The sequence below is a fragment of the Microbacterium oxydans genome, from assembly GCF_000956405.1.
GTDB classification, from domain to species: domain Bacteria; phylum Actinomycetota; class Actinomycetes; order Actinomycetales; family Microbacteriaceae; genus Microbacterium; species Microbacterium oxydans_C.
In genome coordinates this window covers 1-114,156 of the sequence record NZ_JYIV01000030.1, presented here as the reverse complement: position 1 = coordinate 114,156, position 114,156 = coordinate 1, and the positions used below count along the sequence as shown (strand labels likewise).

At 68.3% G+C, this 114,156-nt stretch carries 109 protein-coding genes, 1 tRNA gene and 2 pseudogenes (1 of these 112 only partly in view); 47 read left to right on the top strand and 65 right to left on the bottom strand.

Annotated features, from left to right (window positions below; all coding sequences use genetic code 11):
• The 13 genes from RN51_RS15955 to prmC all read right to left on the bottom strand — a co-directional run.
• Window positions 1-605: the 5' portion of a YaaA family protein gene (locus RN51_RS15955; protein ID WP_045265030.1), read on the bottom strand. 142 nt of this gene lie to the left of the window's left edge; 605 of the gene's 747 nt are visible here — the first part of the coding sequence; it begins with the start codon at window positions 603-605; its stop codon lies off the left edge, out of view.
• Between the two features lie 76 nt (window positions 606-681).
• Window positions 682-942 carry a F0F1 ATP synthase subunit epsilon gene (locus tag RN51_RS15950; protein ID WP_045265029.1) on the bottom strand — a complete coding sequence of 87 codons (261 nt, stop codon included), beginning with the start codon at window positions 940-942 and terminating at the stop codon, window positions 682-684.
• A 2-nt stretch (window positions 943-944) separates the two neighbouring features.
• A complete protein-coding gene (gene atpD, locus RN51_RS15945) occupies window positions 945-2,399 on the bottom strand; it encodes a F0F1 ATP synthase subunit beta (protein WP_045265028.1) in 1,455 nt (484 codons plus the stop codon).
• 21 nt (window positions 2,400-2,420) lie between these two features.
• Window positions 2,421-3,317 (bottom strand): F0F1 ATP synthase subunit gamma, encoded by an 897-nt coding sequence (locus RN51_RS15940; RefSeq protein ID WP_045265027.1) that lies wholly within the window; start codon window positions 3,315-3,317, stop codon window positions 2,421-2,423.
• Window positions 3,318-3,336: 19 nt separating this feature from the next.
• On the bottom strand, window positions 3,337-4,977 hold the full coding sequence (atpA, locus tag RN51_RS15935; protein ID WP_045265026.1) for a F0F1 ATP synthase subunit alpha: 1,641 nt from the start codon (window positions 4,975-4,977) through the stop codon (window positions 3,337-3,339).
• Window positions 4,978-5,024: 47 nt separating this feature from the next.
• Window positions 5,025-5,816: a F0F1 ATP synthase subunit delta gene (locus tag RN51_RS15930; RefSeq protein ID WP_045265025.1), complete on the bottom strand. Its 792-nt coding sequence runs from the start codon at window positions 5,814-5,816 to the stop codon at window positions 5,025-5,027.
• Window positions 5,816-6,370 carry a F0F1 ATP synthase subunit B gene (locus RN51_RS15925; protein ID WP_045265024.1) on the bottom strand — a complete coding sequence of 185 codons (555 nt, stop codon included), beginning with the start codon at window positions 6,368-6,370 and terminating at the stop codon, window positions 5,816-5,818. The genes RN51_RS15930 and RN51_RS15925 overlap by 1 nt, the downstream gene beginning before the upstream one ends.
• Before the next feature lie 27 nt (window positions 6,371-6,397).
• Entirely contained in the window at window positions 6,398-6,637 is a 240-nt protein-coding gene (atpE, locus tag RN51_RS15920) for an ATP synthase F0 subunit C (RefSeq protein ID WP_045265023.1), read from the bottom strand.
• Between the two features lie 44 nt (window positions 6,638-6,681).
• Window positions 6,682-7,500 (bottom strand): F0F1 ATP synthase subunit A, encoded by an 819-nt coding sequence (gene atpB, locus RN51_RS15915; protein ID WP_082066628.1) that lies wholly within the window; start codon window positions 7,498-7,500, stop codon window positions 6,682-6,684.
• Window positions 7,501-7,611: 111 nt separating this feature from the next.
• A complete protein-coding gene (locus tag RN51_RS15910; RefSeq protein ID WP_045265022.1) occupies window positions 7,612-8,130 on the bottom strand; it encodes a hypothetical protein in 519 nt (172 codons plus the stop codon).
• Entirely contained in the window at window positions 8,130-9,293 is a 1,164-nt protein-coding gene (locus tag RN51_RS15905) for an MraY family glycosyltransferase (RefSeq protein ID WP_045265021.1), read from the bottom strand. The genes RN51_RS15910 and RN51_RS15905 overlap by 1 nt, the downstream gene beginning before the upstream one ends.
• The gene (locus RN51_RS15900) at window positions 9,290-10,027 is read right to left on the bottom strand and encodes an L-threonylcarbamoyladenylate synthase (RefSeq protein WP_045265020.1); all 738 of its coding nucleotides are present in this window, start codon (window positions 10,025-10,027) and stop codon (window positions 9,290-9,292) included. The genes RN51_RS15905 and RN51_RS15900 overlap by 4 nt, the downstream gene beginning before the upstream one ends.
• 52 nt (window positions 10,028-10,079) lie before the next feature.
• Window positions 10,080-10,940: a peptide chain release factor N(5)-glutamine methyltransferase gene (prmC, locus tag RN51_RS15895; protein ID WP_045265019.1), complete on the bottom strand. Its 861-nt coding sequence runs from the start codon at window positions 10,938-10,940 to the stop codon at window positions 10,080-10,082.
• Between the two features lie 100 nt (window positions 10,941-11,040).
• Here prmC and cysK point away from each other — a divergent pair, with 100 nt between their 5' ends.
• Window positions 11,041-11,979 (top strand): cysteine synthase A, encoded by a 939-nt coding sequence (gene cysK / locus RN51_RS15890; protein ID WP_045265018.1) that lies wholly within the window; start codon window positions 11,041-11,043, stop codon window positions 11,977-11,979.
• 8 nt (window positions 11,980-11,987) lie between these two features.
• Window positions 11,988-12,560 carry a serine O-acetyltransferase EpsC gene (epsC, locus tag RN51_RS15885; protein ID WP_045265017.1) on the top strand — a complete coding sequence of 191 codons (573 nt, stop codon included), beginning with the start codon at window positions 11,988-11,990 and terminating at the stop codon, window positions 12,558-12,560.
• Window positions 12,561-12,589: 29 nt separating this feature from the next.
• On the opposite strand, the gene RN51_RS15880 is transcribed toward epsC, so the two are convergent.
• Entirely contained in the window at window positions 12,590-12,997 is a 408-nt protein-coding gene (locus RN51_RS15880) for a phage holin family protein (protein ID WP_045265362.1), read from the bottom strand.
• Window positions 12,998-13,067: 70 nt separating this feature from the next.
• Entirely contained in the window at window positions 13,068-14,612 is a 1,545-nt protein-coding gene (locus RN51_RS15875; RefSeq protein WP_045265016.1) for a CitMHS family transporter, read from the bottom strand.
• 166 nt (window positions 14,613-14,778) lie between these two features.
• Between RN51_RS15875 and RN51_RS15870 the strand changes: the two genes are divergently transcribed.
• Together RN51_RS15870 and RN51_RS15865 are read left to right on the top strand one after the other, a co-directional pair.
• Window positions 14,779-16,425 carry a sensor histidine kinase gene (locus RN51_RS15870; protein ID WP_045265015.1) on the top strand — a complete coding sequence of 549 codons (1,647 nt, stop codon included), beginning with the start codon at window positions 14,779-14,781 and terminating at the stop codon, window positions 16,423-16,425.
• Window positions 16,422-17,075: a response regulator gene (locus tag RN51_RS15865; RefSeq protein ID WP_045265014.1), complete on the top strand. Its 654-nt coding sequence runs from the start codon at window positions 16,422-16,424 to the stop codon at window positions 17,073-17,075. Before RN51_RS15870 ends, RN51_RS15865 begins: the two co-directional genes overlap by 4 nt.
• A gap of 18 nt (window positions 17,076-17,093) precedes the next feature.
• Here RN51_RS15865 and prfA read toward each other — a convergent pair whose 3' ends face one another.
• The 5 genes from prfA to lysA form a co-directional block, all read right to left on the bottom strand.
• A complete protein-coding gene (gene prfA, locus RN51_RS15860) occupies window positions 17,094-18,173 on the bottom strand; it encodes a peptide chain release factor 1 (protein WP_045265013.1) in 1,080 nt (359 codons plus the stop codon).
• Between the two features lie 11 nt (window positions 18,174-18,184).
• Complete coding sequence (rho, locus tag RN51_RS15855) at window positions 18,185-20,101, bottom strand: transcription termination factor Rho (RefSeq protein WP_052674755.1); 1,917 nt, start codon at window positions 20,099-20,101, stop codon at window positions 18,185-18,187.
• A 180-nt stretch (window positions 20,102-20,281) separates the two neighbouring features.
• The gene (gene thrB, locus RN51_RS15850; RefSeq protein ID WP_045265011.1) at window positions 20,282-21,244 is read right to left on the bottom strand and encodes a homoserine kinase; all 963 of its coding nucleotides are present in this window, start codon (window positions 21,242-21,244) and stop codon (window positions 20,282-20,284) included.
• Window positions 21,245-21,246: 2 nt separating this feature from the next.
• On the bottom strand, window positions 21,247-22,551 hold the full coding sequence (locus RN51_RS15845) for a homoserine dehydrogenase (RefSeq protein ID WP_045265010.1): 1,305 nt from the start codon (window positions 22,549-22,551) through the stop codon (window positions 21,247-21,249).
• Window positions 22,552-22,572: 21 nt separating this feature from the next.
• Window positions 22,573-23,991 carry a diaminopimelate decarboxylase gene (gene lysA, locus RN51_RS15840; protein ID WP_045265009.1) on the bottom strand — a complete coding sequence of 473 codons (1,419 nt, stop codon included), beginning with the start codon at window positions 23,989-23,991 and terminating at the stop codon, window positions 22,573-22,575.
• A 148-nt stretch (window positions 23,992-24,139) separates the two neighbouring features.
• On the opposite strand from lysA, the gene RN51_RS15835 reads away from it, so the two are divergent.
• The 4 genes from RN51_RS15835 (at window position 24,140) to RN51_RS15820 (ending at window position 27,479) form a co-directional block, all read left to right on the top strand.
• The gene (locus RN51_RS15835) at window positions 24,140-25,201 is read left to right on the top strand and encodes a YihY/virulence factor BrkB family protein (protein WP_082066626.1); all 1,062 of its coding nucleotides are present in this window, start codon (window positions 24,140-24,142) and stop codon (window positions 25,199-25,201) included.
• Between the two features lie 67 nt (window positions 25,202-25,268).
• A complete protein-coding gene (locus RN51_RS15830) occupies window positions 25,269-26,171 on the top strand; it encodes an alpha/beta fold hydrolase (RefSeq protein ID WP_045265008.1) in 903 nt (300 codons plus the stop codon).
• Window positions 26,149-26,730 (top strand): TetR/AcrR family transcriptional regulator, encoded by a 582-nt coding sequence (locus RN51_RS15825; protein ID WP_045265007.1) that lies wholly within the window; start codon window positions 26,149-26,151, stop codon window positions 26,728-26,730. Before RN51_RS15830 ends, RN51_RS15825 begins: the two co-directional genes overlap by 23 nt.
• Window positions 26,731-26,732: 2 nt before the next feature.
• Entirely contained in the window at window positions 26,733-27,479 is a 747-nt protein-coding gene (locus tag RN51_RS15820; protein WP_045265006.1) for an alpha/beta fold hydrolase, read from the top strand.
• Window positions 27,480-27,497: 18 nt separating this feature from the next.
• On the opposite strand, the gene RN51_RS15815 is transcribed toward RN51_RS15820, so the two are convergent.
• A complete protein-coding gene (locus RN51_RS15815; protein WP_045265360.1) occupies window positions 27,498-28,346 on the bottom strand; it encodes a DUF2993 domain-containing protein in 849 nt (282 codons plus the stop codon).
• Between the two features lie 11 nt (window positions 28,347-28,357).
• A complete protein-coding gene (gene argS / locus RN51_RS15810) occupies window positions 28,358-30,022 on the bottom strand; it encodes an arginine--tRNA ligase (RefSeq protein WP_045265005.1) in 1,665 nt (554 codons plus the stop codon).
• 92 nt (window positions 30,023-30,114) lie between these two features.
• Between argS and RN51_RS15805 the strand changes: the two genes are divergently transcribed.
• The 6 genes from RN51_RS15805 to RN51_RS15780 all read left to right on the top strand — a co-directional run bounded on the left by RN51_RS15805 (window position 30,115) and on the right by RN51_RS15780 (window position 34,138).
• A complete protein-coding gene (locus RN51_RS15805; RefSeq protein ID WP_045265004.1) occupies window positions 30,115-30,930 on the top strand; it encodes an SGNH/GDSL hydrolase family protein in 816 nt (271 codons plus the stop codon).
• A 16-nt stretch (window positions 30,931-30,946) separates the two neighbouring features.
• Window positions 30,947-31,019: transfer RNA gene (locus RN51_RS15800), tRNA-Arg, on the top strand.
• A gap of 145 nt (window positions 31,020-31,164) precedes the next feature.
• Entirely contained in the window at window positions 31,165-31,386 is a 222-nt protein-coding gene (locus RN51_RS15795; RefSeq protein WP_052674754.1) for a VIT1/CCC1 transporter family protein, read from the top strand.
• Window positions 31,387-31,459: 73 nt separating this feature from the next.
• Window positions 31,460-32,869 carry a ferric reductase-like transmembrane domain-containing protein gene (locus RN51_RS15790; RefSeq protein ID WP_052674753.1) on the top strand — a complete coding sequence of 470 codons (1,410 nt, stop codon included), beginning with the start codon at window positions 31,460-31,462 and terminating at the stop codon, window positions 32,867-32,869.
• Between the two features lie 19 nt (window positions 32,870-32,888).
• Complete coding sequence (locus tag RN51_RS15785) at window positions 32,889-33,344, top strand: FMN-binding protein (RefSeq protein WP_045265003.1); 456 nt, start codon at window positions 32,889-32,891, stop codon at window positions 33,342-33,344.
• A complete protein-coding gene (locus RN51_RS15780) occupies window positions 33,341-34,138 on the top strand; it encodes an FAD:protein FMN transferase (protein ID WP_052674752.1) in 798 nt (265 codons plus the stop codon). The genes RN51_RS15785 and RN51_RS15780 overlap by 4 nt, the downstream gene beginning before the upstream one ends.
• On the opposite strand, the gene RN51_RS15775 is transcribed toward RN51_RS15780, so the two are convergent.
• Together RN51_RS15775 and RN51_RS15770 are read right to left on the bottom strand one after the other, a co-directional pair.
• A complete protein-coding gene (locus RN51_RS15775; protein ID WP_045265001.1) occupies window positions 34,110-35,093 on the bottom strand; it encodes a sensor histidine kinase in 984 nt (327 codons plus the stop codon). The two genes, RN51_RS15780 and RN51_RS15775, sit on opposite strands and share 29 nt — an antisense overlap.
• Window positions 35,090-35,764 (bottom strand): response regulator transcription factor, encoded by a 675-nt coding sequence (locus RN51_RS15770; RefSeq protein ID WP_231579328.1) that lies wholly within the window; start codon window positions 35,762-35,764, stop codon window positions 35,090-35,092. The genes RN51_RS15775 and RN51_RS15770 overlap by 4 nt, the downstream gene beginning before the upstream one ends.
• Before the next feature lie 694 nt (window positions 35,765-36,458).
• On the opposite strand from RN51_RS15770, the pseudogene RN51_RS15765 reads away from it, so the two are divergent.
• Window positions 36,459-36,830 (top strand): annotated as a pseudogene (locus RN51_RS15765) (ABC transporter permease); the annotation flags it as partial.
• 25 nt (window positions 36,831-36,855) lie between these two features.
• Here the strand turns inward: RN51_RS15765 and RN51_RS15760 are convergent.
• Genes RN51_RS15760 through RN51_RS15750 form a run of 3 tightly spaced genes read right to left on the bottom strand, consistent with a single transcriptional unit; the run spans window position 36,856 to window position 39,722 of the window.
• Window positions 36,856-38,202, bottom strand: a complete 1,347-nt coding sequence (locus RN51_RS15760; protein WP_045265000.1) for a sensor histidine kinase — start codon at window positions 38,200-38,202, stop codon at window positions 36,856-36,858.
• A complete protein-coding gene (locus RN51_RS15755) occupies window positions 38,199-38,879 on the bottom strand; it encodes a response regulator transcription factor (RefSeq protein ID WP_231579327.1) in 681 nt (226 codons plus the stop codon). The genes RN51_RS15760 and RN51_RS15755 overlap by 4 nt, the downstream gene beginning before the upstream one ends.
• Window positions 38,880-38,903: 24 nt before the next feature.
• Entirely contained in the window at window positions 38,904-39,722 is an 819-nt protein-coding gene (locus tag RN51_RS15750) for a hypothetical protein (protein ID WP_197073273.1), read from the bottom strand.
• A 204-nt stretch (window positions 39,723-39,926) separates the two neighbouring features.
• Between RN51_RS15750 and RN51_RS15745 the strand changes: the two genes are divergently transcribed.
• From RN51_RS15745 to nhaA, 4 genes are all read left to right on the top strand, one after another.
• On the top strand, window positions 39,927-41,450 hold the full coding sequence (locus RN51_RS15745) for a glycosyltransferase family 39 protein (protein ID WP_052674751.1): 1,524 nt from the start codon (window positions 39,927-39,929) through the stop codon (window positions 41,448-41,450).
• Between the two features lie 13 nt (window positions 41,451-41,463).
• The gene (locus RN51_RS15740; protein ID WP_045264998.1) at window positions 41,464-41,898 is read left to right on the top strand and encodes a GtrA family protein; all 435 of its coding nucleotides are present in this window, start codon (window positions 41,464-41,466) and stop codon (window positions 41,896-41,898) included.
• Window positions 41,899-41,929: 31 nt separating this feature from the next.
• A complete protein-coding gene (locus RN51_RS18605) occupies window positions 41,930-42,103 on the top strand; it encodes a hypothetical protein (RefSeq protein ID WP_197073272.1) in 174 nt (57 codons plus the stop codon).
• Between the two features lie 66 nt (window positions 42,104-42,169).
• On the top strand, window positions 42,170-43,447 hold the full coding sequence (gene nhaA, locus RN51_RS15735; protein ID WP_045264997.1) for a Na+/H+ antiporter NhaA: 1,278 nt from the start codon (window positions 42,170-42,172) through the stop codon (window positions 43,445-43,447).
• Window positions 43,448-43,451: 4 nt separating this feature from the next.
• On the opposite strand, the gene RN51_RS15730 is transcribed toward nhaA, so the two are convergent.
• A complete protein-coding gene (locus RN51_RS15730) occupies window positions 43,452-44,990 on the bottom strand; it encodes an amino acid permease (RefSeq protein WP_231579326.1) in 1,539 nt (512 codons plus the stop codon).
• A gap of 7 nt (window positions 44,991-44,997) precedes the next feature.
• Window positions 44,998-46,368 carry a glutamate decarboxylase gene (locus RN51_RS15725; protein WP_231579325.1) on the bottom strand — a complete coding sequence of 457 codons (1,371 nt, stop codon included), beginning with the start codon at window positions 46,366-46,368 and terminating at the stop codon, window positions 44,998-45,000.
• A gap of 271 nt (window positions 46,369-46,639) precedes the next feature.
• On the opposite strand from RN51_RS15725, the gene RN51_RS15720 reads away from it, so the two are divergent.
• The gene (locus RN51_RS15720; RefSeq protein ID WP_045264995.1) at window positions 46,640-47,134 is read left to right on the top strand and encodes a DUF1269 domain-containing protein; all 495 of its coding nucleotides are present in this window, start codon (window positions 46,640-46,642) and stop codon (window positions 47,132-47,134) included.
• A gap of 84 nt (window positions 47,135-47,218) precedes the next feature.
• Here the strand turns inward: RN51_RS15720 and RN51_RS15715 are convergent, their stop codons facing one another.
• The 4 genes from RN51_RS15715 to RN51_RS15700 form a co-directional block, all read right to left on the bottom strand.
• A complete protein-coding gene (locus RN51_RS15715; RefSeq protein ID WP_045264994.1) occupies window positions 47,219-49,363 on the bottom strand; it encodes a heavy metal translocating P-type ATPase in 2,145 nt (714 codons plus the stop codon).
• A 68-nt stretch (window positions 49,364-49,431) separates the two neighbouring features.
• Window positions 49,432-49,692: a YHS domain-containing protein gene (locus tag RN51_RS15710; RefSeq protein WP_045264993.1), complete on the bottom strand. Its 261-nt coding sequence runs from the start codon at window positions 49,690-49,692 to the stop codon at window positions 49,432-49,434.
• A gap of 19 nt (window positions 49,693-49,711) precedes the next feature.
• A complete protein-coding gene (locus tag RN51_RS15705) occupies window positions 49,712-52,030 on the bottom strand; it encodes a heavy metal translocating P-type ATPase (protein WP_045264992.1) in 2,319 nt (772 codons plus the stop codon).
• Complete coding sequence (locus RN51_RS15700; protein ID WP_045264991.1) at window positions 52,030-52,239, bottom strand: heavy-metal-associated domain-containing protein; 210 nt, start codon at window positions 52,237-52,239, stop codon at window positions 52,030-52,032. Before RN51_RS15700 ends, RN51_RS15705 begins: the two co-directional genes overlap by 1 nt.
• A 207-nt stretch (window positions 52,240-52,446) precedes the next feature.
• On the opposite strand from RN51_RS15700, the gene RN51_RS15695 reads away from it, so the two are divergent.
• Window positions 52,447-53,418, top strand: coding sequence for an HAD family hydrolase (locus RN51_RS15695; RefSeq protein ID WP_045264990.1), 972 nt, complete (start codon window positions 52,447-52,449; stop codon window positions 53,416-53,418).
• Here RN51_RS15695 and RN51_RS15690 read toward each other — a convergent pair.
• From RN51_RS15690 to RN51_RS15680, 3 genes are read right to left on the bottom strand one after another with little or no spacing between them, the layout of a single operon-like run.
• Window positions 53,336-54,652, bottom strand: coding sequence for a hypothetical protein (locus tag RN51_RS15690; protein ID WP_045264989.1), 1,317 nt, complete (start codon window positions 54,650-54,652; stop codon window positions 53,336-53,338). The two genes, RN51_RS15695 and RN51_RS15690, sit on opposite strands and share 83 nt — an antisense overlap.
• A gap of 43 nt (window positions 54,653-54,695) precedes the next feature.
• A complete protein-coding gene (locus RN51_RS15685; protein WP_045264988.1) occupies window positions 54,696-55,037 on the bottom strand; it encodes an SHOCT domain-containing protein in 342 nt (113 codons plus the stop codon).
• 1 nt (window position 55,038) lies between these two features.
• Entirely contained in the window at window positions 55,039-55,473 is a 435-nt protein-coding gene (locus tag RN51_RS15680) for a DUF6325 family protein (RefSeq protein WP_045265354.1), read from the bottom strand.
• A 168-nt stretch (window positions 55,474-55,641) separates the two neighbouring features.
• Between RN51_RS15680 and RN51_RS15675 the strand changes: the two genes are divergently transcribed.
• Entirely contained in the window at window positions 55,642-56,028 is a 387-nt protein-coding gene (locus RN51_RS15675; protein ID WP_045264987.1) for an SHOCT domain-containing protein, read from the top strand.
• 4 nt (window positions 56,029-56,032) lie between these two features.
• Window positions 56,033-56,479 carry a DUF6325 family protein gene (locus RN51_RS15670; RefSeq protein WP_045264986.1) on the top strand — a complete coding sequence of 149 codons (447 nt, stop codon included), beginning with the start codon at window positions 56,033-56,035 and terminating at the stop codon, window positions 56,477-56,479.
• A 17-nt stretch (window positions 56,480-56,496) separates the two neighbouring features.
• Here RN51_RS15670 and RN51_RS15665 read toward each other — a convergent pair whose 3' ends face one another.
• Window positions 56,497-59,043: a LuxR C-terminal-related transcriptional regulator gene (locus tag RN51_RS15665; RefSeq protein WP_231579324.1), complete on the bottom strand. Its 2,547-nt coding sequence runs from the start codon at window positions 59,041-59,043 to the stop codon at window positions 56,497-56,499.
• A gap of 149 nt (window positions 59,044-59,192) precedes the next feature.
• Between RN51_RS15665 and RN51_RS15660 the strand changes: the two genes are divergently transcribed.
• The 6 genes from RN51_RS15660 (at window position 59,193) to RN51_RS15635 (ending at window position 66,972) form a co-directional block, all read left to right on the top strand.
• The gene (locus tag RN51_RS15660; RefSeq protein WP_045264985.1) at window positions 59,193-60,110 is read left to right on the top strand and encodes a mechanosensitive ion channel family protein; all 918 of its coding nucleotides are present in this window, start codon (window positions 59,193-59,195) and stop codon (window positions 60,108-60,110) included.
• Window positions 60,111-60,131: 21 nt separating this feature from the next.
• Window positions 60,132-61,271, top strand: coding sequence for an AI-2E family transporter (locus RN51_RS15655; protein WP_231579323.1), 1,140 nt, complete (start codon window positions 60,132-60,134; stop codon window positions 61,269-61,271).
• Between the two features lie 131 nt (window positions 61,272-61,402).
• Entirely contained in the window at window positions 61,403-63,079 is a 1,677-nt protein-coding gene (locus tag RN51_RS15650; RefSeq protein WP_045264983.1) for a SulP family inorganic anion transporter, read from the top strand.
• Complete coding sequence (locus RN51_RS15645; protein ID WP_045264982.1) at window positions 63,079-63,750, top strand: GAP family protein; 672 nt, start codon at window positions 63,079-63,081, stop codon at window positions 63,748-63,750. The genes RN51_RS15650 and RN51_RS15645 overlap by 1 nt, the downstream gene beginning before the upstream one ends.
• Before the next feature lie 31 nt (window positions 63,751-63,781).
• Window positions 63,782-64,498 (top strand): GAP family protein, encoded by a 717-nt coding sequence (locus RN51_RS15640; protein WP_045264981.1) that lies wholly within the window; start codon window positions 63,782-63,784, stop codon window positions 64,496-64,498.
• 131 nt (window positions 64,499-64,629) lie between these two features.
• Complete coding sequence (locus tag RN51_RS15635; protein WP_045264980.1) at window positions 64,630-66,972, top strand: arylsulfatase; 2,343 nt, start codon at window positions 64,630-64,632, stop codon at window positions 66,970-66,972.
• A gap of 29 nt (window positions 66,973-67,001) precedes the next feature.
• Here RN51_RS15635 and RN51_RS15630 read toward each other — a convergent pair whose 3' ends face one another.
• The 4 genes from RN51_RS15630 to RN51_RS15615 form a co-directional block, all read right to left on the bottom strand.
• A complete protein-coding gene (locus tag RN51_RS15630) occupies window positions 67,002-68,621 on the bottom strand; it encodes a helix-turn-helix transcriptional regulator (protein ID WP_045264979.1) in 1,620 nt (539 codons plus the stop codon).
• Window positions 68,594-69,379 (bottom strand): hypothetical protein, encoded by a 786-nt coding sequence (locus tag RN51_RS15625; protein ID WP_197073271.1) that lies wholly within the window; start codon window positions 69,377-69,379, stop codon window positions 68,594-68,596. The genes RN51_RS15630 and RN51_RS15625 overlap by 28 nt, the downstream gene beginning before the upstream one ends.
• A gap of 316 nt (window positions 69,380-69,695) precedes the next feature.
• The gene (locus RN51_RS15620; protein ID WP_045264977.1) at window positions 69,696-70,673 is read right to left on the bottom strand and encodes an FUSC family protein; all 978 of its coding nucleotides are present in this window, start codon (window positions 70,671-70,673) and stop codon (window positions 69,696-69,698) included.
• A 17-nt stretch (window positions 70,674-70,690) separates the two neighbouring features.
• Window positions 70,691-72,325, bottom strand: a complete 1,635-nt coding sequence (locus tag RN51_RS15615; protein WP_045264976.1) for a SulP family inorganic anion transporter — start codon at window positions 72,323-72,325, stop codon at window positions 70,691-70,693.
• A gap of 171 nt (window positions 72,326-72,496) precedes the next feature.
• On the opposite strand from RN51_RS15615, the gene RN51_RS15610 reads away from it, so the two are divergent.
• The 3 genes from RN51_RS15610 to RN51_RS15600 are packed head-to-tail and all read left to right on the top strand — an operon-like array spanning window position 72,497 to window position 74,423.
• Window positions 72,497-72,961 (top strand): MarR family winged helix-turn-helix transcriptional regulator, encoded by a 465-nt coding sequence (locus RN51_RS15610; protein WP_231579322.1) that lies wholly within the window; start codon window positions 72,497-72,499, stop codon window positions 72,959-72,961.
• Between the two features lie 29 nt (window positions 72,962-72,990).
• Window positions 72,991-73,968, top strand: a complete 978-nt coding sequence (locus RN51_RS15605) for a zinc-binding dehydrogenase (RefSeq protein WP_045264975.1) — start codon at window positions 72,991-72,993, stop codon at window positions 73,966-73,968.
• Between the two features lie 53 nt (window positions 73,969-74,021).
• Entirely contained in the window at window positions 74,022-74,423 is a 402-nt protein-coding gene (locus RN51_RS15600; RefSeq protein WP_045264974.1) for a RidA family protein, read from the top strand.
• 32 nt (window positions 74,424-74,455) lie between these two features.
• Here the strand turns inward: RN51_RS15600 and RN51_RS15595 are convergent, their stop codons facing one another.
• The 5 genes from RN51_RS15595 to RN51_RS15575 form a co-directional block, all read right to left on the bottom strand.
• On the bottom strand, window positions 74,456-75,529 hold the full coding sequence (locus tag RN51_RS15595) for a DNA polymerase IV (protein ID WP_045264973.1): 1,074 nt from the start codon (window positions 75,527-75,529) through the stop codon (window positions 74,456-74,458).
• A 45-nt stretch (window positions 75,530-75,574) separates the two neighbouring features.
• The gene (locus tag RN51_RS15590; protein ID WP_045264972.1) at window positions 75,575-75,967 is read right to left on the bottom strand and encodes a DUF1304 domain-containing protein; all 393 of its coding nucleotides are present in this window, start codon (window positions 75,965-75,967) and stop codon (window positions 75,575-75,577) included.
• A 67-nt stretch (window positions 75,968-76,034) separates the two neighbouring features.
• Window positions 76,035-76,892: a CPBP family intramembrane glutamic endopeptidase gene (locus tag RN51_RS15585; RefSeq protein WP_045264971.1), complete on the bottom strand. Its 858-nt coding sequence runs from the start codon at window positions 76,890-76,892 to the stop codon at window positions 76,035-76,037.
• Window positions 76,889-77,614, bottom strand: coding sequence for a tRNA (guanosine(46)-N7)-methyltransferase TrmB (gene trmB, locus RN51_RS15580; RefSeq protein WP_045265351.1), 726 nt, complete (start codon window positions 77,612-77,614; stop codon window positions 76,889-76,891). The genes RN51_RS15585 and trmB overlap by 4 nt, the downstream gene beginning before the upstream one ends.
• A 53-nt stretch (window positions 77,615-77,667) precedes the next feature.
• Entirely contained in the window at window positions 77,668-78,507 is an 840-nt protein-coding gene (locus tag RN51_RS15575; RefSeq protein ID WP_045264970.1) for a DUF3097 domain-containing protein, read from the bottom strand.
• 122 nt (window positions 78,508-78,629) lie between these two features.
• On the opposite strand from RN51_RS15575, the gene RN51_RS15570 reads away from it, so the two are divergent.
• The 4 genes from RN51_RS15570 to RN51_RS15555 all read left to right on the top strand — a co-directional run bounded on the left by RN51_RS15570 (window position 78,630) and on the right by RN51_RS15555 (window position 82,775).
• Window positions 78,630-80,666, top strand: coding sequence for a TPM domain-containing protein (locus RN51_RS15570; RefSeq protein ID WP_045264969.1), 2,037 nt, complete (start codon window positions 78,630-78,632; stop codon window positions 80,664-80,666).
• Between the two features lie 58 nt (window positions 80,667-80,724).
• Window positions 80,725-81,468 carry a PspA/IM30 family protein gene (locus RN51_RS15565; RefSeq protein ID WP_045264968.1) on the top strand — a complete coding sequence of 248 codons (744 nt, stop codon included), beginning with the start codon at window positions 80,725-80,727 and terminating at the stop codon, window positions 81,466-81,468.
• A gap of 63 nt (window positions 81,469-81,531) precedes the next feature.
• On the top strand, window positions 81,532-82,335 hold the full coding sequence (locus RN51_RS15560) for an arginase family protein (RefSeq protein WP_045264967.1): 804 nt from the start codon (window positions 81,532-81,534) through the stop codon (window positions 82,333-82,335).
• Entirely contained in the window at window positions 82,332-82,775 is a 444-nt protein-coding gene (locus RN51_RS15555; protein WP_045264966.1) for a hypothetical protein, read from the top strand. The genes RN51_RS15560 and RN51_RS15555 overlap by 4 nt, the downstream gene beginning before the upstream one ends.
• 58 nt (window positions 82,776-82,833) lie before the next feature.
• On the opposite strand, the gene RN51_RS15550 is transcribed toward RN51_RS15555, so the two are convergent.
• Genes RN51_RS15550 through RN51_RS15540 form a run of 3 tightly spaced genes read right to left on the bottom strand, consistent with a single transcriptional unit; the run spans window position 82,834 to window position 84,553 of the window.
• Window positions 82,834-83,304 (bottom strand): SIP domain-containing protein, encoded by a 471-nt coding sequence (locus RN51_RS15550; protein WP_045264965.1) that lies wholly within the window; start codon window positions 83,302-83,304, stop codon window positions 82,834-82,836.
• 59 nt (window positions 83,305-83,363) lie between these two features.
• Window positions 83,364-84,080, bottom strand: coding sequence for a tyrosine-protein phosphatase (locus RN51_RS15545; protein WP_045264964.1), 717 nt, complete (start codon window positions 84,078-84,080; stop codon window positions 83,364-83,366).
• Window positions 84,077-84,553 (bottom strand): carboxymuconolactone decarboxylase family protein, encoded by a 477-nt coding sequence (locus RN51_RS15540; RefSeq protein WP_045264963.1) that lies wholly within the window; start codon window positions 84,551-84,553, stop codon window positions 84,077-84,079. The genes RN51_RS15545 and RN51_RS15540 overlap by 4 nt, the downstream gene beginning before the upstream one ends.
• Window positions 84,554-84,725: 172 nt before the next feature.
• Here RN51_RS15540 and RN51_RS15535 point away from each other — a divergent pair, with 172 nt between their 5' ends.
• The 6 genes from RN51_RS15535 to RN51_RS15510 all read left to right on the top strand — a co-directional run bounded on the left by RN51_RS15535 (window position 84,726) and on the right by RN51_RS15510 (window position 90,682).
• Complete coding sequence (locus RN51_RS15535; protein WP_045264962.1) at window positions 84,726-85,652, top strand: alpha/beta fold hydrolase; 927 nt, start codon at window positions 84,726-84,728, stop codon at window positions 85,650-85,652.
• A gap of 92 nt (window positions 85,653-85,744) precedes the next feature.
• On the top strand, window positions 85,745-87,265 hold the full coding sequence (locus tag RN51_RS15530; RefSeq protein WP_045264961.1) for an ABC transporter substrate-binding protein: 1,521 nt from the start codon (window positions 85,745-85,747) through the stop codon (window positions 87,263-87,265).
• Window positions 87,266-87,283: 18 nt separating this feature from the next.
• Window positions 87,284-88,234, top strand: a complete 951-nt coding sequence (locus RN51_RS15525) for an ABC transporter permease (RefSeq protein WP_045264960.1) — start codon at window positions 87,284-87,286, stop codon at window positions 88,232-88,234.
• Window positions 88,231-89,100, top strand: coding sequence for an ABC transporter permease (locus tag RN51_RS15520; protein ID WP_045264959.1), 870 nt, complete (start codon window positions 88,231-88,233; stop codon window positions 89,098-89,100). The genes RN51_RS15525 and RN51_RS15520 overlap by 4 nt, the downstream gene beginning before the upstream one ends.
• A complete protein-coding gene (locus RN51_RS15515) occupies window positions 89,097-89,888 on the top strand; it encodes an ATP-binding cassette domain-containing protein (RefSeq protein ID WP_045264958.1) in 792 nt (263 codons plus the stop codon). The genes RN51_RS15520 and RN51_RS15515 overlap by 4 nt, the downstream gene beginning before the upstream one ends.
• On the top strand, window positions 89,885-90,682 hold the full coding sequence (locus RN51_RS15510) for an ABC transporter ATP-binding protein (protein WP_045264957.1): 798 nt from the start codon (window positions 89,885-89,887) through the stop codon (window positions 90,680-90,682). The genes RN51_RS15515 and RN51_RS15510 overlap by 4 nt, the downstream gene beginning before the upstream one ends.
• A 28-nt stretch (window positions 90,683-90,710) precedes the next feature.
• On the opposite strand, the gene RN51_RS15505 is transcribed toward RN51_RS15510, so the two are convergent.
• From RN51_RS15505 to RN51_RS15495, 3 genes are read right to left on the bottom strand one after another with little or no spacing between them, the layout of a single operon-like run.
• Window positions 90,711-91,328: a GNAT family N-acetyltransferase gene (locus RN51_RS15505; protein ID WP_045264956.1), complete on the bottom strand. Its 618-nt coding sequence runs from the start codon at window positions 91,326-91,328 to the stop codon at window positions 90,711-90,713.
• 4 nt (window positions 91,329-91,332) lie between these two features.
• A complete protein-coding gene (locus tag RN51_RS15500; RefSeq protein ID WP_045264955.1) occupies window positions 91,333-92,046 on the bottom strand; it encodes a uracil-DNA glycosylase in 714 nt (237 codons plus the stop codon).
• Between the two features lie 2 nt (window positions 92,047-92,048).
• Entirely contained in the window at window positions 92,049-92,834 is a 786-nt protein-coding gene (locus RN51_RS15495; RefSeq protein ID WP_045264954.1) for an SDR family oxidoreductase, read from the bottom strand.
• 196 nt (window positions 92,835-93,030) lie between these two features.
• On the opposite strand from RN51_RS15495, the gene RN51_RS15490 reads away from it, so the two are divergent.
• The 3 genes from RN51_RS15490 to metX all read left to right on the top strand — a co-directional run bounded on the left by RN51_RS15490 (window position 93,031) and on the right by metX (window position 96,680).
• Window positions 93,031-94,353, top strand: coding sequence for a bifunctional o-acetylhomoserine/o-acetylserine sulfhydrylase (locus RN51_RS15490; RefSeq protein WP_045264953.1), 1,323 nt, complete (start codon window positions 93,031-93,033; stop codon window positions 94,351-94,353).
• A 124-nt stretch (window positions 94,354-94,477) separates the two neighbouring features.
• Entirely contained in the window at window positions 94,478-95,434 is a 957-nt protein-coding gene (locus RN51_RS15485; RefSeq protein ID WP_197073270.1) for an endonuclease/exonuclease/phosphatase family protein, read from the top strand.
• A 40-nt stretch (window positions 95,435-95,474) separates the two neighbouring features.
• Window positions 95,475-96,680 carry a homoserine O-acetyltransferase MetX gene (gene metX / locus RN51_RS15480; RefSeq protein WP_045264952.1) on the top strand — a complete coding sequence of 402 codons (1,206 nt, stop codon included), beginning with the start codon at window positions 95,475-95,477 and terminating at the stop codon, window positions 96,678-96,680.
• Window positions 96,681-96,689: 9 nt separating this feature from the next.
• On the opposite strand, the gene RN51_RS15475 is transcribed toward metX, so the two are convergent.
• The 6 genes from RN51_RS15475 to RN51_RS15450 are packed head-to-tail and all read right to left on the bottom strand — an operon-like array spanning window position 96,690 to window position 101,484.
• Window positions 96,690-97,310, bottom strand: coding sequence for an NUDIX hydrolase (locus RN51_RS15475; RefSeq protein ID WP_045264951.1), 621 nt, complete (start codon window positions 97,308-97,310; stop codon window positions 96,690-96,692).
• Between the two features lie 9 nt (window positions 97,311-97,319).
• Entirely contained in the window at window positions 97,320-98,579 is a 1,260-nt protein-coding gene (locus tag RN51_RS15470) for an MFS transporter (RefSeq protein ID WP_045264950.1), read from the bottom strand.
• Window positions 98,580-98,588: 9 nt separating this feature from the next.
• On the bottom strand, window positions 98,589-99,065 hold the full coding sequence (locus RN51_RS15465) for a GNAT family N-acetyltransferase (protein ID WP_045264949.1): 477 nt from the start codon (window positions 99,063-99,065) through the stop codon (window positions 98,589-98,591).
• Window positions 99,058-99,417 carry a thiamine-binding protein gene (locus RN51_RS15460; RefSeq protein ID WP_045264948.1) on the bottom strand — a complete coding sequence of 120 codons (360 nt, stop codon included), beginning with the start codon at window positions 99,415-99,417 and terminating at the stop codon, window positions 99,058-99,060. Before RN51_RS15460 ends, RN51_RS15465 begins: the two co-directional genes overlap by 8 nt.
• Window positions 99,418-99,421: 4 nt before the next feature.
• Window positions 99,422-100,654: a hypothetical protein gene (locus RN51_RS15455; RefSeq protein ID WP_231579321.1), complete on the bottom strand. Its 1,233-nt coding sequence runs from the start codon at window positions 100,652-100,654 to the stop codon at window positions 99,422-99,424.
• The gene (locus tag RN51_RS15450; protein WP_045264946.1) at window positions 100,651-101,484 is read right to left on the bottom strand and encodes an NAD(P)H-hydrate dehydratase; all 834 of its coding nucleotides are present in this window, start codon (window positions 101,482-101,484) and stop codon (window positions 100,651-100,653) included. Before RN51_RS15450 ends, RN51_RS15455 begins: the two co-directional genes overlap by 4 nt.
• Window positions 101,485-101,540: 56 nt before the next feature.
• Between RN51_RS15450 and RN51_RS15445 the strand changes: the two genes are divergently transcribed.
• Entirely contained in the window at window positions 101,541-102,608 is a 1,068-nt protein-coding gene (locus tag RN51_RS15445; RefSeq protein ID WP_045264945.1) for an NADH:flavin oxidoreductase/NADH oxidase, read from the top strand.
• Window positions 102,609-102,673: 65 nt separating this feature from the next.
• On the opposite strand, the gene RN51_RS15440 is transcribed toward RN51_RS15445, so the two are convergent.
• The 3 genes from RN51_RS15440 to RN51_RS15430 form a co-directional block, all read right to left on the bottom strand.
• Entirely contained in the window at window positions 102,674-103,735 is a 1,062-nt protein-coding gene (locus tag RN51_RS15440; RefSeq protein ID WP_045264944.1) for a hemolysin family protein, read from the bottom strand.
• Complete coding sequence (locus RN51_RS15435) at window positions 103,732-105,048, bottom strand: hemolysin family protein (protein WP_045264943.1); 1,317 nt, start codon at window positions 105,046-105,048, stop codon at window positions 103,732-103,734. The genes RN51_RS15440 and RN51_RS15435 overlap by 4 nt, the downstream gene beginning before the upstream one ends.
• Window positions 105,049-105,161: 113 nt before the next feature.
• Window positions 105,162-106,616 carry a GuaB1 family IMP dehydrogenase-related protein gene (locus tag RN51_RS15430; protein ID WP_045264942.1) on the bottom strand — a complete coding sequence of 485 codons (1,455 nt, stop codon included), beginning with the start codon at window positions 106,614-106,616 and terminating at the stop codon, window positions 105,162-105,164.
• A gap of 160 nt (window positions 106,617-106,776) precedes the next feature.
• On the opposite strand from RN51_RS15430, the gene RN51_RS15425 reads away from it, so the two are divergent.
• Entirely contained in the window at window positions 106,777-110,463 is a 3,687-nt protein-coding gene (locus RN51_RS15425) for a multifunctional oxoglutarate decarboxylase/oxoglutarate dehydrogenase thiamine pyrophosphate-binding subunit/dihydrolipoyllysine-residue succinyltransferase subunit (RefSeq protein ID WP_045264941.1), read from the top strand.
• 76 nt (window positions 110,464-110,539) lie between these two features.
• Here RN51_RS15425 and RN51_RS15420 read toward each other — a convergent pair whose 3' ends face one another.
• The 4 genes and pseudogenes from RN51_RS15420 to RN51_RS18470 all read right to left on the bottom strand — a co-directional run.
• A complete protein-coding gene (locus tag RN51_RS15420) occupies window positions 110,540-111,556 on the bottom strand; it encodes an N-acetylglucosamine kinase (protein WP_231579320.1) in 1,017 nt (338 codons plus the stop codon).
• Complete coding sequence (locus RN51_RS15415; protein ID WP_045264939.1) at window positions 111,553-112,809, bottom strand: 6-phospho-beta-glucosidase; 1,257 nt, start codon at window positions 112,807-112,809, stop codon at window positions 111,553-111,555. Before RN51_RS15415 ends, RN51_RS15420 begins: the two co-directional genes overlap by 4 nt.
• A gap of 42 nt (window positions 112,810-112,851) precedes the next feature.
• On the bottom strand, window positions 112,852-113,994 hold the full coding sequence (locus RN51_RS15410; protein WP_045264938.1) for an ROK family transcriptional regulator: 1,143 nt from the start codon (window positions 113,992-113,994) through the stop codon (window positions 112,852-112,854).
• 26 nt (window positions 113,995-114,020) lie between these two features.
• Window positions 114,021-114,156, bottom strand: a pseudogene (locus tag RN51_RS18470) (ABC transporter ATP-binding protein); the annotation flags it as partial.

Here is a 114,156-nt window from a genome sequence, read left to right as displayed (position 1 = left end):
TTGGACTTCTTGTTGAAGTGGTTGAGGGCTCTCCCCTGCTCGGTCACGACGCGGACGTACGCGGACGAGGTCGAACTCGGCACGGGCCCCAATGCGACGTACGCCTCGCTCCGGAGATCGAGGATGAACGAGGGCGCGGCTTCCGCGAAGGCAGCCGACGTCGCTTCGGCCCAGTGGCGTCGAAGCGCCGGAAGGCCGGGAACCGAAACTCCGGCGGCGAGCCGGTACACGGGCAGCTGATCCAGAGCACCGACGGGCCCGAGCGGTGCACTGTGGATCCACACATGCTCTCCGAGCCATCTGCGGGACGCTGACGACAAGGAACGGGCATCGAGCGCATCGAACAGAACTCCCGTGTAGCGATCGACCGCAGGCATCGTGGGCGCCGACCGAAGCAGCCTGTTATGAGCGATGTCACCGCTCTGACGCACACTCAACTTGAGCACCCGACGCGCGGTCTCCTCGTCGGAGGCGAGCTCGACGAGTGCATCGATGACCGCCGCGCGCCGCTCCGTCAGAGACGGGAGCACCAGCGACTCGAGATCGAGCGGCGGGCCGTCGCCACCTTCGTGCTTGGTCTCCGACGGTGGAAGCAGAATCTTCATGAAACCTCGGTGGATACAGACGCGTCCGCCTCGGAACCCATGAGGGCCCCGAGGCGGACGCGTGAAACAGCTACTGCTAGGCGATGAGAGCCGCGTTGCCGGCGACGATCGTCAGGGTGTCGCCCTCCATGGAGAGGAACCCTTCCTGAGCGTTGGCCAGCACCTTGGTGCCATCCGACTGGGTGATGCGGACCTGGCCCTCGGCGAGGATGGCCAGCACCGGCTCGTGGCCGGACATGAAGCCGATCTCACCCTCGACGGTCTTGGCGACCACAAGGCTCGCCTCTCCCGTCCAGACCTCCGCATCAGCGGAGACGAGGCTGACATGCAGCGCCATGGTCAGCCGTTCTCCTTCTGGATCTTCGCCCACTGCTCTTCAACGTCGGAGATGCCACCGACGTTGAAGAAGGCCTGCTCGGCCACGTGGTCGAAGTCACCGCGGGTGATCGCGTCGAACGACTCGATGGTCTCCTTCAGCGGGACGGTCGAACCCTCGACGCCCGTGAACTTCTTGGCCATGTAGGTGTTCTGCGAGAGGAACTGCTGGATGCGGCGCGCACGCGACACGACGATCTTGTCTTCCTCGGAGAGCTCGTCGACACCGAGGATGGCGATGATCTCCTGCAGCTCCTTGTTCTTCTGGAGGATCTGCTTGACGGTCGTCGCGACGCGGTAGTGGTCCTCGCCCAAGTAGCGGGGGTCCATGATGCGCGACGTCGAGGTCAGCGGGTCGATGGCCGGGTACAGACCCTTCGAGGCGATCTCACGAGAGAGCTCGGTCGTCGCGTCGAGGTGGGCGAACGTGGTCGCCGGAGCCGGGTCGGTGTAGTCGTCGGCCGGCACGTAGATCGCCTGCAGCGAGGTGATCGAGTGACCACGCGTCGAGGTGATGCGCTCCTGGAGCACACCCATCTCGTCGGCGAGGTTCGGCTGGTAACCCACGGCGGAGGGCATGCGGCCCAGCAGCGTGGAGACCTCGGAACCGGCCTGCGTGAAGCGGAAGATGTTGTCGATGAAGAGCAGCACATCCTGCTTCTGCACGTCACGGAAGTACTCCGCCATCGTCAGAGCCGACAGGGCCACGCGCAGACGCGTCCCCGGCGGCTCGTCCATCTGGCCGAAGACGAGGGCGGTCTTGTCGAAGACACCCGCCTCTTCCATCTCGTGGATCAGGTCGTTGCCCTCACGGGTACGCTCACCGACACCGGCGAACACCGACACACCACCGTGGTCCTGCGCGACGCGCTGGATCATCTCCTGGATGAGGACGGTCTTGCCGACACCGGCACCACCGAACAGACCGATCTTTCCACCCAGCACGTACGGGGTCAGGAGGTCGATCGACTTGATGCCGGTCTCGAACATCTGAGTCTTGGACTCGAGCTGGTCGAAGTTCGGCGCCTTGCGGTGGATGGGCCAGCGCTCGGTGACCTCGAAGGTCTCGCCGGGCTCGAGGTTGAGAACCTCGCCGATGACGTTGAACACCTTGCCCTTGGTCACGTCGCCGACGGGGACCGAGATGGCCTCACCGGTGTCGCGGACTTCTTGGCCGCGGACGATGCCGTCGGTGGGGTTCAGGGCGATGGCGCGGACGAGGTCGTCGCCGAGGTGCTGGGCGACCTCGAGCGTGATCTCGGTGGACTCTTCGCCCATCGCGATCGTGGTCTTCAGCGCGTTGTAGATGTCGGGGATCGAGTCGTGCGGGAACTCGATGTCGACAACCGGACCGTTGACGCGTGCGACGCGCCCGACGACCGCGGTCGCCGGCTGGTCAGCCGGAGCGGTGAGGGTCATTTTCGTCTCTTTCCTGATGGTCTATTTGCTCGAGAGAGCGTCGGCCCCGCCGACGATCTCGGCGATCTGCTGCGTGATCTCCGCCTGACGCGCGTTGTTGCGCAGACGGGTGTAGTCGGTGATGAGCTTGTCGGCGTTGTCGCTGGCCGACTTCATCGCCTTCTGCGTCGCTGCCTGCTTGGCGGCGGACGACTGCAGGAGAGCGTTGAAGACGCGGCTCTGGATGTACACCGGCAGGATCGCGTCGAGAACAGTCTCGGCGTCCGGCTCGAACTCGTACAGCGGGTAAACGGTGTTACCGGCTTCCGACTCATCGGCTTCCGTGATCTCCAGCGGGAGCAGACGCACGGATTCCGGCGACTGCGTCATCATGCTGACGAAACGGTTGTACACGAGGTGGATCTCATCGACGCCGCCGTCCTGTCCTCCACGGGAGAACGCTTCGAGCAGTGTCGCCGAGATCTCCTCGGCGGTGTGGAACGACGGGGTGTCGGTGTCGCCGGTCCACTCCGCGGCCGCAGCGATCCGTCGGAACTGGAAGTATCCGACGGCCTTGCGGCCGATGAGGTAGAACACCGGCTCCTTGCCCTGCTCGCGCATGAGCTCCGCCACCTCGAGACCCTCACGGAGGATCTGCGAGTTGAAGGCTCCGGCGAGACCGCGGTCCGAGGAGAAGATCACGACCGCGGAGCGGGTGATGTTCTCGGACTCGCGGGTCAGCGGGTGATCCACGTTCGAGTGCGTCGCGACGGCCGACACGGCCCTCGTCACGGCTCGCGCGAAGGGGGTGGACGCCTTGACGCGTGCCATCGCCTTCTGGATGCGCGAAGCCGCGATGAGTTCCATCGCCTTCGTGATCTTCTTGGTCGTCTGAGCAGAAGAGATCTTCTGCTTGTAGACCCGGAGTTGAGCGCCCATATCTCAGTACCTCACGCGATTACGCGCGACGACCCTTGACGATCTTCTCCTGGTTGACGTCCTCAGCCTCGGCTGCAGCGTGCTCCTCGTGACCGGGGGCGCCGATCGCGTGGCCCTTGCCACCCTGGAACTCCAGGACGAAGGCGTCCGTCTGCTTCTCGAGCTCTGCAACCGTGGCGTCATCGAGGACGTTGGTCTCACGCAGCGTGTCGAGCACCTTGGTGTTGCGACGCAGGTAATCGAGCAGTTCGCGCTCGAACCGGAGCACGTCTTCGACCTCGATCGTGTCGAGCTTGCCGTTCGTTCCGGCCCAGATCGAGACGACCTGCTCCTCGACGGGGTACGGCGAGTACTGCGGCTGCTTGAGCAGCTCGGTCAGACGCGCACCGCGGGACAGCTGACGACGCGAAGCCGCATCGAGGTCGGATGCGAACATCGCGAAGGCCTCGAGGGAGCGGTACTGCGCGAGCTCCAGCTTCAACGTTCCGGAGACCTTCTTGATCGACTTCACCTGCGCGTCGCCACCGACTCGCGACACCGAGATACCCACGTCGACCGCGGGACGCTGGTTGGCGTTGAAGAGGTCGGACTGCAGGAAGATCTGGCCGTCGGTGATCGAGATCACGTTGGTCGGGATGTACGCGGAGACGTCGTTCGCCTTGGTCTCGATGATCGGGAGACCCGTCATGGAACCGGCGCCCAGCTCGTCGGACAGCTTCGCGCAACGCTCGAGCAGACGGGAGTGCAGGTAGAAGACGTCACCCGGGTATGCCTCGCGGCCCGGCGGACGACGCAGGAGGAGCGACACGGCACGGTAGGCCTCAGCCTGCTTCGACAGGTCGTCGAAGATGATGAGGACGTGCTTGCCGCCGTACATCCAGTGCTGGCCGATGGCCGAACCGGTGTAGGGAGCCAGGTACTTGAAGCCGGCAGGGTCGGACGCGGGAGCAGCCACGATCGTCGTGTACTCCAGAGCACCGGCCTCTTCGAGCGCGCCCTTCACCGAGGCGATGGTCGAACCCTTCTGGCCGATCGCGACGTAGATGCAGCGGACCTGCTTGTTGACGTCGCCGGACTCCCAGTTGGCCTTCTGGTTGATGATCGTGTCGATCGCGATGGCGGTCTTGCCGGTCTGGCGGTCACCGATGATCAGCTGACGCTGACCACGGCCGACGGGGATCATCGCGTCGATGGCCTTGATGCCGGTCTGCATCGGCTCGTGCACCGACTTGCGCTGCATGACGCCGGGCGCCTGGAGCTCGAGGGCGCGCACGCCCTCGGTCTCGATCGCACCGAGTCCGTCGATCGGGTTGCCGAGCGGGTCGACCACGCGGCCGAGGTAGCCGTCGCCGACGGGGACAGAGAGGACCTCACCCGTGCGGGTGACCTCCTGGCCGGCCTCGACGCCGGTGAAGTCGCCGAGGACGACGACACCGATCTCATGCTCGTTCAGGCTCTGCGCGAGGCCCTTGGTGCCGTCGGCGAAGATGACGAGCTCGTTCGCCATGACGCCGGGCAGTCCCTCGACGTGAGCGATGCCGTCAGCAGCGTCGACGACGGTGCCGACCTCGGTCGCACCGGCCGCGGAGGGCTCGTATGCGGCGGCGAAGTCCTTCAGCGCGTCACGGATGACGTCGGGGCTGATCGATAGTTCTGCCATTGTCTTCCCTTTGTATCTGGGTGCGCGGTTCCCCGCGCGAAGTCGTGTTAGCCCGCGAGCTTCTGGCGAAGGTCGGCGAGTCGTGCGGAGATGCTGCCGTCGATGACGTCATCGGCGATCTGCACACGCAGACCTCCGACCACGGCAGGGTCGATGACGACGTTGAGCGAGACCTGACCCTCGTAGCGACGCGAGAGCGACTCGCTCAGACGGTCACGCTGCGCATCGTTGAGGGCGGTGGCGGTGTGCACGGTGGCGACGACGCGTCCGCGCTGGTTCGAGACGATGTTCATCGCCCTGTCCAGCAGACGACGAACGCGGCGCTCACGCGGCTGGCGGACCAGCGATGTGATGACCAGCGTCGACGCGGCGCTCGTGGAGCCTTCGGCCAGGAGACGCTCCACGAGCGTGCTCTTGGCGTCTTCTCCCCCGACGCGGCTTCCCAGAGCGAGTTCGAGCTCGGGGTTGGCTGCGATCACGCGGGAGAACCCGAAGAGCTCCCCCTCGATGTCGGTGCCCGGCTCGGCGACCGCTGCTGCGCGGATCGCGAGCTCCTCGATACCGTCGACGAGTTCATCCGCGTTGGACCAGCGCTCTGCGACCGCGGTCGACAGAACGTCCTTGGCGCCTGCGGAGAACCCGCCGAACACCGCGGCGACGACGTTCTGTCGTGCCGCGGCGGGAGCGGAAGGGTCAGCAAGCGCGCCGCTCAGCTGGGACGATTCGCTCACGGCCCGGGCGGCGGCGAACAGCTCCCGCGCGGTGTCGAGAGTGATGTCCTTCGCTGCGGCAAGCGTCTTGATGGATGCCGCGAGTGCCTGAGTGGTCGCGCTGCCCATTACTGAGCCGCCTTCTCGGATGCCTCGAGCTCGGCGAGGAAGCGATCGACGACTGCGGTCGCACGTGCGTCGTCGGAGAGGGTCTCGCCGACCACGCCACCGGCGAGGTCGAGGGCGAGCGATCCGACCTCGCTGCGGAGCGAGACGAGAGCGGTCTGCCGCTCCGCTTCGATCTGCGTGTGCGCAGTGGCGGTGATGCGTGCGGCCTCGGTGGTCGCAGCTTCCTTCGCCTCGGCGACGATCTTCTTGCCGTCCTCACGGGCGGCCTCGCGGATCTCGCCGGCCTCGGTACGCGCCTCGGCGAGCTGACGCGTGTACTCCTCGAGTGCCGCCTCCGCCTGCTTCTGCGCCTCGTCGGCCTTGGCGATGTTGCCCTCGATGGCGGCGGACCGCTCGTCGAGCATCTTCGTCAGTTTGGGAAGGGCGACCTTCCACACCACGACGAGGATGATGATGAACCAGAAGCCCGACCAGATGATGTCGTACCAGGCGGGGATGAGGGGGTTCTTGGGCTCCCCCTCCGCCGCGAGGTTCGTGACAAGAGCGTTCAGCATCCTGTCTCCTTCAGAAGTCGGTGAGAATTACGCGGGGAACGGGATGAATGCGACGGCGATGCCGACGAACGCGAGCGCCTCGGTGAAGGCGATACCGATCCACATGAGGACCTGGAGACGGCCGGCCAGCTCGGGCTGGCGGGCCACGCCCTCGATGGTCTTGCCGACGACGATGCCCACACCGATGGCCGGTCCGATGGCTGCGAGGCCGTAGCCGACCGCACCGATGTGACCGTTGATTTCAGCGAGAACCGTAGTTGCGTCCACGGGGTTTTTCCTTTCGTTGGGTGGGTGGGCTGTTGCCCGCCCGCTCAGTGCTCTTCTGCGACCGCGAGCTGGATGTAGACCGCGGTGAGGACGGTGAAGACGTATGCCTGCAGGACGGCGACCATGACCTCGAAGAGGGTGAAGGCGCCGCCGAAGGCGAGGGTTCCGACACCGAGGGCGGCCCAACCGCCGCCTGCGGTGAAGAAGAAGAACTGGGTGGCCGCGAAGGCGAGCACCAGGATCATGTGCCCCACGACGAGGTTCATGAGGAGACGGAGCGTCAGCGTGACGGGGCGCAGGATGAAGGTGGAGATCAGTTCGATGATCGCCACGATCGGGAGCGCGAAGACGGGGACGCCCTGCGGGAACAAGGAGTTCTTGAAGAACCGCAGCCCGTGGCGCTTGATGCCCGCGTAGATGAAGGTCACATAGCTGACGATCGCAAGAGTGAGGGGCACCGCCACGATCGCGGTCCCCGGCATGTTCAGGAACGGGATGATGCCCGTGATGTTCATGAACAGCACCATGAAGAAGATCGTGGTCAGGATCGGCAGGAAGCGGTCGCCGTCCTTGCGACCGAGCAGATCGTGCGCGATGTTGCCGCGGACGAGACCGAGACCCATCTCGACGAGGCTCTGGAAGCGGCCGGGAACGACCTTCATCCGGCGGGTGCCGAGCCACAGGATGAGAACCACGGCGATCACGGACAGGAACTGGATCAGGTGGATCCGGTTGACCGGGATGCCGGCGATCTCGAAGAGCGTCTCCGGGAAGAACTCGTCGATCGAAGGGCCGTGGAACTCGCCGTCGGAGGCAAGTCGGGGGGTCAGGGTCGCAGCAAGATTAAACAGCGCGGGCTCCAGCTTCGGGGCACCGGTCTAAACCGGGGCGACGATGGTCGGTGTGCTACACAGCGCAAGCGCTCGCGGGCGAGCGGCGGGCACGTCTCAACACTATCAGAATCTGAGGGTTCCCTAAGACCGCGGGTCCTCGTCGAGCGGCCTCTCCTCGATGCGATTCGCAGTGCCGGGCGCTCGGTCCTCCGGCACCTCGGTGGGAAGCGTCGTGTCGCTGACGTTGGGCAGCCGCATGCTCGTCAGCACGATCACGTCGATCGCCAGCGACATGAGCACGCCGGCGACGATCGACAGGAAGAACACCATCGGCTGGAGCCACGGCTGACCGGCGAGCAGGATCATCGCGACGACGAACAGGCCGAGCTTCAGCAGCCAGCCGCCCAGCACGATCGCGAAGAACAGCTGCACATAGAGCGGATCGCCGTACCAGCGGTTCGCGATCAGGATGCTGATGCCCGTGATCGACAGGAACAGCGCGGCGAGCAGCACTCCCAGCAGACCACTGACCAAGCCCTCCCCCTGTGCGACCAGGAAACCGACGCCGCCGGCGATGATCGCGAGGACCACGGTGGCCACCGCCGACCAGATGAGGGTGCGCCGCAGGATCGGCGTGCTGGAAACGGGGCTCGGGCTCATCAGGACTCCACGGGTGTCGGATCGGGTGCTGCATCCGCAGCGCTGCGGCGGGTGGGGGTCAGGGTGACGACGAGGCAGGCGGCGATGCCCACGACGCCGAAACCGACACCGGGCAGGTACTGACCAGGCCAATCCTCCCGAGCACCGACGTACATCATCAGGACCGCGAGGGACACGACTGCCGACCAGGCGTAGAAGATGAGGACGGCATCGCGATCGCGGTGGCCGAGGTCGAGCATACGGTGATGCAGGTGCTTCCGGTCGGGAGAGAAAGGTGAGCGACCCGCGCTCATGCGCCGGAGCACCGCGAGACCGAAGTCCAGCAGCGGCAGCAGCACCACGAGCAGCGGGAGGAGGATCGGCAGGAACGCTCCGACCAGCTGCGACCGCCCCAGACGCTCGGGGTCGAGAGCCGACGGGTCCATCTGGCCGGTGATCGCGATCGCGGACGTGGCCATGAGGAGCCCGATCACCAGCGCACCCGAGTCGCCCATGAAGATCTTGGCCGGGCTCCAGTTCAACGGCAGGAACCCGAGGCACGCGCCGATGAGCACGGCAGCGAGGAACGTCGAGAGGTTGAAGTAGCTCGAAGCGCCGGAGTCGCGCGTGAAGATGTACGAGTAGGCGAAGAAGACGCCGTTCGAGATCAGGCACACCCCGGCGACGAGGCCGTCGAGGCCGTCGATGAAGTTCACGGCGTTCATCACGATGACGATCGCGAACATCGTGATGGTGATGCTCAGCCAGCTGGAGACGACGATGAGGTCGCCGAACGGCAGAGAGAGGATCTGCAGGCCTCCGCCGACCGTGATGACGCCGGCGGCGAGGAACTGGGCGCCCAGCTTGATCATCCAGTCGATGTCCCAGAGGTCGTCCACCACGCCGATGATCGCGATCAGGAGCGAGGCGCCGAGGATCGACCACATCGTCTGCGGCGGGATCCAGATGCTCTGGAAGAAGGGGTTCACCGCGGAGAAGCCGAACGCCGCGGCGATGGCGAGGAAGATCGCGACGCCTCCCAGCCGGGGCTTGGGCGTCGTGTGCACGTCACGGTCGCGGATGGCGGGGTAGAGCTTGAACCGGAGGCTCAGCTTCCACACCGCCCAGGTCAGCGCGAACGTGATCGCAGCGGTGAGGATGATCGTGAAGAGATACTGCTTCACGAATCCCCGTCCTGCTCCTGCGGGTGCTCGTGCTCCGCGTGGTCTTCCGTGCCGTCATCCTCGGGCTCGAGCAGATCACCGAGCACCTCGTGCAGCTGCTCACGCGTCACGGCTCCGTCGCGGAGGATCCGCACGACGCCCTGCTCGGAGTCGGCGCCTCGACGCACCAGCGAGGTCGCGTCGACGATGGTGGATGCGATGCCGTCCTTGCTCAAGCCGTCGGCGAGGTAGACCGCGACGCTGTCACCCAGCATCCTCTCGGCGTCGTCGGCCGAGATGGCCGCGGACTCCCCCGTCAGGTTCGCGCTGGAGACGGCGAGAGGTCCGGTCTCCGCGAGCAGTTCGAGGGCGACACGGCCCTCTGGCATGCGCACCGCGACGGTACCGAGCGTCTCGCCCAGATCCCACACCAGCGACGGCTGCGCCGGCAGCACGATGGTGAGGCCTCCAGGCCAGAACGCCTCGACGAGACGCTCTACGGGCTCGGGAACCGACTCGGCAAGGGCGGCGAGGGTCTCCTTGGTGCCGATGAGAACGGGCGGCGGCTGGTCGCGGCCACGTCCCTTCGCGTCGAGGAGCTTCTGCACCGCGGCCGGGGAGAAGGCATCGGCGGCGACGCCGTACACCGTGTCTGTGGGGATGACGATGAGGTCGCCTCGGCCGATCGCCTGGCGCGCATTGCGCATGCCGGCGAGAAGCTGCGACTCGTCGCTGCAGTCGAAGATGGTTGACATGACGGTTCGATTCTATGCGGCGCGGCCGATGAGCACGCTCGGAGGTTGCTGATCAGGGGCGGATGGCAGTGGTGGCACGATCCCGCAGCGTGAGGTCGCGGTGCGTCGCCGTCGCACGCCAACCGTCCACGGTGAGGATCTCCCTGATCGATCCGCCCTGAAGCTCGCCGTGCTCGATGACGAGAAGGCCGCCGGGGCGCAGCAGTCGCAACGCCCGCCCGCTGAGCACACGGACGATGTCGAGCCCGTCCTCGCCGCCGTACAGCGCCATCGCCGGGTCGAAGAGGCGCACCTCGGGGTCGCGCGGGATGGCCGCGTCTGGGACGTACGGAGGGTTCGAGATGACCACGGATGCCGTGCCGTCGAGCTCCGGGAATGCGTCTCTCAGGTCGGAGAGGACGAGCGTCAGATTGTCCACGCCCTCCACGTTGCGACTCGCCCACGCGTGGGCGTCCTCGGACAGTTCCGCGGCGAAGATGCGGGCGTGCGGGACCTCTGTGGCCATGGCGAGGGCGATGGCCCCGCTTCCGGTGCCGAGGTCGATGCCGATCGGGGCGGGTTCCCCGGAGTTGACCAGGGCATCGATCGCGTACTGCACGACCGTCTCCGTCTCCGGGCGCGGCACGAAGACACCGGGACCGACAGCGAGCTCGAGGTGGCGGAAAGGAGCGGTCCCGGTGATGTGCTGGAGCGGCTCGCGTGCGGCCCTGCGGACGACGGCCGCGTCCAACGCCGAGGCCGCAGCATCATCGATGCCGTCGCCGCGGACGATCGCCGCCTGAACCTCACCGCGCCGCCTCCCGAGCACGTGCGCAGCGAGGAGCTCGGCATCGACCAGAGGATCGGGAACCCCCACATCGGCCAGACGCTGGGCTGCCGTGCGGACGACCGCGGCGAGAGAGATGTCGGACATGGCTTCCAGCGTAGAGTGCGGGAGGCCGTCACATAGCCCGACCCAGAGGACCCCTCCCCTAGGCTGGTCCGGCAGCGACCCTCGCACAGGAAGGCTCACCATGCCCGGCATCCACTCCGACATCACGACCGCTTTCGGCAACACGCCGCTCGTCCGCCTCAACCGGGTGACCGAGGGTCTCGGTGCGACCGTGCTCGCCAAGCTCGAGTACTACAACCCCGCATCGAGCGTGAAGGATCGCATCGGCATCGCGATGATCAATGCCGCCGAGGCGTCGGGCGAGCTGAAGCCGGGCGGCACGATCGTGGAGTCGACCAGCGGCAACACCGGCATCGCCCTCGCGATGGTGGGCGCCGCGCGCGGATACCGCGTGATCCTGACCATGCCGGCCTCCATGTCGAAGGAGCGCCGCGTGCTGCTGAAGGCGTTCGGCGCGCAGATCGTGCTCACCGACCCCACCAAGGGCATGAGCGGGGCGATCGAGGAGACCAAGCGCATCGTCGCCGAGACCCCGGGGGCGATCTGGATCCGCCAGTTCGAGAACGCTGCGAACCCGCAGATCCACCGCGAGACCACGGCACAGGAGATCCTCCGCGACACCGACGGCACCGTCGACATCCTGGTGGCCGGAGTCGGCACCGGCGGCACGGTGACCGGGACCGGCCAGGCGTTGAAGGCCGCGAAGCCCGGAGTCCAGGTGATCGCCGTCGAGCCGAAGGACTCCCCCGTGCTGACCGAGGGTCACCCCGGCCCCCACAAGATCCAGGGCATCGGACCGAACTTCGTCCCCGATGTGCTCGACCGCGAGGTGCTCGACGAGATCCTCACCGCTGAATTCGACGAGTCGATCCGCGTCGCCCGCGAGTTGGCCGCCAAGGAGGGTCTGCTCGTCGGCATGTCTTCCGGTGCAGCCGTCGCCGCCGCGCTGAAGGTCGCCACCCGCCCCGAGAACGCCGGCAAGACCATCGTGGTCGTGATCCCCGACACCGGTGAGCGCTACCTCTCCACCGCGCTGTTCGAGGATCTGCGCGAGAGCTGAGCACGTCGATGGGAATGATCGGGCGAATGCGCGAGGACATCGCGGCGGCCCGCCTTCGAGACCCGGCAGCGCGCAGCGCCGTCGAGGTCGCGCTGTTGTACCCCGGACTGCACGCGATCTGGGCGCACCGTGTCTCGCACGCGCTCTGGCGGCGTCGGCTGCGTCTGCTCGCGCGTGCCGGCTCGCAGGTGTCCCGATGGCTCACCGGGATCGAGATCCACCCCGGGGCGAGGATCGGTCGTCGCTTCTTCATCGATCACGGCATGGGCGTCGTGATCGGCGAGACCGCCGTGGTGGGTGATGACGTGATGCTCTATCACGGCGTCACACTGGGCGGACGCACGCGCAGCTCCGGCAAGCGGCACCCCACTCTGGAAGACGGAGTCGCCGTGGGCGCGGGGGCCAAGATCCTCGGGCCCATCACGATCGGCGCGGGATCCGTGGTCGGAGCGAACGCGGTCGTGACCCGCGACGCCCCGGCCGACAGCGTGCTCGTCGGCGTTCCGGCGAAGCCGCGGCACCGGAGCAACGGCGAGGACACCAGGGCTCTGCTCACCGCCCCCGACCACTACGCGATCTGACCCGCATCTCCAGGGCTGAAGTGCGTGCCCTAGCGGCGTGCTCCCTTGGCCGAGTCGACCTTCTTGCGGAGGAAGATGAGCGGCAGCAGCACACTGCCGAGCGCTGTGATCAACCAGACGATCACCGAACCGAGCAGCCATCCGGTCAGGTCGGTGATCCGCAGCCCTCCGATGGGGAGCAGCACGACGATGATCAGAGAGATCAACGTGGAGACGATCCCGATACCGCCCATCAGCACGGGTGCATAGCGATTCGCGATCTTCACGACCCACGGCGAGAGCACGCTCTGCAGGATCGCGAAGATGAGGATGCAGACGACGAACCCCCACCACTTGTCCCACTCGATCTCGAAGCCGTCGAGCAGAAGGTCGGCGGCGATCAGGCCGAGGCCGGCGGACACCAGGTACAGCAGGCCGCGGAACAGGAATGTGATCACGGGCCGAGCATAGCGCCACGCATCCGGGATGACGGGGAGGCGGCGTGCACCCCTCCCCGCCATCCGGTCGTCACTGAGCCACGAAGAACGGGACAGCTCCGCTCAGGATGCCGACGCCGAGCATCACGAGCGAGACGATCGTCGCGCGCCACAGCACCTTGCGGTGGTGGTCCCCCAGGTTCACGCTCGCGAGAGACACGAGCAGCAGGATCGCGGGCACGAGCGGGCTCTGCAGATGCACGGGCTGACCGGTGATGGAGGCCCTCGCCATCTCCACCGGGTCGATGCCGAAGCTCGCCGCGCTCTGCGCGAGCACCGGGAGGATGCCGAAGTAGAACGCATCGTTCGACATGAAGAACGTGAACGGGATCGACAGGACTCCGGTGATCGGTGCGAGGAACGGGCCGAGCGCCGGCGGGAGCACGTTCGTGATCCAGGCGGCCATCGCATCGACCATGCCGGTGCCGGTGAGCACCCCCACCAGGACTCCCGCTGCGATCACCATGGAGACGACCCCAACGATGCTCGGCGCGTGCGCGACGATCTCAGAAGCCTGCTCCTTGATGCCACGGAAGTTGATGACGAGTGCGAGTCCGGCCCCCACCATGAACACATACGGCAGCGGCAGGATGTCGAGCACCAGCAGCACCATCACCGCGACGGTGAGAGCGAGGTTGAACCAGATGAGCTTCGGCCGAAGCGTCGGGCGCGCGGGGTCCAGCATCGTGTCGGCCATGGCCGTGTCCGCGGGGTCGACGCTCGCAGCGGAGACCGGTGCATGTCCGCCAGCCACGACCACGAGGTTGCCGGTCCGCAGCGACGCACGCGCTCCCGGCTTCGGCTCCGCCCCGCGGAAGATCTTCGGCACGGTCGAGAGCGATCCGCCCTCGGCACCGGCGAGCAGTCCCTCCGCGCCGAGGTGACCGAGACGGCGGCGCTCCTGCAGCCCGAGGATCCACGCGAATCCGAGCGTCACGACGATCCCGGCGCCGAGAGCCGGCAGCATCGGCACGAAGATGTCGGTCGGCTGCACACCGAGCGCTGTGGCTGCGCGTACGGTCGGCCCGCCCCAGGGGACGATGTTCAGCGTGCCGTTCATGAGACCGGCGACACAGGTCAACACCACCGGGCTCATCCCCAGGCGGAGGTAGATGGGCAGCATCGCCGAGGTCGTGATGATGAAGGTCGTCGAGCCATCGCCGTCCAGGGACACGGCTCCGGCGAGGATCGCGGTTCCGAGCACCACCTTCGCCGGATCATCTCCGAGCAGACGGGTGATCAGGCGGATGAGCGGGTCGAACAGCCCCACGTCGATCATGATGCCGAAGAACATGATCGCGAACATCAGCAGCGCCGCGGTGGGTGCCATCTTGCCGATCGAATCGAGGATCATGTCACCGAGGCCGAGGCCCGCGCCCGCGAAGAGTCCGAACGCGGTCGGAACGAGGATCAGCGCCACCATGGGCGTGAGGCGCTTGGTCATGATGAGGGTCATGAAGGCGAGGACCATCGTGAACCCGAGGAGCACGAGCACCCACTCCGGCGGCACGAACGCCACGTCGTAGGTCGGCGCCTCTTCGGCGGCCGCGAACAGACCGGTGACTGCGTCTGGCATGCGTTGACTCCTTCGTCGTGTCTCCGTCTGCGCCGACGGATCCCGACGAGACTAGGCAATCCGCGGACACCGGGTGCGGTATCTCGCATTCCCTGCTGTTATGCGCGTAGCGTGGGTTCTGCGCATATTGCGCGACAGCTGTACGGAGAGAATCACGGTGCCGAGGATGACGTCGACGAGACCACGGTTCGCCACGCGCGCCCTGCTTCTCCAGCTCGCCACGGTCGCTCTCGTCGTCGCGCTCTGCACCGGGGTGTATCTGCTCCTCGCCGTGCAGCAGCTGCGTGCAGAGGCGGAATCGACGGCACTGGGAATCGCCCGCACGCTCGCGGAGGATCCGCAGGTGCGCGCCGAGGTCACTCGCATCTCCCTCCAGGACGGCACGCCAGACGCCGCCGAACTGCGTGAGGGCGATCTGCAGCGCATCGCATCCGACGTCAGCGCGCGCACCGGAGCACTGTTCGTGGTGCTCACCGACGACCACGGCATCCGTCTCGCGCACCCGAACCCCGCACGGATCGGCGAGGAGGTGAGCACGCCGTACGAAGAGGTGCTCGCGGGCGCCGAGATCGTCGACTGGCAGACCGGGACGCTGGGTGAGTCCGCGCGCGCGAAGGTTCCCGTCCGGGACGACGTAGGCATCCCCGTGGGTGAGGTCAGCGTGGGGTTCGAGCGTGCGGGGGTCTTCGACGATCTGCCACCCCTGCTGTCCGTGATCGGCGGAACGGCCGCGGGTGCCCTCGCGCTGGCGGTGCTGGCATCTCTGCTGCTCCGCAGGCGGTGGGAGCGGCTGACCCTCGGCGTGCAACCGGAAGAGCTGGTCGCGCTGGTGCAGAACCAGACGGCCGTGCTGGACGGTGTGGACGACGGAGTCATCGCCATCGACACCCGAGGGGTCGTGCGTGTGAGCAACGCCGCCGCCGATCGCCTGCTCGGCCTCGACGACCCGATCGGACGTCCCGTCGTCGCGCTCGGCCTGGCTCCGACCGTCCTGGACGCCCTGACCGGTGCGCAGGCCAGCGCGAGTGCACTCGTCGGAGACCGGATGCTGTATCTCGACTCGCGGACGGTGGTGCGGGAGGGACGGCAGCTCGGCAACGTGCTCATCGTGCGCGACCGCACGGATCTGGTCGCATTGACCGAGCGCCTGGAGACCGTGAGGACCATGACGGCTGCGCTGCGCGTGCAGAGGCACGAGTTCGCCAACCGCATGCATGTGGCCGCCGGGCTCATCGATGCCGACCGGGTGACCGACGCCAGGGCGTTCCTCGGCGAACTCGTGGAGCGCGGCCCGGTCGCGTTCCCGGTCGCGGGTCTCGACCTGCTGCACGATCCCTTCCTGCACTCGTTCCTGGGTGCCAAGGCCGTCGAGGCCGGAGAACGCGGCGTCGCCCTGCGCATCTCGGACGACACCCATCTGATCGGCACCGTGATCGAAGCCGAAGACGTCGCCGCGGTCCTCGGCAATCTCGTGGACAACGCTGTCACCGCTGCGGTCTCGAGCGAGCGCACGCCGCGATGGGTCGAAGTCGCCGTCCTGGACGACGACGAGGCGCTGGTGTTCACCGTCTCCGACTCCGGGCCCGGGCTCGGGGCCGTCGATCCCCTCGCGCCGCGGGCACGGGACCAGAAGACCACCGACACCGTGCACGGGCACGGGATCGGACTTCCGCTGTCGACGGAGATCGCGCGACGGAACGGAGGCGACCTCTGGGTCATCGACCCGGGCGGTGTCGACGGCGGCGCGGTCTTCGCCGCGCGCATCAACGGAGCAGTCGCCCGCGACGCCCACGACCACGAGGAGAACACATGACCGTCCCGCCGCGCGTACTCATCCTGGACGACGACTTCCGGGTCGCTCAGCTGCATCAGGGCATCGTCGATGAGCATCCCGGGTTCCGCGTCACCGAGACCGTGCGCTCGCTCGCCGAAGCCCGAGACAGCATCCGTGCGTCCCGACCCGATCTGCTCATCGCCGATGTGTTCCTCCCCGACGGGGACGGCATCTCGCTCGTGCGGGAGTCCGGCATCGACGCGATCCTGATATCCGCGGCCGACGATGCCCCCACCGTGCGCAGGGCGCTGAGGTCCGGAGCCGTCGGCTACCTCCTGAAGCCGTTCGAGCGGCGGGCGCTGTCAGGACTGCTGGACCGCTACGTCCGCTACCGCAACCTCATCGACGGAGACCGACGCCTCCGCCAAGATGACGTGGACCGCGCCCTCGCCATCCTGCACGGTGCCGGCGAACCGGTATCGATCTCACGGTCGGCGACGGAGCAGCTCGTGCTCGCTGCCCTCGGCGACGGCGAGCACTCGGCGGCCGAGGTCGGGGAACGCGTCGGGATCTCACGCGCGACCGCGCAGCGGCATCTGGCAGCCCTCGCCGCGAGAGCCGTGGTCGAAGTACGCCTCAACTACGGCTCGACCGGCCGCCCGGAGCACCGCTACGCCGCACGCGTCTGACGAGGAACGGCCGTAGGGTCAGGAGTCCGAGCCCACCGCTGCGAGTCGTGCTTCCTCATCCGCGGCGATCGCGCTCTCGATGATCGGGTCGAGAGCACCGTCCATGACCTGGTCGAGGTTGTACGCCTTGAACCCGGTCCGGTGATCCGCGATCCGGTTCTCCGGGAAGTTGTAGGTGCGGATGCGCTCCGAACGGTCCATTCCCCGGATCTGCGACTTGCGTGCGTCGGAGGCGGCTGCATCGAGCTCCTCCTGCTGCTTCGCGAGCAGCCGCGCGCGCAGCACACGCATCGCGGCCTCGCGGTTCTGCAGCTGCGACTTCTCGTTCTGCATCGACACGACGATGCCGGTGGGCACGTGCGTGATCCGCACCGCCGAGTCGGTGGTGTTCACGGACTGGCCACCGGGTCCCGAGGAGCGGAACACGTCGATCTTGAGATCGTTCTGGTCGATGTGGATCTCCTCCGGCTCATCGACCTCGGGGAAGACCAGGACACCGGTCGTAGAGGTGTGGATACGCCCCTGCGACTCGGTCGCGGGAACGCGCTGCACACGGTGCACGCCCCCCTCGTACTTCAGGTGCGCCCAGACACCCTGGGCCGGATCGGAGGAGGAACCCTTGATGGCGACCTGGACGTCCTTGTAACCGCCGAGATCGGACTCGTTGCGCTCCAGGAGCTCGGTCTTCCAGCCCTTGGACGCGGCGTACTGGATGTACATGCGCAGGAGGTCGGCGGCGAACAGTGCGGACTCCGCACCGCCCTCCCCCGCTTTGATCTCCATGATCACGTCTCGGGCGTCGTCCGGATCACGCGGGATCAGCAGGCGCCGCAGACGCTCCTGAGCGCCCTGCAGCTCCTCCTCCATCGCGGGGATCTCCGCGGCGATGGACTCGTCCTCGCGTGCGAACTCCCGAGCCGTCTCCAGGTCGTCTGTCGCCGCGACCCAGGCCTCGTAGGCGGAGACGATTCGCGACAGCTCGGCGTAGCGACGGTTGACGCGCTTGGCACGTGCCGCGTCGGCGTGCACCGCCGGGTCGGAGAGCTCCTCCTGCACCCGGCGATGCTCGTCGATCAGAGTCTGGACGGACTCGAACACGGGTCAGCCGCTCAGCGGATGTTGTTGTCGTGCCCGTGAGCGCCCGAAGGCAGCGTCGGGATCGACTTCTGCATCTGCACGAGGAACTCGACGTTCGAGTTGGTCTCCTTGAGCTTGCCGAGCACCACCTCGAGCGCCTGCTGCGGGTCGAGGCCGGCGAGGGCACGGCGCAGCTTCCAGGTGATCTTGACCTCGTCGGCCGAGAGCAGCATCTCCTCGCGGCGGGTGCTGGACGCGTTCACGTCCACCGCCGGGAAGATGCGCTTGTCGGCCAGCTGACGGGAAAGGCGCAGCTCGCTGTTGCCGGTGCCCTTGAACTCCTCGAAGATGACCTCGTCCATCTTGGAGCCGGTCTCGACGAGCGCGGTGGCGAGGATCGTGAGGGATCCGCCGTTCTCGATGTTGCGGGCGGCTCCGAAGAAGCGCTTCGGCGGGTAGAGGGCGGATGCGTCGACGCCGCCGGTGAGGACGCGGCCGGACGCCGGAGCGGCCAGGTTGTACGCACGTCCGAGGCGGGTGATCGAGTCGAGCAGCACGACCACGTCGCGGCCCAGCTCGACGAGGCGCTTGGCACGCTCGATCGCGAGCTCGGCAACGGTGGTGTGGTCCTCCGCAGGGCGGTCGAAGGTGGAGGCGATGACCTCGCCCTTCACGGTGCGCTCCATGTCGGTGACCTCTTCGGGGCGCTCGTCGACGAGCACGACCATGAGGTGCACCTCGGGGTTGTTCTGCGCGATCGCGTTGGCGATCTGCTGCAGGACGATCGTCTTGCCGGCCTTGGGCGGCGCGACGATGAGACCACGCTGGCCCTTGCCGATCGGCGCCACGAGGTCGATGATGCGCTGCGTCAGCTTCTCGGGGGCCGTCTCCAGGCGCAGGCGCTCCTGGGGGTAGAGCGGGGTGAGCTTGCCGAACTCCACGCGGGTGGCCGCGTCGTCGACCGAGAGGCCGTTGATCGAGTCGACCTTGACGAGCGCGTTGTACTTCTGGCGGCCCTGCTGCTCGCCCTCGCGCGGCTGCTTGATGGAGCCGACGACCGCGTCGCCCTTGCGGAGGTTGTACTTCTTGACCTGGCCGAGCGAGACGTAGACGTCGCTGGGGCCGGCGAGGTATCCGGTGGTGCGCACGAAGGCGTAGTTGTCGAGCACGTCGAGGATGCCGGCGATCGGGATGAGGACGTCGTCCTCGGTGATCTCGGTCTCGAACTCGTCGGTCGGTGCACCGTTGCGGCGCTTGTTGCGCTGACGGTTGCGGTTGTTGCCGCCGGACTGCTCGTCCTCGGCGGCCGGCTGCGTCTGCTGCTGCTCCTGGGCCGCGCCGTTCTGGCCGCGACCGCGGTTGCGGCTGCGGTTGCGGTTGCGTCCGCGACCGCCCTGCTCCTCGCCGCCGTCCGCAGAGTCGGACTCGGAGTTCTGCGACACCTCAGCGGGTGCGGAATCGGAGGAGGACTCTGCTGCCGACTCCGTGGCGGGTGCCTCGGCATCGGCAGCGGGCTTCTGTGCACCGCGGCGTCCTCGGCCTGTGGTCTTGGGTGCGGCCTCAGCGGGCGCATCGGCACCTGCGGACTCGGCGGCGGGAGCCTCGGCGGGCGCCGTCTCCGCGGCAGGAGCCTCGGCATCCGCCTTCTTCGCACGGCTGCGGCTCGGACGCTTGGCCTTCGGCGCGGCCTCGGTGGTCTCCGCGGCAGCGGAGCCCTCGGGGGCGGCTGCCTCCGGAGCGGCGTCCGACTTCGCGACCTTCGTCGCCTCCGCCTTCTCAGCCTTGGCGGCTTCCGCCTTCTCGGCCTTCGCCGCTGCCGTCGCGGTGCTCGCCCGACGCGGAGCGCGCTTGCGCGCCGGTGCCGCTTCGGTCGTCGACTCTGCCGCCGCCGCGGGTGCTTCCGAAGCGGGCGCAGACTGATCGTTCTGGGTCTCGGAGAGGTTCTCCACGAGTACTCCCTTATATGTCATGGGGAATGAGCGTTGAACGCGCACAACGGGTGCTGCGCACGATCGCACGGGCTGACGCTCGGCGCCAGCCAGCCTCGGCAGGCGGCTCTGGAATGAGCTCTGCCACAGGGGTTTGCGTGCGGGTCTTGCAAGAGTTGCAATGGGGCCAGATTCACGCAGTTACGTGGAGCCCTCCGCTCGAGACCCCACTGTACCACCACGCACGTCGACAGCGAGCAGGAGCGCCTCCCACGGGGTGTCGGTGACCTGCTCCGCCAGTTTGACGGCCTCCTGCCGACTGCCCGGACCGTCCGCCAGCACCAGCACGCTGGGGCCCGCGCCCGAGACGACCGCGGCGAAGCCGGCCGCGCGCAGAGCCTGCACGAGACGCTGCGTCTCGGGCATCGCTCCCGCACGATAGTCCTGGTGGAGCCGGTCGGCCGTCGCGTCCAGGAGCAGCTCAGGACTCTGCATCAGCGCGGCGATCAGCAGCGCGGAGCGGGAGACGTTGAACACGGCGTCGGCCGTGGAGACCTGCGGCGGCTGGAGCGACCGCGCCTGCGAGGTCGACATCGTATAGGCCGGGACCAGCACGAGCGGCGACACCCCTCGGTGCACGAGGAGCTTCTTGTGCTGCGGTCCGCGCTCCGACATCCATGCGATCGTCAGACCGCCGAACAGAGCCGGCGCCACGTTGTCCGGGTGCCCTTCGAGCTCAGTCGCCAGACGGAGGAGGTCCGTGTCGCTGATCTCCACATCGCCTTCGAGCAATCCCTTCGCCGCGAGAACACCCGCGGCGACGGCGGCACCGGATGAACCGAGGCCCCTGCCGTGCGGCACGGCGTTCTCCGCGATGATGCGCAGTCCGGGAACCGGTCGTCCCACGTCCGCGAAGACATAGGCGATGGTGCGGACGATCAGATTCGACTCGTCGCGCGGGATCTCGGCCGCGCCGGAGCCGGAGACCTCGATCTCGAGCTCGCCGGCGGGCAGCGCCGTGACCAGGAGGGTGTCGTAGATGCTGAGCGCGAGGCCCAGAGTGTCGAAGCCGGGACCGAGGTTCGCGCTCGTCGCCGGCACCCGCACCTCGACGGTGCGTCCGTCGACGGCTCCGCCCTCCGCGGGAGCGACGGCCGCTGCCATCGTCACTCGCCTTCCACCCGCAGCACCGAGACCACGCGGGCGACGACTTCGCTGTCCCCGAGAGCGTCGACGGTGGCGCTGAGGGCCTGCTCGGTCGCGCGGTGCGTGCCGATGATCAGACGCGCCGTCGGCTCGTCCTCGCCTTCCACGGTCTGCACGACGGTGGCGACCGAGACGTCACCGTCGCTGAGGATGCTCGCGACCGTCGCGAGCACACCGGGCGCATCCGCGACCTCGAGGGTGATCTGGTAGCGGGTGGTGACGTGACCGATCGGCACGACGGGCAGATTGGCGCGGGTGGACTCCCCGACGCCGACCCCGCCTGCGATGTGACGACGGGCCGCGGAGACGACGTCGCCGAGAACGGCGGACGCGGTCTGCACGCCACCGGCACCGGCACCGTAGAACATCAGCGAGCCCGCGGCCTCCGCCTCGACGAACACCGCGTTGTTGGCACCGTGCACGGAGGCGAGGGGGTGGGAGGTGGGGACGAGCGCCGGGTACACGCGCACCGAGATCGACTCGGCACCGTTGGCCTCGATCCGTTCGCACACGGCGAGCAGCTTGATCACGAAACCTGCGGCGCGCGCCTCTTCGATCATCGATGCCGTGATCGAGGTGATGCCCTCGCGGTAGACGGCGTCGAGCGGAACGGCGGTGTGGAACGCGAGGCTCGCGAGGATCGCCGCCTTCTGCGCCGCGTCGTACCCTTCGACGTCTGCGGTCGGGTCGGCCTCGGCGTAGCCCAGTCGCTGTGCGTCGGCGAGCACGTCGGCGAAGTCGGCGCCTTCCGTCTCCATCCGGTCGAGGATGTAGTTCGTCGTGCCGTTGACGATGCCCATGATGCGCACCACGCGGTCGCCCGCGAGGGAGTCGCGCAGGGGACGGATGATCGGGATCGCCCCGGCGGCAGCGGCCTCGTAGTAGACGGAGGCTCCCACGCGGTCGGCGGCCTCGAAGAGCTCGGGGCCATGCGTGGCCAGGAGAGCCTTGTTGGCGGTGACCACGTCGGCGCCGGAGCCGATGGCCTGCAGGATGTTCGTGCGGGCCGGCTCGATGCCCCCGATGAGCTCGATCACGATGTCTGCCCCGAGGATCAGGGACTCGGCGTCGGTCGTGAAGAGCTCCTTGGGCAGGTCGACGTCTCGCGGCGCATCGAGGTTGCGCACCGCGATGCCGGCGAGCTCCAGTTCGGCGCCGGCACGGTCGGCGAGCTCGTCGCCGTGGCGCAGCAGGAGGGCCGCGACCTGAGAGCCGACCGCCCCGGCACCCAGCAGCGCCACACGAAGTCGTCGGTATTCAGTCATGGTTGCTCCTTCGGAGGTGGGTCATTGGTCTCCCTCGGGGGCGTGCGCCCCGTCGATGCCCGCGTCGCGGGCCAACACGTCGTCGATGGTCTCGCCGCGCACGATCACCGTGGAGCGTCCGCCGCGCACGGCGACGACCGGTGGTCGCGGGACATGGTTGTAGTTGCTGGCGAGCGAGACGCAGTAGGCTCCGGTCGCCGGCACGGCGAGCAGATCCCCCGGGACGAGGTCATCCGGGAGGTACTCGTGATCCACGACGATGTCGCCGGACTCGCAGTGCTTGCCGACCACGCGGCTGAGCCGCGGCTCTCCGCCCCCGATGCGCGAGGCGATCCGCGCAGAGTACTGGGCTCCGTAGAGGGCCGGACGCGCGTTGTCGCTCATACCGCCGTCGACGCTGATGTAGCGCCGGACCGCTCCGGTGTCGATCGTCACGTCCTTGGTGGTGCCGACCTCGTAGATCGTGACGCCGGCGGTGCCGACGATGGCGCGACCCGGTTCGAAGGACAGGGCGGGGACCGGGATGCCGCGGGCGGCGCAGTCCTCGGCGACCGCGGTGACGATCGCCCCGGCGAGGTCTTCGATGGGTGTCGGGTCGTCCACGCGCGTGTACGCGATGCCGAAGCCGCCGCCGAGGTTGAGCTGGGGCACGGGGCCGCCCTCGAGCAGGGCTGCATGCAGGTCGAGCACGCGCGACGCGGATTCGCGGAAGCCGGCGACGCCGAAGATCTGCGATCCGATGTGGCAGTGCAGTCCGGCGAACACCAGGCCGGGGATCTCTCGGATGCGGGCCACCGCTCGCTCGGCGTCCGGCAGGGGGAACCCGAACTTCTGGTCCTCGTGGGCGGTGGCGAGGAAGTCGTGGGTCTCGGCATGGACGCCGCTGATCACACGCACGAGCACGCGCTGGGTCGCGCCGGTGCGGGCCGTGATCGCTGCGAGCCGTTCGATCTCGATGGCGCTGTCGACGATGACCGTGCCGACGCCGACCTCCACCGCCCGCTCGAGTTCGGCGATGGACTTGTTGTTGCCGTGGAAGCCGATGGAAGCGGGAGCGACGCCTGCCGCGAGGGCCACGGCGAGCTCTCCCCCGGTGCACACGTCGACGCGCAGTCCCTCATCGACGACCCACCGCGCGACCGTGGTGCACAGGAAGGCCTTGCCCGCGTAGTACACCTGCGCCGTGGTGCCGTTCTCGGACGCCGCCTGGTCGAACGCCAGACGGAATCTCCGCGCACGACCTCGCACCTCGTCTTCGTCGAGGACGAGCAGCGGAGTGCCGTAGCTGCGTGCCAGGTCCGTAGCGCTGACGCCGGCGATGTCGAGCACGCCGTCGGCGTCGCGCACCGCAGAGGCCGGCCAGACGCCATCGGCGAGATCGTTCGCGTCATCGGGGACGGCGAGCCATTCCGGAGCGAGCGAATCGGCAGGGAGAAGCACTGATCACCAATCGTGGGAAGGATCTCGGGCAGGGCGCGCACATCGAGGTTGACCCCGATTCTAGGGCACCCACCCCGTCGTCTTGATCACGGTGACTCGCCGCGTCAAGCCCCTGCAGCACTCCACCGGCGCCTCCTAAGGTGGGGGCGTGACGAACAGCGAGACAGCACACCACGACACGGAGTCCCCCGCGAAGCCGAAACCGGGACTGATCGCGCGCATCACGACGCCGGCCATCGCGTGGGCACTCGCCCGGCGACCCGTCAGAGCCGCGCTGCTCTACTCCGAACGACGGGGTCCGATGCTGGCCGACAGCGTCACGTACCGCGCCCTGTTCAGCGTGTTCGCCGGGGTGCTGCTCGGCTTCTCGATCGCGGCGCTCTGGCTCGCGGGCAACCCCGACGCCTGGCGAGCCATCATCGAGGCGGTGCAGTCCGCCGTGCCCGGTCTGATCGGGAAGGACGGCGCGATCGACCCGGACGACCTCAAGGCGCCGGCGTCGCTCTCCGTCGCGGGCATCATCTCGCTCGTCGCCCTCATCGGGGCCGCTCTCGGCGCGATCGGCTCCCTCCGCACAGCTGTGCGGGTCATCGCCGGCACCGTCCAGGACGACATCCTCTGGGTGTGGGTGATCCTGCGCAACCTGGCCCTCGCCGCCGGGATCGGACTCGCGTTCGTCGCCTCCGCCGCGCTCACCTTCGTCGGCCAGCTGGGCCTGGAGTGGATCGCCGGTCTCCTCGGCCTCCCCACCGACTCCCCCGCGGTCGCCTGGACCGTCAGGCTGCTCTCACTGCTCGTGGTGTTCGCGCTCGACGCCGTGCTGATCATCGGCGTGTTCCGCCTCCTCTCGGGTGTGCGCCCCGCCGCCCGGTCCCTGTGGCCGGGTGCTCTGATCGGCGCCTTCGGCCTCCTGGTTCTCCAGGAGCTGTCCGGCCTGTTCGTGGGCGGCGCGACCAGCAACCCGCTCCTCGCCTCTTTCGCCTCTCTCCTCGCCCTGTTGATCTGGCTGAACTTCTCCACGCAGGTGATGTTGTTCGCCTGTGCCTATATCGTGACCGCCGAGGACGAGAGGTCCGATCGCGTACATGCGCGGTTCGCCGCGACCACCTTCCCCCAGCGGCGGCTGCAGCGCGCCGAGGCCGAAGTGCAGATCGCGACGGCCGAGCTGCGGGCGGCGCAGAAGGCCGCGGCTCCCGAAGAGCGGTCCTGATCCGAATCTCTGGCCAGCGCTCTCGTTGTGACCGAATCGGGTAGATTGGTCACAACGAGAGGGTGACATGGAGCCACGCCGCACGAGCATCAGCATCCCCGGTGCCACGGTCTCAGTGCTGGAGTGGCGGCCACCCTCCGAGTCCGGCATCCCCGTCCTGCTCCTGCACGGCGGAGGGGCGGACAACGCCGAGCTGTCATGGGGCGCGGTCGGCCCCGCACTCGCCCGTGCCGGGCATCGGGTGTTCGCCCCCGATCATCCCGGTTTCGGTCGCAGCCCCCGCGCCGGCCGCCCGCTCACCCAGGAACACCTGGTGCGGTACGTGGGTGGACTCGTCGACGCGCTCGGCCTCGATAGCTACGCGATCGCCGGCCTGTCGCTCGGCGGAGGCATGACCCTCGGTCATCTCCTGGATCAGCCGGGCCGCGCGAGGGCTGCCGTCCTCCTGGGGTGCTACGGTCTGATGCCGCGCCTGGCCGACGGGATCTCCGGAAGGCTGACGCACTTCGGCACGTACCTGCTGCTGCGCTCGGGTCTGCTGGCCGCGGCCACCCGGTCCTACGCACGCAACGGCGCCGCGATGGAGAGAGGCCTCGCCACCCTCGTGCGGAATCCGCAGGCCCGCACTCCCGAGCTCGTGAAGGCGGTGCTCGACGAAGCCTCCACCGGCACGGGCCTCAGAAGCTTCGAGGACTGGCAGCGCGATCAGGTGCTCTGGAATCGACTGCGTACGGTGTACACGCCCCGACTTCCCTCGATCACGACCCCCACGCATCTCGTGCACGGCGATCACGACACCGGAGTCCCACTCCGCCATGCCGAAGCCGCCGCGCAGCTGCTGCCCGCCGGATCGCTGACGACCGTCCCCGGAGCCGGGCACTGGGTGCAGCGCGACCGCCCCGACCTCGTCGTCCCGGCGATGCTCGACCACCTGGAGAGGAACCGCGATGCCCAGACCCCGCGTCCCTGACCGCCGCGAGCGGATCCTCGACGCCGCCGAGGAGCTCGTGCTCGCCCGCGGCTTCGACGCCATGAGCGTTGCATCGATCGCCGAACATGCCGGCATCGGCAAAGGCGCGATCTACCTGGAGTTCGCCGGCAAGAAAGAGATCCTCGATGCGCTCCTGCAGCGCGGCACGACGCGCATGAACGACCGTGTTCGTCGCGAGTTGGGCGACCGACCACGCCTGAGCTCGGCATACCGTGCGTCCGCACGCGCCTTGAGCGACGACGCGCTGATGACCGCATCCTTCCTCGATGATCGAGGCATCCTCGGCGCGCACGTGGCGGAGGTCACGGACGGCCGGTACCGCGACCGGCAGAAGAGCGTCAACGAATGGCTGCAGGACCTGCAGGGTCGAGGCGAGATCGTGGCGGACGTGGATGTCGAGGCCCTCGCCCTCGCACTCTCCAGCGCGTCGATCGGGCTGCTCTCCGCATCCCGGCTGCTCGGTCCGTTCGAGCCGGCACTGCTCGAACGCGCCATCGACACGATCGGCCGCATGGCCGAGTCCTTCGAGAGGAACTGATCATGCATGTCGAGACCTCCGGCGATCCGGTCGACCCTCCGCTGCTCCTCCTGCACGGCGGAGGCGTCGCCGGGTGGATGTGGGAGCCCCTCCGTACCCACCTCGTCGACGGCGTGCGAGCGATCGTCCCGGATCTCCCCGGCCACGGACGCAGCTCGGACGACGCATACAGTTCCCACGCATCCACGGTCGACGCACTCGCCGAAGTGCTGCAGGAGGTCGGGCGACCGGTGACCGTGGTCGGCTTCTCCCTCGGCGCGCAGCTCACCGTGCAGCTCGCCTCGGGGTTTCCCGAAATGGTGCGGAACGTCATCGTCATCAGCGCGCAAACCGTGCCGATGCGGATGACGCGCCCCACTCTCGCTCTCCTCGGAGCGACGGCGAGCCTGGCGAGGAATGAGCGGTTCGCGCGGGTGCAGGCACGGCAGCTGTTCATTCCGGACGAGCTCGTGGCGGACTATGTGCGCACGTCCGCGGGCATCTCGCGCGAGACTCTCCTGCGGTCGGTCGAGGAGAATCTCCGTTTCACGCCTCCCGCCGGCTGGCGGACTTATCCCGGAGCTGCGTCGATCCTCGTCGGCGAGAAGGAGAAGTCGATCATGAAGCGCTCGGCCGTGCTGCTCCACGACTCCCTGCCGCACAGCACGCGGGAGGTCATCGATGATTGCGGGCACGGCATCCCGCTGCAGCGGCCTGCCTGGCTCGCCCGGCACATCGAGGCGACGCTCGACGACCGCGGCTCGGCGTAGCTCGCGGGCGGCCGTGCGTCAGCGCGGGCAGGCGCCCTTCTCCTGGAGCGCCTTGTCTGTGACGATCGCGCCGTTCACGTCGATGTCGATCACGGCGGCATCGTCGACGATCTCTAGTCCTGTGAGCGTGAGTCCTGCCGGCAGCTGATCCGCTATGCACACCCGCTGAGGTTGCGTGAGCCCCTCCCCGAGGGAGCCGAGAGTGGAAGCGACTCTGTCGAGGTCGATGTCGAGTCCGCCGATGCTGGCGGCGACCGGCGTGAGCTCGAGATCGCCGTCGACGGCTCCGGGTGTGAGGGTGACCGAGAGCGGCACGGCGCCCCCGAGCACGCTGATCGAACCGCTCACGGTGGCATTCGGCGCCGCGAACTCCACCGAGTCGACGGGCAGATCGGTGTCAGCCAGGAGGGCGGTGAACTGCTCCTGACCGATGCGGATGGTGCCGGAGGCGCCGCCGAGGTCCCCGCCTCGGAGCGGGACCCCCGTGGCCGTGACATCGGCCGCGCCCGTGATCCCCTCGAGGGTGACGGAGTCCGTGGAGAGGCGCAGGGTGTCGAGGGTGCCGCCGATCAGCTGCGGCAACAGGAGCCCCTGTGTCTCCACATCGAGCTGCTGGTCGGCGGGGAGGTCGAGCTGCTCCACCACGATCGAGCGCACGACGCCCGGCAGCACGGCGCGCGCGATGAGCTCCGCCGCCACGACCAGCAGCGCGAGGACGACGACAACGACGAGCAGCACCCACGGCCACCGTGGCCGCTTGCGCGGAGTGGCGTCTGCACCCTGATCTGTCGTGGAGCCCGGGATCACGAGTGTCGGGTGCTCCGCCCCCGCGTCCGGGTAGGGCAGGGTGTGGTTGTCGTCGCTCATGCCTGCGTGCACTACATGCGCTCCGGTGCCGAGACTCCGAGCAGGTCGAGCCCGTTGCGCAGAACCTGTCCGGTGGCGTCATTGAGCCACAGACGGGTGCGATGCACGCTCTCGATGGGATCGTCGCTCAGCGGGATCACGCGGCAGTTGTCGTACCAGCGGTGGTACAGGCCGGCGAGTTCCTCGAGGTAGCGGGCGACACGATGCGGCTCGCGCACCTCGGCAGCGAAGGCTACGATGCGCGGGAACTCCTGCAGCGCGCCGAGCAGCGCGCTCTCGGTCTCGTGCGTGAGAGTTTCGGGCGCGAACTCCGAGCGGGCGACGCCCGACGCGGCGGCGTTGCGGGCCACGTTGAAGGTGCGGGCATGCGCGTACTGCACGTAGAACACGGGGTTGTCGTTCGTGCGCTTCTGCAACAGCTCGGGGTCGAGCGCGAGCGGCGAGTCCGCGGGCGAGCGCTCCAGGGAGTAGCGCAGCGCGTCGGTGCCCAGCCACTCACGCAGGTCGTCCATCTCGATGATGTTGCCCGCACGCTTGCTCAGACGGGCCCCGCCGATCGAGACGAGCTGTCCGATGAGCACCTCGACGTTCTTCTCGGGGTCCTCGCCCGCGGCGCCAGCGATCGCCTTGAGGCGGTGCACGTAGCCGTGGTGGTCCGCGCCGAGCAGGTAGATCTTGTCCTGGAAGCCGCGGTCGCCCTTGTTGAGGTAGTAGGCGGCGTCGGCGGCGAAGTAGGTGTACTCGCCGTTCGAGCGACGGATCACGCGGTCCTTGTCGTCGCCGAAGTCGGTGGTGCGCACCCAGACGGCGCCCTCCTGGTCGAAGACATGCCCCTGCTCGCGCAGGCGATCGACGGCCTGGTCGACCAGACTCACACCCTGATCGTTCTTGGCGTGCAGGGTGCGCTCGGAGAACCAGACGTCGAAGTCGACATTGAACTTCGACAGGGACTGCTTCTGCTCTTCGAGCTGGTACTCGTAGGCGAGCTCGCGTGCGACGTCGAGCTGTTCGTCGGCCGGCAGTTCGAGCAGGTCGGGACGCGCAGCGAGCACACGCGCGGCGAGGTCGCCGATGTAGCTTCCCGCGTAGCCGCCCTCCGGGGTCGGCTCACCTTTCGCCGCGGCGAGGACGGAGCTCGCGAAGCGGTCCATCTGCGCGCCCGCGTCGTTGATGTAGTACTCCCTGGCGACGGTGGCGCCCGACGCGGCGAGCACCCGGGCGATCGCATCGCCGAGAGCAGCCCAGCGCGTGTGGCCGATGTGGAGAGGACCGGTGGGGTTCGCACTCACGAACTCGATGTTGATGCTCTGGCCCACCTGCGAGTCATTGGATCCGTACGCGGCCCCCGCATCGACGATGACCTTGGCCAGCGCACCGGCGGCTGCCGCGTCGAGGCGGATGTTGATGAATCCGGGGCCGGCGACCTCAGCGCTCGCGATGCCGTCCACGGAGGCGAGGCCTTCGGCGATCTGCTGGGCCAGCTCACGCGGGTTCGTGCCGAGCGGCTTCGCCAGGCGCATGGCGATGTTCGACGACCAGTCGCCGTGATCGCGGTTGCGGGGGCGCTCGAGCACGATGTCGGATGCGGAGAGCTCCAGCGGCTCGCCGGGACGTCGTTCCTCGGCGATGGGGGCGAGGACGGCGAGGAGGGCTGCGGCGAGGGTTTCGGGGTTCATAGCCCCCTCAGTTTACGGGGCCGGACGCGGACGCCCGACGGCACGCACGGGGAGGAATTCGCGTTCGCACTCCTGTGATCTACTCTCATCACATGAAGCCAGCCGCCGCCCGCCGCCGCCGGGGCGTCGCCGCCATCGCCGCCGCTCTGATCGTGACGGTCGCGGCCGTGGTCCTGGGCGTGTGGCGACCCTGGGTTCCGGCGCCTCTCACCGCCCCGGTCAGTGCGGCCGCAGCAGGCGGACAGGACGCATCGGCGGTCACCGCCCCGGCACCCCTCGTGCTGCCGGAGAGTCCCACCGTGCTGGTGTTCGGCGACTCCTGGACGTACGGTTCGGCGGCGACCCTCCCCACGCAGGGCTACGCCTATCTCCTCGCCGACCTCCTCGGAGGCCGAACCATCGTGGACGGTGTGCGCGGGAGCGGCTACCTCAAGCCCGGAATCGACGGCCCGACGTTCGGGGAGCGCATCGCCGCGCTCGACCCGTCGCTGTCGCCGGACCTCGTGATCATGCAGGGCTCGATCAACGACCGTGCCCAGGGTGCCGCCGGATACCGCGAGGCCGTGAACGCCGCGTGGGACGCGATGGCCGCCCTCTACCCGAAGGCCACGATCGTGGTGCTCGGCCCGGCCCCGCACGAGCTTCCCGTCGGCGCGACCACAGCCCGCATCGATACCGACCTCGCAGAGCTCGCCGCAGCGCGCGGCTGGTGGTACATCTCCCCCATCGCCCAGGACTGGATCACCGCACAGAACTATCTCGACGTGATCGACGTGGAGGTCGGCCGCAAGCACCCATCGACGAATGGGCACCGGTATCTCGCCGAGAAGCTGGCCGCCGCCCTCGACGGACTGCGCGCCGCGCCCATGACGGAGGCCGGTGGGTCGGAGACCACCCCCAACGAGTGATATTGTCGATCGGTACGCCTCCGTAGCTCAGTGGATAGAGCGCCGGTTTCCGGTACCGTAGGTCGCAGGTTCGACTCCTGTCGGGGGCACACACAACGCATATGAGAAGGGGGACCGTCCAGGTGGACGGTCCCCCTTCTGTCCCTCTGGTGTCGCCGTCCTCCGTCCAGAAGACCGCGTGGTGAGCCCCTGGCTGCGGCTGGAGCGTCAGCCCATGCTTTCACTATTGGCGGGGTGCTCCCGCTGCTCACGATCTTGCTGCCGCCCGTCGACCTGCGCGTCCCGATCACGTTCATCGTCGTCGTACTCGCGCTGGCGCTGACGGGGTTCGTGAGTGCCAAGACCGGTGGGAACCCTGCGGCCCGGCCAACGGAACGGGTCGTGGTCGGCGGCGCGCTCGCTCTCTCCGCGACGTTCGCACTCGGTTCGCTTCTCCGAACGACCGGCAACGCCTGAGAATCACCTATGACAACGGCGTGCGCCTTGTTGTCTTAGAGCTCCCTCAGAGGGCCGTGGGGACGATGGCGTCATGAGCACCCTCCGCACCGCCTCAACACCCACGCCGACCGTGCGTGTATCGAAGCCCCGAGTCGCCACCTCGTGGTGGCGGGTCGCCGCGCTTGTAGTGATCTGGGTGACGAGCGTGTTCGTCGTCGCCCTGTGGGTGGCCGGGGGCGGGGTGACCGCTGTACTCGGTTTCTCTGCGGAGAGCGTGACCACTCTGGGAAGGCTCTCCGGGCTCGTCGCGGCGAACCTGCTGCTCTATCAGGTGTTGTTGATGGCGAAGGTTCCGCTGTTCGAGCGGGGGTTCGGTCGTGAGGGAATCACGCGGCTTCATCGACAGGTCGGCTTCTGGTCGTTCTGGTTGATGGGTCTGCACATCCTGCTGCTGGTCGTCGGATATGCCGCGGCGACAGGTGTGGGCCTGTGGGATCAGTTGTGGAGTTTCGTGTGGGATTACCCGGGGATGCTACTGGCGACCGCGGGAACCGGGCTGCTCGTGATGGTCGTGGTCACCTCGATCCGCCGCGCCCGCCGCCGCCTGCGTTACGAGTCGTGGCATCTTCTGCACCTGTACGCGTACCTCGGCGTCTTCCTGGCACTGCCGCACCAGTTGTGGACGGGAGCTGACTTCCTCTCGTCGACGCTGGCCACGATCTACTGGTGGTCACTGTGGGTTGCCGCAGCGGCTGCCGTCATCTCGTTCCGCGTTGTCGCGCCGCTTGTCCGCTCGCAACGGCACGCTCTCCGCGTCGACACCGTCGCACTCGACGGTGCAGCCGGAGTCACCGTGCGCGTGTCCGGTCGGGACCTCGGTGCGCTGAAGGCACGAGCGGGCCAGTTCTTCGTCTGGCGGTTCCTGGACGGGCCGGGATGGATGCGAGGGCACCCGTTCTCCCTCTCAGCCGCCCCCGGAGACACCTACGCGCTCACGGCACGCCTCGTCGGCGACGGCACGACTCGACTCGCGTCGCTGCGTCCGGGCACCCGCGTGTTGGTGGAGGGACCGTTCGGGGAGATGACTGGAGATCGCCGCACGGGCCGGAAGCTCCTGATGGTCGGTGCGGGAGCCGGAGTGGCCCCGCTTGTATCGCTCCTCGAGGCGGAGCGATACGAGCCAGGTGACGCGGCCCTGGTCGTCCGGGACACTGCGGACTCTGACGCCCTGCTGCGGGAGCCGATCTCGTCGCTGATCCGTGAGCGCGGGGTGCGTCACTTCCCGCTCGCCGGCCCTCGCGCCGGCGGGAACTCTCCGTGGCTTCCGGCCACCCACACCGCCTGGAATGGCCCCGATCTGCTGCGCTACATCGCCCCTGACCCGGACGAGTACGACGTGTACCTGTGCGGCCCCGACGGGTGGATGCGCGCTCTGCGAGAAGACCTCCGCGGCGCCGGCTTCACCGCCGACCGCATCCACTCCGAATCGTTCACCCCCTGAGTATCGAGGGAGCATCGCCATGAAGAAGATCATCTACGCACTCCTCGCGACCCTGAGCGGGATCGTCCTCCTGCTCAGCTACCGCACTTCCCTCGACGCAGTTCCCCCCTCCGACATCGCCGGCCCCGCCAGCAGCACCACCCAGAGCACCAGCGGGTCCGCATCGACCACCACGGCCGGGACCACGACCGGGCTCACGGACGGGACATTCACCGGCGACACCACCCAGACGCGCTACGGGCCCATCCAGGTGCAGATCACCGTGAGGGGAGGGAAGATCACCGACGCGCAAGCGCTCCAGTACCCCGACAGCAACGGTCGAGACCAACAGATCAACGCGCACGCGATCCCGCTGCTGGTCTCCGAGACGGTCCAGGGTCAGAGCGCACACATCCAGATGGTGTCCGGCGCCACCTATACCAGCGACGGGTATGCGAGCTCGCTGCAGAGCGCTATCGATCAGGCACAACAATGACTACTCCAGACATCCACGTGCACGTCGAGCACACCATGGGCACCGCGATCAGCATCCACATCGTCGACCCGCGTGACGACCCTGCGGTCCGGGATGCAGTGCGGGCGTGCGTCGAGGAGCTCCGCGACATCGACCGCGTGTTCTCGCCCTACCGGGCCGACTCCGATATCAGCCGCATCCGGGCCGGTGACCTCCGCATCCGGGATGCCGACCCGCGCGTGGCAGAGGTCGCTGCCGCGTGCGCCGACTACGAACACGCGACCGGCGGGCTCTTCGCCGCATCGTGGCGGGGCGGGTTCGACCCCACCGGGTACGTCAAAGGATGGGCGGTAGAGCACGCGAGCAGACGACACCTCGCCCCACTTCTCGCATCAGCTCGAGCGATCGGCATCAACGCCGGAGGGGACCTTCAACTGTTCACCGCACAGGACTCGGACTGGGTCTGGGACGTGGGCATCGCAGACCCCCGCCGCCCCGGAAGCGTTCTCGCGACGATGCAGGTGACGAATGGCGCGGTGGCCACGTCCGGTCCGGCAGAACGTGGCAGCCACATCATCGATCCGCGCACCGGTCACCGCACGCACGGCATCGCCTCTGTCACCGTCGTCGCCGACAGTCTCGCTCACGCAGATGTCTGGGCGACAGCCGCCGTCGCCGCAGGCCCCTCCGATACCACCTGGATCGCCGCCTCCCGCACGAGTACCGGGATGCTCGTCACGGATAACGGAGCGATAGCGCGGTGGATCGGGTCGACACCCGTCGAGGTCACCTCGTTGTCGTCGTGGGCAGCGTGAGCAGGAACACTGTCCCGGCCGGGGACGTCGATTCGACGACGATGCTGCCGCCGGCGCGCTGTGCGACGTCCCGTACCAGAGAGAGCCCGATCCCGAAACCGCGCCCACGGCCGCTGTCGGGAGTGCGAGCGAACCTCTCGAACACCTGAGCAGGGTCGATACCGGAGATCCCCACCCCGTGATCCGTCACACGGACCTGCACCCCGCTCGCCGACCGCCGTGCTGAGAGCTCGACCGAGCCGCCTGCCGGTGAGTGCGCGACCGCGTTATCCAGGAGTGCGACCAGGGCCCGCACGAGGGTCACCGGCGGCACCGGCACGACAGCGCCCACGACGTCGACGTCGATCCTCACGTCCGCTTCGTCCGCCAGGGAGCGGATCGCGGCTGTGGCGTCGCGGGCGGCGTCGGCGAGGACTGCTGATTCTCCGGCGAACGACTGTCCTTCTGCGGCGAGGAGCATGTCGGAGAGGACGTCGCGCATGCGATCCGCGTCTCCTCGCAGCTCGCGCGCCGTCGCGGTCACGTCCTCTCCGCGGTCCAGACGGCGCTGCAGGATCTGGATACGGCTCGTGAGAGCCGTCAGCGGCGTGCGGAGCTCATGACTCGCGTCCGCGACGAACTGTCGTTGCCGCCGCAGAGCGTCTCTCAGCGGGAGTGCTGCTCGCCGCGCGGCGATACTCGCAACCACGGCCAGCAACAGCACCCCTACCGCACCGAGCAGGACCACGACGGGCACGAGAACACTGATGTCGACGACGAAGTCGTCGCCGCCCGCACCCGGGAACCAGCCGCCCTCATGCCTCTCGCCCTCACGGCGCGACGACGACAGCACCACCGCGAGAAGAATCAGCACACCTGCGAGGACGATCACCCCGGACGAGACGCCCACCCAGACCGCGACGACCCGAGCCGACCGCCGCACCTTCTCCGCATCCGGGTCTCTCTGCGCACTCATGACGGGTTCCCCGCCCGATACCCGCGCGCTCTGACCGTCTCGATCATCTCGGGAGTCGTCTTCTTCCGCACATAGTGCACATACGTGTCCACGGAGCTCGCGGAATCACCGGCAGGGAACACCGCCCGGAGGATCTCCTCTCGACCGAACACATGGTCCGGACTCTCGCTGAGCACCTCCAGCAACGTGCTCTCCGTCGCCGTGAGCGCGATCCGGTATCCCGACGGGTCGAAGACCGCCTGTGCTGTCGGGGCGAAACTCCACCGACCGAGCTCGCGCCGGGCCCCACCCGACTGGAAAGCCCGCTGCAGTGCGCGCAACCGCGCCAACAGCTCGTCGTAGTCGAACGGCTTGACGAGATAGTCGTTCGCCCCACCGTCGAGCCCCGCGACCTTGTCGCCCACCGCGCCCAGGGCAGTCAGCATGAGCACCGGGGTCGTGATGTGCGCCGTGCGCACCGCGCGAACAAGATCGACACCGTCCATCCCCGGCAGCCGCCTGTCCACCACCATCAGGTCATACCGCGTGCCCAGCGCCAAACGCAGGGCGACCGCGCCGTCGGGCGCATGATCGACCCGATACGTCTCCGACAACACCTCGACCGTCATCGCCGCGATATCCGGATCGTCCTCGACGTACAGCACAGACGCGAGCTTCGAGGGTCCCATCATGAGGTGATCCTGCCACGCGCCACCGGCATGACGCCATGACCCCCGACAAGCGCGCAACGAAACCGAGCGTCTCGCTCACACAGCAGATGCCGTGCTCACGTCACTGCCGGGCGTTCGTCAGAGGCTCGTGAGACGTCGTTCTCCCAGAGTCGGGCTACGCATCACTTGCCAATCGAATCGCGGCGGCCGTCGTCCGAAGATCACACCGGAAGGCTCAGCTCATCTCGTCACTCCCGAGGGGCGTGGACCTTGGGTTCCGCGGCCGGGCGTTGACTTATGAGGAAGCGAGGCTGCTCGGGCAGAAACATGGACTCGCGTTCGGTGAACCCGAGCAACCGTACCCGCCGCCGACTCGCTCCGCTGAATGGCGACTACACATCACTCGTGAAGACAGCGAGCGCACAGTGGGCACCCCGTTGATGCCCAGGGATCCACGCTGTTGCATGATGGTCGCCCCTTGGCCCGGCTGCTCGATGTCTGTGCAGTGACAGGATGGGGTGTCGATCCGCCCCGTTCCGGCCAAGTCCCCGAATCGGAGGATTACCTCAATGGCGTTAGAGGATCGGACTCGACTCGTGCTTAAACCCGCCCCGGAATCACGCGGCAAAGCACCTTCCGCGTACAACCCACAACACCATCAGAGAACCCCGCCCGTCTCGGGCGGGGTTCCTTGTATCCACCATGATCCATCCCCATCGTGGTGGGGAACGCGATGGGGACCGCCACGCTCACGGGCCGGTACTTGTATGCGTCGACGATCTCGCGATGGGACGAGGTCGACGGCTGGCTCGCCCTCGGTGCCCGACCCCGACAGGCGACGCATGCGCTTGCGCGTGGCGCCGTGCAGTCCGCCCTGATTCCCGCGGTAGATCAGACGAAGACCACCGGCCTGGTGACGCTGCCCGGCGCATTCGTCGGCGCCATCTTCGGGGGCATCTCGCCCCTGGAGGCGGGGCGCTTCCAGATCGTCGTGCTCGCGTCGGTGCTCGCGGCCGGCACGATCACGGCCGTGGTCACGGCCTCTTGGCTCGCCCCCATCGGCAGACGGCCGACTGCCCTGGCGTGATCGACGTCCGGCGCGCGCAGGAGCGCTATGCGGTCGACAGCCGCAGATCCACTCGCAGCCCCTCGCCCGGCGAGTTCACGAGAGTCACCGTGCCGCCGGCATTCGCCACGATCCCCGCGACGATCGGCAACCCGAGTCCGGCCCCTCCCCCTGTTCGAGCGGCGCTCTGCCGTGAGAAGCGATCCATCGCCGAGGCGACGAAGCCGCTGTCCATCCCGCCGCCGTCGTCGATCACACTCAGCACGACCGAGTCGACGTCGCTGTCGCCGAGGCGGAGTTCCACCACCCCTCCATCGCCGATCGCCTGAACCGAGTTCCCGATGAGGTTGTCGCAGATCCGCCCGAAATCCTCGACGGTCACCGAGACGGTCGCGTTCGGCTCGGAGATCTCCGCGTCGAAGTCGATGCGGATGCTGCTCGATGCGACTCGCCGCCTCCAACGGTCCACCGCGTCTGCCAGCTCGGTGGACAGTGCCTCGACGGTCGCCGTGCCTCCCGACCTCTGCGCGTCGATCCGAGAGAGCTCCAACATCGAGGTGGCCAGAGACGACAGGCGGCTGAGGGTGCGTTGCGCCGCAGCAACTTCGGCCTTCATCTCGACCGGGTCGAGTGCCTCACGTTGAGCGAGCTCCAAGCGGGTCTGGATGATCGCGAGCGGCGTGCGGAACTCATGGCTGGCATCCGACACGATCTGCCGCTCGCGCTCCGCCGACCTGCGCAGCTGTGCGATGAGCTCGTTGAGCGTCTCCGCCAGGTCAGAGATCTCGTCTCGGGCCGGCCCGACCGGAAGCAGCTCGGTACCGGGCTCCGCCGCGAGTTCTGCCGCGCTGCGACGCAGTCGGGCGACAGGACTCAGTGCGGCCGAGCCGATCAACCATGCCGAGGCGCCGAACGCGAGGTTGATACCGGCGATACTCGCGATCAAGAGCCAGGCGACCTCCGCGAGCACCTGCGAATCACCGACACTCGCTGTCACGACATGCCACGTTCCCTCGGCTGTCTCGACCGAGGTCGAGCGCGCGATGTACTCGGTGGCGCCGTCGACGCGCCGAGTGCCGTCCGGCTGCGCCGCGAGCTTCTGTGCCGTGCCGGCGGCGGATTCGGGGAACGTGTCGATCATCACAGCCCCGGCCGGGTTCACGACGGCGACGAACTGCCCAGGGCCCGGCATGTCGAACTCTTCGGTGTCGCCGGTCGTGATGGCGGTGACGTATTGTCCTTCGATCCCTTCGAGCACTCGGATCTGGCCATCGCTCACGATCCGCGCCACCTGCGAGTAGATCACGATGCCGGCGACGATCGATATGAGGATCGCGATGAGCAGGCTTCCGCCCGTGATGCGCGTGCGGATGCTCAGCCGGGCGATGTTCATCGTTCGGTCGCGATCAGCTCGAACCCGATGCCTCGTGCGGTGATGATCCGCACGGGCGCATCGACTGCGTCGAGTTTTCGCCGGACGTAGCTGACGTACTGGTCGACGATGTTGGAGTCGATGAAGGCGGCCGACCCCCAGATCGCATCGAGTATCTCCGATCGAGGCATCACACGCCCGATGTTCGAGGCGAGAAGCCGCAGAAGATCGAACTCCGTGCGGCTCAGACGCAGCTCCCCCTCGTCCGTCGAGATCTGGTGTCTCGTCATGTCGATGTGCAGGCCGCCGACCTCCATACGGGTGCCGCCGATCGCGTCGCGCCGCCGCAGAGCGCGAAGACGTGCCGCAAGTTCCGCGAACTCGAAGGGCTTCGTCAGATAGTCGTCCGCGCCCGCATCGAGCCCGCGGACCCGGTCGTCGACCGCGACTCGGGCAGTGAGCATGATGATCGCCAACGCCTCATGCTCTCTGCGCAGCCACCGGCACAGCTCGAAACCCGACATTCCCGGCAGCATGACGTCGACGATCGCGATGTCGTGGCCGCCGGCTGCCGCGAGGGCCATCGCCTCGACGCCGTCGGCAGCCACGTCGACGACGTACCCTTCGTCCCGCAGGCCACGAGCGATGAGGCCGGCCATCTCCGGTTCGTCATCGACCGTCAGGATGCGCAGAGCCACGTGTTCGACCTCCTCGTGGCGATACTACGGTGCCACCACGATGCGCGCTTCTGCCACCGCTGCCTCAGCCTCCCGCCGCTGCCTGTTCACCTTGACCCCCAGGTATGCGGCGAGCGCGATGATCACGACCAGGAACACGATGCTCGTGACCGTCGTCCCCACCCCGAGCCCACCATCGGCGGGAGCCTGCGAGAGCAGATCACCGATCGAGGCTCCCAGAGGTCGCGTCAGGATGTACGCGGCCCAGAAGCAGGCGACCACATTCGCCTTGAAGGCGAAGCAGGCGATCGCGATCACGCCGATCAGCGCGGAGAAGAGAATGGTGCCGAACACGTAGCCGAGCCCGAGGCCCTCCGAGATGAGATCACCTGCTGCCGTGCCGAGCGCGAAGGTGAACAGGATGGCGACCCAGTAGAACGCCTCGCGACGTCGCGTGAAGATCGTGTGGATCGAGAGTGTGCGCTCGCGGGCGAACCAGACCCCGAAGGTGAGCGCGAGGATGCCGCTGAAGACTGCGGTGCTGACCCAGAGCGGCACCCCGAGCACATCGGTCATGTTGTCGGTGAGGAGTGTGCCGACGATGCTGATCAGCACCACGACGGTCCAGTAGATCCCCGAGGTGTATCGCTTCGTGGCGAACTGCGCGATGAGGGCGATCACGAGGAGGGCGCTCATCACCCACGTCGTGAGGCTCAAGCCCAGTCCCAGATCCGCGTTCAGGAAATCGGCGAAGGTCTCGCCCGTGGTGGTGGAGAGGATCTTGATCACCCAGAAGGCGAACGTCACCTCGGGCACCCGATTCAACAGGATGGTGCGTGCATGTTCCGAAGTCGTGGTTGTCATGACGCCACGTTCTCGGCGCATGCTTGGCGTTGCCTTCGGAACAGGGCCACGAGGAGTGAGGGTTCTCTCAGAGAGCTCACCGCCCTCCGATCCTGAGAGCCTTCTCATGCCGCGGGGATGCTTCCGGAGGGGGTTCCGATGTTGCGCGAGCAGAGTGAGACTACTTCGGTGGATTCGACCGCCCGATGGATTCGGAGGAACAGCATGCTCGGTGTCCGCACGGTGCAGACCGGCACTGCGCGGCCGTCGATGCGCCCGTTCCTACGTCCGCTCGGGGCCGCGTGGACGCTGGGGACTGTGGGCGCACTCGTCGGATTCGCCGGCTCGTGGATTCCGTCGTACTGGGGCGACGAGGCTGCGAGTGTGATGTCGTCCGAACGATCGTGGTCGAGCCTCGCCGGAGTGCTCGGCAGAATCGATGCCGTCCATGGCGTGTACTACGCGCTGCTGCACCTCTGGGTGCGTGCGGCCGGGACATCCGAGATCGCCACCCGCCTTCCGAGCGCTCTCGCCGTGGGCGTGGCGGTCGCCGGCACGGTGGTGCTGGTCGCGGACCTCACGACGACGCGGACCGCGATCATCGCCGGAGTCGTCTGCATCGCGCTCCCCCGTATGACGTACATGGCCACGGAGGCGCGCTCCTACGCACTGGGCACGGCGGCAGCGGTGTGGCTCACCGTCCTCCTCGTCCGGCTGACCCGGCGTCGTTCCGGTATCGGAGCCTGGATGGGCTACGGCCTGGCGGCCGCCGCATGCATCTACCTCTTCCTCTATCTGGGGCTGATCCTCATCGTCCACGCGGCATACATCCTGGTCGCGCACCGCGACCGGGTCGTGCTGTGGCTGCGTGCGTGCGGCCTCGCGCTGCTGCTCGCTGCGCCGATCGTCATCATCGGATACCTGCAGCGGGAGCAGATCGCCTTCCTGGCCCGGCGCAACTACGCGACGCCGCGGAACGTGTTCATCGCGCAGTGGTTCGGCGACCCGCTCATCGCGGTCATCGGGTGGACCCTGATCGCGACGGCGTCCGCCGCCCTCCTGTACGCGGTCGCCGTCCGCGATGCGGAGTTCCCGGTGATGCACCGCTCGCGCCGCCGTCTGGCCGGACTGGCTCTGATCTGGCTCCTGGTCCCCACAGCCGTCCTCCTGTGGGTGAACGCGTCCATCGCTCCCGTGTACAACGTGCGGTACCTGTCGATGTGCGCCCCTGCGGTGGCCGTACTCATCGCTCTCGGGTCAGAGGTGATCGCCGCGTGGGCCACTCCACGTCTGAGTGCTCTTCTGCCCATCGCGCTCGTCGCCGTTCTGGTGATCGCCTGCGTCCCGGTCTACGCGGGTCAACGGACGCCGTGGGCCAAGGACGGCGGAAGCGACTGGCGAGCGGCCGCCGAGTATCTTTCTCAGCACGCACGCGAGGGCGATCTGATCATCTTCGATCAGTCCACCAAACCGTCCCGCGATCCCCGTCTCATGACGGCGCTCTATCCCGATCGGCTCGCCGGCCTCCAGGACATCGCGCTCACGACCCCGTACACGCAGCGGACCCGTCTCTGGGATGCGGTGGAACCGAACGCCGCGGCGGTGTCCCTCCGGAGCGGACCGGCGAGCATCTGGGCGGTCGAGGCCCCGGCAGCGCATGCACGGCCCGACGACATCGCGATGCTCCTGCACCTCGGGTTCTCCGTCGAGACCTCGCAGCGCACCATCGCAGCACCGTCTATCACCTGATCAGGGAGTGACCATGCGGGGACGGCTCTCCGGGTCGGTCACGTCCGACCTCCTGCGATTCTCCGCTGTCGGCAGCGTAGGGCTCGCGGTCGACGTTCTCGTCTTCAACGCCCTCCGCATATCGCTCCTCCCCGATGCTCGGGTCCCCGGAGCCGTTCTGATCGCGAAAGGCGCAGCCACGTCGCTTGCGATCCTGGTCAACTGGGCGGGGAATCGATGGTGGACGTTCCGGACCCGCCATCGCGCGAAGGTCGCCTCCGAGGTGGCGTCGTTCTTCGCTGTCAGTGTGGGCGGGAGCGTCATCGCGCTCGGCTGCCTCGCGATCAGCCACTATCTGCTCGGCCTCACGTCCGTCACCGCCGACAACATCTCGGCGAACGTCATCGGCCTCGTCCTCGGATCGGCGTTCCGTTTCCTCGCCTCCCGCGCGTGGGTGTTCCGCTCCTGACCTTCCCAGGCCTTCCGGATAGGCTGTTGCCGTGCCCCTCCTCTCGATCGCCGGTTCGACGCGTGCCCCGCACCGTCTGCGTTCGGCGACCACGATGAGGGAGTGGATGCGGATCATCATGCACCCTGGCACGAACGGGTGGACCAGCGTCTGGGGCACCCTCTCACACGGCGAGATCGCGGGCTGCCCGCCGCCACGGAACTAGACCACGCCTCGAACGGGGCGGTGGTCTTCTGCGCCATTCACCCCTTCTCTCGCGTGAGGTCTTTCCGTGTCCACGAATCCTTCCCCTGCCCGCTTCTCCCTCGCCCCGCACGCCCTGTGGCAAGGCATCCGCTCCAACGCGCGCAGCGACGTGCTCGGGGGTTCGCTTCTGCTCGCGGCCACGTTCGCCGCGCTGATCCTCGCCAACAGTCCGGCCGCGCCCTGGTACGAATCCGTGCGCGACTTCACCTTCGGCATCCCCGAGCTGCATCTCGAGCTCAGCGTCGGCGCGTGGGCGTCGGACGGACTCCTGGCGATCTTCTTCTTCGTCGTCGGGCTCGAGCTGAAGGAGGAGTTCGTCGCGGGGCGCCTGCGCGATCCCCGCCGCGCTGCCCTGCCCATCGCTGCGGCCGTGGGTGGGGTGGTGGTGCCCGCGCTGATCTTCGTGCTGATCAACGCCGCGAGCGGAGCGGATGCGCTGCGCGGCTGGGCGATCCCCACCGCGACCGACATCGCGTTCGCGGTGGCCGTGATCGCTGTCGTCGGCAAGTTCCTGCCGCCCGCGCTGCGCGTGTTCCTGCTGACTCTCGCCATCATCGACGACCTCATCGCGATCACGATCATCGCGACCTTCTACACCGAGAGCATCAGCTTCCCGTGGCTGATCCTCGCACTGCTGCCCCTGGCCGGATTCGCCGCGCTGGTGGCGAAGGGCGTGCGCGCATGGTGGCTCCTGCTGCCCCTCGCCATCGCGGTGTGGGTGTGCATCCACGCGTCCGGAGTTCACGCGACGGTCGCCGGCGTGCTGCTCGGCTTCGTCGTCCCCGTCACCGCGACGAAGCGTGCCCGGGTGCGCACGGGCACCGACGCGCAGGGTCGGCCGGTCTACGACGGCATGGCCGCGCACCTCGCCGACCGGTGGGGCATCGTGGCCACGCTGTTCGCCGTCCCCGTGTTCGCATTCTTCGCCGCCGGCGTCACGGTCGGTGGATGGGACGGACTCGCGTCGGCGTTCACCGATCCGATCACGATCGGCATCGTCATCGGACTGGTCGCCGGCAAGCCGATCGGCATCCTCGTCACGACGTTCCTCCTGAGCCGGATCCCCGCTCTGCGTCTCGACGAGACGCTCCGCTGGCCGGACCTGACCGGAATGGCGTTCCTCGCCGGAATCGGCTTCACCGTCTCCCTGCTGGTCGGTGAGCTCGCCTACGGGTCGAGCTCGGTCGCGGACGAGCACGTGAAGATCGGCGTGCTGGTCGGGTCGTTCGTCGCAGCCCTCCTGGGCGGGATCATCCTGGCGCGGCGCAGTGCGCTGGCCCGATCGGCGCGTCGGGTCGAGTGATCCCTCACCGACCTTCCGGTGAGACCGTCGCCTCCGGATGGGCGTCGCTCAAGAGGCTTCCATCCGGCGGTCGACGGTCCCAGGACGGGCGACGGATCGCATAGAAGACCAGGGGTGGTGCGCCCAGCACCACGATGACAGCGCCGACGACCCACGGATAGGCCGCGGGCGGGAAGGCGGTGAATCCCTCGGGCGGGATGAACGCGAGCAGGAATGCCGCGAGACACGCGACGAAGCCGACGCCGGCGACCAGCGGCAGCGCAGCGACGCGGTACGCGCGGTGCACCGTCGGCTCCTTGCGACGCAGCACGATCGCCGACGCGAACATGAGCATGTACATGATCAGGTACAGCGCGGCCGCCATATCGATCAGAGCGACGAACGCGGCACTCACGTTCGGCACCACGATGAAGATCGCAGCGAGGATCGTCACGATCGTGCCCTGGAGCATCAGGATCCCGGACTGGACCCCCGCCTTGTTGCGCCTCTGCAGCATCGGTGGAAGCAGGCCTGTCTCGGCGGCGGCGAGCACGCCCTTCGACGGTCCAGCGACCCAGGTGATCACGGAGGCGAGCGCGCCGGCGGCGATCAGCGCCGAGACGGCTGCCGTCGCCCAGCCCATGCCCCAGTGATCGAAGTACACACCGAAGGCGAGCATGATGCCGTTGGTGAGCCCCAACTCCTTCGACGGGACGGCGACGGAGATCGCCAGCGTCGGAAGGATGAAGACGAGCAGGATCAGGCCGGCGGCGAGGAACACCGAGCGGGGATACCCCTTGCCCGGATCCTTCATCTGGTTCACGTGGACCGCGTTGACCTCCATGCCGGCGTACGCCAGCACGTTCGACACGATCAGCACGATGGACGCCAGGCCGGTGAAGGGTGGGATGACCGCCGATGCGTCGAGCGGGACCTGGCTCTTCTCGCCGCTGAACACCCAGATCGCACCGAACACGATGAGCAGCGCGGCCGGCAACAGCGTGCCGAGGATGCCGCCCCAGGAGCCGAGCTTGGCGAAGAGGTTGCCACCGCGGAGGGTGACGAACGTCGATCCCCAGTAGAACACGATGATCACGACCGCAGTGAAGAACCCCGAGCTCGACAGCGACGGGTCCATGAACACGAACGCGAGCGCGCCCGCGATGAACGCGAGCTGCGTGGGGAACCACACCACGTTCTGGATCCACTGCAGCCACACCGCGGTGAATCCCCACCTGTTCCCGAGTGCCTCCCGCACCCAGACGTAGATGCCGCCCTTCCATCCGGTGGCGAGCTCGGCGGCGACCAGGGCCGTCGGCACCAGGAACACGATCGCGGGGATCAGATACAGCATGATGCTGCCGAGGCCGTACGTCGCCATGGCCGGAAGCGAGCGCAGACTGGCGACCACGACGAGGGTGAGCAGGGCCAGCTGGCCGACGCCGAGGATGGCGACGGCCGGCCGGGACACCTGCGTGGCTGCGGACGTGCGCGCGGCAGTGGGGCGAGGCTGTCCCGCTGCCGGGCTCGATTCGGGCGTTGCGCCCGTGTTCGAACTGGACATCGTCGGCTCAGTGGTGGAAGGCCGACTGGGGCTTCTCGGCCGGCATCGGCGACTCGAGTGCGTCGAGGTAGGCGACTTCGGTGGAGATCGCCTGCAGCAGCTCCTCAGCGAGGTCCATGCTCAGCCCGTTGCGCACGACGATACGCTGCACCGTGATCTTCTCCAGGTCGGCGGGCATCGGATACGCCGGGATCAACCACCCTTTCATCCGCAGCCGATCCTGCAGATCGTAGAGCGTCCAGTTCGTCGTGTGTCCATCCTTCAGACGCCACGCGAACACGGGGATGTCACTTCCGTCGTTCCAGAGCTCGAACGCGTCGAGCTGGGCGATCCCGGCGGAGAGGTACTTCGCGACGTCCTGGGACGCCTGCTGCACGGCCCGATACCCCTCGAACCCGAGGCGCAGGAACAGGTAGTACTGCAGGACCACCTGCGCCCCCGGCCGCGAGAAGTTCAGCGCGAAGGTCGGCATCTCCCCGCCCAGGTAGCTCACCTTGAACACCAGGTCCTCCGGAAGCCATTGGGCTTCACGCCACACCACCCAGCCGAGCCCCGGATACACCAGCCCGTACTTGTGCCCCGACGTGCTGATCGAATGCACCCGCTCGAGCCGGAAGTCCCACACCAGATCGGGCTGCAGGAACGGCGCGATCATCGCCCCCGACGCCCCGTCGACGTGGATCGGGATGTCGAGACCGGTGTTCTTCTGGATCTCGTCGAGCGCGGCGGCGATCTCGGCCACCGGCTCGTACATCCCCGTGTACGTGACCCCCATGATCGCGACGACGCCGATCGTGTTCTCGTCGACGTACTTCGCCAGGTCATGACCGTCGAGCGTCTTGTGCTCCTCGCTGATCGGCACATAGCGCGGCTCGACGTCGAAGTAGTTGCAGAACTTCTCCCAGCACACCTGCACGGCAGAGGACATCACGATGTTCGGACTCGAGGTGTCCTTCCCCGCCGCGCGCCGAGCCTGCTGCCAGCGCCGCTTGAAGGCGAGACCGCCCAGCATGCAGGCCTCCGATGACCCGATCGTCGAGGTGCCGATGCTCTTCTCCGCGTCGGGCGCGTTCCAGAGGTTGGCGAGCATGTGCCAGCAGTTGTCCTCGATCGCCGCCGTCTGCGGGTACTCGTCCTTATCGATCATGTTCTTGTCGAAGGACGCCGCATAGACCTGCTTCGCGTCGTCGTCCATCCAGGTGCTCACGAACGTGGCGAGGTTCAAGCGCGCATTCCCGTCGAGGATCGTCTCGTCCTCCACGATCTGCTTCGCCGTGTCGGGGAGCGACTCCCCTGGCGGGATGACATGACGCGAGGTGAGCGTCGCCTCCCCCGGCCTCGTGAAGATCGGCTGGTCGGCGCTGGAGGGAGTGCTCATGTCCGGAACCTTTCGCATCGCTGTCGGCGTACGGCCGGCGACACGCTCGATCCTCGTCGCTGGCCGTGTGCCGACCACTATCCCAAGAGCGACGATGCCGCACCACCCCACTTTCGGCCAGATCGAAGCTCCCCCGGGTGAAATCCAGACGCTGCCCGACGAACAGCGATTGGCCGTGCTTAGCATGTGCGGAGCGGGGCTCCGCCGTGGAGTGGACTCCCGAGATCATCGGCTGAGGGCCGTCGACTCAGCCCGGAGAAGGGAAGCATCCATGGCTGAACTCATCGTCATCTCGTTCGACAGCGAGCCGCAGGCGGAAGGCGCCTATGACGAGATCCTGTCGCTGCAGAACGACCTCGTCGTCGAGCTCGCGGGCCTGGCGCTCGTGAAGGTCGACGAGAAGGGCAAGACCAAGGTCGAGTACCCCGGTGCAGCGGCGAACATCGGCGTCGGTGCCGCCGGTGGCGCGCTGTTCGGCATGCTGATCGGCTTGCTGTTCTTCGTCCCGTTCGCAGGGCTGCTCTTCGGCGGTCTCTTCGGAGCCCTGTTCGCGGGGCTGGACAAGACCGGCATCGACGCCGAGTTCCGCGACCGGGTGAAGAACGCCGTCTCCGAGGGGAAGTCCGCCGTCGTCGTCTACGCGACGAAGATCACGGAGGACAAGTTCGCGGCCGCCCTCGCCCCGTTCAACGGCACGGTCGTCCAGACATCTCTCTCCGCCGAAGACGAGAAGGAGCTCATCCACGACCTCGGCGGCGCGAACTGACTCGCGTCGGCAAGCAGAAGGGCCCCGCTCCTGGAGCAGGGCCCTTCTCGGCGTTCGCCCCCGTTTCAGCGATCGAGCCGGACGTCAGCGATCGAGGATGGCGCGGGTCGTCACCTCGGGCCGCAGATCGAGCCTCCGCAGCAGCTGAGCGTTGAGCGCGACGACGATCGTCGACAGCGACATCAGAATCGCCCCGACGGACATCGGCAGCACGAACCCGATGGGTGCGAGCACACCCGCCGCCAGCGGGACGGACAGCAGGTTGTATCCCGCGGCCCACCACAGGTTCTGCTTCATCTTGCGGTAGGCCGCGCGTGAGAGCTCGATGACCGAGAGCACGGAACGCGGATCGTCACTGGCGAGGATGACTCCCGCCGAGGCGATCGCGACATCCGTTCCGGCACCGATGGCCAGACCCACGTCCGCCTGTGCGAGCGCGGGTGCGTCGTTGACGCCGTCGCCGACCATCGCGACCTTGCGGCCTTCGTGCTGCAGTTCCTGCACCTTCGCGGCCTTGTCCTCGGGACGTACGCCCGCGAAGAACCGGTCGATGCCCAGATCCTCCGCGACCGTGTGCGCGACGGCTTCCGCATCGCCCGTGATCATGACCACCTGCACTCCGAGGGCATGCAGGGCATCGACGGCTTCTCGCGACTCCGGGCGGACTTCGTCGGCGAGCTTCAGCGCACCGATCACTCCCCCGTCCTGAATCACGTGCAGGATGATCGCACCGTCCTTCCGCCACTGCTCGGCGACGGGAAGCTCGTCCGACTGCTCCTCCGTCAGCAGGTGCGGGCCGCCGACGCGCACCGTCGTCCCGTCGACGGTCGCTGTCACACCGACCGCGGGCGACGACGTGAAGTCGCGACTCGCCGGCACGGACAGTCTCTTCTCGGCCGCGGCGCGGACGATCGCCTTCGCGAGAGGGTGCTCGCTGTCGGCCTCGGCTGCAGCGGCGAGCGCCAGCACCCGGTCGGCGTCATGCCCGCCGGAGACCGAGACCTCCGACACGGTGGGCTCGCCTTTGGTGAGCGTCCCGGTCTTGTCGAACAGGACCGTGTCCACGGTGCGCATGCTCTCCAACGCGAGCCTGTCCTTGACCAGGACGCCGCCGCGGGCGGCCCGCTCGGTCGCGATCGACACGACGAGCGGGATGGCGAGACCGAGAGCGTGGGGGCAGGCGATGACCAGCACGGTGATCGTACGGATCACGGCGGCGTCCGGGAAGCCGACGAGCGTCCAGACGATCGCGGTGATCGCCGCGGATCCGAGTGCGAACCAGAACAGCCACCCCGCCGCGGTGTCCGCGAGGCGCTGCGCGCGCGAGGACGAGCTCTGCGCCTCTGTCACGAGTCGTTGGATGCCGGCCAGCGTGGTGTCGTCGCCGGTCGCGGTGATCTCCACCCGCAGCCCGGAATCCGTGGCGACCGTGCCGGCGGTGACCTGATCGCCGCTGCCGCGCGTGACCGTGCGGGACTCCCCCGTCACCATCGATTCGTCCATGGACGCCCGTCCGTCCACGATCCGCCCATCGGCCGGTACGCTTCCGCCGGGCCGCACGATCACGACGTCGCCTACCCGGAGATCGGCAGGTGAGACCACGACGACCTGCCCGTCCTCGACACGCTCCGCCTCGTCCGGCAGGAGCGCAGCGAGCGAGTCGAGAGCAGAGGTCGTCTGCGCGAGCGACCGCATCTCGATCCAGTGCCCGAGCAGCATGATCACGATGAGGAGCGCGAGTTCCCACCAGAAGTCGAGCTCGTGATGCAGGACTCCGAGGCTCGCTCCCCACGACGCGAGGAATGCGACCGTGATCGCCAGCCCGATGAGCAGCATCATGCCGGGCTTGCGCGAGCGGATCTCGCTGACGGCGCCCACGAGGAAGGGCTTGCCTCCCCACACGTACATCACGGTCCCCAGCACGGGCGAGACCCAGGCCAAGCCGGGCACGTCAGGCAGGGTGTAGCCGAGGATCATCGCGAACATGCCCGACAGCGCGACGGTGGGGACCGCGAGGGCGAGCATGATCCAGAACAGCCGCCGGAACTGGGCGACGTGGTCGCCGTGACCCGCATGACCACCGTGCCCCGCGTGGGCGTCGTGACCCGCGTGGACATCGTGACCCGCGTGGACATCGTGACCCGCGTGGACATCGTGACCCGCGTGCTCGTCGTGCACCGCGTGGGCGGTGTGGTCGTGGGCGGTGTGGTCATGGTGCGGAGTGCTCATTGCCTCTCCTCCTCGGAAGAACGATGCCGTGCGGGGCCGCGACTGCATGCCCCACACGGCTGGAACGGTCAGGCTACGGTGGCGTATTTCGCCGGATCGGCGTCGAAGGCCGGTCCGCATCCCGCGCAGCAGAAGTAGTAGCGCGTGCCCTCGTAGTCACGGAACAGGCCTGCGGCCTGCGCATCGGCGATGACGACCGGGCTTCCGACCATCACCGGGCACTCTGCCGTGCCACCGGCTGCGGGCGCGAGCAGGTCCTTGCGCCCGTCGGCGGATACCGCGGTGGTGCTGTTCACGCTGCAGCAGGAGCCTGCGGGGGAATCGGACATGACGTTCTCCTCTGGGGTATCAACGGGTTCCGGCCGCGGAGATCGATGTCGCGCGTTCCCGCGCCGCACCGCTCCGCACCGGAGAGGGATCCGCCGCCTGGCTCCGGAAGGAGCGCAGACGGAGGCTGTTGCCGACCACGAAGACGCTCGAGAACGCCATCGCCGCACCGGCGAGCATGGGATTGAGCAGCCCGAGGGCCGCGAGGGGGATCGCCGCGACGTTGTACGCGAAGGCCCAGAACAGGTTGCCCTTTATGGTTCCGAGCGTCCTCCTGGAGAGGCGGATGGCATCCGCGGCGCTGCGCAGATCACCCCGGACCAGCGTGATGTCGCTTGCCTCGATCGCCACGTCCGCCCCCGTGCCCATCGCAAGCCCCAGGTCGGCCTGCGCGAGGGCAGCCGCGTCATTGACTCCGTCGCCGACCATCGCCACGACCCTGCCTTCGCGCTGGAGACGGGCGACCACATCCACCTTGTCCTTGGGCAGCACCTCGGCGATCACCTCGGTGATCCCGACCTCCGCCGCGATCTGCTCGGCGACCACCCTGTTGTCACCGGTGAGGAGGATGGGCGTCAACCCCAGCCCCTTCAACTGCGAGATGGCCTGGGCGCTGGTCGGCTTCACGGTGTCGGCAACGACGAGCACGCCACGGGCTTCCCCGTCCCATCCGACCGCGATCACGGTTCTGCCGCGGTTCTCTGCTTCCGCCTTCACCGTGGCGAGGTCGGCGGGCAGCCGCTGCGACCATTCCGCCAGCAACGACTCCCGCCCCACCAGCACGGCGTGTCCGTCGACGATGCCCTGCACACCCTTGCCTTCGATGTTGACGAAGTCGTCCACTGAGGGAAGCGCTCCGACCTCCTGGGTGGCGGCCTTCGCCACGGCCTGGGCGATCGGATGCTCCGAGGCGTCTTCCGCCGCACCGGCGAGCCGGAGCAGCTCACCCCTGTCCACGCCCGCCGCGGTGTGGACCTCGGTGAGCGTCATCCTGCCGCTGGTCACGGTGCCGGTCTTGTCGAGCACCACCGTGTCGACCTTCCGGGTGGACTCGAGCACCTCCGGACCCTTGATCAGGATGCCCATCTGCGCACCGCGTCCCGTACCCACCAGCAGCGCGGTCGGTGTCGCGAGCCCGAGAGCGCACGGGCACGCGATGATGAGCACGGCGACCGCTGCCGTGAAGGCGGCGGATGCCGGGAATCCGAGCCCGAGCCAGACGCCGAGTGTCGCGAGGGCGATCACGATGACGATGGGCACGAAGATCCCGGAGATCCGGTCGGCGAGCCGCTGCACCTCCGCCTTCCCGGTCTGCGCATCCTCGACCAACTTCGCCATCTGCGCCAGCTGCGTGTCGGAGCCGACGCGCGTGGTACGCACGACCAGACGACCGCCGGCGTTGACGGTCGCGCCGGTCACGGCGTCGCCTTCACCCACCTCGACAGGCACCGATTCGCCGGTGAGCATCGAGACGTCCACCGCCGATGTCCCTGACACGACGGTCCCGTCGGTCGCGATCTTCTCGCCGGGGCGGACGACGAACTCGTCGCCGGGCCTCAGCTCGGTGGTGGGGATCCGCGTCTCGATGCCGTCGCGGATCACGCCGACGTCTTTCGCGCCGAGTTCCAGCAGAGCCCGCAGAGCCGCACCGGCCTGACGCTTGGACCGCTTCTCGAAGTAGCGTCCGGCGAGGATGAACATCGTCACCCCCGCGCCCACCTCGAGGTAGATGTTCCCCGCGCCGTCGCTGGGTGCCACGGTCAACTCGAAGGGGTGCGTCATACCGGGCGTGCCGGCCGTCCCGAAGAACAGCGCGTAGAGCGACCAGAGCAGCGCAGCGATGGTCCCCATCGAGATCAGGGTGTCCATCGTGGCCGCGCCGTGCCGGAGGTTCGTCCACGCCGCCTTGTGGAACGGCCACGCGCCCCACACGATGACGGGACCCGCCAGAGCGAGCGAGAGCCACTGCCAGTAGGTGAACTGCAGCGCCGGGATCATCGCCATCGCGATGACGGGAACGGTCAGGACGATCGAGGCGATGAGCCTGTGCTTGAGGCTCGTCAGCTCGGCATCCGGGGCGTCGTCCTCCGCCGCCGGCGTCTTCGCTTCCGGCGCGGGGAGCGCTGCGGTGTAACCGGTCTTCTCCACCTCCGCGATGAGCAGTGACGGATCGAATCCCTGCGGTGCCGTCACCTTCGCCTTCTCGGTGGCGTAGTTCACGGTCGCCGTGACACCGTCGATCCGGTTGAGCTTCTTCTCGATCCGCATCGCGCACGATGCGCAGGTCATGCCGCCGATCTCCAGCTCCACGCTGACAGGTGCGGCGGACTGCATGCTCATCAGGCCCGCACCGCCTGGTACCCCGCCTCATCGACGGCTGCGAGGATCGCCGCATCGTCGATCGGGTGTGCGCTCGTCACGACGAGCTTGCCGGTCTGCGCGCTGACGTCGATCGAGTCGACTCCAGGAACCTGACCGACCTCGCTGCGGATCGCGACCTCGCAGTGGCCGCAGCTCATCCCGGTCACCTGGTACTCGCTCGTGCTCATGACGGTTCCTCTCTCGATCGAACATACCCGGGTGGGGTACTCCCTCTCGACAACCCTATACCCTCCAGGGGTATTCCCGTCAATCGGAGATCCCTCCCTCGCGGACCCCATGCATCACCCGCCGGGGGTGATCAACGGCTCTCGGGACCACAGCGAGATGACAGCCTGGACGCGCTGCCGAGACTCGGCGAGAAGCGAGGATCAGACATGACCGGACGCCCCTCCCTGCCCTCATGGCGTGACACCCGCACCCGGGCACACATCGAGGAGTTCGTCGCCTCCGTCACCGAGGGTGCGGGCGCGGTCCCCGTCGAGGAGCGGATCGCGGTGTTCGACAACGACGGGACACTGTGGCCGGAGAAGCCCATGATCACGCAACTGCACTATGTCGTGGAGCAGTGGCGCACCGCCGCCGAGCGCACCCCGGAACTCGCCGAGCGTCAGCCCTACCTCGCCGCAGTGAGTGGCGACTACGGCTGGTTGGGCACGGCGATCGACAAGCACTACCGCGGCGACGACTCGGATCTGACGATCATCATCCAGGCGCTGGTCGGGCTCACGGACGGGATGAGCGTCGAGGACTATGCGCGATCCGTGGCCGAGTTCTATCGCACAGCGCAGCACCCGGCACTCCAGCGCCCCTACTCCGAGACCGTCTACCAGCCCATGGTCGAGCTGCTCCGATACCTCGAGCACCATGGCTTCACCTGCTACATCGTCTCCGGCGGCGAGCGCGACTTCATGCGGCCCATGACGCAGGCGAACTACGGGATACCCCCGGAGCGCGTGGTCGGGTCGGCCTTCGGCCTGACATGGGACGATGCGGACGCGACGGTGCGGTACTCCTCCTCTCTCGCCTTCTTCGACGACGGTCCGGAGAAACCCATCCGCATCTGGACCCGCATCGGCAGGCGCCCCCTCTTCGTCGGCGGAAACTCCAACGGCGATACGGCGATGATGGACTTCGCCCGCCGCGGACCCCGCCCAGGACTCGCGATCCTGATCCACCACGATGACCCGTCACGCGGCGACATCCCCTATGACGCGGGAGCGGAACAGGCTCTCGCCGACGCGCCCGACAAGGGCTACACGGTGGTCAGTGTGAAGGAGGACTGGGCGACGGTGTTCCCCGACTCCCCGCCTCCCCGGGTCGACGCAGCAGCTCCACCACGACCATGAACACGATGAGCCCGATGGTCACCCCGCAGACGGTGCCGAACGTCACCGGCCGGGACGTGATGAGGATGAGCAGGGCGACCGCCATCCCCGCCAGGACGATCGGCCCATGAAAGCGATCGACGGCGAGGCCGAGTCTCCCTGTCGACAGACCGCGTCGCTCCCACGCGTTCCTGGTCGCCGCGAACCCGCTCTCCAGCACGCCGCGGGTGCCGACAGCGCCGCGGGTGGGTCCGGCGATCCACGCCCACACGGCGACGAGCACCCCGACCAGGGCCAGTGCGGCGATCGTCGGGCTCAGGAGTGACGTGACCTGGTCGAACAGGGCCTGCGCGGCGGACGCGGTCATGATCGACGGGCTGACGGCACCGATGAAGAACGTGCGGCCGATGCCCATCCCTCCCGCGAGAAGAAGGAACGCGGCGGCGAAGCCCACGCTCGTCCAGAAGAGCGCGCGAAGCCGACTCCGCGCCACCAGGATGCCGACGACCACGAGCCCGAACACGACCCAGGGCAGCCAGAACCCGGCGGCGACGGCCACCTGATAGAGCGTGCGGACCAGGACCAGCGCATCAGCGTGAGCGATCGGAATAGACCTGTCGATCGCGGGGATGAGATCGGCGAATCCGACGCCGCGATCCTTCAAAGCGTCCTTGACCCGATCGACGACGACGCCGAGATCGATCGACAGCACACCGTCGTCGGCGAGTTGCAGCGCCGTGTCCGGGCTGTTCTGCATGATGGCGACGGCACGTTCATGAGTGAAACGCAGCGATTGCGCCCAGATGTCCGCGAACTGATCGGAGGCGACGACGTCGTGGACCACTCCGTCGACGAGCGAGCTCAGCCCGCTGGCGGCCGGCGCTTCCAACAGGGAGAGCGCCGACACGGCCCGGGGTGGCAGGTCGAGCCCACGCAGGCCGTCGAAGACGTCGCCCACGACGGCGTCGAAGTCGACCTGTTCCCGGATGGCGTCACCGACCTGGTCGGCGACGAAGTCCTGGACGTCTGGATCCGCAGCGAGAGGGGCGAACGTCGCGACGAAACGATCGGCGTCCACGAGCTGCAGGCGCGCCCAGGTCCCCATCGCGGCGATCGGCGCCATCAGCACGGCCAGAGCCAAGACGACGCCCGCGATGATGCTCCTGCCCACCGGACGTCGCCGCGGCTGCTTGAGCTCCGCGTTCTCCTGCTCGAGGAGCTCGACGCGAGCTCGTAGGTCGTCCAGTTCGCTCATTCGCGCTCTCGTCTCCGCAGTCGTTCCGTCGGCGTCAGATCCGTCAGCCCAGGAGCTTCTGCTTCGCTGCGGCGAACTCGGTCTCGGAGAGCACGCCGGACTCCTTCAGAGATGCGAGCTGCTGCAGCTTGGCGATCAGGTCGTCCGCCGGCGCCGGTGCGGCCGGAGGAGGAGATGAGTACTGCGTTGCCGCGTCCTGAGCTGCGGCATCGATCTGCGCCTGCTGCTGCGCGGCCTCGTACTGCTGCTGCTCGTACTCGCCCTGCGCCCGCTGCTGCTGATGCCGAGACATCGCGCCGCCGATTGCAGTCGCCGTTCCCGCCACCACGGCGGTCCTGGCCGCGAGGCCGATGAGCCCCGGGCGACCGAATCTTCTCAAGGGCATGTCATTCACCTTCCTGGTCGAGGATGTCCATCACCGCGTTCACCACGGGGGCCGGCACGCGCTCCGTGCGCAGGACCTCGCCACCGGCGGCGGCGAAGTTCTGCGCGAGGGTGCGGGCGAAGGTCAGCTCGAGCACGACGAGCGCAGCGGACCGGCCCGGTGCGAGCGACGCTGCCAGCGACTCGACATCCTCCTCGCCGGCGAGGCCGGCCGCGATCGGCTCGAAGTCATCCAGGCCGAGCGATCCGTCCTGATCGTCGAGCTCGACGATCTCGACCTTCCCGGTCTCCGACTTCGCGATCACGACGAAGTCGAGCAGCCGCACCACCCCGCTGTCGACGAGATCCTTCAAGGCGCGGAACGTGGCCGGATCCGGACGCGCTCCCTCGAACCCGACGAGATAGAACTCGGCAGGGCCGAATCGGAAGTCATTCATGGAGAGTCCCTTCTCACGGCGCGCACCGACCGTGATCGGGCTCCATGCTCGCACCGCCGGATCGCAGACACGCAGCACTCTCACCCGTGGAGGATGAGCGGACTCCTCATGCTCCGGACCTCGCTGGCACCATCGCCCTAGGCAACAACTCAACGAAAGAGGTACGACGTGTCCATTTGGGAAAGCTTCTGGGACATCATCTGGTGGTTCTTCTGGGTCTTCGTGTTCGTCTCCTACCTGATGGTGCTCTTCAACATCGTCGCCGACCTGTTCCGAGACCACACGCTGAACGGCTGGTGGAAGGCCGTCTGGATCATCTTCCTCATCTTCGTCCCCTTCCTCACGGCGCTCATCTACCTGATCGCTCGTGGTCGAGGCATGGGCGAGCGCAGTGCGTCGGCGTACCGGGAACAGCAGCACGCGGCCGACTCCTACATCCGCAGCGTCGCCGGGTCGAGTCCGAGCGACGAGATCGACAAGGCATCGAAGCTCCTCGCCGCCGGCACGATCACGCAGGACGAGTTCTCGGCCATCAAGGCCCGCGCCCTGAGCTGACGTCGTGGCTGAGGTGGTCGATGTGACAAGCCTCCGGGCACTCGGCGACGTGGAGTTCGTCGTCGTACGCCTCGAGGAAGACCGCCTCAGCTCCCACGTCCTCGAGGCGCTCCTGCGCCAGGTGGAGAGCGGAGCGATCCGCCTGCTCGACTTCGTGATGATCCGGCGACTCGATCACGACGCCCATCGCCTCGTCGAGGTGGATCGGGATGACTTCACACTCGCCGGTCTGGCACTGGGAATGCCCGGGCTCATCGGAGCGGACGACGTCGGGCACTTCGCGGCCCGGATCCCGATCGGCGCTCTCTCAGCCGTTGTCCTGGTGGAGCTCGCCTGGGTGGAGAGGTTCGCCCGCGACCTGGACTGGCGGACCGACCGGATCCTCACCACGCAGCAGATCCCCGCCGCGGTCGCGAACGCCGTCCTCTTCTCCGCGCTCCGTCATACCTGAGCGCTGAGCTCTCCTGATCAGACCGTCGTCCGAACTGCATCGCGACGCGACGACACACCGAGCTTGCGGTAGATGGCGCGCTGGTGCGTCTTCACCGTGTTGATCGAAACGGCGAGCTCACGAGCGATCTCCTGCAGAGTGCGCGCCGTCTGCAGCTGCTGGAACACGTCGCGCTCGCGTTCGGAGAGCGCATCGACCGGTGAGCCGACGGTGTCGCTCGCGAGCGATCGGCCGATGAAGTCCTCGAACTGCGTCCCGAAATGCACATGCTCGGCCAGGAGTCTGCGCACGGCGGTCTCGCGTGGACCGAACGGAAGACGGATGTTCTCCCCCGAGGCGACAGCGACAGCGGCCTCGCACAGCTCGTGCGCCTCGTCGTGATACCCGGCATGACGCCGCAGCAGCGCGGCAGTGAGCAGCGTCGCCGCCTTCACGTACGATACCTCGCCGAAGGCGCGCAGCGACCTCAGCATCTCCAACGCGACGGAATACTCCCCGGCGCGTCGGAGCACACCGGCAAGGGCGACGTTGACGACGGGCAGATCAGGGCAGTGGATGTACTTCCGGGCGATCCGCATCGCCCGGTCCTGCCGCCCGACGGCGTCTTCGAGCAGGGCGACCGACGACTCGCGGAAGGCCGGCCACGAGATCCCGTGGACCACCTCCAGGGGAATATCCTGGACACCGATCGCCGCACGACGGCAGGCTGCGACGTCCCCCGTCTCCGCCGCCGCGTAGGCGATCATCATGCGCGCCACACTCGTGAAGGAACGGTCCGAGCTTCCGTTGTCGACCACGGTGCCGAACTCGCGGATCGCGGCGTCGAGTTCTCCGGACCAGTATGAGACGTACCCGGCCGCCGCGGCCGCGCTGCCTCCGGCATAGGTGCTCCAGGGCAGCCCGACCCCCTCGGCGCTCTCGAGCGTGCGCAGCGTCTGCTGGGCGTCGACGAGGCGTCCGGCCCAGGTCTGCCCGAAGGCGAGGTGCCCGAGCGCTCGCTTGGCCAGCTCGCGGTCCCCCGAGCTCTCCGCCTCCCGTGCCGCGGCGGAGAAGTACTCGAGAGGAATAGCCGGGTTTCCGCGATGGCGGATCTCCGTCCACCCGAGAAGGTAGTTGAGCGCAGCGCGGTCGCCGAGATTCGTCGAGTCCGCTTCGAGCAGCATCTGCCGCACCTCGGCGCTCGCGTTCGCCACCTCTACCCGCTCATCCGCGATGAACAGGCGTGCGATCTGCAGCACGGCGGGCTCCTCTCCTGTGCCTGCGGCTGCGAGGGTCGCCTCGGCCCGACGGAAGAGCTCCCTGGCCACCCGGTGGTCCCCGAGCACGTCGCTCGCGCATGCGCGGACCAACAGCACCTGAGCGTCGTCGGGGACTCGTCGCAGCATGTCCGTCGCCGTCTGTTCGACTTCGTCGGCGCGGGCACCGACTACGAGCGCCACCCAATGGCGAAGGAGCGTCTCTCGCGCACCGTCGACGTCCGAAGCCTGGAGCGAGTGCGCGATCGATGCCGTCGGGTCGGTCGCGTCGAGCGCGGCTGCCGCTCGGCGGTGACACCCGGCAGCGCGCTCGGCATCCGTGGCCAGGATCTCCGTGCAGCGTCGTGCGAGTGCAGCGTGCCAGCGGTACACGGCGCCGTGCGGACCCTCGAACCGGTCGAGGAAGAGGCCGAGCCGCACGCATGTCTCCAGCATCGCCAGCGCATCCGCGCGGCCGGTGACCGCGGATGCCAGCTCCGGGGTGAGCTCCGCGCAGGTACTCGCGTCGAGAACGAAGTCGGCGACCTCGGCAGGCAAGGCACCCAGCACGTGCTCCCGCACATAGCTGCCGAGAAAGCTCGAGGCGCTCTGCGCGCGGGAGTCGGGCCTGGCCCCGCCGATCATCATCAGCCGGACGGCGATCGGCCAGCCGCGCGTCTCGTCCATGATCGTCTCAGCGGAGAGACCATCCCCTTCGCGGGCGAGCAGCTGCTGCACCTCGTCGCCCGTGAAGCTCAGGGTCTCCGCCCCGACGAAGGACCCCGGATACGTCAATCGATGCCGAGAGAGAGTGACTTCCAGGAGGGTCGTCCCCACCAGCACCACTCTCAGGTTCTCCGGCGCCTGCTCGGCCAGCATCCCGAGGAGACCTGCACGCCAGTCCTCTCCTGCGCGGTGGGCGTCGTCGACGACGAGGTGCACACGCTCACCCGACTCCTCCAGCGCCCGACAGATCTCCTGGTAGGCGCGATACGGATCCTCCAGATCGCGGTCGAGGGCCAGAGCGCGTCCAGAACGCTCCGCCCCGGTGACCAGCGCGTTCACGACACCCTGAGTCAACGTGGCGGGATCTGAGTCGAACGTGCTGAGCGCGAGCCACGCGACCTGCTCCAGATCACAGGCCCAATCTGCGGCAGCCGTCGTCTTGCCGAACCCGCTCGGAGCGCTGATCACGGTCAGCGGATGGCGCGCCACGGCTTCCGCCACCGCAGCACTCACGCGCGCCCGGCGGATCGCGCCCGGCTGAGGCGTGGGCGGCCGGAATCGCACCGTGGGTCCCGGTCTCGTCGAGCGTACGGGGTGCGACATGGCACCAAAGCTAGTGGCGTCTCGAACACCCGTTCAAGGCCATCCCCCGGGTGATCTTTGCCTGCCCGCGCCCGGCGCCGCGTCGCATACGAGGACGTCCGCGCACCGCCGATCGGCCCCGCGACGGCCCACGGCATCACCCCTGGTGGATGAGCAGCGGCTCCGCCACGAGCCCTCGCATCGCATGCTGGTCGAATGATGCGGATGAACCTGCGAGCGACCGGCCGCTGCCCGTGAGTCTGGACGCCCTCTTCCCTGACGGCCTCTCGCCGTGGCAGATCGTGCTCGCAGTCCTGTCGGTCCTGGTCGGTTGGCTGCTCTCCCGTCTCGCGCGCAAAGGCGTTCTCAAGCTGACGAAGCGGGCGCCAGGCATCTCCGATTCCGTGGCCCAGCTCGCCGAACGGTTCGCCCAGTACTCGCTGCTGCTGATCGGGATCGGGGTCGGGCTGGCCTTCCTCGGCGCGAATGTCCAACCACTCCTGGCCATGACCGCGATCGCGGTCGTCGTGCTGGTCCTCGTGCTCCGCGGCGTCGCGGACAACTTCGCGGCAGGGGTGCTGATCCAGTCCCGCCAGTCCGTGAAGATCGGCGAGGAGATCGAGATCGACGGGCCCGACGGCCCGCTGCGCGGGGTCGTGCAGGAGCTCAACGGCCGCTCGGTCATCCTCTCGACGGTCGATGGCAGGACAGTGCACGTGCCGAACGCCGCGCTCCTCACCGGGGTCCTGGTCAACGACTCTCGCCACGGTGCGCGGCGCAGCACCCTCGACATCCGAGTCGAACGAGCTGACGGGATCGATATCGATGACGTCGTGTCGATCATCTCCCACGCCGCGAGCGAGGCCGATGGAGTGCACACTCGCGAGCATCCGGGCGTGATATTCACATCGGTCTCCCCGACCCGGTGGATGCTCGCCCTCCGTATCTGGCATCATCCGCTGCACGGGACGGCCGTGGTGTCCGCGACGATCAGAGACGTGGCAGCGGCACTGGAAGCGGCGGGGCTGCGAGCGGTCGTCACGGGACATCAGGGTGTCCCGCCACTGGTCGCTCCCGAGCCCTTCTGACCCGTCGGCTACGCTTTCCGCGTGACCACCTCGCCTGCGCCGGAGCGCCACCCCGACCGGATGTCCCCCAGTCTGCGGGTACTGCTCCTTCTTGCGGCGAGCGCAGTGACCCTCGCCGGCGTCTATTTCGCGCGCGACCTCCTTGGGCCGGTCGCGCTCGCGATCGTGATCGTGGTGATCTGCGACCCTCTGCGGCGACCGCTCGAGCGACGGGGCTGGCCGCGGTGGGCGAGCACGACCGCCGTGATCGTGGTCGCCTATCTGATCCTGCTGGTCATGGGCGCGTTGCTCTGGCTGGCCGGCACGCAGTTCGCGCGGCTCATCGCCGACCTCGTCTCCGAGGGGGGACTGGCGAAGACGGTCGATGATCTCGTGGGATGGCTGCAGTCCCTCGGCCTGGACGAGGAGGCATCGGACGCCGCGGCAGCCGTCCTCGATCCGACGACGCTCCTGGAGGCCGCGCGCAGCATCGGCGGCACCGTGATCAGCGTCGCGACCGCACTGTTCTTCGTGTGCGCCTACATCATCTTCATGGCGATCGACGCGGCCCGTTATCGGGACGCGCCTTCCGTGTTCGGGGCGTCCAAGGGCGCCGCCATCACCCGGATCTCCCGCCTGAACGCCGGTGTGCGCCGCTACTACATCGTCAACGCCACGTTCGGCGCGATCGTCGCGGTCATCGACGGCCTCGCGCTGTGGTGGATGGGCGTCCCCGCACCCGTGGTCTGGGCGATCCTCGCATTCGTCACGAACTTCATCCCGAACATCGGCTTCGTCCTCGGACTCGTTCCGCCAGCCATTCTGGCTTTCGTCGTCGGAGGGTGGCCTCTGCTCATCGCTGTGGTCGCGGTCTACTGCGTGGTGAACGTGGTGCTCCAGGTGCTCGTGCAGCCGAAGTTCGTCAGCGATGCCGTCGACCTCAGTCTGACGCTCAGCTTCTTCTCCGTGATCTTCTGGACCTTCATCATCGGCCCGCTCGGTGCGATCCTCTCGATCCCGCTCACCCTCCTCGCACGCGCGCTCGTCTTCGAGGGCGATCCCGACGCGCTCTGGGTGCGGTGGCTCTCCGGGGACCGCACGGCCGTGCCAGCGGCACCCGAACCGGAACCCGCGCCGGCGACCCGGCGGGGCAGACGACGCCGCCCGTCGCGGCGCGACTGACCTCTGCGACGCAACACTCACCCCTGGTAAATCACCAGGGGTGAGTTGCGGTCCATCCATGGTCCCGAAGCCCTCCCGGTGGGATCGTGGACGCGGGAGCGCCCGCCCGGGCGCCGGCGGATGGAGGCAACGTGCAACGTCCACTCGCGGGGCTGGCCAGACGCAACTTCGTCACCGAGCTGACGGCCGGCGTCACGCTTCTGGCGATCGCCATCCCGCTCAACATCGGGTACGCGCAGATCGCGGGCCTGCCGCCCACTGCCGGGCTCTATGCGCTCATCGTCCCCACGGTCGTGTACGCCCTCGTCGTCTCCTCCCGACAGCTGGTCGCCTCCCCCGATGCCGCGGCCGCAGCACTCGTCGCCTCCTCGATCGGCGGGCTCGCCACCGCCGGAAGCGCGGACTACGCGACGCTCGCGCTCGCCCAGGCCATCATCTGCGGCATCATGTTCGCGCTGCTCGCGGTCTTCAAGCTCGGCTTCCTCGCGAACTTCCTCTCCAAGCCGATCCTCGTCGGGTTCGTCGGCGGTCTCGCCCTCGACATCATGGCGAGCCAGCTCGCGAAAATGCTCGGCGTCAAGATCGACTCCGAGAAGGACTTCACCGGCAAGGTGGCCGACCTGATCGGCGGACTCCCGACGCTCAACGGATGGGCGGTGCTGATCTCGGGCTGCTCCGTCGCCGTGCTGCTGCTCGGCCGCAGGTTCCTCCGTGCTGTCCCGTGGGCTCTGATCGTGCTGGTGGCGACGACCGTCGTCGTGGTCCTGACCGGGCTCGACCAGCGAGGAGTGGACGTCCTGGGTGAGGTCCCCGCCGGTCCGCCCGTACTCACATGGCCCGTGATCGACTGGTCGCTGTGGCTCATGCTGGTCCCATCGGCGATCGCGCTGACACTGGTCACCACGGCCGAGGGGCTTCTGGTGTCGAGGTCGTACTCCGAGAAGCACGGCTACCCGTTCCACGCGAACCGCGATCTCCTGGCGTTCGGCGCGGCGAACATCGCCGCAGGCGCTCAGGGCAGCTTCGCCGTCGGCTCATCGACCTCCCGCACCGCCGCCATGGATCAGGCGGGTTCTCGTACGCAGTTCCCCGCGCTGATCCTCGCTGCAGGCACACTCCTGCTGCTGCTGTTCGGCACCGCGCTGCTCGCCGACATCCCCTCCCCGGCGATCGGAGCGATCGTCGGCGTCGCGATCATCCCGTTGCTCGGTATCCGCGACTTCGTCGACCTGTGGCGCAAGGACCGGTTCGAGTTCCTGATCGGGGCGACCTGTTTCCTGGTCACGCTGTTCATCGGCTCGATCCCCGGCATCCTCGTCGCATTCGTCCTCGCGCTGGTGAACCTGGCCAAACGCGCGGCCAATCCCGCCATCGATGTCCTCGAATCCACCGGCGACCCGGGTGAGTCGCTCCTGGAGGATGCCCCGGCCGGAACCATGACCGCCCCCGGGGTCGTGGTCGTTCGACTCGCCGCCCCCCTCTTCTTCGCGAACGGGGCGGTGTTCTCGTCCGCGGTGAAAACGGCCGTCCGTGCCGCCGGCGAGAACCAGGTTCGTCACCTGGTGGTCGACATGGAGGCCGTGACCGACGTCGATGTCACGGGCGCAGAATCGTTCGCCTCCCTCAAGGAATGGCTCGCCGACCGCTCCGTCTCCCTGTCCTTCAGCCGAGTGCGCCCCAACACCGTGCACCGGCTGAAGGCCCTCGATCTCCTGGCTTCGGAGCACGTCTACGCGACCAACCGCGAGGCGATCGCGATGCTCGCCGCTCCGGAAGCGGGCCGGGCTCCGCTCGAGAAAGGACCCTGATGGGTACCGTCATCGGAGACACCCTCCCGCTCGCGCTCGGCGTGGCGATCAGTCCGATTCCGATCATCGCCGCCATCCTCATGCTGCTCTCGCCCAAGGCGAGGGTGACCAGCGTCGGCTTCCTTCTCGGCTGGGTACTGGGGATCGTCGTCGCGGTGACAGTCTTCACGCTGGTGTCGTCCCTCCTGCCGGAGGAGGACCCCGACGCGTCGCATCCCATCCGCGGAGTGGTGCAGCTGGTCCTGGGTGCTCTGCTCTTCCTGTTGGCGTTCGGGCAGTGGCGCAAACGCCCCCGACAGGGAGAAGAGGCCGCGCTGCCGAAGTGGATGAAGGCCATCGACACGATCACCTTCCCGTTCGCGTTCGGACTCGGGTTCCTGCTGTCGGCGGTGAATCCCAAGAACCTGATCATGGCTGCCGGCGCCGGCACGGACATCGGCGGCGCAGCACTGTCCACAGGCTCGATCGTCGTGGTGATCACCGTCTACACGCTCATCGCGGCCTCGACCGTGCTGGTCCCGGTCATCGGCTACCTCGTCGCCGCCGATCGGCTCCGAGCGCCCCTGGATGCTCTCCGCGGATGGCTGGCGGCGGAGAACGCGGTCATCATGGCGGTCCTGCTGCTCGTCATCGGAGTCTCGATGATCGGCAAGGGCATCGGCAGCTTCTGAGGCGCAGCTGCCGATCACGGGAGGAGACGACGTGGGCGAGCTGATCCTTGACCTCGTACCCGTGGCGCTGGGGGTCGTGCTCAGCCCGCTCGCCATCATGGCGCTCGTCGCCGTGCTGCTCTCCCGTCACGCGAGGACGAACGGGATCGCCTACCTGCTCGGCTGGTTCCTGGGCCTCGCGGGCATCATGGCGCTCGGTCTCTGGCTCTTTCCGATGCTGGCAGTGCACGAGCGCAACGAGCCACCGCTGTGGGTCCCGGTGCTCCGTGTGTTGATCGGCGCGTTCCTCGTCTCTGCGGCTGTCTGGGTCTACCGGAAGGGTCTCGCTCGTATCGCGCAGATGGCGACCGCCGCCACCCCTCGCGATGTCGTGGACGCCTCTCCGCAGCTGCCGGGCTGGCTGCATTCGGTCGAGTCGTTCCGGCCGGGGCGCACCTTCCTGCTCGGCCTCGGCCTGTTCGTGCTCAACCCCGTGGACGCGTCGTGCGCCATCCTCGCCGCCTTGGACATCACGCAGCCCGGCGTCGCGCCCGGCGCCGCGACCGCGGTCGCTGCGGCGTTCATCGTGCTCGGCACCCTGCCGATCGCCCTGCCGGTGTTCTTCGTCCTCGCCCGTGGCGCGCACGCCCAGCCCGTGCTCGACCGCATGCGCTCCTGGATCGCCGGCAACACGCACGTGCTCAACGCGGCGCTGCTCCTCGTGATCGGCGCCCTCCAACTCGAGAAGGGGATCGCCGCGCTGCTCTGAGACTCACACGGAGACGGGCAGAGTTCACCCGGATGAAGCGCACCCGACTCTGATGCCCCCGCGACTCACACCGCAGTACGTTGAACGCGGCGGGGAGCCGCATCGTTCCACCGAGATGAAGGAGACCCACGATGGCTCGCGAATTCCAAGGCAAGATCGAACTCGACGTGCGCGATTCCGTTCCGGACTGGGACGCTTTCCGGCCGCCGATGCCGCCGAGCGGCGCTCCGAACGTGCTGGTCGTCCTGTACGACGACACGGGCATGGCGGCGTGGTCGCCGTACGGCGGGCGGATCAACATGCCCACGATGGACCGTCTCGCTCAGAACGGCCTCACGTATTCCCAGTGGCACACGACGGCGCTGTGCTCCCCCACCCGGTCGACGTTTCTGACCGGACGCAACCACCACCTCAACGGCTTCGCGACGATCTCCGAGTCGTCGACGGGCTTCCCGGGCTACAACTCGCACATCCCCGAGTCGAACGCGACCATGGCGCACGTGCTCCGTGACGCCGGCTGGTCGACATTCTGGGTGGGGAAGAACCACAACGTGCCGATCGACGAGTGGACCGCCGGCGCGTCGAAGAAGCACTGGCCGCTCGCTCAGGGGTACGACCGCTTCTACGGATTCATCGGCGGAGAGACCAACAACTGGTACCCCTCGCTGGCTGAGGACAACCACTACATCGACCAGCCGTACCTGCCGGAAGACGGGTACCACCTCTCGAAGGACCTCGCCGACCAGGCGCTCACGATGATCCGCGACGTCAAGCAGACCGAGCCGGAGAAGCCCTGGTATCTGTGGTTCTGTCCTGGGGCCAACCATGCTCCGCACCACGCCCCGCAGGAGTACATCGACAAGTACAAGGGGCAGTTCGACGACGGCTACGAGGCCTACCGCGAGTGGGTGCTCGCCCGGATGATCGAGAAGGGGATCCTGCCGGCCGACACCGATCTCACCGCACTGAACCCCATGCCGGAGGGGACGTTCACCCAGAGCGACGAGGTGCGCCCCTGGGACGAGCTGGACGACGAGGAGAAGGCCATGTTCTCGCGGATGGCGGAGGTCTACGCAGGCTTCAGCGAGTACACGGACTCTCAGGTCGGCCGGATCGTCGACTACCTCGAGGAGTCGGGCCAGCTGGACAACACCCTCATCATCTACTGCGCCGACAACGGGGCTTCGGGCGAGGGCAGCCCCAACGGCTCCGTCAACGAGGGCAAGATCTTCGGCGGATACCCCGACGACGAGGCGGAGAACCTCCGCATGGTCGACAAGCTCGGCTCGCCCGACACCTACAATCACTACCCGACCGGCTGGGCCGCAGCGTTCTCCACCCCCTACAAGATGTTCAAGCGGTACACCTATCAGGGCGGCGTGTGCGACCCTCTGGTGATCCACTGGCCCGCCGGGATCAAGGCCCGCGGCGAGGTGCGTCATCAGTACCACCACTCGACCGACATCGTGCCGACGATCCTGGAGGCATGCGGGGTGACATTCCCCGAGACCTACAACGGCGTGCAGCAGACCCCGCTCTCCGGAGTCTCGATGGCCTACTCCTTCGATTCGGCACCTGATGGGCCGACCGAGAAGAAGACGCAGTACTACGAGATGTTCGGCCAGCGCGGCATCTGGCACGAAGGCTGGAAGGCCGTCACCGTGCATGGTCCGGTCAGCGGCAAGGGCGACTTCGAGAACGACGAGTGGGAGCTTTACCACACCGACACCGACCGGGCCGAGGCGAAGAACCTCGCTGCCGACCACCCGGACAAGGTCGAGGAGCTCAAAGCGCTCTGGATGACCGAGGCGAAGGCCAACGACGTGCTGCCGCTGAACGATCTGCAGATACTCGGGAACCCCAAGGACTTCGAGACGTTCGTCGCCATGGAGTACCACCAGCCCGCGCCCCCTTCCGGCCAGTTCATCTACTACCCCGGTACCAGCGAGGTCCCGGAGCGGTCGGCCGCGAACGTGCACGGCGTCTCCTACAAGATCGCGGCGGAGGTCGAGTTCACGCCCGACACCGAGGGCGTCATCTTCGCGCACGGCTCGCGCTTCGGCGGCAACGCCCTCGTCGTCAAGGACGGGCAGGTGCACTACGTGTACAACTTCCTCGGCATCCCTCCGGAGGACCGGGTGTCCGCGCCCGTTCCCGCCTCAGGGAAGCACATCATCGGGGTGGAGTTCACGAAGGAGGGCATGGGCGAGTATCGCGAGGGCGTCGGACCTGTGAAGCTGTACATCGACGACCAGGTCGTCGGCGAGAAGCAGATCCGCACCGTGCTCGGCCACTTCTCCCTGTGCGGTGAGGGCCTGACCATCGGTCGAGACAGCGCCGATCCCGTGTCGTCTCTATACGGGTACGGTTTCGACTTCACCGGCGGTGAGATCGCGAAGGTCGTGTTCGACATCGCCGACGACGCCTACCTCGACCTCGAAGCGCATCTGGCGGCAGCCATGGCGCGCGACTGACACGCTCCACCTCGCGGCGGCTGCGCGCGCTACTCGATTCCGAGGGCGTGCGCAGCCGCCGTCACGCTGTCCCGGTCGGAGACACCCAGCTTGCGGTAGATGTTGCGCACGTGGGTCTTGACCGTGTTCGGGGAGATGAACTCCTGCTCCGCGATCTGCCGGAGCGTCGCGTTGTGGCTCAAAGCCGCGAGAACGATGCGTTCGCGACGGGTGAGCTCTTCCTCGACCAGCACGCCGGCGGCGGCGAGACGCTCGCGGACGCGATCCGCGAAACGGCCGCGTGAGCCGGGAGTCGCGCGTGCGGCGAGAAGGCGCGCGACGACCGGCCCGGCGTCGGCGAATCGTCGGATGTGCTCCTCCGGCTCAGCGAGGGCGAGAGCGAACGACAGCGACACCTGCGCCTGATCGGGACACCCCGCCTGCACCTCGACACAGGCGGCGACCAGCCAGGCGTCGATCATCGAGGCAGGGAGAAGGCATCGAGCCGACCCCTCCAGCGCCGGGGCGAGCGCCACGCGCGCCGACTCGAACTCCTGATCATGCAGCGCGGCGATCGCGTGGAGCACGGCCACCTCGCCGACTTCGCCGATCGCGGCTCCGACCTCCTGGATGAAGCGGTCTCTGAGGGCGAGCTCTCCGAGCTGGTTGAACGCACGCGTCGCGAAGGGACTCATCATCGCGTACCAGTGCACCGGCAACGGCATGTCCTCGCGCGGTGAGAGGTTCTCGAGGAGCGCGAGCGCCGCCGCATGCGCGTCGACGGCGCCCTCGGCGTTCAGCAGTGCGACCATGCCGCGCAGGCCCCGCGCGATCGCCGGTTCCGTTCCGGACTCGATGATGTCGGTCGCCACCCGCAGCGTCTGATCCACGTCGGCGACGAGCATCTGCTCGAACGGCACCCAGTATCGCCACACGCGCGTGACCTGATAGAAGGAATCGTCGGGAGTGCCGAGTGCGGACCAGCGTTGGTCCAGGAGCGCGCCGGAACGCAGCACCTCTCGCATCCGTCCTCGGAAGAGATCGGCTGTGTTCAGGATCGCGGCCGCCTGCAGCTCCGCCGCGGCAGTGCCCGCTGCGTGAGCGTGGTCCCCCGCGAGCCGGGCGAACCGGTCGGCAGCGTCCAACTCCCCCGTGTACAACTCCGCCATGGCAGCCTGCAGGAACACATAGGTGTCGAGTTGCGACTCCCCCGACGCCTCGTCGAGCCCCGGCTCCAGCCGGTCGAGCGTCTCGGAGAGACCACCACGACGCACCGCCGTGTGCAGCTCGAGACCCTTCCACCATTGGCGGACCGGCACGGAATCCTCGAGTTCGGACCCCGACTCGAGCAGCGCTGCAGCGCTGGCGGGCTCGCCCTGTGCGAGCTCGGCGGACGCCGTCAGCATCTGCATGGCAGGCTCCGCGAGCAGAGGACGAGGAAGACGCGCGATCGCTGCGACCACCTCAGCGGCATAACCCATGAGGATCAGCTGCATCCCACTGCGACGGAGGATCCGTGAGGTCGAGCAGTCGTCGCCGCTCCGGGCGGCATGGAACATGGCTCGCTCGTGGTCCTGCTCGGCCGCGAACCACTCCGCGGTCACGCTCTCGAGCTCCTCGACGGCCGCCTCTCCTCTGTCCTTCAGCCGGGCATAGAGGAACTCCCGCAACAGCGGGTGGTAGTGGTACCAGGCCGGCTCCCCTGGCTGCGGTTGATCAGGACGTTGAGTCTCATGAGCTGCTCGATCAGCGGCTCGGCGGGGGCTCCACCGGTCAACCGCGAAGCCAGGCTCGGCGTGAACGATTCCGGGACGGAGGTGAGCACGAGGAACTCGCTGAGAGTCTCATCGAGATCCGCGAAGACCTCTTCCGCGAAGTAGTCCGTCACGGCCGGTGAGTCGCCCCGGAGCGGGAGAACGGTGGAGAACGAGTCGTGCATCGCCGCCAGCTCCAGCAGCCTGAGACCGGTAGCCCATCCCTCCGTGCGCAACAGCACGGAGGTGATCTCGCCTTGCGACAGGCTCATCCCCCTGGCGAGGAAGAACGCGCGGACCTCGGCCGGGGTGAACGCCAGCTCTCGGCTTCCGAGCTCCAGCGCCGTCCCGAGGATGCGCCGACGCGCCAGAGGGAGGCGCCGCGTGCCACGGCCCGACACCACCACGTGGGCACTGCCGGGGACGGCCCCCAGGAAGGCCGACAGCATGTCCGCGAGTTCCGCGGTCTCGATGACGTGGACGTCATCGACGATCACCACGACGCGGCGGTCTGTGGCGCGCAGGGTTCGTGCCAATGCCCGCGCCCTCTCGGTCGACCAGACCCCCGTGAGGCGATCGAGCGCCTCCCGCAGCATCGGTTCATCGATGCTGCGAAGCGCCGACTGCAGGGGCGCGAGGTCTCGGTGCCAACGCTGCAGGGAGAGCCACATCACATGCGATCGCCCGTCCTCCTCGGAGGCGATCGTGTGTGCCCGTTGGGTGAGCAGCCGCGTTTTCCCGGATCCAGCGGGGGCCGACAGCACGGTGAGCGTCCAGGGCTCGTCCAGAGCCGCGGATAGTCGTGAGAGCAGCCGAGCTCTGGGGATGTCCCCAGAACCCAGGGGAAGCGGCGGAATCCGTCCTGAATCGACATCCGGCAGTCTTTCGACCATCAATACCCCCCGGTAAGATGTTAGATACTACTTTCTCCCCTTCTCGAAGTATCCCACCATGGGAGCGCGCACATCAAGCGACTTTCGTCCAAGACCCTCAACGGGTGACAGATCGCCGCTGCTGGATGAAGCCGACCACCGAGGGCAGCACGGCACCGAAGAGCACAGCGAGAGCCACCCCGAGGAGCGTCTCCAGCGCGCGCTCAGCGAATCGCTCCCCCGGGGATTCCGGCGAAGTCGACATGATCAACGTCAGCGCGAGGAACGTCGTGAAGCCGGGGACCACGTACCATCTGCTCTCTTGGATGGCGCAGGTGCATCCGACGACCGCTCCAACCACGAGACCGGTGACGAGACCGCCCGGCGCGAGGACGGCGAGACCCGCTGCCGCGAAGGCTCCGATCAACACAGAGGTTGCGCGGCCGATACTGCGCGCGATCAGCTGCCCTCTGACCGGACGCATGACGAGGAGCACCGCGCCCGTCGCCCACCCCACATGCTCGAGATCGAGGACGAACCCGATCGAAGCCGCCAGCGCCGCGGCCATACCCAGCAGGATCCCGTAGATCCAGAGGGCGCGCCCACGAGGCAGAGGGCTCGCGGCCCGCGCCCGCTCATCGCGCTCGGGCCAGAGCAAGGAGACCAGCCACGCGTACACGGAGCCGCCGGCGATGCAGGCGGCGAATGCTCCTGTCGACGATGACCACGAGAAGCTCAGCCCGATCCCCATCATCGGCAGCACCAGAACGAGGATCAACTGTCCGATGCGACCCCGCGGGGCGTTGAGGCTCGCGACGATCGCAAGTCCGAACACCGCGACGACGGCGACCACGGGCCATTCCGTCAGCAGCGCTCCGAGAAGCAGGCCGATCGCGCTGAGGGTACCGACGACGGGGATCGTGGTGCGCGCTCTCCTGCGTGGCGGGAGGCCGAAGGCGGCGGCGGGTATCACGCCGATCCCGAGCGCGACACCGAGCGTCGGATGGAAGGGAGCGACGAGCATCGCCGGCGCGGCGAACAGCAGGCCGAGGCCGAACCTCGACCACCGCCACGTCAACCCGGCACCGTCACCCATCCGTCTCTCCGTCAGCCCTACTTACGGGCTCCCTGTTCCGCGGCCACGACACCGTCATGCACGGATCCGTGCACGCGACCCTGGGACTCGAGCCCGAGGAACCAGGGCGTCCGCCGTGCGACTGCGGCCGCCCGCGGGGGAAGACCCGCGATGTGCAGCACGACGCCGAGTTGAGCCAGCTCGCCGTCGAGGTTCTCCAGGGCGTCGATGACCGTGATCGTCATCACCTCCTGCTGCGTCAGGCCGAGCACGAGCGCGCGGACCGGTTGCCCCTGGTCGCCGACCTGCGCGAGGATCTCCCTCTCGTTCGCCATGGCGTTCGCCGTGTACAGTCCTCGTTCGAGTCGAAGCCCCAGTGCGTCACCGACCCGCTCGTCGACCGTCACCTTTGGAACGTTGATTTCACGAAGCACCAGGATCAGCGTCACGACCACCCCGACCGCCACGGCCGGGAGGAGGCCGGCAGTGAGTCCGAGGATCGCCACCGCCAGGGCGATCCAGAAGTCCACGGGACTGATCCGCGCCCACCGCACGAGCTCGGGAATGTTGATGAGCCCCGCGACGGCGACGAACACCATCGCAGCCAGCGTCGCCTCCGGCAGCAGGCTGAGCACAGGACCCAGGAAGAGCGCGACGAGGACGGCGAGCACCACGGTGACCAGGGTCGCCACCTGGGAGCGCGCCCCCGCACTCTGGTTCACCGCGCTCTGCGAGAAGCCTCCCGCGGCTGGCATCGTGCCGAAGAACGCGCCGACCGTGTTCGCCGCGCCGGTCGCGAACAGCTCCTGGTCGCTGTCGATCTGAGGTTCGCTCGCCGCCCGCAGACTGCGCGCGACGGCCGCGGACTCCAGGAACGCCATCACGGCGATGGCGAGGGCGCCGGGCACGAGGACGACCGTCTGCGAGAAGTCGGGCACGCCCGGAACGGGGAGCCCGCTCGGCACCGGGGCGATGAGGTCGACGCCGTAGCGATCCAGACCGGCGAGGGCGACCAGGAGGATCCCGGCGACCACCACGACGAGTGTGCCCGGCACACGCTGAGCGAACCGCTTGAGCACGACGATCACGAGGATCGAGCCGGCAGACAGCGCGACCGTCGGCCAGTTCACGCTGTCGAAGGCCTGTGCCACCGCACCGAGCGACCTGAGGAATCCATGACCGGAGAAGTTGTAGCTCTCGCCCAGCAGCTTCGGCAGCTGTCCGACGGCGACCGTCGCGCCGACACCGATCTTCAAGCCGAGAACAGTGGCTCCGCTGATGTTCTCCACGAGCGAGCCGAGGCGACAGAGCCGAGCGAGGAGCAGGACCACACCCACGAGCAGCGTCAGCATCATGAGCGACCCGATCGCGTCGTCGGATCCCGCGGCGACTCCCACGGACACCAGGGTCGTCGCGGTGAGGGTCGCGATCGTCGAGGTCGTCGACACACTCATGGCGCGGCTTCCGCCGAGGAACGCATAGACCAGCATCGGCAGGATGCAGGTGTAGAGACCGACCTGCACGGGGAGGTTGGCGATCGTCGCATACGCCATCCCCTGCGGGATCACGACAGCTCCAGCGGACAGGCCTGCGACGATGTCACGGAGCACCCACTCGCGGCGGTACCCCTCGACCGTGCTGAACAGCCATGGGGGTCTTCTCGTCGCGGTCATCCGCTTCTCCGTCCTCCGGTCGTCAGAAGCGTACTGCCGGGTGGTGCACGGATCGAGCTATCGCACGATCGGCTCACCCTGGTGAACTCCCGGCGACATCGGTGCGCGCCCGTACGGGGTCGCACCGACCATTGCGTTGTGCACAATCGAATCGCGTGACATGCTTTGATCGTGCCCTTGACCGACGAGATGCTGTGCTTCTCCCTGTACTCGGCCGCACGTGCCACGACGCAGGCCTACCGGAAACTGCTCGCCCCGTGGGGGCTGACCTATCCGCAGTACCTCGTGCTCGCCGCGCTCTGGCTCGACGGCGATCAGACCATCGGATCTCTGGGCGAGGTGATGCGCCTGGATTCCGGCACGCTGTCCCCGCTCGTGCGGCGGCTGGAACAGGCCGGCCTCGTGACCAGGACCCGCAGCCGTGACGACGAGCGCGTGGTGACCGTGACGCTCACCGACAAGGGGCAGCAGCTGCGATCCGAGGTGGCGCCCATCCACACCACCATCGCGTCGATCTCCGGGCTGCAGGATGACGAGACCCGCAGGCGGCTCGTCGCCGAACTGCACGACATCACCGAACGTCTCCAGACGACCACGACCGAGCTCGCCGACGCCCACCAGGGCGACCACCACTGATCACACCCCAGAGAGAGAACGGAATCGCCATGCGTGCACTCATCCACCCCACCTTCGGAGCTCCGGAGGAAGTCCTCCGGGTCGAAGACCGCCCGCTGCCGGAACCGGGCGAAGGCCAGGTCCGCCTGCGGGTCGTGCTCTCCCCCATCCACAACCACGACCTGTGGACCGTCCGTGGCACGTACGGCTTCAAACCCGAGCTCCCCGCCGCATCGGGAACCGAGGCTCTCGGCGTCGTCGACGCGCTCGGCGCAGGAGTCGAGCACCTCGAAGTCGGCCAGCGCGTCGCCACCGGCGGCACCTTCGGCGCCTGGGCCGAGTACATCGTGACGAATGCCGCCGGGCTCGTTCCGATCCCCGACGGCCTTCCGGATGAGACGGCGGCACAGCTGGTCTCGATGCCGTTCAGCGCGATCACGCTGCTCGACTTCCTGGATGTGCAGCCCGGCGCCTGGATCGTGCAGAACGCCGCGAACGGAGCCGTCGGACGTATGCTCGCGCAGCTCGGCTCGGCACGGGGAGTGAACGTCGTCGGCCTGGTGCGTCGCACCGCAGGGGTCGACGAGCTCCGCGCACAAGGCATCGACAGGATCGTCGCGACCGATCAGCCCGATTGGAAGGAGCAGGTCGAAGCCCTCACCGGAGGTGCACCGATCGCTGCCGGCGTCGACTCCGTAGGTGGCGCATCCGCCGGGCAGGTGCTCTCGCTGCTCGCGGAAGGCGGCACTCTGGTCGCATTCGGCGCGATGGACTCCCCCACCATGGAGATCGCCTCCTCCGACGTGATCTTCAAGCAGGCCACGGTGAAGGGCTTCTGGGGCAGCAAGGTGATCCCGGGCCTCGATCAGACCACCCGCAGCGCACTGTTCGGCGAACTCTTCCAGCGCCTCACCGACGGCAGCCTGACACTACCGGTGGCCGGCACCTTCGACGCTGCCGACATCAGCGCAGCCGTGCGAGCCAGCGACACACCGGGTCGTGTCGGCAAGGTGCTGCTGCGCTTCTGAGCCCGACTCACCAGGGGCTTTCGAATGTCGGCGGCCCGGAGCAGAGTATCTCCATGGACATCACACTCACGCAGCCGGAGGGGCTCGTCGTGAGCCCCGCGTTCAGCCATGTGGCCGTCGTGCCGCCGGGAGCGACGACGATCTACGTCGGCGGGCAGAACGGTGTCGACGCCTCCGGAGCCATCGTCTCGAGCGATGCCGGCGAGCAGTCGGCACGCGCCGTCGAGAATGCCAGGGTCGCGCTCGAGTCCGTCGGCGCCGGCCTCGACGATGTGATCAGCTGGACCGTGCTGATCCACCAGGACGCGGATCTGCGCGCGGCCTACGGCGCGGTCGCCTCGCGGCTGGCACGGGAAGGCGCCCCGCCCCTCGTCACCGCAGCGCTCGTGGCGGGCCTCGGAGTCCCCGGCGCCCTGATCGAGGTGAGTGCCGTCGCGGCTGTGCTCCGGCCCTGATCCGGCGACGCGCGACCTCGTCGCGCCGGGGGTCAGATTCTCCCCCGCACCGGCGTGCGCTCGACGCCGTCGTCCTCCGGTGCTGTCATCTCCGCACGGACACCGAGCAGCCGCACCTCGCGCTGCGGGTCGAGTGCTTCGGCGAGCGCGGCGGCAGCCGTGACGAACTCCTGACGGTCCGTGGTCGGTGTGGAGAGCTTGCGGCCGAAGGTCTTGGTCTCGAACGGGGCGTATCGCACCTTGAGGTGCACTCGGACGACCGGTCGCCCCTCTGCCGCGCAGTCGTCGAACGCATGGGCGGCGAGATCGCGGACCGCCGCGTCGATCTGCGCCGCGGTCGTGAGGTTCTCCTGATAGGTCGTCTCGCGACTGTGGCTCCGGGCGACCCACGGCTTGTCGTCGACGGTGCTCGGACCGATCCCGGAGCCCAGTCCGTGATACCAGACGCCCATCCGCGGACCGAACTCCGTCACGAGGGTCTGCTCATCGGCATCGGCGAGATCACGCACGGTCGAGATGCCATGGGCCGCCAGACGTTTCTGCACCTTCGGCCCGACACCCCACAGGTCGCGCGTCGGCTTGTCCCCCATCACCTCGAACCAGTTGTCGGCGGTGAGGCGGAAGACGCCGCCGGGCTTGCCGAACTCCGTGGCGATCTTCGCTCGGACCTTATTGTCCCCGATTCCCACGGAGCAGTGCAGCCGTGTCGCCTCGAACACCGCCTCCTGCGCGGACGAGGCCACCGTCTCGGGAGAGTCCGTCTGCACGCCGAGAAAGCACTCGTCCCATCCCACCACCTCGAGCACGACGTCCGGCACCGCACGGAGAGCCGCCATGACCTCGTCGGACGCCAGTGCGTAGGCTTCGCGATCGACCGGGAGGAACACGGCATCGTCCGGCGCCTTCCGCGCGGCGATCTTCAGCGGCATGCCCGAGCCGATGCCGAACGCACGGGCTTCGTAGGACGCAGTCGACACCACCGCCCGCTCGGTGGGATCGCCGCGTCCACCCACGATCACCGGGCGACCGGCCAGCTCCGGTCTGCGCAGCACCTCGACCGCGGCGATGAACTGATCCATGTCCACGTGCAGCACCCAGTCGGCCATGCAACGAGTGTGACCGGTGCCGACGCGGATGTCATCCCTCGGACGTCACCGGATCGCGATACCGATCGCTGTGGCCACGACGGCCAGCAACGGCAGAGTGCCCTGCATCGCTGCAGCACGCACCTTCGTGCGGTCGGAGAGCACGAGCACGAGCGCGGCGGCCAGCATCATCCCGGTTCCGGCGAAGACGAGCGTGAGCCCCGTCGTCTCGGCACCGACGATCACGAAACCGATGCCGAGCAGGGCGGTCAGGGCGAGGAAGAGGTTATAGAAACCCTGGTTGAAGGCCAGCTGCTTCATGGTGACGGCGTCGGCCTCGCTGGCGACGCCGAAGATCTTCCTCGTCTCGGGCTCGGTCCACCGCAACGACTCGAGCGCGAAGATGAACACGTGGAAGGCCGCAGCTGCGGCGGCGAGGACGAGACCGACGATGAGCATGGGCTGATTCTTCCGTTCCCGAGGGCCGGGAGCAAGCCGCGCCGCCTCGGCGTCATCGACGCTCCCGTCACACGAGGAAGATCGGGATGAGTCCAGGGTTGTGCGCGTGCACGAGAACCGCGAACACCACCGCATCGAAGAGCAGGTGCACCGTCACGACGTAGGCGAGCGAATGCGTGCGGAGGAAGATGTATCCCTGCAGGAGGGCGAACGGGATCGTCAACAGAGGACCCCACTCCCGGTAGCCCAGCTCCCACAGGAACGAGACGAACACGATCGCCTGCAGGATGTTCGCGACGAGGTCGGGGAAGTGTCGGCGGAGCAGCGCGAAGACGGTGCAGATGAAGAACAGCTCATCCCAGATGCCCACGGCTCCGACCCCGACGAACAGACGGGCGATGAGGTCGGGAGTGTCCACGACAGGCCAGTTCTGGTACACGCCGCTGGTGATGAAGTAGAAGGGCAGGATCAGCCAGCCCAAGACGAGCACCGCCACGAGCCAGCCCCATTGCAGCCGCCCCCAACGCTTGTGGGTGCGCCATGGGAAGCCGATCGCTCGGTCACGGTAGACGAACCTCGAGACCACGTAGGGCACCGCGACCGCGCCACCCAAGGCGAGCGTGAACCGCAGCATCGCGAGATTGTCGAGCTCCGCTGCGAGCGGGATGACGCTCACGATCAGGAGCCCGATCGCGATCAGGGAGAGATCCCGCGTGAGCGAGGGCTCACGGGGCTCCCCTGGCCGTGCGACACGACCCTCACCGCGACGGTGCTCGACGAGGCCGGCGACCGCGATCCCCGCGGCGAGAAGCGCCCAGCCGAGCCACGGAACCTCCAGCACGAAGAATGCCGGGGCGGCGACGCAGACGAGCAGCGCAGGAAGGAACCCGGCCCGCGACGCCGTGCCGCGCCGCACATCTGTCACGCGCGGGTCCTGCGCCGGTAGACGAGATCGCGGATGTCCCGCCCCTTCGCGATGCCCTTGCGCTCGAACGCGGTCATGACGCGACCGTCGAATCGCTCTGCCCACTCCCCCTCGAACGCGCGCTCGAACAGTGGATCCGCGTCGAGCACATCGCGCATCTGCAAGGCGTAGTCCTCCCAGTCGGTCGCGAGCCTGAGCAGACCGCCGTCACGAAGCGCTCGCGCCGCGGTCTCACCGAACCCAGGCCTCACCAGGCGCCGCTTGGTGTGCTTCTTCTTGTGCCACGGGTCGGGGAAGAAGATCCACACCTCGCGCGCGGCCGCCTCCGGGAGGAAAGACGACAGGACCTCCGGTGCATTCGCCTCGACGACACGCAGGTTGCGGGCGCCCTCCCTGTCGGCGTCGAGCATGGTTCTCGCCAGGCCCGCGCGGAACACCTCGACGGCGAGGAAGTCGTCTTCGGGGCGCGACGATGCCGCGGCGACGATCGCGTGTCCCTGGCCCGAGCCGATCTCCACGTAGAGGTCAGCGGCGCGCCCGTACTCGGCCGCGGGGTCCAGGCGCGCCTCGGGATGCACGGAGGTCCACGCGACGTCTCGGGGAACGTCGAGCAGATAGTGCGGGCCGAGCTCGGCGAAGGCGCGCTCCTGCGCGTCGGACATCCGGCCGCTGCGGCGCACGAACGACACCGGCTCGTCTCGGAAGGTACGGGGTTCGGGCATGATTCCAGGGTAGCCGTCGGCATCCATCGCTCCGGCGCCCGTCGCCGCCGGGCTCAGGCCGGCGGGGCGGTGACGAAGTCGATGAGCTCCTCGACCCGGCCCAGCAGCGCCGGTTCCAGGTCCCGGTAGGTCGTGACCTTCGAGAGGATGTGCTGCCACGCGCGCGCGATGTCGGCCCGCGTCTCATGGGGCCAGCCGAAGGCGCGGCAGATGCCGACCTTCCACTCGATGCCGCGCGGGATCTCCGGCCACTTCGCGATCCCGAGTGCTCGTGGCGTCACGCACTGCCAGACGTCGACGAACGGATGGCCGACGATGCGCAGATGGCGCCCGTGCGGACCGCGAGCGACCGCGTCGGCGATGCGTGATTCCTTCGACCCAGGGACGAGGTGGTCCACAAGCACGCCGTAACGTCTCTTCGCACTGGGTGGCTCGGCGGCCAGCAGGTCATCGAGGAGGTCGACGCCCTGAAGGAACTCGACGACCACGCCCTCGACTCTCAGGTCGGCGCCCCACACCTTCTCGACGAGTTCGGCGTCGTGCCTGCCCTCGACGAGGATCCGGCTGGGCAGGGCGACGCGGGCGCGCTGATCGGCCACCACGAAAGATCCGGATGCCGTGCGCCTGCGTCCCTGGTCGGCAGCGGCGGGGACGGTCAGTCGCACCGGAGCGCCGTCGATCAGGAACCCGCCGCCGAGGGGGAACAGACGCCGACGTCCGACGCGATCCTCCAGCTCGACGTTGCCGCCCTGAACGCGCGTGACAGCCCCGCAGAAGCCGTCGTCGGCGACCTCCACCACGAGATCCACCTCCGCCGCGACCTGAGGCACCTTCTTCGCGCCGCGCTCGCGCCAGCCCGCCGCGAGCACATCGGAACCGTACATGTCGTCCATGCCTTCCAGCGTATGTGCCTCCGCTGAGGGCGAACGGCGAACCGGTGCCGAGTGCTGTCGCGTGTCGGACCCAGTGCATAGACTCGTGGCATGGGGCTCGGCTGCCGGTCGGAGGGAACACGATGACGAAACGGTGGCTGACGATGGCCGCACTCACCCTCGCCGTGATCACCGGTGCTCTCAGCACGTCTGCGGCATCTGCCACCGATCCGCTCACGCTCGATGCCGGCTACGTCACCGACCAGGCAGGCGTGCTGAGCGCCGACGAGGAAGCCACCGTCGAAGCCCGGCTCCAAGAGCTGACCGACAACTCGAGCGCCGACCTGTTCGTGGTCCTCGTCGACGATTTCACCAACCCCTCCGACAATGTGCAGTGGGCCGACACCGTCGCGCAGAACAACAACCTCGGTACCGAGCAGTACCTCCTCGCGATCGCGGTCGACGGGCGCAGCTACTACATCTCGGCTGCCCCCGACGGTCCGGTGAGCTTCGGCCAGCTCGACAGCATCGAGGACAAGATGGTCCCCTTCGCCGCGGACGGCGACTGGGTCGGGGCCATCACCCTCGCCGCCGACGAGATCCAGGGCGACGGGGGTGCGGGTGCGCTCCGCATCGGGCTGGTCGTCGTCGCCATCATCGTGATCGCGATGCTCGTATGGCTCGTCGTCGCGCTGGTGCGCCGAGCCCGCCGCAAGGCCGAGATCCGCGAACGCGGTGCCATGCCGGAGACGCCTGATCCCGCCGACCCGTTCTCCACCCTCACCGATCAGCAGGTCGAGACGCAGGCAGGACTCGCTCTCGTGCAGGCGGACGACGCCATCACGTCGAGCCGGGAGGAGCTCGGCTTCGCGGTCGCACAGTTCGGCGATGCGGCCACCGAGGAGTTCACGCGCGTCGTCGACGCGGCGAAGGCGAAGATCACCGAGGCCTTCGACCTGAGGCAGAAGCTCGACGACGAGATCGAGGATTCGATCCACGACCGCCGTGCGTGGCACATACGCATCATCCGGATCGCGGACGAGATCGACGACATCCTCGACGACAACACTGCCGCGTTCGACGAGCTCCGAAAGCTCGAGCAGAACGCTCCGCAGGAGCTCGAACGCGTCCGCGGCGAGCGTGCCGCGCTCGATGCTGCCCTCGCCTCTGCGGCGCCGGCCCTCGACGCACTCTCCTCCACGTACGCCCCCGCGGCCCTCGCCACCGTCGCCGACAACCCCGTGCAGGCACGCGAACGGGCCGACCTCGCGGATCGGTCCATCGACGCAGCGGCGCGGGCCATCGCGGCCGGGCGTTCGGGTGAGGCGGCGTTCGCGATCCGCACGGCAGAGCAGTCCGTCGCGCAGGCCGCGCAGCTCGCGCAGGCGGTGACCACGCTGGGAGCGGAGCTGTCGACGATCGAGGCCCGGTCTCGAGCTCTCATCGCCGAGCTGCAGGGCGACCTGGCGGCCGCGCAGCAGCTGCCGGACCCCGCCGGCACGATCGCCGCGGCTGCCTCCGCCACCGCCCAGCAGCTCGGGGCGGCACAGGCAGACCTGAGCGGCACCGCCCGCGATCCGCAGCGCGTGCTCGAGGCTCTCACCGCCGCGAACACGCAGATCGATGCCGCGATCGCCCAGGGCAGGGAAGGCATCGAACGTGCCCGCAGAGTGCAACAGCTGCTGGAGCAGACCCTCACACAGGCGAGCTCCGAGATCCGCGCGGCTCGGGACTTCATCGAGACCCGTCGGGGAACGGTGGGCTCCACCGCGCGCACACGCCTCGCGAACGCGGAGGCGAGTCTCTCGCAGGCGCTGAACCTGCGGGCCACCGACCCCGACGCCGCGCTGGCGGAGGCGAATCGTGCGCTCGCTCTGGCAGGGCAGGCCACATCGGCCGCGCAGTCGGATGTGCAGGCGTACAACCCTTCCGGCTACGACCAGGGCGGCTTCGGCGGCCCGTTCGGCGGATCCGGATCCTCGTCGGGCGGGTCAGGACTCGGCGGCGACATCCTCGGAGGCATCATCGGAGGACTGCTCGCGGGTGGAGGCGGCGGTTCCTCCCGGCGAGGCGGCAGCAGCGGATGGCGCTCCTCCGGTGGAGGCTTCCGCAGCTCCGGGTTCGGAGGCGGCTCGCGCAGCAGCGGCCGCAGCGGTCGATCGGGAGGTAGACGCTTCTGATCCCCCACACAGACATGTACGACAAGCTCTCGAAGACGCCCTCTGAAAGGAATCACGCATGACCAAGCAGTCCATCTTCGGACGTATCTCGACCCTCGTCCGCGCGAACATCAACTCCCTCCTGGACTCTGCGGAAGACCCGCAGAAGATGATCGACCAGCTCGTCCGCGACTACACGAACAGCATCGCCGACGCCGAGTCCGCGATCGCGGAGACCATCGGCAACCTGCGCCTGCTCGAGCGCGATCACGAGGAAGACGTCCAGGCCTCGACCGAGTGGGGCAACAAGGCACTCGCCGCGAGCCGCAAGGCCGACGAGATGCGCGCGAGCGGCAACACGGCCGACGCGGACAAGTTCGACAACCTCGCCAAGATCGCTCTGCAGCGTCAGATCAGCGCCGAGCGCGAGGCCACCGGTGCAGAGCCGCAGATCGCCGCGCAGACCGAGATCGTCGACAAGCTCAAGAGCGGCTTGAACGGCATGAAGGACAAGCTGGTCGAGCTCAAGAACAAGCGCAGCGAACTCCTCGCCCGCGCGAAGGTCGCCGAGGCGCAGACCCGGGTTCAGGACGCGGTGGGCTCGATCAACGTGCTCGACCCCACCAGCGAGCTGGGCCGGTTCGAGGACAAGGTCCGCCGCCAGGAGGCCATCGCTCAGGGCAAGATCGAGCTCGCGGCGTCGAGCCTCGATGCGCAGTTCGAGAGCCTGGAAGATCTCGGCGAGCTGACCGAGGTCGAAGCGCGTCTGGCCGAGCTCAAGGCCGGTGGCAGCGCTCCCCGCCAGGCCATCGAAGGCAACTGAACCACCCGGCGGATGCCCCGGTCTCGTACCGGGGCATCCGCCCTCTCTTCTTCGGAGGCACGCATGGTGCGATTCCTGGTCATCCCGCAGTGGCAGGGCTCTCCCGCAGCACGCGCGATGCTCCTCACGGACGGCGCTGCGGCGATCGCCGGTGATCTCCCCCGGGCTGCGACGACCGTCCTCGACGTGCCCGTAGAGGCCGGCGAGTCCCTGGGAACGGGTGTTCGCCGTCTGAGCGCTCTGCTGCGCACTCGCGAGCTCGTGCACGGGCACATCGACTCCGACACCGTGGTGATCGGAGGCGACTGCAGCGTCACCGTCGCGGCTCTCGATGCACTGCCGGGCGGAACCGACGATCTTGCCGTGGTGTGGTGCGACGCGCATGCCGACATGCACACGCCAGACACCTCCCCCTCCGGCGCGTTCTCGGGCATGGCGCTGCGGGCGGTGCTCGGCGAAGGCGAGGAGCAGCTCGTTCTCTCGCCCTCGATTCCCGCCGACCGGGTCGTCACCGTCGGCATCCGCAACCTCGACGAGGCGGAGGTCGACCAGATCGCTCCACTGACGAACCTCTCGGTCGACGACCTCGCACGCCCCGACGCACTGCTCGACGCGGTGCGCGCGACCGGGGCGTCACGGGTCTGGGTGCACATCGACGTCGACGTGCTCGATCCGTCCGAGTTCGCCGGCGTATCGTCGTCGGTGCCGTTCGGCCTGTCCCCCGCCGCGCTGAGCGCCGCCATCCGCGCACTGCGCACCGAGGTGCCGCTCGCGGGCGCGACCATCGCAGGTTTCGCGCCGAGGTCACCGGCCGATGCCGTCGACGACCTCGGGGCGCTGCTGCGGCTGGTGGGAGCAGTGGCATGACGACCGCGCCGGACTGGAGATCGGCGGCAGAGGCGGCGCTCGCCCGGGGGCGACGCTTCGACCGCCGCATCCCTTCCTTCCTGCTGCGCTCCCCGATCAGCTACCTGGGCTACCTGTGGGGCACGTCCGTCGGCTGGCTGTGGGGATCGCTGTGGAGCACGGGACCCGTCGAACGGCGGGCGGGGCTGTGGATCTTCCGCGGAATGCCGGGGTGGACGTTCAATCGCGGCGGGGTGTGCGTCGGCGGCTGCTTCCTGACCGGAGACGTGCGACCGAGCGATGCCGTGCTCCGTCACGAGGCCGTGCACAAGCAGCAGTGGCTCCGGTACGGGTTCCTGATGCCGATCCTGTACTTCCTCGCGGGGCGTGACCCCCTGCGCAACCGCTTCGAGATCGAGGCAGGGCTCGAAGACGGCAACTACGTTCGCCGGACACGCTGACCACACGACGTCCTCTGGGCACAGGTCGGATCAGGGCTGTCCGCAACGGGAACTCGGGTCAGCGGTCGGCGGGCAGCAGACCGAAGCGCTCGGGCGTGCGGATCAGCGCCGGCGAGATCTCCAGCGAACCGGTCAGATGCTCCACGATGTCGGCCGTGCCGAGGAAGCCACCGAGCAGAGTGACGTGCGTCTCGATCTCGTCGTCGCACATCATCTCGTCCGCCCAGGCGCAGGTCGCGCGGGCCAGCGCCTGACCCGGCGCGCAGGCGCGGCTGCTTCCGGGAGCGCCGGAGCGCTGCTCACGAGCGAGCCAGGTGACCGTCATGCGACCCGGAGCCTCGATGACGCCGATGTCGGCGACCGCCGGCACCTCGATGAAGATGCGCCCGGATGAGCACAACGGCAGCGTCGCCAGGAACACTTCGAGTTCTGTGAGCGAGTTCTCGTCGGCCGTCACCAGGTGATGGGAGCGCTGACGTGCGGCGCGCCGTTCAGCGCGCGTGCCGCGGGTCTCGATCGAGGTGTTCATCGTGTCTTCATCGTACACCAAGTGAAGGCTTGCCTAACCTTGCATGAGCTGGGCGGCGATCAGGCGTGATGGGGCTCGACGAGGGCGACGGCCAGCGCCGCCAGCTCGGCATCGGTCATCCCCTGCGCGCGCAGATACCCGGCAGCTGAGCCCCACCGTTCATCGACCCGGGCGAGCAGACGGCGCATCACGGGCGCGGGTGACTGCGTGGCCAGGGCCAGCGCGTGCACGGCGTCGGGGTGCTGCGTGCGCAGATACTCGGCCATCCAGCGGGTGCGCTGAGCCGGCAGCTGGGACTCGGTGAGCGCGTAGTCGGCGATGACCGCCTCCCTGTCGGCGCCCACGGCGGAGAGCGCGAGGGCGACGGTCACGCCCGTCCGGTCCTTGCCGACGGTGCAGTGCACGAGCGTGCGCTCGCTCACGGCGATGATGCGGATGGCTGCGACGAGCCGTTCCCCGCTCTCTTCGAGGAGGTGGAGATAGAGGTCGTCGAGACTGGTGTCGGCCTCGAAGAAGGATCGAACCGATCCGAGGAACAACGGAAGGTGCGTGGTGTCCGGCCCGACGATCTCCGACGGCTCGGCGGCGACCTCCTCGCCGTCTCGCAGGTCGACGATGTGCGCGACACGCGCACGAAGCGCGGCAGCACCCGCCGTGGTCGCCCCGGAGAGCTGGCCGGAGCGCAGGAGCACACCGGAGCGGATCCGACCTCCCTCTGCCGGCATTCCCCCCACATCGCGGACGTTGGAGACGCCTTCGACGTCGAGGATCGTCATCCCGCCGCCTGCTGTGTTCGCGGAGGCACCGGGTAGCGGCCCGCGATCACGATCCTGTTGAAGGCGTTGATCGAGACGCAGGCCCAGCTGAGCGCCGCGTACTCCTTCTCGGTGAAGACGCTTCCGACCTGGTCGTACACCTCGTCGGAGATCCCGTCCTCCGAGATGAACGTGAAGGCTTCGGCGAGTTCGAGGGCGGCGCGCTCCCGCTCACTGAACACGCCGCTCTCGCGCCAGGTGGGGATCTGCGTCAGGGTGTCGGCGTCGACACCCGCCGCCACCGCCCTGTCGACGTGGATCCGCGCACAAAAGGCACAGCCGTTGAGCTGCGAGCAGTGGATCATGACGAGCTCTTTGAGACGTTCGTCGATGCCGTTGTCCGCGCAGATCTGGCCCACGGTCTTCGAGAACGCATCAAGCGCCTGGTACGCGGCCGGCTCGGTCTTGGACAGGTGCACACGCGTCTCGCTCATGACTCCATGATATTCGGCGGACGACGCGGAAGCTCTCATGCCGGCGAACCCGACCCGGGACCATACTGCACACCAGGAAGCGTAACTCTTGGACACATTGCGCTATCGAATGTCATATCTAATTGTCACACTGCTCCCGCATTTCCTGCGACTCTCCCCGAGGGCGCAGAATGTGGAGGTGGCGATCGACAACAGCGAGTTCAGCTATCTTCCCGCACAGGCCGAAGCGCTCGGTGTCCCGGTTCCTCCGGTCACGCGCCTCTCCCTCCCCCTCTCCGATGGACGCACCCTGAGCGCCCTGCGTTTCGGCAGCGAGGCACCGCGCGTGACATTGCTCCACGGTGCCGGCTTGAACGCCCACACCTGGGACACGACCTCGCTCGCACTGCAGCAGCCCCTGCTCGCGATCGATCTCGCCGGACACGGCGACTCGTCGTGGCGAGACGACGTCGACTACACGCCGCGCACCCTCGCTCGCGATGTGGCCGCTGCGCTCGACGCGTGGGCCGCAGAACCGCAGATCGTCGTCGGGCAGTCGCTCGGCGGGCTCACGGGAGCCGCTCTGGCGGCAGCGCGACCGGATCTGGTGTCCGAGCTCATCGTCGTCGACATCACACCGGGCATCGACGTGACCGCAGGCCCTGCGGCACTGCGCGAGTTCTACGCCGGCCCGACCGACTTCGCGTCACGCGACGAGCTCGTCGACAAGGCGATCTCACTCGGGTTCGGCGGGTCGCGGCCCGAGACCGAACGCGGTGTCTTCCTGAACACGCGGGTGCGCGCGGACGGGCGGGTGGAGTGGAAGCATCACTTCGCTCACCTCGCCGCCCAGGCCCTTGCCGCCCACGACCCCGACTCCCCGACCGCACCGTCCGTGCTGCACGAGACGGGTTGGGATGACCTGGCCGCGGTCACCGTACCGCTCACCCTGGTCCGCGCCGCACGAGGCTTCGTGAGCGAAGCCGACGCCGTCGAGCTCCAACGGCGCGTCCCTGCGGCTGAGGTGGTCGTCCTCGACGCCACTCACAACGTGCAGGAGACGGCTCCCGTCGCCCTCGCCGCGCTGATCGACGCCGCCGTACCCTCCCACGGAATATGACGTTCCGTTCCACACTCGACCCCGACACCGCCGCACATCCCTAGGCTCGATTCCACGGCACACAGCAGTTGCCGCACCGAGAGGAAACACTCATGTTCCGACGCACCCGACGTCTCGCGCTGATATCCGCCCTCGCGGCCACCGCCGTCATCCTCAGCGCCTGCTCCGGCACCACCGAGCCGGAGACCAGCAGCGCGCCCGGCGCCCCCGACCCGAGCGCCACTCTCCACGTCGGCCTCGTCCTCGAGCCCACCAACCTCGACATCCGCCACACCAGCGGGGCGGCACTCGAGCAGATCCTGATCGACAACATCTACGAGGGACTCGTCACGCGCACGCAGGACAACGAGATCGAGGGCCGTCTCGCCTCCGACTACAAGGTATCCTCCGACGGTCTCACCTACACGTTCACCCTCAACGACGGCGTGGTCTTCCACGACGGCACGCCCCTGACGTCGGCGGACGTCGTCTCGTCGTACGAGACCGTGCGCACCGACGCCACCGTCCAGGGCAACGCGGACTTCGCCTCCGTCACGGCCATCACGGCACCGGATCCGACCACGGTCGAGATCACCCTGTCGGCTCCGAACCAGAACTTCCTCTTCGCGCTCACCGGCCCGGCCGGTCTCGTCTTCAAGACCGGCGACACCACCGACCTGAAGACCGCCGAGAACGGCACCGGCCCGTTCACGCTGACGCGCTGGAACAAGGGAAGCACGATCACCTTCGCCCGCAACGACGCCTACTGGGGCGACGCTGCCGGGGTGGCCCAGGTCGAGTTCCAGTACATCCCCGACTTCACGGCCGGCGTCAACGCGGCACTCGCGGGCGACGTCGACGTGCTGACAGCCGTCGACCCGAACCTCGCGCCTCAGCTCGAGGACTCCGGGGACTTCACTCTCACCGCGGGGCGCACGACCGACAAGGCCACACTCGCCTTCAACAACAAGAAGGCCCCGCTCGACGACGTGCGCGTGCGTGAGGCCCTTCGCCTCGCCATCGACCATGACGCACTCATCGACGCGGTCGGTGCCGGGACGGCGCTGTACGGGCCCATCCCCGAGCTCGACCCGGGCTACGAGGACCTGTCGGACGTCATCTCCTACGACCCGGAGAAGGCGAAGAAGCTCCTCGCGGAGGCGGGCCAGGAGGACCTCGAGCTGACTCTCACGATCCCCTCCTTCTACGGCACGACCGTGCCCAAGGTGCTGATCTCGGACTTCAAGAAGGTCGGCGTGACGCTCGAGGTGAACTCGGTCGAGTTCCCGACGTGGCTGGAAGACGTGTACACGAACCACGACTACGACCTCAGCTTCGTGCTGCACGTCGAGCCGCGCGACTTCGGCAACTTCGCCAACCCCGACTACTACTTCGGCTACGACAACGCCGAGGTGCAGGATCTGTACACGAAGGCTCTGGCCGAGGTCGACCCCGACAAATCCGCCGATCTGCTCGCACAGGCCGCGCGCATCGTCTCGGAGGACCACGCCGCCGACTGGCTCTACAACGGAGAGACCATCACCGCGGTGAGCCCCATCGTGTCCGGCTTCCCCGAAGACTCGATCAACTCCCGCATCAACCTCACGGGCGTCACCGTCTCCGCTGAGAAGTAGCGAGCGGTCGCACGCGTCGTGATCCGCTATGCCCTCGTCCGAGGAGCCCTGCTCATCGCAGGGCTCCTCGTGTCGAGTGTGCTCATCTTCCTCACGCTGCGTGTCTTCCCCGGTGACGTCGCACAGCTGATCGCCGGCACGCAGGCCTCCCCCACCGAGGTCGATGCACTCCGCGAATCCCTTGGCCTGAATCGCCCGCTCCTCGCCCAGTACACGGACTGGATCGGCGGCATCTTCCGCGGCGATCTCGGCACGTCCCTGCTGTCCGGCGCCTCGGTCGGCGAGGAGATCCTCCTCAAGGCCCAGGTCACCGTCCCGCTCGGCGCCATGTCGCTCCTGATCGCCGTCGTCATCGCCGTGCCGTTCGGCATCCTCGCCGCCCTGCTCCGCAACCGACGAGGGGGGACCGCGCTCAGCGTCGGCGCACAGGCCCTCGCCGCCGTCCCCGTCGTGTGGGCAGGCATGATGCTGATCGTGGTGTTCTCGGTATGGCTGGGCTGGCTTCCTCCTCAAGGCTTCCCGCGCACCGGCTGGTCCACCCCGGGGAAGGCGATCGAGTCCCTGCTGCTCCCGGCCCTGACGATCGGGATCGTCGAGGGCGCGATGCTCATGCGGTTCGTGCGCAGCGCGACCCTGCAAGCTGCCGGCCAGGACTTCGTGCGCACCGCCGCCGCCAAGGGCCTCACCCGCACCCGAGCGCTCATCCAGCACGGCATCCCCGCCGTGGGCCTCTCCATCATCACCGTGCTCGGGCTCCAGGTCGCCGGCATCATCGTCGGGTCGGTCGTGATCGAGCAGCTGTTCACCCTGCCGGGGATCGGTCGCATGCTCGTGGCCGATGTCGGCACGCGCGACCTGATCAAGGTGCAGAGCGAGCTGCTCGTGCTGACCGGTTTCGTATTGGTCGTCGGCTTCCTGGTGGATCTCCTGCACCGTGCGATCGATCCTCGACAGCGGGAGTCCGCATGAATCCGCGCTGGCTCGCCCGTCTGTGGGACACCTCCACAGGACGCTTCGGCATCGTCGTCGTCCTGGTGATCGTCGTGACCGCGCTGATCTCGCTCTTCTGGACGCCTTTCGATCCGCAGGCCTCGGACATCGGCGATCGGTGGCTTCCGCCGAGCTGGCCTCACCTCCTCGGCACCGACGACACCGGGCGCGACATCCTGAGCCTGCTGATGGCGGGCGCACGCACGACGGTGTTCGTGAGCGTCGGGGCCGGCATCGTCGCCACCGTGGTGGGGATCGCCCTGGCCGCGCTCGGGGCACTCACCGCGCGGTGGATGCGGGAGACCGTCGCCGTGCTCGTCGACATCCTGATCGCGTTCCCCGTGCTGCTGATCGCCATGATGATCTCCTCGGTCTGGGGAGGGTCGCTGTGGGTCGTGATCTGGGCGGTCGGCATCGGCTTCGGCGTCAACATCGCGAGGGTCACCCGACCGGAGCTGCGCCGCGTGCAGCAGAGCGACTTCGTCCTCGCAGCCAGAGCTGCCGGACTTACTCCGCCGCAGAGCCTGGTGCGCCATCTGCTGCCGAACGTGGCCCCCGTCTTCATCGTGCAGTTGTCGTGGTCGATGGCCGTCGCCGTGCTCGCGGAGGCCGGCCTGTCGTATCTGGGTTTCGGCGCCTCGGTCGTCGACCCCAGCTGGGGTCTGCTGCTCGCCGACCTGCAGCGCTACATCGGAGTGCATCCGCTGTCGGTCATCTGGCCGGGACTCACCATCACGATCACGGTGCTCGCGCTCAACCTGCTGGGCGACGGTCTGCGCGAGGCGACGGATCCGACCCTGCGACACCGAGCCGCAGAGATCCACACCCCGGCGGTGGTCGCATGAGCCTTTCCGTGCAGGACCTGGTGATCGAGGTCGACGGACGGCCGGTGGTCGACGGCGTCTCCTTCGATGTCCCGGATGGCGCCCGACTCGGACTGATCGGCGAATCCGGCTCGGGGAAGTCTCTCACCGCCCTCGCCGTGCTGGGGCTGCTCCCCGACGGTGCGACCGCGAGGGGCAGCATCCGGTGGAACGGGACCGAACTGATCGGGATGCCCGACCGCGAGCTCGCCCGCCTTCGAGGGGACGAGATCGGCATCGTGTTCCAAGAGCCCCGCACCGCGCTCAACCCGATCAGGACCGTCGGCCGCCAGATCGCGGAGTCGGTCCGCATCCACGAGGGCCTCGGACGCCGCGAGGCGAGGGAACGGGCGATCGCGGAGGCAGCGCGGGTGCGCCTGCCCGACCCGGAGTCGATCGTCGACCGGTACCCGCACCAGCTCTCCGGCGGTCAGCGCCAGCGCGTCGCCATCGCGATGGCGCTCGCCTGCCGTCCGCGTCTGCTCATCGCGGATGAGCCGACCACCGCGTTGGACGTCACGATTCAGGCGGAGATCCTCTCCCTGCTGCTGGCGCTGGTCACGGACGAGGGCATGTCACTGGTCTTCATCACGCATGACCTCGCCGTGCTCGCTCAGGTCGCGACCGACGGCGTCGTGCTCGAACACGGCAAGGTGGTCGAAGCCGCGCCCGTCTCCACCCTGCTGTCGAAGCCCTCTTCTCCGATCACCCAGGGACTGCTGCGTGATGCGACGGCCACGCTGTGGCGTCCGGACGGGGGCACCGCATGAGCTTGATCGAAGCACGAGGCCTCGCCAGGGACTTCTTCGCCCCGAAGCGCACCGCTTTCGAACGTGCCCGCACCGTCACCGCGCTGGCACCCACCGATCTCGACATCGTCGAAGGGTCATCGGTCGGCATCATCGGCGAGTCGGGATCGGGCAAGTCGACCCTGGTGCGGCTGCTGCTGGGGCTCGACCGTCCGACATCAGGTTCCGTCGCGGTGGGCGGCCGTCTCGTGGATGCCTCCGCCTCCGCGAGATCCCTGCACTGGTTGCGGCGGGAGACGGGGCTGGTGTTCCAGGATCCGTACGCGTCGCTCGATCCCCGCATGACGGCGGGACAGATCGTCCGCGAACCGCTGTGGGCCCTCGGCGTCGAAGGTGACCATCGCGCGCGCGTCCGCGAGGTGCTGGCTCAGGTGGGACTCCAACCGGACATGGCCGACCGCTACCCCCACGAGTTCTCCGGCGGGCAGCGCCAGCGGATCGCGCTCGCGAGGGCGATCGTCCACGGCCCCCGGATCCTGGTCGGCGACGAACCGCTGTCCGCGCTGGATGTGACGGTGCGCGCACAGATCCTCGACCTGCTGATCGAGCTGCGACGCACGAGCGACCTCACACTCGTCCTCGTGTCCCACGACATCGGCGTGGTGCAGAACCTCTGCGACACGGTCGTCGTGATGAAGGACGGACACATCGTCGAACGCGGCTCGACGAGCGATGTGCTCCTGCACCCGACGCAGGACTATACGCGAAGGCTGCTCGCGGCGATCCCCGTCATCCCGACCACGCCCGAAGGTTGAACGGCCAGGGTGGCTAGGGCCACTCCCTTCAGCGTCGTGCGCCGAACAGCTTTCCTCGGCGCCGTCCCGTCGGAGTGAGCACCCGGCGCATGTAGACGGTGCCGAGGTCCCTGCCGAACTTGTAGCCGACGCGACCCATCCGTCCTGCTTCGACGAATCCGAGCTTCTCGTGCAGCCGGATCGAGGCCTCAGCCCCGTGATCGCTGATGACTGCGACCATCTCACGCAGTCCGATCTGCTCGCACGCGTCGATGAGCGCCTGCAGCAGGGCCGCGCCGAGTCCCTTGCCCCCGGCGCCTGGACCCAGGTAGATCGAGTCCTCGACCGTGTACTTGTACGCGTTCTTCCCCGCCCACGGCTGCGCGAGCGCATAGCCCATGACCTCGCCCCCCGGGGATACCGCCACGAGGAATGGAAGCTGCAGCCTGGTCAGCAGCGCGTACTTCTCGCGCCAGTAGGGGATGCTGCTAGGCCGCTCGTCGAGAGTCACGGCCGAGTTGCTCACGAAGTGGTTGTAGATCTCACGCACGTGCGGCAGATCCGCCGGGCGGACCGGGCGGATCGCATAGGAGAAGACCTCGGGTGCCGGCGCTGGTCGGAGATGGCGCGGGAGAACGCGGCGACGGTCCCCCGGCTCGAACTGCATGCGCTCAGCTTAGGGAGGGAGAGCCTTCCCCAGCCACCCGCCAGTCCACCGCCGTGGAACCTTGCTCCTCGAGGAGGGCGTTGGCGCGGGAGAACGGTCGCGACCCGAAGAAGCCACGACTGGCGGAGAGCGGCGAGGGGTGTGCGGAGGCGATCACCGGCGTCTCGCCCAGGAGCGGTTGCAGGTTCGCCGCGTCCTTGCCCCACAGGATCGCGACGAGCGGCTGATCGCGGGCGACGAGGGCACGGATGGCGAGCTCCGTGACCTTCTCCCACCCCCAGCCGCGGTGCGACGCCGCCGCGCCGGGACGCACGGTGAGTACCCGGTTGAGCAGGAGCACGCCCTGCTCGCTCCACGCGGTGAGATCTCCGTGCGGGGCAGGCGGAAGGCCGAGATCGCTCTCGCGCTCCTTGTAGATGTTCGCGAGGCTGCGGGGCAGCGGGCGCACGTCGCGGTCCACGGCGAACGACAGGCCGATGGGGTGCCCCAGCGTGGGGTACGGATCCTGTCCCGTGATCAGGACACGCACGTCCGACAGGGGCTGCTGGAACGCTCGGAGCACATGAGCCCCCGCCGGCAGGTAGTCGCGACCCGCTTCCTGTTCAGCACGCAGGCGCTCCCCCAGGCCGGTGATCGTGTCCTGCACCGGGGCCAATGCCTCGGCCCAGCCCGCGTCGATCCGCCCGTCCGCGGCGAGCTGTGCGAGAGTCTGCGCCATCGTCAGTCGATCGCCGACCGCACACGCAGCGGTCCGCGGGCGAGCAGGTGCTGCGCGGACTGCGCGACAGGGCGCATCGTGATCAGGTCGAGATTCACGTGGCCGGGAGACTCCAGGGCGTACGCGATCACATCGGCCACGTCATCGGCCACGAGCGGCGCTTCGACACCGGCATACACGGCCTCGGCAGCCACGGAGTCACCGCCGAGACGATTGAGGGTGAACTCCTCGGTGTGCACCATTCCCGGAGCCACCTCGACCACGCGGATCGGCTCGCCGTTGAGCTCCTGACGGAGCACTTTGACCAGCATCGCCTCCGCTGCCTTCGCCGCGTTGTATCCCGCACCCCCGGCATAGGCGGTCTGCGCGGCAGTGGAGGTGACGAAGACCGTATCGGCATGGCCGTCAACGGCGGCAGCGCGACGGAGAAGCGGGAGCAGGCCGGCGACGAGACGCTGGCTGGCCAGCACGTTCGCGTCGAACATCCACTGCCAGTCCTCGACCGACGCGTTCTCGATGCGATCGGTGCCTCGCGCGCCACCGGCGACTTGGACGAGTGCGTGCACCGGGCCCGACCGCGCGATCTCTTCCACGAGAGCCTCGACGGCCGACGAATCGGTCAGGTCACAGGCGATGGCGGAAGCCCCGGTCTCCGCGGCGAGCGCGGCCAGCCGATCCGCGCGGCGTGCCACCCCCACGACGTCCCACCCCCTGGCACGGAGCGCGCGCACCGTCGCCGCGCCGATGCCCGAACTCGCACCTGTCACCACTGCTCGTCTGTTCGCCATGCCTCCACCGTACGGCGTTCTCCGTGGATTGCGAGCTCCCCCACGGCGCTGTCGTGGAACCCTCCCGCCGCGTGATTCCGGGCCTGCACTGTGTTACGTCACATTTCCCACCTGTTGTTGACAGGCTCCGATATTCCGTACTGTCGCTGAAACGGCATCCGCCATCCGACCTTCCGACCACTTCTGGGGGAATCACATGTCCGCACCCGAGTCCTGGCGCTTCGAGACCAAGCAGATCCACTCCGGCGCCGCCCCCGACCCGGTCACCAAGGCGCGTGCCACGCCGATCTACCAGACCACCTCCTACGTGTTCGACAGCGCCGACCACGCGGCCAACCTCTTCGCCCTCGCGGAGTTCGGCAACATCTACACCCGCATCCAGAACCCGACGCAGGACGTGCTCGAGCAGCGTCTCGCCGCACTCGAAGGCGGCACCGGGGCGCTCGTGCTCGCAAGCGGCCAGGCGGCATCGACCTTCGCGATCCTCAACATCGCCCAGGCCGGCGACCACTTCGTGGCGTCGAGCTCGATCTACGGCGGCACCTACAACCTCTTCAAGTACACGCTGGCGAAGCTCGGCATCGAGGTCACCTTCGTCGAGAACCAGGACGACGCCGAGGAGTGGCGTCGCGCGGTCCGTCCGAACACGAAGCTGTTCTTCGCGGAGACGATCGGCAACCCGCAGATCAACATCCTCGACATCCGCACCGTCGCCGACATCGCCCACGAGAGCGGCGTCCCGCTCATCGTCGACAACACGATCGCGACCCCGTACCTGATCCGCCCGTTCGAACACGGCGCCGACATCGTCGTGCACTCGGTCACGAAGTTCCTCGGCGGCCACGGCACGACCATCGGCGGCGTCATCATCGACGGCGGGAAGTTCGAGTGGTCGAAGCACGTCGACACCTTCCCCGGTCTCACGGTGCCCGACCCCTCGTACCACGGCGCCAGCTACACGGCTGCCGTGGGCGACCCGCTCGCGTACATCATCAAGGCACGCGTGCAGCTGCTGCGCGACCTCGGTTCGGCGATCGCACCGCAGAGCGCCTGGAACCTCATCCAGGGTGTCGAGACCCTCTCCCTGCGCATCGAGCGCCACGTGCAGAACGCGCAGGAGATCGCCGAGTGGCTGGACGGCCGTGACGACGTCGCGACCGTCAACTACTCGGGCCTGCCGTCGTCGCCGTGGTACGCCAAGGCGAACGAGTACGCCCCCAAGGGCGTCGGCGCCGTGCTGTCGTTCGAGCTGAAGGGCGGCGTCGAGGCCGGTCGCGAGTTCGTGAACAGCCTGTCGCTGTTCAGCCACCTCGCCAACATCGGCGACGTGCGCTCGCTCGTCATCCACCCGGCGTCCACCACCCACGCGCAGCTGACGCCCGAGCAGCAGCTGACCGCCGGCGTGACTCCGGGCCTCGTCCGTCTCTCCGTCGGCATCGAGAACGTCGACGACCTCAAGGCCGACCTCGAGCAGGCACTCGCCGCAGCACGTGCCATCTCGGAGGCCGCCCGCGCCTGACCCCGCACCGACGTCGATGCCCCGGAGCCCTGTGTTCCGGGGCATCTCCGTGTGACGGCGACGACATCACCCGGCCGACCCACAGGCGGTTCCGTCGAGAATGGGACTCCGCCCCGAGGAGACCATGATCGACGCCCCGCATCCCCCGCCCCGCGCGCGGCGGTCACGCACCGCTGCCCGGTGGCTCGCCGTGGCCGGCATCGTCCTGTCTCTCATCGTGGCGTGCGGCTGGATCCCCGGCCTCGTCGGCACCGCGGTCGCTGCGATCCTCCCGTGGCTCGGCCTCGTCCTCGTCGTGATGGTGCTGGTCGCGCTGATCCGTGCTCCGCGAGTTCTCGTCCTGCTCCTGGTCCCCGCACTCCTGTGGGTCCTCGCCATGATGCCGGCGTTCCCCGGGCTCCCCGGCGCGGCGGACGCGGAGTCGGCTGCCGCATCCGAGCTGACCGTGGTGAGTCAGAACGTGCGGGCGCGATCCGGTGGAGCCGCCGCCTCCGCCGCCGAGCTCGCGCAGAGCGGCGCCGACGTGATCGCCCTTGTCGAGCTCGACGGAGACAGCCTCTCCGCTGCGCAGGAGGAACTCGCAGCGGAGTATCCGCACTCGTACACCGTGGGGACCGTCGGCGTCTGGAGCAGATATCCTCTCGCCGACGCCGAGCCCCTCACGCTCGGGCTCAGCTGGAAACGGGCGCTGCGCGTCGAGGTGCAGGCTCCCTCCACCCCCGTCGCCGTCTACGTGCTGCACGCGGCATCGGTACGACCAGGGCACCAGCACGACCGCGACACCATGCTGGGCGGCATCGCGGAAGCGGTCGCGGCCGACCCGGCGGAGTCGCTGATCGTCGTCGGCGACTTCAACGCGCCGTCGACCGACCCGAATCTGGCCGCCCTGCGTGCGGAGACCGACTGGGTGCGCCCGACCGACGGAAGCCTGGGCTTCACGTGGCCCGTCGCCTTCCCGCTCGTCCGCATCGACCAGGTGTTCGTGCGCGGACTCGGCGTCGTCACGTCGAGCACGATGCGCGCCGGCAACAGCGATCATCTGGCCACCGTCACCCGAACTCGATCCCCGATCGGTTCGTAACCTGCCGCCGAGGGGTGTCCGACCAGGCGAGAATGGGAACATGGACTGGCAGACGACCTCCGAGGACACGGTGCCGTCTGCACCCGTGACGGAAGCCGATGTCAGGCTGCTCCGCGCACGCCCGCCGGCGACCGGCGCCTGGCGCGACGGCGACCCCGTGGGAGGCCGTCGCTTCGCCGCCTTCGGCCCCTTCGCCACCGAGAGCGGCAGGGAGCTCCCCGGCATACGCATCGCCTACGAATCCTGGGGTGAGCTGAACTCGGCGCGCGACAATGCCGTCCTCGTGCTGCACGCTCTCACCGGCGACAGCCATGTGCGCGGCGCTGCGGGCGCAGGACACCCCACCGCGGGCTGGTGGGAGGACGTCACGGGCCCCGGCGCTCCGCTCGACACCGACCGCTGGTTCGTGATCGCGCCGAACATGCTGGGCGGATGCCAGGGATCCACCGGGCCGGCGAGCATCGCCCCCGACGGCTACGAATGGGCGTCGCGCTTCCCGTACCTGACGATCCGCGACCAGGTCGCCGCTCAGGTGCGCCTCGCCGATGCGCTCGGCATCGACAGCTGGGCGGCGGTGATCGGCGGTTCCATGGGAGGGATGCACGCCCTCGAATGGGCGGCCACGCACCCCGAACGCGTGCAGCGCCTCGCTGTGCTCTCTTCTCCGCCGGTGACGACCGCCGACCAGATCGCGCTCAACACCGTGCAGCTGGAGACCATCCGGATGGATCCGCGGTTCCAGGGCGGCGAGTACTACGACCTCGCGGACGGCGACGGTCCGCACCGGGGCCTGGCCCTCGCCCGGCGCATGGCCCTGCTGAACTACCGCAGTCCGATCGAGCTCAATCAGCGGTTCCAGCGCTCCTGGCAGTCCGGCGTGTCACCACTCGGTCACGGAGGGCGCTTCGCCGTGGAGTCATACCTCGACTTCCACGGCAACAAGTTCACACGCCGCTTCGACGCGAACAGCTACATCACGCTGGTCGAGGCCATGAACTCGCATGACCTCGGTCGCGGTCGAGGGGGCGTCGAAGAGGCACTGCACGCCATCACCGCCACCACGTTGGTGCTCGGGATCGACAGCGACCGCCTCTTCCCGGTGGACGGGCAGCAGCGCATCGCCCGCAGCATCCCGAACGTCATCGGCGACGAGGCAGTGGTCATCACGAGCGACTTCGGACACGACGGCTTCCTCATCGAGACCGACGCTGTCGGCTCGAATCTGCGGCGCCTGCTCGACAGCTGAGCCGTCCGCTCAGCTGTCAGACGTGCTCGCCACGAATCGCCACGGCAGCGAACCCGCCTCGAGACGCCCCTGCTCCCAGGCGAAGGCCCGACCGGCATCGGAGTCGAGCACCCGGGTCTGGAACAGCTGGGCCGCACCGCCGGAGGAGAGCGCCGAGGTCAGATCGCGGAACGCCGAGAGCTGATGCAGGGTGATCCAGGTGGGCGGGTACAGGCTCCATTCCCCCGCCGCATGCCGCGCGAGAGCCTCTGCAGGGCGCACCCACGCCACCTCCTCGACCTCATCGGCGGAGGGCGTGGCCTCGTCGATCGGTGCCTGCGCGAGGAAGAACCAGGTCCGGATGCGCGTCGGCGCCTCGAGCGGCGGCTGCCACTCCGACAGCACGATGAGATCTGCGACCGTGAGGCCGACCTCCTCCGCGGTCTCCCTGATGGCGGCGTACCGCGCATCGTCGACCTCGTCGCCCCCGCGGATGTCGCCGGGCTCGACCTTGCCCCCGGGGAAGACCCACGCGCCCGCGAACGAGCCCCGATCGGGGCGGCGCATCAGCAGCACCTCGAATCCCGGGTCCGCCTCACGCAACAGGACCACGGTCCCGGCGACGGGCAGGGGGGCGTCGGGGGTGCTCACCCCGTCACTCTACGATGCGGCCGATGACGATGCGTCGGACGACGTCGCGGCGGGCCCCACCGCCGCCGGGCGACGCCCTTCGACGCGATAGGACAGCAGGGCGATCAGGAGGCCGGCGACGGCGAGCGCCGCCCCCGTCCATGCCGGTGCCGTGAAGCCCCAGCCGGCAGCGATCACGACGCCGCCGAGGAAGGCGCCCAGACTGTTGCCGATGTTGAGCGCGGAGTGGTTCATGGCCGCAGCGATCGACTGGTTGTCACCGGCCACATCCATGAGGCGGGTCTGGATCGTCGGACTCAGCACGGACGAGACGAACCCGACCACGAGCACCACGACCGCCAGGCTGACGATCCAGAACGACAAGAACGCGAGCAGAGCGAACACGACGGCCATCGCGGCGAGACCGAAGAGCAGCGTGCGGCGCAGATCGATGTCGGCGAGGTGACCGCCGACCAGGTTTCCCGCCGTCATCCCGAGGCCCATCAGCACGAGCACGATCGGCACGACCCACTCCGGCGAACCGGACACCTCGGTCACCAGCGGGGCGATGTAGCTGTAGACCGCGAAGAACCCGCCGAACCCGATCGCGCCGACGCCCAGAGTGAACCAGACCTGCGGGATCCGGAAGACACGCAGCTCCTGTCGCATCGTGCGGCCCGGATCTCCCGGATGCTCCGGCACGAACAGCGCGATGCACAGTGTGGCGAGTGCGAACACGACGGCAACGACAGCGAAGGCCGCGCGCCAGCCCCACTGCTGTCCGAGGAAGGTGCCCAGCGGCACGCCGACCACGTTCGCGACCGTGAGCCCGGTGAGGATGAAGGCCACGCCCTTGGCGCGGTTTCCCGGTCCCATCACATCGGCGGCGACGAGCGCTCCGATACCGAAGTAGGCGCCGTGCGGAAGTCCGGCGAGGAAGCGCGATGCGGCCACGAGCTCGAAGGAGGGCAGGACCACGGTGAGGGCGTTGAAGACCGTGAGGGCGAGGGCCAGCACGATCATCACCCGATGCCGCGGGTATCTCGCGACGAAACCGGCGATGGTCGGGGCGCCGACCACCACACCCAGCGCGTACAGCGAGATGAGCCACCCTGCTTGGCTGAGCGCGTCTTCCTGGCTGGTCGCCCAGAGCGAAGGCAGCAGGTCGGCGGCGATGTTGGGCAGCAGGCCCATGACCACGAACTCGGTCATGCCGATTCCGAAGCTGCCTATGGCGAGAGAGAGGAGCGCCCACTTCGCCGCACCCCTCGATCCAGTCGAGGGATTCACCGGAACAGCTTACCGGCCCTCGGGCACTCGGCTCGTCTGCCCCCTGTCGTCGAGCGTCATGAAGACATCCACGTCGTCCTCGGAATCGACGACGAACCCGTGGCGCTCGTACAGCCCGCGGGCTGGACTGCCCCGGAGTACGTTGAGCCGATACCTGCCCGGACCGTCGAGCACGGTCGTGAGCACTCGCCCCCCGATTCCGCGGCCCTGGTGCGAGGGAGCGATGTAGAAGTGCTCCAGCCAGAGCGAACCGCCGTCCGGGCGGAGGGCGACCGAGCCGACGTCGACGGAGTCCACGACGATGATCCGGGTCTGGCCAGGCTCGAACGCATCCCGGAAGCGCTGCCGGACGCGGACCTCGTCATACCGTCCGAGCCGCTCAAGATCAGCTCTGAGCACCTCGGCCCGCAGTTCCGCAATCCATTCGGCATCTTCGGCGAGCGCCGCTCGAAGGGCGATGGGCGTCTCCTGGCGGACGTCAGTCATCCGCGCGCTCGACGCCCGCCTCTTCGGAGCCTGCCTCCGTGATGGCCGCCTCGAGGCGCTCGATCTTCGCGTCGAGCTCGCCGGAGTACCCGGGACGGATGTCGGCCTTCAGCACGAGCGAGACCCGCGACCCGAACGGCATGACGGCCTCGGTCGCACGCTTCACGACGTCCATGACGGTGTCCCAGTCCGGGCCCTCGATCTCGGTGAACATGCTGGTGGTGCGGTGCGCAAGACCCGATTCCCGCACCACGCGCACGGCAGCGGCCACCGCATCGTGCACCGATGCATCGGTGCGCTCGGCACCCTCGGCCGGGGTTCCGCTCGGGGCGACGGAGAAGGCGATCAACATGGTTTCACTCCAGGGTTTTCGGTGGGCGGACGGGTACGCGAAGCAGAGCACGGATGCCCAGCACGAGCAGGACGACGAGAAGCACGTTCCGCACCGTGAGGACGGCGACGGAAAGGGTATCGGCTCGCAGCAGTGCGTCGTAGCCGATCGGGTAGACGAGACAGGTGAGCAGGCAGAGGGCGAGCACGACGACGGCGGGCACACGTGCCCTGACGCGGTCGAGCACGAGCCACAGGATCATCGGCGCGATCAGCCAGGTCTGGAACTGCGGGGAACCCACCTTGTTGGTGACGATCAACAGCGTCACCAGTGTCAGGGCGAGCGGAGGGAACAGCCGGGGGAAGCTGGCGCCCCTCATGGCCTTGAACGCGCCGACAGCGGCGACCGCGAGCACGCACACCGCCATCACAGGGGTGAGCACGGCTGCGACGGCCTCGACGCCCGGGGCCGTGATCTGGAAGGTCAGAATCTCGAAGCTGTACTCGATACGGGCGGCCCCGGCGACGACGAGCCAGAGGAACGGTGTGGCAGCGACCGCTTCGATCTGCAGCCCTCGTCCCGTCTGCTCGGTCAGGAAGCCGAGGATCTCGGAGTCCGCGCCGAGCAGGAGCAGCGCCGCGATGACTCCGGCCGTGACGACCAGCGCGGAGATCAGCACGCGTACGCGGGCTCGGAGCGCGATGACGGCGGCGAGCACGAGCGCGCCGGGCCAGATCTTGATCCAGGCGCCGACCGTGAGGAGGGCGGCGCCGACGGCAGGGCGCTTCACGAGCCAGAGCCCGCCGATCACGGCGATCGGCACCGTGATCGCATCGATCCGATAGAGCGCGATCGGTCCGAGCAGGAGCAGCGCCGCACACCAGAACCACGCGGCCACGCGGCGCGGGCGCGAGGGCGAGCGACCGACGAGCACTCCGAACGCCACCGCATCGAGGATCACGACGAGCGCCGCCCACCCGATCAGGTAGGCGCCGGACACCCCGAGCAGCGACACGAGCGGTGCCGCGAGCATCTTGGCCGCAAGCATCGGCAGGAGCGCGAACTGCGGATAGACCCAGGTCTCGGTCACGCCGACGATCGGACCCCCGACGAGCGCCGATGCCGCCCACGGCTCGTAGACGAGGACCACGTCGCCCATCGGCTGACTGGGGTAGATCCAGCCCGCCCAGGCGGTGAGCAGGTGCACGAGAAGAAAGACGCACCACAGCGCGGCCACCCGCATCGATGGTCGGCTCACGCGAGGACGTCCGCGATCGCGTCGGGCAGCGCCGCAGCGACGTCCATGGCGACGATCGGATGCCCCGTCCCGCCGTCACTCATCCCGGCGGCCACCCGCCCCGCATGCCCGTGTATCCACGCCCCCGCAGCGGCGACCTCGGCGATCGGGCTGCCCTGGTTCGCCGCGAGCACCGTACCCAGCACCCCGGCGAGCACATCGCCCGTGCCCGCGGTCGCCAGCCATCCGGTTCCCGCGTCGACGGCGATGACGTCCCCTTCCGGAGACGCGATCAGCGTGCGGGCGCCCTTGAGCAGCACGGTGCCCCCGAGCCTGTCCGCTGTCCGCCGCGCCGCAGACACGCGATCCTCCCCCGCCCCGGGGACGCCGAGCCGCTCCTGCAACCGGGCGAACTCCCGCGCGTGCGGGGTCACGAGGAACCGAGCGCGCGCCTTCTCGGCGAGATCGAGTGCGCCCGCGTCGATCACCACTGCCGCGTCACCCGCGACGATCTCCTCGAGAGCGGCCTGTTCCGCGTCGTCCCGGTCTGTGGGATCCGTTCCCGAGCCGATCACCCAGGCGTCGATCCGCGACCGTCCGACATCCGCCCCCGCGACCGTCTCCGGACGCCGCGCGAGAACGGCATCGGCCATCCGCTCTGCTCCCACGTAGCGGACGAACCCCGCGCCCGTGCGCCACGCGGCCTCCACGCCGAGCACCGCGGCGCCGGGATACGCGGGCGACCCGGTGCGGAGGGCCACCACGCCTCGGGCGTACTTGTCATCGTCCGCGGTCGGCACCCGGAACAACCGCGCCGTGTCCTCCCGCGTCCACTCACGCACCTCGACCATGACTCCACGTTAGTGCGACGACCCTCGGGTCGCCTCCGCGGCGGTAGCGTCGAACGGTGAGTCTTCTCTTCTCCCCGCTGACCATCCGTTCCGTCCAACTCCGCAACCGCCTGTGGGTGTCGCCGATGTGCATGTACAGCGCCGTCGATGGTGTGGCTCAGGAGTGGCATCACACGCATCTCGCCCAGTTCGCCTCCGGCGGGGCCGGGCTCATCATCGCCGAGGCGACCGCGGTGCTGCCCGATGGGCGGATCTCGCCGCGTGACCTCGGGTTGTGGAACGACGAGCAGCGCGACGCGCTCGCCCCGATCGTCCAGGCGATCCACGACCGGGGCTCGCACGCGGGCATCCAGCTCGCCCACGCCGGGCGGAAGGCGTCGACGTGGTGGCCCTGGGCTCCCGAGCGGGGATCCGTGCCGTCCGCGGACGGCGGATGGACCACGTCCGGGCCCTCCGCCGTCGCCTATGAGGGCTTCGACACCCCGATCGCCCTCGACGTGGACGGCATCGACCGCGTGGTCGACGCGTTCGCCGCCGCGGCGCATCGGGCGGTCGCGGCGGGCTTCGATGTGCTGGAGATCCACGGAGCCCACGGCTACCTCCTCCATCAGTTCCTCTCCCCGCTGTCCAACCTCCGTGCAGACGAGTACGGCGGCCCGCTCGAGAACCGCGCACGCCTGCTGCTCCGCGTGATCGATGCCGTGCGCAGCGCCGCCGGCCCCGAGGTGCCGCTGTTCGTCCGCATCTCCGCCACCGACCACGCGGAGGGCGGCTTCACATCGGAGGAGGCGGAGATCGTCGGCGACTGGGCGGCGCAGCACGGCGCTGATCTGATCGATGTGTCCAGCGGCGGCCTCGTCGCACACCAGCGCATCAGCGTGTTCCCCGGGTACCAGGTCCCCCTCGCTGAGGGCGTGCGCCAGGGCGGTCGGATCCCCGTCTCCGCGGTGGGCCTCATCACGGCGGCCGCTCAGGCGGAACAGGTGCTCGCCGATGGTGCGGCCGATGCGATCTTCGCCGGACGAGAGTGGCTGCGCGACCCGCACTTCGCCCTCCGCGCAGCGCACGAGCTCGACGCCGAGGTCTCCTGGCCGCCGCAGTACGAGCGCGCCCGCCCGCGCTGAGCACCGAACGACGAAGGCCGCCGACCCGTAGACGGATCGGCGGCCTTCGTCGTTCGAGTGGACGATCAGCGTGCGCGGAAGCGTCGTGTCGCGTCCTGCACCTCTCCGACCAGTTCTTCCAGGATGTCCTCGAGGAACAGGACAGCGGTGGTGTTCCCCTCCGCGTCCCGCACCTTGGCCAGGTGTCGGCCCGCCCGACGCATGACCGCGAGAGCGTCCTCCAGATCGGTGTTCTCCTGCACGGGCACCATGTGGTGGATGCGCTTGGCCGGGACCGGCTGGACCATCTTGGTCTCGGCATCCGGACCTTCGGACGCCCGCAGGATGTCCTTCAGATGCACGTAGCCGATCGGCACAGACGCCTCGTCGACGATCACATAGCGCGAGAATCCGTAGCGGGCGACGGCCTTCTCGATGTCGTCCGGCGTGGCCGACTGCGGAAGCGTCACCAGATCGCTCAGCGGCACCGCGACGTCCCTGGCCTTCTTGTCGGTGAACTCGACGGCGGCGGCGACCGTACCCGCCGTGTCCATGAGCACGCCCTCGCGACGCGACTGGCTGACGATGGTCGCGACCTCTTCGAGCGTGAACGTCGACGCGGCCTCGTTCTTCGGCTCGACGCGGAAGAGCCGCAGCACGCCGTTCGCCGCCGCGTTCAGCACCCAGATCACCGGCATGAACACCTTCGACACCCAGACCAGCGGCGGGGCGAGGATCAGCACGGCGCGGTCCGGCACCGAGAAGGCGAGGTTCTTCGGCACCATCTCACCGAACACCACGTGCAGGAACGAGACGACCAGCAGCGCGACCGTGAACGACACCGCATCGACGGCACCGTCCGGCCATCCGAGCGCGTGCAGCGGCACCGACAGCAGGTGGTGGATCGCCGGCTCGGACACGTTGAGGATCAGCAGCGAGCAGATCGTGATGCCGAGTTGCGACGTCGCGAGCATGAGCGTGGCGTGCTCCATCGCGTACAAGGCCGTCTTCGCGGCGCGCGACCCCTGATCGGCGCGCGGTTCGATCTGCGATCTTCTGGCCGAGATCACGGCGAACTCTCCACCGACGAAGAACGCGTTCGCCACCAGGAGCACGACGAGCCAGGCGAGTCCTCCCCAGTCGCTCATCGGGTCACCTCCTCATCGACGGCGAGCGGTCTCGGCACGTAGCGCAACCGATCGACACGTCGGCCGTCCATGCGGACCACCTGGAGCGTGCCGGTCTCGAGCTCGACCTCGTCGCCGACCGACGGAACACGTTCGAGCACGCTCATGACGTAACCGCCGACCGTGTCGTAGACATCGCCCTCCGGAACCTCCACGCCCGCGCGACTGCGCAGCTCGTCCGGGCGGAGCTCGCCGGGGAAGGTGATCCCCTCACGGTTGCGGATGACCCCGGCCCTGGTGCGGTCGTGCTCGTCGGCGACCTCGCCCACGAGTTCCTCCACCAGGTCCTCCAGGGTCACGAGACCGGCCGTGCCGCCGTACTCGTCGACGACGACGGCCAGCTGGTAGCCGCGTGCCCGCAGCTCGGCGATCAGCGCGTCGACATGCACGGTCTCCGGCACCCGGAGCGGCTCCGTCGCCAGCGCGCCGGCAGGAACCTCGGCTCGACGTTCGCGGGGCACGGAGATGGCCGCCTTGAGGTGGACCACCCCGGTGATGTCATCCAGGTCGTCGTCGTACACGGGGAACCGGCTGTGCCCGGTACGTCGGGCGAGCTGGATCACGTCGTCGGCGGAGTCACCGGCGGCGATCGCATGCATGCTCGGACGGGCTGTCATCACATCGGCGGCGGTCAGCCTCGCGAAGGTGAGCGTGCGGTCGAGCAGCGTCGCGGTGTCGGCTTCCAGCAGACCGGCACTGGCGGAACGGCGCACGAGAGAGGAGAGCTCCTCTGCGCTCCGCGCCCCCGAGAGCTCTTCCTTCGGCTCGATGCCCATGCTGCGCAGCACGCCGTTCGCACTCCCGTTGAGCACCACGACGGCCGGCTTGAACACGGTCGTGAAGGCGATCTGGAACGGGACGACGAGCTTCGCGGTGGCCAGGGGCAGCGCGAGGGCGAAGTTCTTGGGGACGAGCTCGCCCAGGATCATCGAGAGCACCGTCGCCACGAGCATCGCCACGATCGTCGCGATCGGGGTGACAGCCGCCTCCGGGATGCTCCAGGCGATGAACGTCGGGCGCAGCAGGTTCGACAGCGCCGGTTCCATCGTGTATCCGGTGAGCAGCGTGGTCAGCGTGATGCCGAGCTGTGCCGCGGAGAGATGGGTCGACGTGTGCTTGAGAGCGCTGATCGTGAGCGAGAGCCGCGACTCGCCTCTCGCCTGCCTGGCCTCGAGTTCCGCGCGATCGAGGTTCACGAGGGCGAACTCGCTCGCGACGAAGAGGCCGGTGCCGACCGTGAGCAGGAGCCCCACGCCCAACATGATGTAGTCCATCAGAGGTTCCTCTCCGGTGAGAGAGGCGGACAGTGGGGCGATGTTCTACAACTGGGAGGGTCGTCCATTATGCCGACGATTGTACCCAACGCGACCGTGTGCGCGCTCGCGGATCACCAGCTGACCGGAAGAGCCTTGCCCTCCTCGTAGCCCGCCGCCGACTGCAGACCGACGACCGCGCGGTCATGGAACTCCGGCACGGACGACGCTCCGGCGTAGGTGAACGAGGAACGCACGCCGGAGGTGATCATGTCGAGCAGATCCTCGACACCGGGCCGGAGCGGGTCGAGGTAGATCTTCGACGAGGAGATCCCCTCCGCGAACAGTTCCTTGCGAGCGCGCTCGTAAGCGTCGAGACGGCCGAAGCGCGCCTGGACGGCCTTGGTCGATGCCATGCCCCACGACTCCTTGAACAGGCGCCCTTCGGCGTCGCGCTGCAGCTCGCCCGGAGCTTCGATCGTCCCCGCGAACCACGAGCCGACCATGACCGAGGCCGCGCCTGCAGCGAGCGCCAGCGCGACATCGCGCGGGTAGCGCACTCCCCCGTCGGCCCAGACGTGGGCGCCGAGCTCCCGCGCCGCCTGCGCCGTCTCGAGCACAGCGGAGAACTGCGGGCGGCCGACCGCGGTCATCATGCGGGTGGTGCACATCGCGCCGGGGCCGACGCCGACCTTGAGGATCGCCGCACCGGCATCGACCAGGTCGGCGACGCCGTCCGCGGTGACGATGTTGCCCGCGACGACGGGAAGACCGAGGTCGAGCTCGGCGACGGCACGCAGGGCGCGCAGCATCCCTTCCTGGTGTCCATGGGCGGTGTCCACCACCAGCACGTCGACCCCCGCGGCGGCGAGAGCCTTGGCCTTGGCCGCGACATCGCCGTTGATGCCGACCGCAGCGGCCACCGCGAGGCGCCCGTCGGCGTCGACCGCCGGACGGTACAGCGTCGAGCGCAGCGCGCTGCGAGCGCTCAGCGTGCCGACGAGGTGCCCGTGGTGCACGACGGTCACCATCTCGACGCCCGCGTCGGTGATGACGTCGAACGCGTGCCGCTCCGAGCCGATGTCGTCCGCATCGATCGACGGCGTGCCGCGATGCACCAGATCGCCCAGCTGCGCATCGGGGAGCGCCGTCGCCAGCCTGGTCGCAGGGAGGATGCCGAGGATCCGGTCGACGTCGATGGGGGCAGCGCCACGGGCGACGACGATGCCGTGACCGCTGGTCGCCGGCAGCAGGCGGAGCGCATCAGCAGCCGAGGCTTCCGGGGGCAGCACGATCGGCGTGTCCCAGAGCACGGGCTGCGACTTCACCTCGCGGATGGCGGCATCGAGTTCCTGCAGAGGGAGATCCTGGGGCAGCACACCGAGGGCGCCACGCCGCGCGAGCACCGCGGCGATGCGCGGCCCCGTCACGGAGTTCATGTTGGCGGCGACCAGCGGCAGTGTCGCCGGCGTGCCGTCCTGCGGCGCCAGATCCACCTGGAGACGGCTGGTGACCGCGGATCTGCGGGGCACCAGGAACACGTCGGAGTAGGTCAGATCGACGGTCGGCTGCGCTCCAGAGAACTTCATGGTTCCACGGTACCCAGATCGCGACGCGGTGGGCGCTCGGCTTCGACGATTCCCCAAGGGAAACACGTTAGGCTTGTTGGTCGAGAGTGTGCGGGCCCGAACGCATCCTGCGTCGACGTCCGCACCAGAGAGCTTCAGCGATGAAAGAGGGCGATCGAGAGTGTCGAACCAGGTGACCGGCGTCAACGGCGACGGGGGGTTCGGAGCCAATTCCTGGCTCGTTGAAGAGCTCTACGAGCAGTTCAAGGTGAACCGCGACTCCGTCGACAAGGAGTGGTGGCCCATCCTGGAGAAGTACCACTCCGAAGCGGCGTCCGCTGCTCCCGCGGCAGCGTCCGACACGCAGGCCCCGGCGACGCACCCCGTCACTGCGCCGATCCCCGTGATCGGCTCGCAGCCGGTGGCTCGCACCACGGCCAAGCCGGCCGCAGCCGCCCCGATCCCCGCGCAGGCCCCGAAGCCCGCCGCGAAGTCGGAGTCCAAGGAGGCTCCCGCTCCCGCTGAAGAGGACAAGGTCACGCCGCTGCGTGGTCTGCCCAAGACCCTCGCCGCGAACATGGACGAGTCGCTCACCGTGCCGACCGCCACGAGTGTCCGCACCGTGCCGGCGAAGCTAATGATCGACAACCGCATCGTCATCAACAACCACATGGCTCGCACCCGCGGCGGCAAGGTCAGCTTCACGCACCTGATCGGCTGGGCGCTCATCCGCACCCTCGACGAGTTCCGCAGCCAGAACGTGTTCTACGCAGAGGTCGACGGCAAGCCCTCCGTGGTCGCACCGGCGCACGTCAACCTCGGCATCGCGATCGACCTGCCCAAGCCCGACGGCACGCGCGCCCTCATGGTGCCCAGCATCAAGCGCGCCGACACGCTGACCTTCACCGAGTACCTCTCCGCGTACGAAGACCTGGTCACGCGTGCACGCGGCAACAAGCTGACCGCCGCCGACTTCCAGGGCACGACGGTGTCGCTCACCAACCCCGGCGGAATCGGCACCGTGCACTCGGTCCCGCGTCTGATGAAGGGCCAGGGCTGCATCATCGGCGCCGGCGCCCTCGAGTACCCCGCCGAGTTCCAGGGCGCGAGCGAGAAGACGCTCAACGAACTCGCGATCGGCAAGACGATCACGCTCACGAGCACCTACGACCACCGCGTCATCCAGGGAGCCGGCTCCGGCGAGTTCCTGAAGAAGGTGCACGAGCTGCTCATCGGCCAGCGCGGCTTCTACGACGACATCTTCGCGGCGCTCCGCATCCCGTACGCACCGATCCGGTGGAACCCCGACATCGCGGTCGACCTCGCCGAGCGCGTCGACAAGCAGTCCCGCGTGCAGGAGCTCATCAACTCCTTCCGCGTGCGCGGTCACCTCATGGCCGACATCGACCCGCTCGAGTACGTGCAGCGCTCGCACCCCGACCTGGAGATCGAGAGCCACGGGCTCACCTTCTGGGACCTCGACCGTGAGTTCGTCACCGGCGGTTTCGGCGGCCGCCGCGTCGCGAAGCTCCGCGACATCCTCGGCGTGCTGCGCGACTCGTACTGCCGCACGCTCGGCATCGAGTACATGCACATCCAGGACCCGGAGCAGCGCCGCTGGTTCCAGGAGAAGGTCGAGGTCAAGTACCAGAAGCCCGGCCACGACGAGCAGCTGCGGGTCCTCCGCAAGCTCAACGAGGCCGAGGCGTTCGAGACCTTCCTCCAGACCAAGTTCGTCGGCCAGAAGCGCTTCTCGCTCGAAGGCGGCGAGTCGCTGATCCCTCTCCTCGACGAGATCCTGCAGGGCGCGGCCACGGCCGGGCTCGAAGGAGCCGCGATCGGCATGGCGCACCGTGGCCGCCTGAACGTGCTCACCAACATCGCCGGAAAGACCTACGGTCAGGTCTTCCGCGAGTTCGAGGGTACGCAGACGCCGGGCAACCAGCGCGGCTCCGGTGACGTGAAGTACCACCTCGGGACCGAGGGCACCTTCGTCGCCGATGACGAGTCGGAGCTTCCCGTCTACCTCGCCGCCAACCCCTCGCACCTCGAGACGGTCGACGGCGTGCTGGAAGGAATCGTCCGCGCCAAGCAGGACCGCAAGCCGATCGGCACGTTCGCGTGGCTGCCCATCCTCGTGCACGGTGACGCCGCGTTCGCCGGGCAGGGCGTCGTGGTCGAGACCCTGCAGATGTCTCAGCTGCGCGGCTACCGCACCGGCGGCACGATCCACGTCGTCGTCAACAACCAGGTCGGTTTCACCACCACTCCGAACGACGGTCGCACCTCGATCTACTCGACCGACGTGGCCAAGACCATCCAGGCCCCGGTCTTCCACGTGAACGGCGACGACCCGGAGGCGGTCATCCACGTCGCGCAGCTCGCCTTCGAGTACCGCGAGCGCTTCCACCGCGATGTCGTGATCGACCTTGTCTGCTACCGCCGACGCGGTCACAACGAGGGAGACGACCCCTCGATGACGCAGCCGCTGATGACCGACCTCATCCAGGCGAAGCGCTCGGTCCGCCGCCTGTACACCGAGTCGCTCGTCGGCCGCGGTGACATCACCGAGCAGGAGTACGACGAGGCCAAGGCCGACTTCCAGAACCGACTGGAGATCGCCTTCGCAGAGACGCACGCGGCCGAGACCGGTGCCCTCCCCGTCGCCCCCGAGACTCCGCCGGTCGAGGACCAGGTGGGCGCACCGGAGGTCACCGGCGTGCCGAGCGAGGTCATCCAGATGATCGGCGACGCGTTCGTGAACAAGCCGGAGGGCTTCACGGTGCACCCGAAGATCCAGCAGCTGCTGGAGAAGCGTCTCGACATGAGCCGCAACGGGTCCATCGACTGGGGCTTCGGCGAACTGCTCGCGTTCGGCTCGCTCCTCGTGGAGGGCACTCCGGTCCGTCTGGCGGGGCAGGACGCACGACGCGGCACGTTCGTGCAGCGTCACGCGACCCTGCACGACCGCGCCAACGGCCAGGAATGGCTGCCCCTGTCGAACCTCTCCGATGCGCAGGGACGCTTCTTCGTCTACGACTCGCTGCTGAGCGAGTACGCCGCTCTCGGCTTCGAGTACGGCTACTCGGTCGAAGCCCCCGAGGCGCTCGTCCTCTGGGAGGCGCAGTTCGGCGACTTCGTCAACGGCGCCCAGTCCGTCATCGACGAGTACATCTCGGCAGCCGAGCAGAAGTGGGGGCAGCAGTCCAGCGTGACCCTGCTCCTCCCCCACGGCTACGAGGGTCAGGGACCGGACCACTCCTCGGCACGCATCGAGCGCTTCCTGCAGATGTGCGCGCAGGACAACATGATCGTGTCGCGTCCGTCGACGCCGGCCTCGTACTTCCACCTGCTGCGTCGCCAGGCCTACGCCCGTCCGCGCAAGCCGCTGATCGTCTTCACGCCGAAGGCGATGCTGCGTCTGCGTGGAGCGACCAGTCCTGTCGAGGCATTCACGCAGGGCCGGTTCGAGCCGGTGCTCGACGACGACCGCGGCCTCGACCGCACGGCCGTCAAGCGCGTGCTCGTGCACTCGGGCAAGGTGCACTGGGACCTCCGGGCCGAGCTCGAGAAGAACCCGAACCCCGAGATCGCTCTGGTCCGGCTCGAGCAGCTGTACCCGACTCCGATCGACGGCCTCAAGGCCATCACCGACTCCTACCCGAACGCCGAGCTGGTGTGGGTGCAGGAGGAGCCGGAGAACCAGGGCGCGTGGCCTTTCCTCGCGCTCGCGTTCGCCGACGTGCCGGGAGACCGTTCGTTCCGTCCGGTCTCGCGCCCGGCTTCGGCCTCGCCGGCGACAGGATCCTCGAAGGTCCACGCGGCCGAGCAGGCTGCGCTGATCAAGGCAGCCGTCACCCTCGGCTGACTCTCCGTACAGAGAAGGGGCGCCGCGACTCAGGTCGCGGCGCCCCTTCTCGTTGCCAGCGGCAGACCGTCAGCTCTCACCCCGCGGCGGTGGCCATCCGCGCGAGACGCCGGTCCGTGCCGAGGTGTCTCCGAGCTCTGTCCAGCGCTGCTCGATCCGCACCGGCGGCTGCCAGCACCAGCAGCGCCGCGCCCAGCACCGGCGGAGCATCCACGATCTCCAGACGCGCCGCCGGAGCATGTTCCTCCAGACCCGCGCGGATGGTCGCAAGCAAAAGCGGATCCCTCCCTCTGGCCACACCGCCCCCGAAGAGCACCGGCAACTCGACATCTCCGAGGTCGAGCCTGGCAACGCACGCGCGCACGAAAGCGACGACTTCCTCGGCCTGACGTCGCACCACTGTTCGAGCCACGTCATCGCCGGCGGCCGCGGCTTCGAACAGCAACGGAGCCAATGCCGCGAAGCCCTGATCCGCACGCCGACCCAGATGCACGTCTTCGATGAGCGAGGCGACCGTCGATGCTCCCGTGGCTCGCAGGAGCAGCGGTACGAGGGCCGTCTGCGGTCCGCGGCCGTCCTCGGCGCGGGCGGCATGCCAGACGACGGCGTCGTCCAGCTCCGCACCCCCACCCCAGTCCCCGGACAAAGGGCCCAGCGCGGGGAACCGCACGGTGGCGCCATCGGAGCGGACGCCGATCGCATTCATCCCGGTACCGCAGATGACGGCGATCGCATCCTCCGCGTCGCTGCCCGCGCGGAGGAGCGCGTGCAGGTCGTTCTCCACGACGGCCGACCGCGCCCAGGAAAGGGGGGAGATGGCTTCGCGGAACGTCGCGATCTCCTCGGCGAGATCGAGTCCGGACAGGTACAGTCCCACGGAGGAGAGCTCACCCGCGTCATGGCTGCCGAGCGCGCGTCGCACGAGATCGTCGATGACGGCCACGGACTTCTCCAAGCCGTCGATCTGCGGGCTCGACCCGGGGCCACGCTCCCACGTGAGGACGTCACCGGCGTCGTCGAGGAGGACGACATCGGTCTTGGAACCACCTCCGTCGACGGCGAGGACCAGTGCGGCTCTTCCCGGCACGGTCACGCCCACTCCAGGAATCGACCGTTTGCGGCCAGCAGGAGATCGGTCAGCTTCTCCGCGCGTTCGTGCTGAAGAACGAGAGGGTGGGCACGCATCGCGCGGAGCACGCGGTCACGACCGCCGTCGACAGCAGCCTCCAGCGCCAGACGCTCGTATCCTGCCACCGCGCTGATCAGACCACTGATGTCGTCGGGGAGGACTGCGACAGGCTCGGCTGCGAACCGGCCGTCGATGTAGCGGGCCGGCACCTCGATCACGTGGTCGTCAGGGAGGAAGGGCAGCACGCCGTCGTTGCGCAGATTGACGACGCGCGGTTGGTCGGTACCTCCGCGAATGGCGATCAGCAGCTCGATCGCCGCCTCCGAATAGAACGCTCCCCCGCGCTTCTCCAGGATCTCCGGTTTGGTGTCCACGCGCGGATCCGCGTAGAGCCCGAGGAGCTCGTTCTCGATCGCGCGCACCTCGGCGGCCCTTGTCGCGTTGTGGCGCTGCTCGTGCAGCACCTCGTCGTGCGCGTAGTAGTAGCGCAGGTAGTACGACGGGATCACTCCGAGCTGAGCGAGAAGCGCGGGCGCGAGTTCGACCGTGTCCGCCAGGTCGCCGACGTTGTCCTCGAGCGCCTGCGGGAGCCTGTCGACGCCGTCCACGAAGACGCCGCGCTCCCATGTGAGGTGGTTGAGCCCCACGTGGGCGAGCGTCACTCGATCGGGTTCCACGCCCGCCTCGGCGGCGAATCTCCGTTGGAAGCCGATCGCGACGTTGCAGAGACCGACCGCACGATGCCCCTGCTGCAGGAGTGCGCGGGTGACGATCCCCACCGGATTCGTGAAGTCCACGATCCAGGCGTCCGGCTTGGCGTGCTGCCGCACGACATCGGCGATCCGGAGCACGACGGGAACCGTTCGCAGCGCCTTCGCGAGTCCCCCGGGGCCCGTCGTCTCCTGGCCGATGCAATCGACCTCGTGCGGCCAGCTCTCATCCTGCTCCCTGGCGTCCTGTCCGCCGACGCGCAACTGGATGAGGACGGCGTCCGCATCCGTGACGCCCCGCGCCAGATCATCGGTCGTGACGAGCCGCGCGGGATGCCCTCCCCGGGCCAGCATGCGTCGTGACACAGCGCCGACGAGCTCCAGACGGGTCGGATCCGTGTCGATGAGCACCAGCTCCTCGATGGGCAGTTCGCGCTGCAGACGGATGAATCCGTCGATCAGCTCCGGGGTGTACGTCGATCCTCCGCCGACGATGGCGAGCTTCATCTGGTCTCCTTGTTCTGATGGCCGTCCGCCCGCCGAGGGGCGTCAGTCTGTGGGGATGCGTTCTTCCAGGACGGTGCGGATCTGCTCGACGAGCAGTCGACGCGCGCCGACGAGGACGGCACTCTCGCCCGCACCGCTGACGCGCACCTCCGGAACGGGCCTCTCGTCGTTGGCGGCACGCTCCGCGACCAACGCGGCGAGGCGGCTGCCTCCGGCAAGGCCGGTGGGTCCGCCCAGCACGATCATGGCGGGGTCGAGCACGACCAGGACCGGTTCGATCGTGAGGGCGATGCGCTCGGCCACCGTCTGCAGAACCTGCTCGTCGTCGGCGAGGGCTCGGATCCCGTCCGCGTAGCCGTGCTCCCCACCGCCCAGGAGGTCGAGGATGATCTGCGAACCGAGCAGGTCTGTGGTCACGGCTCCGGGCTCACCGGTTCCGGCCGACACCGTGAGGTAGCCGATCTCTCCTGCGCTTCCGTGTGCGCCGCGATGGATCGTGCCCCCCAGATCCACGCCGACGCCGAGGCCGACGCCGACCCAGAGGAAGGCGAAGCTGTCGACGTCCTGCGCCACACCCTCCGAGCGCTCCGCCATCGTGGCGAGGTTGACGTCGTTCTCCAGAGTCACCGAGACCCCGAGCTCTGCTTCGATTCGCGCCCGCGCGCCGAAGGCGGGCCAGCCCGGCAGCGAGTCGGTCAGGGAGAGTGTGTCCTGCCCACGGCTGACCGCAGCCTGCACCGCGACCGTGACCGTCTCGACGGTTCTGCGATCCGCACCGGCCGCAGCGCAGGCGGCATCGATGGCGCGGGAGATGTCGCGCTCGGGCGAACGTTCCTCGCCCTGCACCGGGAGGTCGACGATCGGGTAGGTCGACCCCGCGGCGTCGACGAGCACGGCTTGGATGCTGCCGTCGAGCATGTTCACCGCGACGCCGGCGACCCGGTCGGTTCGCACACCCCAGCTGACCGCGCTCGGACCGCGGCTCCCGGCCACCTCGCCGACCGGGAGCACCAGTTCCGCACGCTCGAGCCGGGCGATCATCTGGGTCGCCGTCGGCTTCGACATCCCCGACAGCTCGCCCAGGCGGGTCCGTGTCAGCGGGCCGTGTTCGAGGATCAGCCGGAACGCCTCGCGGTCGTTCCTGGTGCGCAACCAGGCGGAGGTTCCCGGGTCGATCTGTGACATGTGTCTCTTCCTTCCGAGCGGCCTGTTCAGTTGAGGCCGAGTTCGGTGCGGACCTCGTCGCGGAGGCGGCCGAGGTTGTCGGGCTCGGGTGCTGCGCCGAGGAGTGTCTTGGTGTACTCGTGCTGCGGGTTCAGGATGACCTCGTCCGCGGGGCCACGCTCG

Bases quoted from the DNA above. Each gene is read 5' to 3' on its own strand.
- RN51_RS15530 (WP_045264961.1), top strand. From the start codon at position 85,745: ATGTTCCGACGCACCCGACGTCTCGCGCTGATATCCGCCCTCGCGGCC.
- RN51_RS15520 (WP_045264959.1), top strand. From the start codon at position 88,231: ATGAATCCGCGCTGGCTCGCCCGTCTGTGGGACACCTCCACAGGACGC.
- RN51_RS15825 (WP_045265007.1), top strand. From the start codon at position 26,149: ATGCCCAGACCCCGCGTCCCTGACCGCCGCGAGCGGATCCTCGACGCC.
- RN51_RS15560 (WP_045264967.1), top strand. From the start codon at position 81,532: ATGGTGCGATTCCTGGTCATCCCGCAGTGGCAGGGCTCTCCCGCAGCA.
- RN51_RS15680 (WP_045265354.1), bottom strand. From the start codon at position 55,473: ATGAATGACTTCCGATTCGGCCCTGCCGAGTTCTATCTCGTCGGGTTC.
- RN51_RS15830 (WP_045265008.1), top strand. From the start codon at position 25,269: ATGGAGCCACGCCGCACGAGCATCAGCATCCCCGGTGCCACGGTCTCA.
- RN51_RS15485 (WP_197073270.1), top strand. From the start codon at position 94,478: ATGATCGACGCCCCGCATCCCCCGCCCCGCGCGCGGCGGTCACGCACC.
- RN51_RS15785 (WP_045265003.1), top strand. From the start codon at position 32,889: ATGAAGAAGATCATCTACGCACTCCTCGCGACCCTGAGCGGGATCGTC.
- cysK (WP_045265018.1), top strand. From the start codon at position 11,041: ATGCCCGGCATCCACTCCGACATCACGACCGCTTTCGGCAACACGCCG.
- RN51_RS15665 (WP_231579324.1), bottom strand. From the start codon at position 59,043: ATGTCGCACCCCGTACGCTCGACGAGACCGGGACCCACGGTGCGATTC.
- RN51_RS15910 (WP_045265022.1), bottom strand. From the start codon at position 8,130: ATGAGCCCGAGCCCCGTTTCCAGCACGCCGATCCTGCGGCGCACCCTC.
- RN51_RS15600 (WP_045264974.1), top strand. From the start codon at position 74,022: ATGGACATCACACTCACGCAGCCGGAGGGGCTCGTCGTGAGCCCCGCG.
- metX (WP_045264952.1), top strand. From the start codon at position 95,475: ATGGACTGGCAGACGACCTCCGAGGACACGGTGCCGTCTGCACCCGTG.
- RN51_RS15465 (WP_045264949.1), bottom strand. From the start codon at position 99,065: ATGACTGACGTCCGCCAGGAGACGCCCATCGCCCTTCGAGCGGCGCTC.
- RN51_RS15695 (WP_045264990.1), top strand. From the start codon at position 52,447: ATGACCGGACGCCCCTCCCTGCCCTCATGGCGTGACACCCGCACCCGG.
- RN51_RS15440 (WP_045264944.1), bottom strand. From the start codon at position 103,735: ATGAGCGACTGGGGAGGACTCGCCTGGCTCGTCGTGCTCCTGGTGGCG.
- RN51_RS15770 (WP_231579328.1), bottom strand. From the start codon at position 35,764: ATGATGGGACCCTCGAAGCTCGCGTCTGTGCTGTACGTCGAGGACGAT.
- RN51_RS15720 (WP_045264995.1), top strand. From the start codon at position 46,640: ATGGCTGAACTCATCGTCATCTCGTTCGACAGCGAGCCGCAGGCGGAA.
- trmB (WP_045265351.1), bottom strand. From the start codon at position 77,614: ATGCCCGAACCCCGTACCTTCCGAGACGAGCCGGTGTCGTTCGTGCGC.
- RN51_RS15780 (WP_052674752.1), top strand. From the start codon at position 33,341: ATGACTACTCCAGACATCCACGTGCACGTCGAGCACACCATGGGCACC.
- RN51_RS15615 (WP_045264976.1), bottom strand. From the start codon at position 72,325: ATGACCGCGACGAGAAGACCCCCATGGCTGTTCAGCACGGTCGAGGGG.
- argS (WP_045265005.1), bottom strand. From the start codon at position 30,022: ATGAACCCCGAAACCCTCGCCGCAGCCCTCCTCGCCGTCCTCGCCCCC.
- RN51_RS15900 (WP_045265020.1), bottom strand. From the start codon at position 10,027: ATGTCAACCATCTTCGACTGCAGCGACGAGTCGCAGCTTCTCGCCGGC.
- RN51_RS15725 (WP_231579325.1), bottom strand. From the start codon at position 46,368: ATGAGCACTCCCTCCAGCGCCGACCAGCCGATCTTCACGAGGCCGGGG.
- RN51_RS15645 (WP_045264982.1), top strand. From the start codon at position 63,079: ATGGGTACCGTCATCGGAGACACCCTCCCGCTCGCGCTCGGCGTGGCG.
- RN51_RS15925 (WP_045265024.1), bottom strand. From the start codon at position 6,370: ATGCTGAACGCTCTTGTCACGAACCTCGCGGCGGAGGGGGAGCCCAAG.
- RN51_RS15435 (WP_045264943.1), bottom strand. From the start codon at position 105,048: ATGGACTACATCATGTTGGGCGTGGGGCTCCTGCTCACGGTCGGCACC.
- RN51_RS15450 (WP_045264946.1), bottom strand. From the start codon at position 101,484: ATGGTCGAGGTGCGTGAGTGGACGCGGGAGGACACGGCGCGGTTGTTC.
- RN51_RS15635 (WP_045264980.1), top strand. From the start codon at position 64,630: ATGGCTCGCGAATTCCAAGGCAAGATCGAACTCGACGTGCGCGATTCC.
- RN51_RS15730 (WP_231579326.1), bottom strand. From the start codon at position 44,990: ATGTCCAGTTCGAACACGGGCGCAACGCCCGAATCGAGCCCGGCAGCG.
- RN51_RS15950 (WP_045265029.1), bottom strand. From the start codon at position 942: ATGGCGCTGCATGTCAGCCTCGTCTCCGCTGATGCGGAGGTCTGGACG.
- prmC (WP_045265019.1), bottom strand. From the start codon at position 10,940: ATGTCCGACATCTCTCTCGCCGCGGTCGTCCGCACGGCAGCCCAGCGT.
- RN51_RS15775 (WP_045265001.1), bottom strand. From the start codon at position 35,093: ATGAGTGCGCAGAGAGACCCGGATGCGGAGAAGGTGCGGCGGTCGGCT.
- RN51_RS15555 (WP_045264966.1), top strand. From the start codon at position 82,332: ATGACGACCGCGCCGGACTGGAGATCGGCGGCAGAGGCGGCGCTCGCC.
- RN51_RS15660 (WP_045264985.1), top strand. From the start codon at position 59,193: ATGAGCAGCGGCTCCGCCACGAGCCCTCGCATCGCATGCTGGTCGAAT.
- RN51_RS15575 (WP_045264970.1), bottom strand. From the start codon at position 78,507: ATGGACGACATGTACGGTTCCGATGTGCTCGCGGCGGGCTGGCGCGAG.
- RN51_RS15620 (WP_045264977.1), bottom strand. From the start codon at position 70,673: ATGGGTGACGGTGCCGGGTTGACGTGGCGGTGGTCGAGGTTCGGCCTC.
- RN51_RS15690 (WP_045264989.1), bottom strand. From the start codon at position 54,652: ATGAGCGAACTGGACGACCTACGAGCTCGCGTCGAGCTCCTCGAGCAG.
- RN51_RS15540 (WP_045264963.1), bottom strand. From the start codon at position 84,553: ATGAGCGAGACGCGTGTGCACCTGTCCAAGACCGAGCCGGCCGCGTAC.
- RN51_RS15515 (WP_045264958.1), top strand. From the start codon at position 89,097: ATGAGCCTTTCCGTGCAGGACCTGGTGATCGAGGTCGACGGACGGCCG.
- RN51_RS15865 (WP_045265014.1), top strand. From the start codon at position 16,422: ATGACCGTCCCGCCGCGCGTACTCATCCTGGACGACGACTTCCGGGTC.
- RN51_RS15545 (WP_045264964.1), bottom strand. From the start codon at position 84,080: ATGACGATCCTCGACGTCGAAGGCGTCTCCAACGTCCGCGATGTGGGG.
- RN51_RS15870 (WP_045265015.1), top strand. From the start codon at position 14,779: ATGACGTCGACGAGACCACGGTTCGCCACGCGCGCCCTGCTTCTCCAG.
- thrB (WP_045265011.1), bottom strand. From the start codon at position 21,244: ATGGCAGCGGCCGTCGCTCCCGCGGAGGGCGGAGCCGTCGACGGACGC.
- RN51_RS15820 (WP_045265006.1), top strand. From the start codon at position 26,733: ATGCATGTCGAGACCTCCGGCGATCCGGTCGACCCTCCGCTGCTCCTC.
- RN51_RS15700 (WP_045264991.1), bottom strand. From the start codon at position 52,239: ATGAGCACGAGCGAGTACCAGGTGACCGGGATGAGCTGCGGCCACTGC.
- RN51_RS15760 (WP_045265000.1), bottom strand. From the start codon at position 38,202: ATGAACATCGCCCGGCTGAGCATCCGCACGCGCATCACGGGCGGAAGC.
- RN51_RS15745 (WP_052674751.1), top strand. From the start codon at position 39,927: ATGCTCGGTGTCCGCACGGTGCAGACCGGCACTGCGCGGCCGTCGATG.
- RN51_RS15500 (WP_045264955.1), bottom strand. From the start codon at position 92,046: ATGGCGCAGACTCTCGCACAGCTCGCCGCGGACGGGCGGATCGACGCG.
- atpD (WP_045265028.1), bottom strand. From the start codon at position 2,399: ATGACCCTCACCGCTCCGGCTGACCAGCCGGCGACCGCGGTCGTCGGG.
- RN51_RS15705 (WP_045264992.1), bottom strand. From the start codon at position 52,030: ATGAGCATGCAGTCCGCCGCACCTGTCAGCGTGGAGCTGGAGATCGGC.
- RN51_RS15595 (WP_045264973.1), bottom strand. From the start codon at position 75,529: ATGGCCGACTGGGTGCTGCACGTGGACATGGATCAGTTCATCGCCGCG.
- RN51_RS15815 (WP_045265360.1), bottom strand. From the start codon at position 28,346: ATGAGCGACGACAACCACACCCTGCCCTACCCGGACGCGGGGGCGGAG.
- RN51_RS15510 (WP_045264957.1), top strand. From the start codon at position 89,885: ATGAGCTTGATCGAAGCACGAGGCCTCGCCAGGGACTTCTTCGCCCCG.
- epsC (WP_045265017.1), top strand. From the start codon at position 11,988: ATGGGAATGATCGGGCGAATGCGCGAGGACATCGCGGCGGCCCGCCTT.
- RN51_RS15505 (WP_045264956.1), bottom strand. From the start codon at position 91,328: ATGCAGTTCGAGCCGGGGGACCGTCGCCGCGTTCTCCCGCGCCATCTC.
- RN51_RS15430 (WP_045264942.1), bottom strand. From the start codon at position 106,616: ATGAAGTTCTCTGGAGCGCAGCCGACCGTCGATCTGACCTACTCCGAC.
- atpA (WP_045265026.1), bottom strand. From the start codon at position 4,977: ATGGCAGAACTATCGATCAGCCCCGACGTCATCCGTGACGCGCTGAAG.
- RN51_RS15805 (WP_045265004.1), top strand. From the start codon at position 30,115: ATGAAGCCAGCCGCCGCCCGCCGCCGCCGGGGCGTCGCCGCCATCGCC.
- RN51_RS15490 (WP_045264953.1), top strand. From the start codon at position 93,031: ATGTCCGCACCCGAGTCCTGGCGCTTCGAGACCAAGCAGATCCACTCC.
- RN51_RS15740 (WP_045264998.1), top strand. From the start codon at position 41,464: ATGCGGGGACGGCTCTCCGGGTCGGTCACGTCCGACCTCCTGCGATTC.
- RN51_RS15415 (WP_045264939.1), bottom strand. From the start codon at position 112,809: ATGAAGCTCGCCATCGTCGGCGGAGGATCGACGTACACCCCGGAGCTG.
- RN51_RS15685 (WP_045264988.1), bottom strand. From the start codon at position 55,037: ATGCCCTTGAGAAGATTCGGTCGCCCGGGGCTCATCGGCCTCGCGGCC.
- RN51_RS15570 (WP_045264969.1), top strand. From the start codon at position 78,630: ATGACGAAACGGTGGCTGACGATGGCCGCACTCACCCTCGCCGTGATC.
- RN51_RS15495 (WP_045264954.1), bottom strand. From the start codon at position 92,834: ATGGCGAACAGACGAGCAGTGGTGACAGGTGCGAGTTCGGGCATCGGC.
- RN51_RS15930 (WP_045265025.1), bottom strand. From the start codon at position 5,816: ATGGGCAGCGCGACCACTCAGGCACTCGCGGCATCCATCAAGACGCTT.
- RN51_RS15590 (WP_045264972.1), bottom strand. From the start codon at position 75,967: ATGCTCATCGTCGGTCTCGTCCTCGCCGCCGCAGCTGCGGCCTTCCAC.
- RN51_RS15710 (WP_045264993.1), bottom strand. From the start codon at position 49,692: ATGTCCGATTCCCCCGCAGGCTCCTGCTGCAGCGTGAACAGCACCACC.
- RN51_RS15460 (WP_045264948.1), bottom strand. From the start codon at position 99,417: ATGTTGATCGCCTTCTCCGTCGCCCCGAGCGGAACCCCGGCCGAGGGT.
- RN51_RS15940 (WP_045265027.1), bottom strand. From the start codon at position 3,317: ATGGGCGCTCAACTCCGGGTCTACAAGCAGAAGATCTCTTCTGCTCAG.
- RN51_RS15790 (WP_052674753.1), top strand. From the start codon at position 31,460: ATGAGCACCCTCCGCACCGCCTCAACACCCACGCCGACCGTGCGTGTA.
- RN51_RS15565 (WP_045264968.1), top strand. From the start codon at position 80,725: ATGACCAAGCAGTCCATCTTCGGACGTATCTCGACCCTCGTCCGCGCG.
- RN51_RS15845 (WP_045265010.1), bottom strand. From the start codon at position 22,551: ATGACTGAATACCGACGACTTCGTGTGGCGCTGCTGGGTGCCGGGGCG.
- RN51_RS15875 (WP_045265016.1), bottom strand. From the start codon at position 14,612: ATGCCAGACGCAGTCACCGGTCTGTTCGCGGCCGCCGAAGAGGCGCCG.
- RN51_RS15605 (WP_045264975.1), top strand. From the start codon at position 72,991: ATGCGTGCACTCATCCACCCCACCTTCGGAGCTCCGGAGGAAGTCCTC.
- RN51_RS15750 (WP_197073273.1), bottom strand. From the start codon at position 39,722: ATGACAACCACGACTTCGGAACATGCACGCACCATCCTGTTGAATCGG.
- RN51_RS15410 (WP_045264938.1), bottom strand. From the start codon at position 113,994: ATGTCACAGATCGACCCGGGAACCTCCGCCTGGTTGCGCACCAGGAAC.
- RN51_RS15715 (WP_045264994.1), bottom strand. From the start codon at position 49,363: ATGAGCACTCCGCACCATGACCACACCGCCCACGACCACACCGCCCAC.
- RN51_RS15550 (WP_045264965.1), bottom strand. From the start codon at position 83,304: ATGAACACCTCGATCGAGACCCGCGGCACGCGCGCTGAACGGCGCGCC.